The sequence below is a fragment of the Methylobacterium sp. 142-1Y genome (genome assembly GCF_057747795.1).
The window spans coordinates 2565172-2660000 of sequence record NZ_CM173224.1; the positions used below are offsets into that span (position 1 = coordinate 2565172).

Sequence of the window (94829 nt, forward strand, 5' to 3'; positions counted from 1 at the left end):
ACGGTGCGCAACCTGGCGCTCGCCTGGATCCTGACCCTGCCGGCGGCGATCACCCTGGCGGGTGGCTTGTATTGGGGACTGCGGCATGTGTTCTGACGCAGGACAAGCATTCCGGGACAGGTGACGGCATCGGCATTCCCACCCGCGACCTCATCCTGAGGTGTCAGTCGATCTTCGATCGACTGACACCTCAGGATGAGGCTGGGGAATGGGATTGTCCGTCGTGTCTATTTTACGTCGTGCAATATTTTTGCTGAAGCAAGCATTCAACCCGCAACCGCCGACTTCCGATAAATCTCGACCAGCGAGCGGCCCGCATGCTCGACATGGATCCGCAGCAGGTTCGCCGCCGCGACGATCTCCCCCGCCTCGCACAGGTCGAGGATCGTGGTGTGCTCCATGTCGGCGCGGGCGACGTCGCCGGTGACGGAGAGTTGCAGGCGGGTCGGGCGGTCGCAATCCTGGAGCAGGCCGGCGACGATCGAGAGCGAGCGCGGCCGGCCGGCATGGCGCAGGAGGCCGAGATGGAAGCGCCGGTTCAGCTCGCCCCAATGCGCGACCTCACCGGCCGCAAGCGCCGCGCTGTACTCGTCGCGCAAGGCGCGCAGCTCCAAAAAATCCTCCTGGGTCAGATGACGGGCCGAGAGGATCAGCAATTGCGGCTCCAGGGAGACGCGGAGCTGAAACACGTCCTCGATCTCCTCGACCGAGAGCCCCGAGACCACCGCGCCGCGATGCGGCACGATCTTGACGAGGCCGCCGGCTTCGAGTTGCAGCAGCGCCTCGCGGATCGGGATCCGGCTGATGCCGAACTCCTCCGCCAGGGCGTCCTGGCGCAGCTGGAAGCCCGGCGCCAGGGTGCCCGAGAGGATGCGCTGGCGCAGGGCCTCGGCCACCGCCGCCGAGACGGTGCGGTGCCGCAGGCCCTCGGGGGAGGACAGGCCGGTCGTCCGGCGCGCCGTCACGGCCATGCTCGCATCCTCGCTGGTTCAGTCGAACGTATATTGTATACGATTCGGGATTTTCAAGCCGGTCAGAAGGTCGGCGGCGTGCAGGCGCTCACCACCTCGCAGGGATTCGGGCCGATGCAGCGGAAGCGGTGCGGCCGGCGGCTGGAGAAGTAATAGGCATCGCCCGGCCCGAGCACCCGGCGCTCGTCGTCCACCGTCACCTCCAGCCGCCCCGAGAGCACGATGCCGCCCTCCTCGCCGTCATGGACCAGCGGCACGCGGCCGGTATCCGCGCCGGGCTCGTAGCGCTCCTTGAGAAGTTGCAGGGCGCGGCCGAACAGGGTGTCGCCGACCTGGCGGTAGGAGATCCGCCCCTTGCCGATCTCAACCAGCTCCTCGCTGGCATAGAACGCCTTCTCGGTCCGCTCCGGCGTCAGGGAGAAGAACTCGGCGAGCCCGATCGGCACCGCGTCGAGGATGCGCTTGAGGGCGCCGACCGACGGGTTGGTCTGGCCCGATTCGATCAGCGAGATCGTCGAGTTCACCACCCCGGCGCGCTTCGCCAGCGCCCGCTGCGACAGGCCGTGCAGGAGGCGCACATGGCGCAGGCGCGCGCCCACCTCGTCGTTGGTCACCCCGGCTCCCCTGTTGAGGCTGTTGCGGATCGGGCAACACCTTAACCACGCAGCATGGTCCGTCAAAGGGTTGCGCCGACCCAGAAAAGGACTTGTTGCCCGTGCCGGAACGGTCTTGTCTGGGGGCGAAACCGCCCCAGACGACCCCGCCGGAGCCCCCCGCCATGAACGCCCATCCGCCGCGCCTCAACCGCCCGAGCCTCGACGCCTACTGGATGCCGTTCACGGCCAACCGCCAGTTCAAGGCGGCGCCGCGCCTGCTCGTGGCGGCCGAGGGCATGCACTACACGGCGGATGACGGGCGCACCGTCCTCGACGGCACCGCCGGCCTGTGGTGCGTCAATGCCGGGCACGGCCGCCGGCGCATCGCCGAGGCCGTCGAGCGCCAGCTCTCGACCCTCGACTACGCGCCCTCGTTCCAGATGGGCCACCCGATCGCCTTCGAGTTCGCCGAGCGTCTCGCCGCCATCGCGCCGGCCGGCACGCTCGACCGGGTGTTCTTCACCGGCTCGGGCTCGGAATCGGTCGATACCGCGCTCAAGATCGCGCTCGCCTACCAGCGCGCCATCGGCCAGGGCACCCGGACGCGGGTGATCGGGCGCGAGCGCGGCTATCACGGCGTCGGCTTCGGCGGCATCTCGGTCGGGGGGCTCGTCAACAACCGCCGGATGTTCCCGCTCCTCCCGGGCGTCGACCACCTGCGCCACACCCACGACCTCGCCCGCAACGCCTTCGTGCAGGGCCAGCCCGAGCACGGCGCCGACCTCGCCGACGACCTCGAGCGGCTGGTGGCGCTGCACGGCGCCGAGACCATCGCCGCGGTGATCGTCGAGCCGGTGGCGGGCTCCACCGGCGTGCTGGTGCCGCCGAAGGGCTACCTGGAGCGCCTGCGCGAGATCGCGACGAAGCACGGCATCCTGCTGATCTTCGACGAGGTCATCACCGGATTCGGCCGCCTCGGCGCGCCCTTCGCCACCGATTATTTCGGGGTCACCCCGGACCTCGTCACCACCGCCAAGGGGCTGACCAACGGCACGATCCCGATGGGCGCGGTCTTCGCCACCCGGGCCGTCCACGACGCGCTGATGCACGGGCCGGAGGGCGCGATCGAGCTCTTCCACGGCTACACCTATTCGGGCCATCCGGTCGCCTGCGCGGCCGGCCTCGCCACCCTGGAGATCTACGAGGAGGAAGGCCTCCTCACCCGCACGAAGCAGGTCCAGGCGCAGTGGCACGCGGCCATGCACGCGCTTCGCGACTGCCCGAACGTGATCGACATCCGCACCATCGGCCTCATCGCCGGCATCGAGCTGAAGTCCCGGGACGGGGCGCCGGGGGCCCGGGCCTACGACGTCTTCACCGATTGCTTCGAGAAGGGCCTGCTCATTCGCGTCACCGGCGACATCATCGCCCTGTCGCCGCCGCTGATCGCGGAAGCCGAGCACATCGACACCATGGCGTCGATGCTGGGCGACGCGCTGCGGCGGGCGGTGTGAGCGGCGGCTTTCCGCCCTATCCGCAGGGCAGTTCGGGAAAGAAAATGGCGCGGGATTCCGCCTCTCCCCGCGGGCGGGGAGAGGGCTGTGTCTCCGTTCAGGAGACGCAGCAAGCGGAGGCGAAGCCGGAGCGAGGGTGAGGGGGTGTTTCCGGAGGAGCCAAATCCGGCGCCTCCCCCTCACCCTCGCGGCGAACCTGCGGTTCGCTGCTCCCTGAGCCCCTTCGGAGCTCAGGCCTCTCCCCGCCCGCGGGGAGAGGGGAAACCAGCGCCTCGCCTTTTATCGTTCATGGCGCGCTGGATGACTGTGCCACTGCGCTCTACCCCCTCACCCCTCCCGCCGCATGAAGTCGAAGTCGCAGCCTTCATCGGCCTGGGTGACGGTGTCGTGGAACAGGCGGGCATAGCCCCGCGCCGCCCAGTCGGGCCGCGTCGGCGCGTCGAGGGCGGCGGCCCGGGCCGCGAGTTCGGCCTCGTCCACCAGGAGGTCGATGCGCCGTCCCTCGACGTCGAGCCGGATGCGGTCGCCGGTGCGCACCAAGGCGAGGGGCCCGCCCACCGCCGATTCGGGCGTGACGTGCAGCACGATGGTGCCGAACGCCGTGCCGCTCATCCGGGCATCCGAGATCCGCACCATGTCCTTGACGCCGGCCCGCGCCAGCTTCTTCGGAATCGGCAGGTAGCCCGCCTCCGGCATGCCCGGCGCGCCCTTCGGCCCGGCATTGCGCAGGACCAGCACGTCGTCGGCCGACACGTCGAGATCGGGATCGTCGATCCGCGCCGCCATGTCGGGAATCGACTCGAACACCACGGCCCGCCCCTCGTGCTGGAGCAGGCGCGGCGTCGCCGCCGAATGCTTGATCAGCGCACCGCGCGGGGCGAGGTTGCCGGTGAGCACCGCCATCGCGCCGACCGGCTTGATCGGTGACGTGGGCGAGCGGATCACGGTCTGGCCCGGCACCTCCTCGGCCGCCGCCACCACGTCGCGCAAGGTGGCGCCGGTGATGGTCGGGGCGTCGAGGTCGATCAGGTCGCCGAGTTCGCGCAAGAGCTTCGGCACGCCGCCGGCATGGTGGAAATGCTCCATGTAATGGTCGCCGGACGGCTTGAGGTCGACCAGCACCGGCACCTCGCGGCCGATCGCGTCGAGGCTCGCGAGGTCGAGGTCGATGCCGGCGCGGTTCGCCATGGCGGTGAGGTGGATCACCCCGTTGGTCGAGCCGCCGATCGCCTGCATGACCACCTGCGCGTTGCGGATCGCGGCCCTGGTCATGATCTGGCTCGGGCGCGGGCCGCCGGTCTTCGCCATCGTGGCGGCGACGGCCCCACTCGCCTCGGCGAGGCGGATCCGCTCGGCGTGAGGGGCCGGAATCGTGCCTGACATCGGGAGCGCCAGCCCCATCGCCTCGATCATGCAGGCCATGGTCGAGGCGGTGCCCATCACCATGCAGGTGCCGACCGACGGCGCGAGGCGCCCGTTGACGATCTCGATCTCCGGCTCGTCGATCTCGCCGGCCCGGTGCGCGCCCCAGAGGCGGCGGCAATCGGTGCAGGCGCCCAGAACCTCGCCGCGGTGATGGCCGACCACCATCGGGCCGACCGGAATCACCACGGTCGGCAGGTCGACGGAGGCCGCCGCCATCACCTGCGCCGGCAGGGTCTTGTCGCAGCCGCCGATGACGATCACCGCATCCATCGGCTGGGCCCGGATCATCTCCTCGGTGTCCATCGCCATCAGGTTGCGCAGGTACATCGAGGTCGGGTGGGCGAAGCTCTCGTGGATCGAGATCGTCGGGAACACCATCGGCATCGCGCCGGCCAGCATCACCCCGCGCTTGGCCGCCTCAATCAGCTGCGCGGCGTTGCCGTGGCAGGGATTGTAGTCGGAGGCGGTGTTGGTGATGCCGACGATCGGCCGGTCGAGGGCGTCGTCGGAATAGCCCGCCGCCTTGATGAAGGCCTTGCGCAGGAACAGCGAGAAGCCCGCATCCCCGTAGCTGGTCAGTCCCTTGCGCAGCCCCTTGGCCATAGTGGTCGTCCTCCCGGTTTGGTCGTTGCGGTCGGTTCTACGGCCGGGGGGAGGCGTGTCAACGAAGCCTCCGCGACGGCAGGCGGCGGATCTTTCGAGAGGTGTCGATCCGGAATCGCGGCGCTCAACGCCCGCGCCGCGACCAGCTCTCCGCGTTCACGGCGCCCCGCGGCACCTCGCCGGCCAGGATGGCCCGGACCTGCGCCACCGTGTCGAAGGCCTGCGCCTCGATCGCCGGCGGCGTGAGCCCGCCGATATGCGGGGTGGCGACGACGTTCGGCAGCCGGGCGAGGTCGGGCGAGGGCATCTGGTCGGGCGCGCGCCCGACATCCATCGCCGCGCCGGCGATCCGGCCCTCGGTGAGCGCCGCGGCGAGCGCCGCCTCGTCGACGAGGTTGCCGCGGGACAGGTTGATGAACACCGCGTCGCGCCGCATCCGCCCGAGGGCGGCCGCGTCGATCAGGTTCTCGGTCTCCGCCGTGGCGACCGCCAGGCACACGACGAAATCCGCATCGGTCATCAGCGTCTCGAACCCGACCTGCCGGACCCGCGGATCGCCGACCGTGACGTGGGGATCGGCGACCAGCACCTCCAGGCCGAGCGGGACGGCCAGAGCCGCGAGGTTCCGGCCGATCGCCCCGTAGCCGACGATGCCCAGCCGGCTGCCCGCGAGCTGGCGCCCCATCCGCACCTCCGGCATCCGTCCGGCCCGGTAATCCAGCACCGCCCGCGAGATGCCGCGCGACAGGTCGACCATGAAGCCGAGCGCCAGTTCGGTGACCGCCGCGACGAAGCCCGGGGCGGCATGGGTCACCAGCACGCCGGCCCGGCTCGCCGCCGCCACGTCGATGGTGCGGATGTCGACCGCGCAGCGCAGGAACGCCCGGAGCTGCGGCAAGTCGGAAAAAATCCCGGCCGGGCCGGCGGTGGCCCGGTCGGCGATGACGAGATCAACGCCGTGCGCGGCCGCCACGAGGGCGGCGGCGTCGAGCGGGTCGTCGCCCTCGTGCAGGACGACCTCGGCGAGGCCGTCGAGGGCGGCGAGCGCCCGCGGGCCGTAATAGTGCTCGCGGCTGTGCGGCGTATGCGTCAGGAGCACTTTCATCGTCGGTCCCCTTCGTCCCAAGATCGTGGTGCCAAGATCGTGGTGCCAAGATCGTGGTGCCAAGATCGTGGTGCCAAGATCGCTCACCCGGGATCGCGGTTCCACGATCGCCGACGATCGCGGTATCGGCCCGAGCCACCCAGGAGTTCATCCGCATGACAACGCCGTTCGATCCGGCCGCTTCGGGCTGGGAGGTCGTCGCGATGTCCGAGTTCATCGACCTGATCGGCCCGGTCTGGCAGCGGGAGAGCGAGGCCGGTCCGCTCTACGGGCTGCTGATCGCGGAGAAGCACCGCAACCGCAACGGCGTGGTCCATGGCGGCGTGATGGCGACGCTCCTCGACATGGCGCTGGGCCGCGTCGCGGCCGACGCGCAGGGCGGGCGCCGACAGGCGACGATCAACCTCGACCTGCAATTCCTCGAACCCGTCCAGGTCGGCGAGTTCCTGGTCGCCGAGTGCCGGGTGGTGCGGGCCACCCGCTCGATCCTGTTCATGCAGGGGCACCTGCGGGTCGGGGACCGGGTCTGCGCCGCGGCGCAAGGGGTCTGGAAGATCCTCGGGGCGTGACGCCCCCCGCCAGAGCATTTTCCGACGAAGGGGATACCGGTTCGTCGCAGAAAATGCGGCACGATCAAAAACCAGAAGCACCATCCGATCGCAACGCGATCGGATGGTGCTCCTGGTGGGCCTTGCGCGCGTCTCGCGTCATCGGCTCCTTGACGAACCTCCTGCCCGTCGGAGCGGCCGCCACGATGTCTGAAGCGAGTCCTCGTCCCCTCTCCCTTGCCGATCGCCTGGAGGCCAACGCGATCCTCGACCGGCTGGTGGCCGAGGAACCGACCTTCCCGGACGAGGATGCGCGCCGCCTGATCGCCCTCGTTCCCGTGCGCAAAGCCCGCCGCCTCACCCTGAATCTCGGCCTGCAGCGTCCCGGCACGAAATCCCGCGGCCACGCCGCCGGGCATGGCGACGTGGAACTGGAGGAGCCCGGCGAGACCACGACCTGGTCGAGCGATTCCCGGCCCGTCCTCCGGATCGGCGGCTACGAGGTCACCCACGTCCCCGGCACGATCGAGATCGCCCTGCTATGGTCGGAGACCCGGCTCGACCGGTCCGGCCAATCCTGCACCCTGAGCTACGACATCGTCACGGGCACGCCCCGGGAGATGCGGATCGCCCGCCAGGCGACGATCGGGTTCTTCGGGCTCCACGTCGCGACCGTCCGATACGTGCCGTGGAAGACCCCGCGGGCGGGTGGCTGAGGGGCGAGCGCGCCGCGGGCAGGGAAGTCGAGTGCGAAAGCCGACACTCGTCCGCTGCCGTCTTTCGAGGCGGCTTGCGCTGTGCGGCACAGCAAAACCGACACGACGGTGCAAATCAGGAAAAAAACGTCGCTTTTTTGCAATTACAGCGTCCCATCCGAATCAAGATGCGAACGGTTCTCCAGGTGCGGAATTGAAAGATCAATCGATCCTTTTTTGATTGTCTCCGGCGGTTACTCACCCACCTTACTCATGCAGGGTCCGCCGATCCCTACCGGGAGGGGTCACCGTCCGGTTCGGCTTCCGGACCACGCACCGATGCGGGTAAGCACCGCCCGGAAGGCCGTTCGCCGGCAGGCCGGGCTTTTGCCCGTCACATTCCTCCCACCGGCCGGGCCGCCCGCATCCCGCGAGAAAGCATCCCATGGATCAGGCAAAGCCCACGGACATGACCAGGACCCGCGCGAGGATCGCCCGGTCGGGGGCGGGGCGGGCCGGTTTCGTCACGGTGCGGGGCGCGCGGGAGCACAACCTGCGCGACGTGGACGTGGAGATGCCCCGCGACGCCCTCGTGGTGTTCACCGGCGTCTCCGGCTCCGGCAAGTCGTCGCTCGCCTTCGGCACCCTCTACGCGGAGGCGCAGCGCCGCTACTTCGAATCGGTCGCGCCCTATGCCCGCCGGATGATCGACCAGGTCGGCGTGCCGGACGTCGATGCCATCGAGGGGCTGCCCCCGGCGGTCGCCCTCCAGCAGCAGCGCGGAAGCCCAAGCGCGCGCTCCTCGGTCGGCAGCGTCACCACCCTGTCGAGCCTGGTGCGGATGATGTATTCGCGCGCCGGCACCTACCCGCCGGGCCAGCCGATGCTGTTCGCGGAGGATTTTTCCCCCAACACGCCGCAGGGCGCCTGCCCGTCCTGCGGCGGCCTCGGCCGGGTCTATAGCGCCACCGAGGCCTCGATGGTGCCCGACCCGTCGCTGACGATCCGCGAGCGCGCCGTCGCGGCCTGGCCGCAGGCCTGGGGCGGGCAGAACCTGCGCGACATCCTGGTGAGCCGCGGCGTCGACGTCGATACGCCGTGGCGGGACCTGCCGCGGGCGCTCCGGGACTGGATCCTGTTCACCGACGAGCAGCCGCAGGAGCCGGTCTATGCCGGGCTGACGCCGGAGCAGACGCGCCTTGCCCGCAAGCGCGGCCTGGAGCCGAGCTACACGGGTACCTTCACCAGCGCCCGCCGCCACGTGATGCACGCCTTCACCAATTCACAGAGCGCGCTGATGCGCCGGCGTGCCGCGAGCTACCTCGTGAGCGAGGATTGCCCGGCCTGCCACGGCAAGCGGCTCAAACCCGAAGCGCTCTCCGTCACCTTCGCCGGGCTCGATATCGGCGACCTCTCGCGGATGCCGCTCTGCGACCTCGCCGAGGCTCTTCGGCCGGCCGCCGAGGACAGTCTTCCCGAGGACGGCACGGATTCGGACGTTCTCGACCGCGAGGCGGGCCGGCGGGACCGGGCCGCGCGCGTCGCCGCCGGCGGATCGGCCCATGCGGCCGCGCCCGATACGCGGGCGACGCCGAATCTCTCGATCGAGAAGCGCCTCGCCGCCCAGCGCCTGGCCGCCGACCTCGTCGACCGGATCGGGACGCTCAGGAATCTCGGCCTCGGCTATCTCTCCCTCGACCGCGTCACCACGACCCTGTCCTCGGGCGAGCTGCAGCGCCTGCGGCTGGCCACCCAGCTGCGCTCGCAGCTCTTCGGCGTGGTCTACGTGCTCGACGAGCCGACCGCGGGCCTCCATCCCGCCGACGGCGACGCCATGCACGAGGCCCTGGCCGGGCTTCTCGAATCGGGCAACTCGCTCTTCGTCGTCGAGCACGACATCGGCACGATGCGCCGGGCCGACTGGCTCGTCGATGTTGGTCCTGCCGCTGGCGAGCATGGCGGCACGATTCTCTACAGCGGGCCGCCCGAGGGTCTGCGGGAGGTCGAGGACTCGCGCACGCGCCTGCACCTGTTCGGCCTCGCCGAACCGCCCGCCCGGCCCCGGCGGGAACCGACGGGGTGGCTGCGCCTGGAGGGCGTCACGCGCAACACCCTGCGCGGGGTCTCCGCCGCCTTCCCGCTCGGCTGCCTTACCGCCGTGACCGGCATCTCGGGCTCCGGCAAGTCGAGCCTCGTCAGCCAGGCGCTGCTCGATCTCGTCGGCGACCATCTCGGCCGCCCGGTCGAATCCGACGTCGAGCCCGAGGACCCGCTCGACGATGCCCCGGCGCCGACGCAAGGGCGCATCGCCGCCGGGATGGAGGCGATCCGGCGCCTGGTGAAGGTCGACCAGAAGCCGATCGGGCGCACGCCGCGCTCGAACCTCGCGACCTATACCGGCCTGTTCGACGCCGTCCGCAAGCTGTTCGCCGCCACCCCGGAGGCGCGGCGGCGCCGCTACGATGCCGGCCGCTTCTCCTTCAACGTCGCCAAGGGCCGCTGCCCGGTCTGCGAGGGCGAGGGCTTCGTCAGCGTCGAATTGCTGTTCATGCCGAGCGTCTACGCCCCCTGCCCGACCTGCCACGGCGCCCGCTACGCGCCGGAGACGCTGGAGGTGACCTGGAACGGCATGAGCATCGCCGACGTGCTCGGGCTCACGGTCGAGCGCGCCTGCGCGGCCTTCGCCGAGGAGCCCACGGTCCTGCGGCCGCTTGTGCTCCTGCGCGACCTCGGCCTCGGCTACCTGCGCCTGGGCCAGCCCGCCACCGAACTCTCCGGCGGCGAGGCCCAGCGGATCAAGCTCGCCACGGAATTGCAGCGCGGCCAGCGCGGCGGCACGCTCTACGTCCTCGACGAGCCGACGACGGGCCTGCACCCGACCGACGTGGACCGCCTGCTCGTCCAGCTCGCCGGCCTGGTCGATGCGGGCAACACCGTCGTCATGGTCGAGCACGACATGCGGGTGGTGGCCGCCGCGGACCACGTCATCGACATGGGCCCCGGCGCCGGCACGCTGGGCGGCCTGGTCGTGGCCGCCGGCCGACCGGAGGCGGTCGCCGCGACGCCGGAGAGCCGCACCGCGCCTTACTTGCGCGAGGAACTGGCGCTCGATGGCGGCCAGCAACGGAGCCCGGGTTGATATCAAAGGTCCAAGATGCTGATGCATCGTTTCGATCCCAGGCACGTCCGAGATCGACGGTGCCATCGATCCAAATCCTCAATCCCACCCACGACCTCATCCTAAGGTATTAGTCGATCGTAAATCGATCGACCTCGAAGGAGGGTTCCAGAAGTCTCTGCGCTCGCTGGAACCCTCCTTTGAGGCTCGCTTCGCTCACACCTCAGGATGAGGTCGCGAATGGGATGGAGACATTCGCTGACGATGCTGTCCTCACAGATCGAATGGGTTCTGCCTGTCCGGCACAGGTTTTCCCATCCCGGACCCCGAACGATGATGGATTCGGCATGACTGCCGCTCATCCGCACGAGGGTGTCGGGCACGGCACCGATCGTCACGTCATCCGCCGCCGGCGCATGGCGAGAAGCTCGGTCCCGAGCTGGTAGCGCCCCTCCCCGGCCAGACGCACGAGGCGCCGGAAATAGCCGCCCGGATTGCGAATCCGGTTCCGGCCCGACCCGACATCGTCGTCGTGCAGCTGTGCCACGACCAGCACCAGGATCGCCGCCTCGTACGGGCCCACGGCAGCGCAGGCCTCGGCCCAGGCGCTCGCATGCGCCCCGATCGTCGCCCTCAGCACCCGGCCGGCATCGAGGATCTCGTGTTCCTCGCGGAGATCGTCGCCCACCAGGTCGCGGACCACCGGGCAGGCCTCGACCACCAGCGCCGGCGACAGACCCGCCACCGGCCGCTCGACCGGGCGAGGCGCATCCGCCTTCCCCGACGAGTCCTTGCTCCAAGCCTCGGTAGGAGATCCTTTCTCTGTTTCTACGTGAGGGCACGTGTTGCCGTCACAGCCGGCTGCGTAGAAGCGATCCTCGACCATCCGGCGCAGTTCTCCCCAGGCCTCCAGAACCAGTTCCGGATCGCCCGCGCCGCGCCGGTCGGGCGTGGTCGCGTCGAGGCTCCCTTGCGCCTCGGCGAGGTCGGCGATCGTGGCGTCGGGATAGCGGGTCGCGAAGGCCTGCAGGGCTTCCGCCACGGCGCGCCGGTGCATCGTCACGAGATCGAAGGCCCGGCGGCGGCGCTCCCGCGCCTCGGCCCGCGCCTGGATCGCCAGCGCCCAGTCGCCCCGGCGCGCATGGAGCGGCGTCAGGTCGAAGCCGAAGGCGTCGAGGATCGTCCCGTCGCGGGACCGGATCGCGTAGCGCTTGCCGTTGGCGGAATCCTTCGGCGCGATGATCTCCAGGCCGACGAGGTCGCGGAGCGCATAGCGCACCGCACGCTCCGACAGCCCGGTGCGCGACACCAGGTACTCGTTCGACGGCCATACGATCAGGCGCGACCATTCCTGCTCGCCCCAGGTGGCGACGAGCTCGGACAGGACCAGCCGCAGCGACGGACGAAGGCCGAGCGCCTTCGCCGCCTCGCGGGCGGACGCCGACAGTTCCTTGCGCGTGACCGTACGCCCGTCCTCGAGGGCGCGTCTCTTCCCTGCGAGGGCGGCGCGCGTCAGCGGCCGGCCCCCGGTCTGAACCATCTCCACTCCACACCTCCTTGGACGGAGGCAAAGCGGGACCGTTCGCCCGAGAGGGCGTCATTGACGAGAAGGTCGGGAACCGCTAGAAGGAGGATGCCAATCCGGTCTTCAAGCGGCGGCTTCCCCAGCCCCCGTTATGAGATCCCAAAAAGCGCCGAGGTCCCCACCTCGGCGCTTTTTTGCTTTGCTGCGTCTACATCTGTTGTCCCACGAAAACCTGCTCGAGCGCGTGGATGATCGCGAGGCGCCGGTTCGGGAACTTGCCCTCACGCACCGCCGCGTCGATCGCCTGCTGCACCTGCGCCGGCACCCAGACGTTCGTCTCCGTCTCCCCGGAGGCCTTGCGGGCTTCGCGGAGCTTCTTGACGCGCTGAGACGGGGTATCGGCCATCGCTCTCGACTCCACGACTCGTAACGTTACGAGTCGTGTCACGAGTCGGGCCTGCGCCGCAACGCGGAGTCGAGATTCGGCGGTGGATGTTAAATTCGATTCACAGACGAATCGGGCGTGGGGCCGCTGCGAGTCCCCTGGCATGGTGATCTGGCATCCCGACGCGGCTCCACCGGTCGATTCGTGAAGAGTTCCATGCGGGATTCGGGAGAATCGTCGGCAATAGCTTCGAATCGGTGGGTTGGTCTTGGGAGCGGCGGGGTTCACCGGGGTCAATCGGGGGTGGGGCGCCTCTTCTTCCCTCTCGCGGCGGAACTGTTCGGGAAAACGAAGAGGCGCGGGTTTCCGCCTCTCCCCGCGGGCGGGGAGAGGAGGGTTCCCGCGCCGCCTCGGTCAAAGCTTATCCCCAGACCGCGCCTCATCGGCCGATCGGCCTAACCCCCGGCACGTTGTGAGAGCTAGGCCCCTCCGGATATCGTCGCGACGGCCGGGGGTACACCGGCGACGGGGTGAGACGGGATGCCGACGCGCAGGACGATCGTGCAGGGTCTGGGAGCGGGCCTGGTCCTGAGCCCCCTCCCCTTCCGCCGGGCCCGGGCCGACGCGCTGCGGCTGAGCATGGGCTCGCCGATGCCGCAGGCGCATCCGGCCACTACCTGCCTCGTCGAGGCGCTCGACGCGATCCGGGCCGAGAGCCAGGGCCGGATCGACATCACGCTCTATCCCGACAGCCAGCTCGGCAGCGAACTCAGCATGCAGTCGCAGCTACGCTCGGGCGCCATCGCCTTCACCCTCACCTCGGCGAGTTCGCTCCAGACCCTGGTGCCCCTCGCCGGCATTCCGGGCCTGGCTTACGCCTTCTCGGGCTACGTGCCGCTCTGGACCGCCCTCGACGGCGGGCCGCTGAGCGAGCGCATCCGGGACGCCCTGGCGAAGTTCGGCCTCAAGGCCTTCCGCGTCGTCGACAACGGGTTTCGCGACGTCATCACCGGCGCACGGCCGGTCGAGGCGGTGGCCGATCTCCAGGGCCTCAAGATCCGGGTGCCGCCGAGCCCGCTCCTGACCTCCCTGTTCCGGGCGCTCGGCGCCGCGCCGACCACCATCAACCTCGCCGAGACCTATGCCGCCCTGCAGACCCGGGTGGCCGACGGGATGGAGAACTCGCTGCCGCAGATCGAGGCGACGCGGGTCTACGAGGTCCAGAAGTACCTCTCGCGCACCGGCCATTCCTGGGACGGGCTGTGGATCCTCGCCCATGGCCGGACCTGGGATGCCCTGCCGAACGAGGCCCGCGCCCTGATCGGCCGCCACTTCGACACGGCGGTCGAGCGCCAGCGGCAGGCCTTCGTCCAGATGAACACGCAAGCCGAGGCGCGGCTGCGCGCCAGGGGCCTCGTCGTCACCAGGCCGGATCATGCGCCCTTCCGGGCCGCCCTGGAGCGGGCGGGCTACTATGCCGAGTGGAAGGGCCGGTTCGGCGCGGAGGCGTGGGGCGCGCTCGAGCGCTATACCGGCCCGCTCGGGGTGTGACTCGGGAGGGGCCTTCCTGGCGAGCCCCTGCCCTGCGGGCGGATGCCTTGCCCCGCTTCCCCCGTTTCGGGCAGCCTCCGGTCGAACGAAGCGAGCGGGGCAGGGCGTGACGATGAGCGAGCGGGCGGATTTCCTGGTGATCGGCCTCGGGGCCATGGGCAGCGCGGCGCTCTACCAGCTCGCCAGGCGCGGCGCCTCGGTGATCGGCCTCGACCGGTTCGCGCCCCCGCACACCATGGGTTCGAGCCACGGCGAGACGCGCATCACCCGGCAGGCGATCGGCGAGGGGCGCGATTACGTGCCCTTCGTCCTCGACGCGCACCGGATCTGGCGCGAACTGGAGGCCGAGACCGGCGAGAGCCTGCTTCACGCCTGCGGCGCCCTGGTGATGGCGCCCGGCAGCGGCACCAACTCGCATCACGGCAAGCCGGATTTCGTGCGCAACTCCATCGCGGCCGCCCGCGACTTCGGCATCCCGCACGAGGTGCTGGACGGGCGCGAGGTGGCCCGCCGCTTCCCGCAATTCCTCGGCCTCGACGGCGGCGAGATCGCCTATTACGAGCCCGGCGGCGGCTACGTCCGGCCCGAGGCCTGCATCGCCGCGCAGCTCAAGCGGGCCGCCGACCTCGGCGCCACGATCCGCACCGGAATCGAAGTGCTGTCGATCGCTCGAGACGGCGACGGCGTGCGGGTCGAGACCTCGGCCGGCACCTTCCTCGCCGGTGAGGTGGTGGTGTCGGCGGGCGCCTGGACCGCCCCGCTCCTCGGGGCGCCGTTCGACCGCCTGCTCGACGTGAAACGCCAGACCCTGCACTGGTATGCCCTCGACGAGACCAAGGCCTATGGTCCCGACGCGCCGGTCTATATCTGGATGCACGGTACGACGGACACCGATTACTTCTACGGCTTCCCGCCGCAAGCCGGCGAGACCAGCGTCAAGGTCGCGACCGAGCAATATGCGGACGGCACGACCGCCGACGCCGCCGACCGGACCGTCCATCCGGAGGAATCGGCCGGGATGTACCGGCACCACATTGCCGGGCGCCTCGCGGGGGCGACGCCGCAGGTCGTCCGGGCCGCCGCCTGCCTCTACACCGTCACCCCCGACCGGGGCTTCATCATCGACCGGCATCCGGGCAACGCCCGAATCCTGGTGGTGTCGGCGTGCTCCGGCCACGGCTTCAAGCACTCGGCCGGCATCGGCGCCGCCGCGGCCGAGGTGATGACCGAGGGGCGCAGCCGGGTCGACCTCCGGCCCTTCTCCCTCGACCGCTTCGCGCGGAGTTGACGCCCGCACCACCCTGGACGCTCGGCACAGACCTGACGGCTATACGTTTCAACAAAGCTACAATGCGATATCAGGTCGGGCCGCAAGGCTGGACCGACCCTTCACGCCTGCCGTTTCGATGATTCCGACCGCGCAACCGGGTGGCGACCTCGCGATGCAAGTGTTCGATCTCGCGCCCACCTCGCTGTGGCTGCAGGATCTCGGCGCACCGACATTGGGAGTCTGTTTGATGGCCTCAGGCGCCCGCTCCCACACACGACCTCATCCTGAGGTATCATACGCTTTCCGATTGATCGCTTCGCGATGCGGAAAGCGGCTTCGCTCAGGCGCCGCGCGGGCTGATGATCCGGAATCCGGACGTGATCGTCCGGATTCCGTATAGTCGATTGAAAATCGACTGACCTCGAAGGAGGGTTCCAGGGATCGTGAAGATGTCTGGAGCCATCCTTCGAGGCTCCTTTCAGTCTGCGATCTCCGATCTCCAGTATCTCAGGATGAGGTCGAAGATGGGAAAAGCTCACAAAGCCGAGCGAACAGGCTTCGACGTGCCGCTCATCCCATGACCCCCGTCGCCGTCGTCTCGTAGCCCGCCAGCTCCTCGCGCACGACCGCGAGGAAGCCGTCGATGAGCGGGTTGTTGAGGTGGCGGCTCGGGAACAGGGCGTGGCCGTGGAACGGGATCTCGGGCCGGAACGGCCGGAAGGCGATGCCGCTGCGGCGGTAATCGTCGGCCGCGATCGGGTTCACGATGCCGACGCCGAGCCCCTGCTCGACCAGGGCGCAGATGGTCGCCCCGAACGGCGTCTCCAGCATCAGCTGGCGGCGGATGCCGGCGGCCTCGAAGGCACGGTCGACCCGGGTCCGCGCCCCGTCCTCCAGGGACAGGGAGACGAAGGATTCCCCCTCCAGGTCCTCCGGCACGATGACGGCCCGTTCCGCCAGCCGGTGGCCGGGCGGCAGGGCGCACAGGCCCGGAATCGCGTAGAGCGGGCGAGACTCGATGAACGGCGTCTCGACGACGTTCGCCATGAAGCCGATGTCGCAATAGGAGGCCGACATCCAGCGCATCACCGTGCCGTCGCTGCCCATCTGGAGCGAGATCGCGACAGTCGGGAAGTGCTCGCGATAGCGCCGGATGCAGCGCGGGATGAAGCCGAGCGCCATCACGGGCATCGCGGCGACCCGCAGGCGCCCGCTGCCGAACACCCGGATGTCGCGCGCGACCTGGGCCAGGTTCTCCAGCCCCAGGAAGCTGCGCTCGACCTCGCGGTAGAACGACAATCCCTCGTCGGTCGGGCGCAGGCGCCCGGCCAGACGCTCGAACAGGGTGAGGCCGGTCGCCGATTCGAGCTCCGCGATCAGCCGGCTGACGCTCGGCTGCGAGGTGCGTAGGGCCTGTGCCGCCGCCGTCATCGATCCGCGCAGCATCACGACGCGGAAAGCCTCGACCTGCCTCAGATTCATGCATCACCCCATATCAGCCGTGAATAGCATGCGCAAAAACCAGCATTTGACCAGATAGGGGAAGCCCCACACACTGCTCGCCATGTCCGAGCAGATCGCCGTACAGATCCAGTCCCCGAGCGGGCTCTCCTGCCTGCGCTGCGACTTCGCGCTCCCCCTCGGAGACCACGACGCGGGGTGCCCGCGTTGCGCGGCCGAGGAGCACGCGTCGAACCTGCGCCTCGTCTTTCGCGGTGCAGCACAGGGCCGGATCGTGTTGCCCCCGACCGGCGGCATCTCGCTCGGCGAGGGTGGAACACCGCAGGTCGAGGCGCCGGACCTTGCCGCCGAGGCGGGGCTAGGCCGGCTGTCCCTGAAGCTCGAATGGTGCAACCCGACCGGCTCGCACAAGGACCGGATGAGCGCCCCGCTGCTCGCCCGGGCGCGCGAGCGCGGCGCCACGCTGGTGGCGGCGGCCTCGAGCGGCAATGCCGGCGTGTCGCTGGCGGCCTATGCGGCGCGGGCGGGACTGGCGGCCGAGATCGCCACGACCCCCTCCATGCCCGACGGCGCCCGCCGGGCGATCCGTGCCACCGGCGCCCGGCTGGTCGAGGTCGCCGACACTGCGGCGCGCTGGGAGCATGTCGGGCGGCTCGCCGCCGAGGGGGCCTTCGCCGCCACCAACTACCGGCGGCCGGCTTTGGGCACCAACCCGTTCGGGATCGCCGGCTACAAGGCGCTCGCGGCCGAGATCGCCGCCGACGGTTTGCCCGACCTCGTCGTGGTGCCGTGCGCCCGGGGCGACCTCTTGTCGGGGCTGCTGCTCGGATTCCAGGAACTCGGGCGCGGGATGCCGCGGCTCGTCGCCGTCGAGCCGTTCCCGCGCCTCGCCCGCGTCCTCGCCGGGGCCGATTATCGCGAGTCGTTTCCGGGCCGGACGGCGCAGCTGTCGATCGGCGGCGACACCGTGACCTTCCAGGCGCTCCACGCCCTGCGGGAGAGCCGCGGCACGGCGGTCGTCGTCGACGACGCGGCCGCGCGGGCCGCGCAAATGCGCCTTGGCCGGGCCGGTCTCCACGCCGAGCTCTCCGCCGCCGCCGGCGTCGCGGCCCTGTCCGTGCTTGGCGCCGAGGGCGCGCTCGCCGGCCGTCACGCCGTCGCGGTCCTGACCGGCTCCGGCGCGGGCGCCATGGACGCACCGACCGACACGAATCCATTCGACCAGAGAGGACCCCGATGACCCTGCTCCGGCACCTCGCCCGCACCGCCCTTGCGGCCGTCACTCTCGCCGCCGGCCTGTCCGCGGCGGCCGCCCAGGCGCTGCCGCCGCTGCCGAAGGCGATCCAGGCCGCGGGCGTGCTGCGGGCCGGGGTGCGCTGCGATCAGCCGCCCTACGGCTACAAGGACGAATCGGGCAACTTCGCCGGCATCGAGACCGACATGGCGATCCAGATCGCCGCCTGGGCCTTCGGCTCCCCGGACAAGATCGAGCTGACCTGCGTCACCGCCGAGAACCGCATCCCGCAGCTGATGGGCAAGAAGGTCGACATCCTCATCGCCACCCTCGGGGTCACGGCGGAGCGGGCCCGGGTGATCGAGTTCTCGAAGCCCTACCGCTGGGGCGGCTCGGACATGCTGGTCGCGAAGGACAGCCCGATCAGGAAGCTCGACGACGTCGCCGGCAAGACCGTGATCATGCTCAAGGGCTCGACCCAGGCGAAGTGGTTCGAGGACAACATGCCCAAGGTCGAGACCTTGAGGCTCAACACCGCCTCGGACGCCCTCCAGTCACTCAAGCAGGGCCGCGGCGACGCCTATACGCACGATGCCGCGACCCTGGTGGTTGTCGCCGCCAAGGACCCGTCCTTGCGCCTCGTCGGAGAATCCTTCGCGGTGACGGATGCCGCCGCGGGCCTGCGCAAGAACGATCCCGAATGGCTCGCCTATGTCGATGCGGCGCTCGCCCGGATGAAGGCGGACGGTCTCTACGCGAAGTGGGTCGACAAATGGGTGCCGGCCGACCTGCGCCCGTTCTACGCCGAGGCCTTCACGAAGCCGAAGCCGACGGCGCGCTGAGGGCCTGAGCCTCCTCTGCGCAGAGGCTGTCCGGGGATAGGCAAAGGCGCAGGTTTTCCCCTCCCCCCTCTGCGGGGGAGGGTGCCCGGCGGAGCCGGGTGGGAGAGGGGCAGCGCGACGATGCTCCAGGTGGCGTCCGTCATCACGGTCGCGACCTCTCCGGAACCGGCGTCCCCTCTCCCGCCCCACTCCGTGGGGCACCCTCCCCCGCAGAGGGGGGAGGGGGAAACCCGCGCCACACCCTTCCCGGGCTGCCCTGGCACGAGGGAAGAAGAGAAAGCTACAGCGTCTACAGCGGGTTGGCTCTCGTAGACGACCGACCGATCCGCCACCCCCCGACCACGAAGAGAGGCCGGCATGGAGTTCGATCTCGCCTACCTGATGGCGCAGGGGCCGGCGCTCATGCGCGGCCTGTGGCTCACGGTGCAGGTCAGCCTGATCGCGATCGTGCTCTCCGTCATCGTCGGCCTCCTCGGCGCGGCGGTGCGGGTGCTCGAGGTGCCGGTCCTCGGCCGGGTCGTGGCGGGCTATGTCGAGTTCATCCGCAACACGCCGATGCTGGCGCAGCTGTTCTTCATCTTCTACGGCCTGCCCGGCATCGGCGTGAAGCTGTCGCTGTTCTGGTCGGGCGTGCTGTGCCTGACGCTCTGGGCGGGCGCCTACCAGATCGAGAACCTGCGCGGCGGGCTTGCCACCGTGGGCAAGGGCCTGCGCGAGGCGTCGTACGCGCTCGGGCTCACGCCCTGGCGCTTCTTCCACCTCGTCGCCGCGCCACTGGCGATCCGGGTGGCGCTGCCGGCGATGCTCAACACCGCGATCTCGCTCCTGAAGAACTCGTCCTACCTCCAGGCGATCGGGCTCGCCGAACTCACTTTTGTCGCGATCGACCGGATCTCGATGGATTTCCGCACCCTCGAGATGTTCGCGGCGATCTGCGTGATCTACCTCGCGCTGGTCCTCGCCCTGTCGTTCCTCGCGAGCCGGCTCGAATGGCGGCTCAACGCGCCGTTCCGGCACTGAAGGGGCGCAATCGATGGATCTCCTCGTCCGGAACCTGCCCTTCATCCTCCAGGGCCTCGGGCTGACCCTGGCGCTCTCGCTCACTACGCTCCTCTTCGTGACGCTCCTGTCCGGGCTCCTCGGCATCCTGGCGACTTTGCGGTTCCGGGCCTTGCGCATCCTGGTGCGGATCTGGGTCGAGCTGTTTCGCGACATCCCGCTGATCGTGAACATCTTCCTGGTGTTCTTCGTCGCGCCCCTCGCCGGCCTCGACCTGACGCCGTTCTGGGCGGTGACGGTCGGCCTGTCGCTCTGGGGCAGCGCCAACGGCGCCGAGATCGTGCGCGGCGGCCTCAACGCCGTGCCGCGCCACCAATGGCAGAGCGCGGCGGCGCTCGGGCTCAAGACCTGGGAGGTCTACGGCTTCATCACCGGCCCGCAGGCGTTGCGGGCCATCCTGCCGCCCTTCGTCGGGCTGCTCACGCTCCTGATCCAGGCGACCTCGCTCGGCGCCCTCGTCGGCGTCGGCGAGTTCTTCAAGGTCGGCCAGATCATCGTCGAGCGCACCACGATGATGGAGGGCTGGAACCCGGCCTTCCTCGTCTACGGCGCCGTGCTCGTCACCTATTTCGTGATCTGCTCCGGGCTGTCCTGGTTCGGCCGCTGGCTCGAACGGCGCCTCGGCCGGATGCAAGCCCGTCCCGTCCCCGCAGCCTCCGCCGCGACGGCACCCGCCCCGCAGCTTCCCTGAACCCCGGCGCGACCGGCCGCGGCCGGCCCGGCCCTAAGATCTAACAAAAAGGTCTCAGCCATGGAATCGAAGGTCAGCCGCCGGCTCACCGAGCCGGTCGCCAAGGAAGTGTGCGAGCACATCTACGCGCCGCGCCTGGCACGCGACTTCCACGCCGTGTTCGCGGCGATGACCGACCTCAACCAGGCCCACGTGCTGATGCTGGCGGGGTGCGGGTTGATCGCCCCGGCCTCGGCCCGGGCGCTGGCGGCGGGCCTGCTGCGGATGGAGGAGGAGGGCCCCGGCGCCGTGCCCCTCGATCCCGAGCGCGAGGATTCGTACTTCAACTACGAGGCGCAGCTGATCCGGCTGATCGGCCAGGATGCCGGCGGGCGGATGCACATCGCCCGCAGCCGCAACGACCTGACCTCCGCCCTCGACCGGATGCGGGCCCGCGACCTCCTGCTCGATGCCGGCCAGGCGCTGCTCTCGGTCGAGGAACATGCCCTCGACGGCGCCTACCGGTTCCGCGACGTGGTGATGCCCGGCTACACCCATCTCCAGCCGGCCCAGCCCGTCACCTACGGCTTCTACCTCGCGGGAATCGCCCAGGCGCTGGCGCGGGATTTCGGCCGCCTGTCGGATGCCTGGGCCCGCACCAATCTCAGCCCGCTCGGGGCGGGCGCGCTCGCCGGCACCGCCTTCGCGATCGACCGGGATCGCCTTGCCGCGAGCCTCGGCTTCGACGGGCTCGTCGAGAACACCCTCGATGCCGTCGCGACCCGCGATTTCGGCCTCGAGATCCTGGCCGGCCTGTCGCAGGTCGCGATCGGCTGGAGCCGGGTGGCGCAGGATTACCACGTGCTGGTCTCGCACGAGTTCCAGACCATCGAGTTTCCCGACCGGGTCACCGGCACCTCCAGCATCATGCCGCAGAAGAAGAACCCGGTGGTGCTGGAGCACCTGAAGGGCAAGGCCGGCCAGATGCTCGGCCTCTACGTGGCGGCGGCGAGCGCCGTGAAGGGCACGCACTTCACCAACACCATCGACGGCAACCGCGAGACGATGCGCGGGGTGTGGGAGGCCGGCGAGGAAACCCTGCGCTGCCTGTCCCTGTTCGACCTCGTCATCGCCACCGCCCGGCCCAACGCCGCCCTGATGCGCCGGCGCGTCACCGAGGATTTCGCCTCCGCCACCGACCTCGCCGATCTGATGGTGCGCGAGGCCGGCCTGTCCTTCCGCGAGGCGCACCACGTCGTCGGCGCGGTGGTGCGGGCGGCGATGGATGCGGGCCTCTCCGCCGACGGCATCACGCCCGCCATGGTCGACGAGGCGGCCCAGGCCCAGATCGGCCGGCCCCTCGGGCTCTCCGGCGAGGCGGTGCGGGGGAGCCTCGATCCGGCGGCGAGCGTCGCCGCCCGCACCCTCCCGGGCGGTCCGGCACCGGAGGCGGTCGCCCGCGCGGTCGAGGCGGCGCAACGACGGCTGGAGACGCGCCGCGCCGCCCTCGTCGCCCGGCGCACGCAGCTCCAGGCGGCGCGCGACGCGCTCAAGCGGGCGGTGCGGGAGCTGGCCGCATGACCCCCGAACCGCTGATCTCCCTGCATGGGCTGACGAAGCAGTTCGGGGCGTTCCGGGCCCTGCGCGGCATCGACCTCGACGTCGAGGCGGGCAGCGTCGTGGTGCTGATCGGCCCGAGCGGATCGGGCAAGAGCACGCTCATCCGCTGCATCAACGGGCTGGTGCGGCCCGATGGCGGCAGCCTCCGCGTCGCCGGCCGGCCGGTCGCTCTCGGCGACGAGGGCGCCTGGCAGCGCCTGCGCACCGAGATCGGCATGGTCTTCCAGGACTACGCCCTGTTCCCGCACCTCACGGTGCTCCGCAACATGACGCTCGCGCCGATGCGCCGGCTCAAGCTGTCGCGGGCGGAGGCCGAGGCGCAGGCGCGGGCCCTGCTCGCCCGGGTCGGCCTCGCCCACAAGGCGGAGGATTATCCGGGCGCGCTCTCGGGCGGCCAGCAGCAGCGGGTCGCGATCGTGCGGGCGCTCGCCATGCGGCCGAAGGCGATCCTGTTCGACGAGCCGACCTCCGCCCTCGACCCCGAGACGATCGTCGACGTGCTCGACGTGATGCGCGGGCTCGCCCGCGACGGCACCACCATGGTGGTGGTGACCCACGAGATGGGATTCGCCCGCGAGGTCGCCGACCGCGTCGTCTTCATGGCCGAGGGCGCCATCGTCGAGGAGGGCTCCCCGGATGCCCTCTTCGGCGCGCCCCGTCACGCCCGCACGCAAAGTTTCCTCTCCTCCCTCCGCTCCGAGGCCCTCCATGCCTGATCCGGCCGCCCTCCTCGCCGAGGGCTTCACCACCGATCCGTACTGGTGGGACGCCGCTCCGCCTGAGACCGTCCGCGACCCGCTGCCGGAGGAGACCGACGTGCTGGTCGTCGGTTCGGGCTATTGCGGCCTCTCGGCGGCGGCGGAACTCGCCCGCAGCGGCGTCGCCGTCACGGTGGTCGATGCGGAGGAGCTGGGGGCCGGGGCCTCGACCCGCTCCGGCGGCATGGTGTCGAGCGGGCAGAAGCTGGTGATCGGCGGCGCGATCAAGGGCGTCGATGCCGCCCGCATGGCGCGGCTCCTGGAAGACTCTCTCTCCTCCTACGAGCACCTGAAGACGCTGATCCGCGAGGAGGCGCTCGACGCCGATCTCGGCGTCGTCGGCCGCTACTTCGCCGCCTACGTGCCGCGCCACTACGACCGGCTCCGCCGCAACGGCGAGTTGCTGGCGCGCCATACCGGCGTCACCGTCCACGAGATTCCGCGGAGCCGCCAGCACGAGGTGACCCGGACCGATTTCTACCACGGCGGCATCGTCATCGACGATTACGGCGGCCTGCATCCGGGCAAGTATCACCGGGCCCTGCGCGCCCTCGCCCGGCGCCACGGCGCCACCTTGCGCTCGCACGCCCCCGTGCTGGCGGTCGAGCCTCTCGAGGGCGGGCGTTTCGCCGTCGAGACCGGGCGCGGCCGGATCCGGGCCCGGCACGTCCTCTACGGCACCAACGGCTACAGCGACCGGGCGAGCCCGTACCTGCGCAAGCGCGTGGTGCCGGTGCGCAGCTACCAGATCGCCACCGAGCCGCTGCCGCGGGCGCTGATGGACGCGATCAACCCGGGCCGGCGGATGATCACCGATTCGCGCCGCGAGCTGATCTATGCCCGGCCCTCGCCGGACGGCACCCGCCTCTTGTTCGGCAGCCGGCCGGGGATGTTCACGGTCCCGGAACGCGAGGCGGCGCCGAAGCTCCACGCCCTGATGCGGGCGGTGTGGCCGCAACTCGCCGAGACCCGGGTGACGCATTGCTGGAGCGGCAAGGTCGGCATGACCGCCGACAAGCTCGCCCATCTCGGCCGCCAGGACGGCATCGACTTCGCGGTCGGCTGCAACGGCAACGGCGTGGCGCTGATGACCTATCTCGGCCATCAGGCGGCGCTGAAGCTCTTGGGCCGCCAGAACCGCCCGAGCGCCTTCGATTCCCCGAGCTTCGCCCCCGTGCCGGTGCCGTTCTACGACGGCCGGCCGTGGTTCCTGCCGGTGGTGAGCGGGTGGTACCATCTTCGGGATGCGGTGGAGCATCGGCTGGCGCGGTCGTGACGGCGGGCCGCACATCTGGAGGTCTGTCCGAGGAAAGGATGGCGCGGGTTTCCCCCTCTCCCCGCGGGCGGGGAGAGGGCCGCTGACCCCTCGTCGGGTCAGCGGCAAGCCCGAAGGGCGAGGGTGAGGGGGTGTCTCCGGAGGAGTCTCACGCGTCGAGACCCCCTCACCCTCGCTCCGGCTACGCCTGCGCTTGCTGCGTCCCCTGGACGGTGACGCAGCCCTCTCCCCGCCCGCGGGGAGAGGAGATGTCCCGCGCCTTCCTGTGCGCCGGACAGCCCCCCTCACCCCGCATACGGCGGCGCCGTCATCGACTGCCGCACCGCCTCGACGAGGTCGAGGGCGACCGGGGACGGGCTGCGCTGGGGCGGAAACACCGCCGCGAACTCGAACTCGATGCGCGGCACGAAGGGCCGCACCACCACCCCGCGGCCCTCGAATTCCCGGGCGGTGAACGGATCGGAGATCGACACCCCGATCCCCGACGAGACCAGCCCGCACAGGATCTCCGACAGGGCGGTCTCGATGCGTAAGCTTCGACGCACGCCGTCGCGGTGGAAGGCCTGGTCGACGAGGTGGCGCCCGGTCGAGCCGGCGGTGAGCGACACGAAGGTCTCGCCCTCGAAGTCCCGCGGCCCGAGCTCGGCCTTCTCCGCCAGCCGATGGCCCTCCGGCAGCACCGCGACCCGGGCCACCGCCGGCAGGCGCCGGCTCGGCACGCCGTCATGGGCGATCGGCACCTCGGCAAAGCCGACATCGCACTGGTTGTTGGTCACCCAGTCGACTACGATCGGAGAGATCACCCCGAACAGCGACAGGTTCAGGTTCGGCCGGTCCTTGAGGAAGTGCCCGGCGAGCCGCGGCAGGTAGCCGTTGGCGAGCGCCGGCAGGGCCGCGACCCGCAGGAACCCGGTGCGCCGGGAGCGGATTTCTTCCGCCGCCGCGCCGATCCGCTCCAGCCCGACGAAGGAGCGCTCGACCTCCGTATAGAGCGCGGTCGCGGCTGCCGTCGGGACCAGGCCGGTGCCGCGCTTCTCGAACAGGGGCATGTTGAGCAGCGCCTGGAGGTCGCGCAGCAGCCGGCTCACCGCCGGCTGCGTCACCCCCATCAGGGCGGCGGCCTCGGTGACGCTGCCGGTCAGCATCGTGGCGCGGAAGGCCTCGACCTGCCGCAGGTTGATCCGTGCCAAACGCGCCCTCCCCCGTCCCGATGCGAACCATAACATTTCGACATGAAGAGGGCGCCATTTCGCATTGGACGATTCCCGACGGGCCCGGCACCTTTTTGCCCATCGGCGCGCCATGGCACATTCTTGTGCAGCGCCGTATCGCGACCGCGAGAGGAGACAGGTCCTTGGTGAAGCAGCTCGGCCTCCTGACCGCCCTCGGCCTCACGGCCCTGGCCACCTCCCTCGCGCCCGCCCTGGCGCAGCAGCCGACGCTCTACGTCGCCGGCTATGGCGGCTCGTTCGAGAAGACGATCCGCACCGAGGTGATCCCGGCCTTCGAGAAGGCCAACAACGTCAAGGTCGAGTACGTCGCCGGCAATTCCACCGACACGCTCGCCAAGCTCCAGGCGCAGAAGGGCAACCAGCAGATCGATGTCGCCATCGTCGATGACGGCCCGATGTACCAGGCGATCCAGCTCGGATTCTGCGATAAGGTCGGCGACCTGCCGGCCGACCTCTACGACCTCGCCCGCTTCAAGGACGACCGGGCGGTGGCGACCGGCCTCGTCGCCACGGGCCTGATGTACAACACCAAGGTCTTTTCGGAGCGGGGCTGGGCGCCGCCGACCTCCTGGAACGACCTCAAGGACCCCAAGTACCGCCAGACCCTCGTCATCCCGCCGATCAACAACACCTACGGGCTCAACGTCCTGGTGATGCTGGCGAAGATGAACGGCGGCAGCGAGAAGAACGTCGATTCTGCGTTCAAGATCTTCAAGTCCGAGATCAACCCGAACGTGCTCGCCTACGAGCCGTCGCCCGGCAAGATGACCGAGCTGTTCCAGTCCGGCCAGGCGGTGATCGCGGTCTGGGGCACCGGCCGGGTGCAGGGGCTCGCCAATACCGGCTTCCCGGTCGATTTCGTCTACCCGAAGGAGGGCGCGGTCGCGCTCCTCACCGCCGCCTGCCCGGTGGCGAAGCCGAAGGTGTCGCCGCTGGCCAACGCCTTCATCAAGGCGCTGCTCGATCCCAAGGTGCAGCTGACGATGCTGAAGGAATACGGCTACGGCCCGGTCCTGAAATCGGTCGAGGTGCCGCCGGAGATGATCAAGATGGCCCCCGTCGGCGCGCGGGCCGCCGCTCTCTACACCCCGGACTGGAGCGTGGTGAACGAGAAGCGCGAGGAGTGGACCAAGCGGTGGAACCGGGAGGTGGAGCGGTGAGAAAACCGCGTCCTTCGGCAGTTTTCAGAGACTCGCGCATGTCCGCATAGGACGCGGGTTTCCCCCTCTCCCCGCGGGCGGGGAGAGGCTTGAGCACCCCTTGTCGGGTGCTCAAGGAGCCCGCAGGGCGAGGGTGAGGGGGTGTTTCCGGTAAGAGCCTCACTCGTCGAGACCCCCTCACCCTCGCTCCGGCTTCGCCTCCGCTAGCCGCGTTCCCTGAACGGGAACACGGCCCTCTCCCCGCCCGCGGGGAGAGGAGTAGGCCCGCGCCATTCCTTCTCCCGGACAGCCCCGGATCCTCCCCATGACCCCCCTCCCCCGCTCCGCCCCGCTGCTCGAACTCGAGCACGTCGCCAAGGCCTTCGGCCCCCATGTCGCGGTCGAGGATTTTTCCCTCGCGGTCGCGCCCGGCGAGTTCGTGTCGTTCCTGGGCCCCTCGGGCTGCGGCAAGACCACGACGCTCCAGATGATCGCCGGCTTCCTCCAGCCCTCCCGCGGCACGATCCGGCTCGAGGGCCGCGACCTGACGAGCGTCCACCCGTCGAAGCGCGGCCTCGGCATAGTCTTCCAGAGCTACGCGCTCTTCCCGCACATGAACGCCGCCGAGAACGTCGCCTTCGGCCTCGAGATGCAGCGGGTCTCGAAGGCCGAGCGCACCGAGCGGGTCCGCGCCGCCCTCGCGATGGTGGGGCTCGCCGGCTACGAGGACCGCCATCCGCGCCGGATGTCCGGCGGCCAGCAGCAGCGGGTGGCGCTCGCCCGCGCCCTGGTCATCCGCCCGAGCGTTCTGCTCCTCGACGAGCCGCTGTCGAATCTCGATGCCAAGCTGCGCGAGGAGATGCAGATCGAGCTGCGCCAGATCCAGCGCAACCTCGGCACCACCACCATCCTCGTCACCCACGACCAGGGCGAGGCCCTGTCGCTCTCCGACCGGATCGTGGTGATGAGCAAGGGCCGCATCGAGCAGATCGGCACGCCGCAGGACACCTACGAGCGCCCGGCCTCCGCCTTCGTCGCGCAGTTCCTCGGCAAGACCAACGACTTTGCCGCCCGCGTCGAGGGCGCAGCCCCCGCCCGGATCGTCGCCGGCGGCTGGAGCGCCCAGGCCCCCGCGGGTCTGCGCGGCCCGGTGACGGTCAGCGTCCGCCCCGAGCGGATCGGATTTGCGGAGCAAGGCCTGCCGGCCCGGATCGCCGCCCGCATCTTCCAGGGCAATCACTGGCTGTTCCAGTGCGAGACCGAATGCGGCCCGGCGATCGTGGTGCGCCCCAACGATGGTCTCCCCCAGCCCGGCGAGGGCGAGGCGGTGCGCCTCGCCTGGCGTCCGGAAGACATGAGCATCCGGGACATGAGCCTCGGCGCCGGAGCCGCCGCGTGAGCGCCGCCGCGACCACCTCGCTGCCGGCCGCCGCCCCGGCGACGGCGCCTGAGCCCCGGGCCAGCCGCGCGCCGTTCTGGCTGATCCTGCCGGCCCTGATGCTGTTTACCGGCGTCGTCCTGGTGCCGCTGGCGATGACGGTGCTGCTCTCGTTCCATGATTGGGGCCAGTACAAGGGCATCGAGCCGGTTCTGGTGCTGAAGAACTGGCAGGAGATCGCGACCGATCCGTACTATGCCGAGATGTTCGGGCGCACGCTCCGCATCGCGCTCGTCACCACATGCGTCACCGCGCTCTTGGGCGCGCCGGAGGCCTACATCCTCAACCGGATGAGCGGGCGCTGGCGCGGGATCTTTCTGCTCCTGATCCTCGGGCCGCTCCTCATCTCGGTGGTGGCGCGCACGCTCGGCTGGGCGCTCCTGTTCGGCGGCTCCAACGGGCTCGCCAACAAGCTCCTGATGTCGCTCGGCGTGATCCGCTCTCCCCTCCCCTTCCTGTTCACCGAGACCGGGGTGGTGATCGCCCTCGTCCACGTGATGATGCCGTTCATGGTGCTGTCGGTCTGGGCGGCGCTCCAGCGCCTCGATCCTCAGGTCGAGCACGCGGCGATGTCGCTCGGCGCGGGCCCCGTCACGATCCTGCGCCGCATCGTCCTGCCGCAGGTCATGCCGGGCGTGCTGTCGGGCGCCATCATCGTGTTCTCGCTCTCGGCCAGCGCCTTCGCCACGCCGGCGATCATCGGCGGGCGCCGGCTCAAGGTCGCGGCGACGCTGGCCTATGACGAGTTCCTCAACACGCTGAACTGGCCGCTCGGCGCCGCGGTGGCGGTGCTGCTGCTGCTCGGCCTCGTCCTGATCGTCGTCGGCGCCAATGCGCTGGTCGAGCGGCGCTATGCGGAGGTGTTTCGATGAGCCGCAACGGCCCCCTGGCGCTCGCCTTCCACGGCCTGTTCGTCACCTTCATGCTGGCGCCGATCGTCGTCGTCTGCCTCGTCGCCTTCACGCCGGAGGGCTTCCTCTCGCTGCCGACGAACGGCTTTTCCTTGCGCTGGTTCAGGGCGATCGCCGATTACCCCGAATTCGTCCACGCCTTCTGGGTCAGCCTCGGGCTCGGCGCGCTGTCGTCGCTCGTGGCCGTCCTCGTCGCGGTGCCGGCGGCGCTCGCACTCACCCGCTACCCGGTGCCGGGACGGGGCGCGCTCCAGGCCCTGTTCCTGTCGCCCCTGATGATCCCGCACGTGGTGCTCGGCGTCGCCTTCCTGCGCTTCTTCACGGCGCTCGGTCTCGGCGGCACCTTCCTGGCGCTGCTCGCCGCCCACATCGTCGTGGTGTTTCCCTTCGCCTTCCGGCTGACCTTGGCGGCGGCGGCCGGGCTCGATCCGGCGCTGGAGCGGGCGGCGGTCTCGCTCGGGGCCGGTGGATTCACGCTGTTTCGCCGGGTCACCCTGCCGCTGATCCTGCCGGGCGTCGTGAGCGGCTGGGCGCTCGCCTTCATCCAGTCCTTCGACGACCTGACCATGACGGTCTTTCTCGCCGCGCCCGGCACCGAGACGCTGCCGGTGCGCATGTTCCTCTACATCCAGGACAACATCGACCCGCTGGTCACCTCGGTCTCGGCTTGCGTCATCGCCGTGACCATGGCGTTCCTCGTCGTCCTCGATCGCCTCTACGGCCTCGACCGCGTGCTCGCGGGCAAGGGAAGCCACTGAGCCAGCCGCGTACAGGAGTTCACCATGTCCAGGGATTACGACGTCGCCGTGATCGGCGGCGGCCTGCTCGGCTCGGCCATCGCCTGGGGCCTCGGCCGGCTCGGGCAGAGGGTGGCCGTCCTCGACGAGGGCGACGTCGCCAAGCGCGCCTCGCGGGCGAACTTCGCCCTCGTCTGGGTTCAGAGCAAGGGGCTCGGCATGCCGGCCTATACCGACTGGACCGTGCGCGGGGCCCAGAGCTGGGCCAACCTCGCCGCGGCGCTCCGCGAGCAGACCGGGCTCGACGTGTGCCTGCAGCAGAATGGCGGCTTCCACCTGACCCTCGGCGAGGCCGAGTATGGCCGCCGCTCCGACCTCGTCGCCCGGATGCACAACCAGCTCGGCGCCGACGGCTACCGGATGGAGATGGTCTCGGCGGTGGAAGCCGGGCGGGCCCTGCCGGGCCTCGGGCCGGAGGTGTCCGGCGGCAGCTTCTGCCCCCTCGACGGCCACGTGAATTCGCTGCGCACCTACCGGGCGCTGCATGCCGGCATGAAGGCCTTCGGCGTCGATTACCTGCCCGAGCGGCCGGTCTCACGCATCGACCGCGAGGGCGGGGAGTTCCGGCTGACGACGCCGGCCGGCGAGGTGCGCGCCGCCAAGGTCGTGCTCGCCGCCGGCAACGCCAACCAGGACCTCGCCCCGATGGTCGGCCTCTCGGCGCCGATGGGCCCGACCCGGGGCCAGATCCTCGTCACCGAGCGCACCGCGCCGTTCCTGCCCCACACCCTGGCGACCCTGCGCCAGACCGACGAGGGCACGGTGATGATCGGCGACAGCAAGGAGGACATCCTCGACGACCGCTCGATGCGCCAGGGCATCAATGCGGTGATGGCCGACCGGGCGCAGCGCACCTTCCCGCATCTCGCCCGGCTCAACGTGGTGCGGACCTGGTCCGGCATCCGGGTGATGCCGCGGGACGGCTTTCCGATCTACGACCAGTCCGAGACCCATCCGGGCGCCTTCGTGACCTGCTGCCATTCCGGCGTGACGCTGGCTGCCAACCACGCCTTCGAGATCGCCCGCATGGTGGCGGAGGGGGGCCTGGAGCCGGACCTGGTCGGCGCCTTCACGGCGAAGCGCTTCGCGGCGCAGGAGAGCCGGACGGGGAGCGGGTATTATTGAGGACCCCGCCTTCGACGATCCCTCCCACCCTAAACCTCATCCTGAGGTGCTGCGTAGCAGCCTCGAAGGAGGGCTCCAGGGAGCGCGAGACAGCTGGAGCCCTCCTTCGAGGCTCCCTCCGGTCGCACCTCAGGATGAGGTCGCTGGTGGGACGGGCTGAAGCCTCCTCGAACAGGATCTAACACTGAAACAAGGGCCCCCAGGCCCGGAGACGCCCATGTTCAAGCGATCCGACCACGACACCAGACCCATCGTCCGCATCCTCGTCGAGGGCACCCCCGTCGAGGCGCGGGCGGGCGACACCGTCTCGGCGGCGCTCCTCGCCTCCGGCCGCGACGTGCGCCGGCTCACCGCGGTCAGCGGGGCGCCGCGGCTGCCCTACTGCATGATGGGCGTGTGCTTCGATTGCCTCGTCACCATCGACGGTGTCGGCAACCGCCAGGGCTGTCTCGTGCCGGTGGCGGACGGGATGGAAATCGAGATCCAGAAGGGCAAGCGGGAGATCGGCCGGTGAGCAACGCACCCCTGAAGGACGCCTACGACGTCGTGGTGATCGGCGCCGGCCCGGCGGGCCTCGCCGCGGCCGCCACCGCCGCCGGGGCCGGCCTGTCGGTCCTGCTCCTCGACGAGAATGCCGGGCCCGGCGGCCAGGTCTGGCGCGCCATCACCTCGACCCCGCTCGCCGACCGCGGCCAGCTCGGACCCGATTTCTGGAGCGGCGAGGCGCTGGTCCGGTCCTTGCGCGAGAGCCAGGCCGAGGTGATCCACCGCGCCACGGTGTGGAGCCTCGACACGGCGCTGGAGATCGGCGTCTCGGTCGGCGGCGGCTCGGCCTTCGTGACGGCGCGCCGCGTAATCCTGGCGACCGGGGCGTTGGAGCGCCCGTTCCCGATTCCCGGCTGGACCCTGCCGGGCGTGATGACCGCCGGCGCCGCCCAGACGCTGCTCAAATCCTCCGGCCTGGTGCCGGACGAGCCGACGGTGATCGCCGGCCAGGGCCCGCTGCTCTGGCTGCTCTCGGCGCAGATCCTGCGCCTCGGCGGCCGGATCGACCGCATCCTCGACACCACCGACCGGAAGAACATCGTCGGCGCCCTGCCCCACGCGCTCGCCTTCGCGACCTCGCCGTATTTCCGCAAGGGCCTGGCGCTGATGCGCCAGGTGCGGGCGAAGGTGGGTGTCGTCTCCGGCGTCACCGATCTCGCGGCCCACGGCGAGGGAAAGCTGTCGCGCGTCACCTATAGGGTGGGCGCGCGGGAGGAGACCCTGCCGGCCTCGCTGCTGCTGCTGCACCAGGGCGTGGTGCCGAACGTCAACCTGGCGATGGCGGCAGGCGTCGAGCATGCCTGGGACGACGTCCAGCTCGCCTGGCTGCCGGTGCTGGGGCGCGACGGCGCGACCTCGGTCGCGGGCATCGCGGTGGCGGGCGACGGGGCCGGGATCGGCGGGGCCGAGGCCGCGGCCCTGCGCGGCCGCCTCGCCGCGCTCGCGGCCGTCGAGGCCCTGGCGCCCGCATCCCGGGCCAAGCTCGCCTCGCGGGAGAGCGTGCTGGCCGACCTGGCGCGGGCCGAGCGCGGCCGGCCGTTCCTCGACCTGCTGTTCCGGCCCGGGAAGCAGTTCCGCATCCCGACGGACGACACGGTCGTCTGCCGCTGCGAGGAGATAACCGCCCGCGACATCCGCGAGGCGGTCGCCATCGGGGCGACGGGGCCGAACCAGCTCAAGGCCTATCGCCGCACCGGCATGGGCCCGTGCCAGGGCCGGCTCTGCGGCCTCACCGTCACCGAGCTGATGGCCGAGGCGCGGGGGAAGACGCCGCAGGAGATCGGCTATTACCGCCTGCGCGCTCCCGTGAAGCCGATCGCGCTGTCCGAGCTCGCCGCACTGCCGAAATCGAAGGCCGAGACCGAGGCGGTGGTGCGCGGATGACGGTGCTCACGGATGCCATCGTGGTCGGGGGCGGGATCCACGGCTGCTCGACCGCCTTGCATCTCTGCCGGGCCGGGCTGAAGCCCGTGCTGATCGAGAAGGATTATGCCGGCCGCCACGCCTCGGGCGTCAATGCCGGCGGGGTGCGCCAGCTCGCCCGCCACGTCGCCGAGATTCCGCTCTCGATCCGCGCGATGGACCTGTGGGAGCGGATCGGCGACCTCGTCGACGACGATTGCGGCTTCGAGAGCCACGGCCAGGTGCTGGTCGCCGAGGACGATGCGGAACTCGCGGCCTGTACCGAGCGGGTCGCGGAGCTGCACGGGCACGGCTTCACCCACGAGGAATTGATCGACGGGGCGGAACTGCGCCGCCTCGTGCCGGCGGTGGCCGAGACCTGCCCGGGCGGAATCGTCTCGCGCCGCGACGGCGCGGCGCAACCCGCCCGCACGGTGGCGGCGTTCCGGCGCAAGGCGGAACGGCTCGGCGCCATCGTGCGCGAGGGCGAGCCGGCGAAAAACGTGCGCCGTGAGGACGGGCTGTGGCGGGTCGATGTCGGGGCCGACACCTACGCGGCGCCTGTCCTCGTCAACGCCGCCGGGGCCTGGGCCGGGCGCATCGCGGAATCCTTGGGCGAGCCGGTCCCGGTCGAGACCGTGGCGCCGATGCTGATGATCACCTCGCGCGTGCCGCACTTCATCGATCCGGTGGTGATCCTGCGCGGCCGCAAGCTGTCGTTCAAGCAATTTGCCAACGGCACGGTGCTGATCGGCGGCGGCCACCTCGCGGTGCCGGACCAGGACAGGGGTACGACGGTGCTGAACTGGCGCCGCCTCGCCGAGAGCGCCCGCACGGTGTTCGAGCTGTTTCCGGTGATGCGCGAGGCCCAGATCCTGCGCGCCTGGGCGGGCATCGAGGCCAAGACCAAGGACGACCTGCCGGTCCTCGGGCCGAGCGCCCGGCATCCAGGCCTGTTTCACCAGTTCGGCTTCTCGCTGCACGGCTTCCAGCTCGGGCCGGGCGCGGGCGCCGTCATGGCCGAGCTCATCGTCGAGGGCGGCACCCAGACCCGGATCGGCGCGCTCGGCATCGAGCGTTTCCGGTCCTGACCTTCCAGGAGAATTCCATGACCATCACCCGTTCGATCCGCACCCCGATCATGCACCGCGCCGTCGAGGTGAACGGCCTCGTCTTCATCGGCGGCACCATCGCGGATGACACCTCGGTCTCGATGGGCGCCCAGACCGAGAACATCTTAGGCAAGATCGCCGGCTACCTGAAGGAGGCCGGAACCGATGCCTCGCGCATCGTCGCCGCCACGATCTTCGTGACCGACCTGTCGCACAAGAAGGAGATGGATGCCGCCTGGACCCGCTTCTTCGGCGACGACCTGCCGGCCCGGGCGACGGTGGGGGTCGCGGATCTCGGCGGTGGTGCGATGATCGAGGTGGTGGTGACGGCGGCCAAGGGGTGATCTGACTCCGGCGTGATCTGATTCGATACCGGTAAAGCGCGGGAAATCCCCTCTCCCCGCGGGCGGGGAGAGGCCTGAGCCCCCTTGTCGGGGCGAAGGGAGCCCGCAGGGCGAGGGTGAGGGGGAGGTACCGGAGGAGTCTCATCCGGAGAGACCCCCTCACCCTCGCTCCGGCTGCGCCTCCGCTTGCCGTGTCCCCTGAACGGTGACACGGCCCTCTCCCCGCCCGCGGGGAGAGGAGAAGCCCGCGCCCTTCCGGTCTCCCGACAGCCCTGCCAATCGGGAGAAGAGCGGATACGCTGACCCGTCACGTGAATGGATCGCACGTCGTCGCTGTCACGCCTCATCCTCGACGATGACGTACGGCCTCCCAGTCCCGAACTCCTCGACCCGAACCCGCACCCCATACACCTCGGCGATCAACCCGGGCGTGACGACCTCCCGCGGCGGCCCGAAGGCCGCAAGGCCCCCCGCCGCCAGCACCAGCACCCGGTCGGCGATCCGCAGGGCCTGGTTGAGATCGTGGATCGTCACCAGGGTGACGATGCCGCGCTCCGCCGTGATCCGGCGGGTGATCGCGGCGACCTGCTGCTGATGGCGCAGGTCGAGGGCGCTCGTCGGCTCGTCGAGGAGCATCACGTCGGGCTCCCGGCCGAGGGTCTGGGCGATCGAGACCAGCTGGCGCTGGCCGCCCGACAATTCCCCGAGATTGCGAAACGCCAGCGCCTCGATGTCGAGGAGGTGCAGCAGCGCCTCGACCTTCGCCAGGGCCTCGTCCTCGACCCGCCAGGATGCATCGCGCTTCACCGCGAGCAGGATCGATTCGAACACCGTCAGAACCGCAGTGGCGGTCGTGTCCTGCGGCAGGTAGCAGGCGCGGGCCGGCCGCGGCGTCCCGGTCTCCATGTGCACTTGGCCGGGGCCGCCGACGAGGCCGGCGATGCGCCGCAACAGGGTCGACTTGCCGGCCCCGTTGGGGCCGATCACCGCCACCACCTCCCCGCCCCGCATCGCCGGGACGGTGACATGGTCCAGGACCGTCCGCGCGCCGTAGCGCACGCCGACGGCATCGAGCGCGAGGGTGATCACCAGGCCCGCCTCCGGCTCGACAGGATCAGGCTGAAGAAGAACGGCACGCCGACCAGCGCGGTGACGATGCCGATCGGCACCAGCGCGCCTGGGATGATCGACTTGCTGGCGACCGAGGCGGCGGAGAGAATCGCCGCCCCGGCGAGCGCCGAGGCCGGCAGGAAGAAGCGCTGGTCCTCGCCGATGACCATGCGGGCGATGTGCGGGCCGACCAGCCCGACGAAGCCGATCGTGCCCACGAAGGCGACCGGCACCGCCGCGAGGAGCGAGACCAGCAGCATCGTCTCGAGCCGCAGGCGCCGCACGTCGATGCCGTAGCTCGCCGCCTTGTCGTCGCCGAGCCGCAGCACCGTGAGCGACCAGGCCCGGCGCAGGAAGAACGGCAGCGTCACGGCGAGCGCCGCGCTCGTGAGCGCGAGCTTGTGCCAGGTGGTGCGGGCGAGACTCCCCATCGTCCAGAACACCACCGCGCTCAGCGCCTGGTCGGAGGCGAAGAACTGGAGCAGGGCGGTGAGCGCGTTGAAGGTGAACACCAGCGCGATGCCGAGCAGGATCACCGTCTCGGTCGTGGCGCCCCGCATCCGGCTGAGCGCGTGGATCAGCAGGGCGGCCCCCATCGCGACCACGAAGGCGTTGAGCGGCACGCCGTAATCGGGCGCGAACGGAACGAGGGAGACACCGGTCACCAGGGCGAGCGCGGCGCCGAAGCCTGCCGCGGCCGAGATCCCGAGGGTGAAGGGGCTGGCGAGGGGGTTGGCGAGGATCGTCTGCATCTGCGCCCCGGCGATCGCCAGCGCCGCCCCCGTCACCACCGCCATCAGGGCGACCGGCATGCGCAGCTCCCAGACCACGACGCGTAGCGCCGGCGTCACGTGGGCGGGCCTCGCCACCGCCTCGATCACCTGGGCGATCCCGTAGCGCGTCGGCCCGATCGTCAGGTCGGCGAGGAAGCAGGCGAGGACGAGGGCGGTGAGGCCCGCCAGCACGACGAGGCGGCGCCGGACGAGGGCCCGGTAGGATGCGGCGGAATCGGCACCTCTCACGGCGCGCGCTCCAGGCTGACCCAGTAGCCGGGCTCGTAGGGCACCGGCAGGAAGCGCTCGTGCAGGGTGCGGAAGGTCGCCTCCGGGTCGAGATCGGCGAACAGCTCGGGATGGAGCCACTTCGCGATCCGCTGGATCGCCACGAACTGGTAGGGATTGTTGTAGAATTGGTGCCAGATCGCGTGGACTTGCCCGGTGCGCACCGCCTTCGTGCCCTTGAAGGCGGGACGGGTCATCAGGGCCGCGAGCTTGCGGCGGGCCTCCGCCAGGTCGGCACCGGGGCCGAGCCCAACCCAGGCCCCGCCCGGCTGGAACGCCTCGAAGTTGCCGCCGGTGGCGATCACCACGTCCGGATCGGCGGCCAGCACCGCTTCCGGGTTGAGGATGCCGAAGGTGCCCGGTATCACGCCGCTGCCGAGGTTGCGGCCGCCCGCCATCTCGACCATGCGGCCGAAATTCTCCGCCCCGAAGGACAGGCAGCATTCGTCGGAATAGCCCGGGATGCGGTCGAGCATCACCAGGGGGCGCTTCACGTCCCCGGCCCGGGCCAGCCGGTCGGTGACCCGGGCGATCTCGGCGTCCCGGAACGCGATCAGCGCCTCGGCCACTTCCTCCCGGCCCATCAGCCGTCCGAGCAGGCGGATCGAGGGCGTCGTGTTGACGAAGGGCTTCTCGCGGAAATCGACGTAGGCGACCGGGATGCCGAGGCCGGACAGCCGCTCCACCAGCCGGCCCTCCTCGCTCGCGATCCTGGCCTCGAGGTTGAGCAGGATCACGTCGGGCTGGAGCGCGATGGCGCGCTCCACGTCGAAGGTGCCGTCGCGCATGCCGTTGAAGAGCGGGATGTCGGCGGCTGCCGGGTAGAGGCGCCGGTACAGCCGCCAGGTGTCGGGATCGGAGGTGATGAGGTCGTTGCGCCAGCCGACGACCCGGCCGAAGGGGTTCTTTCGGTCGAGGGCGCCGACCACGAAGATCTGCCGGCCCTCGCCGAGGATCATGCGGCGCACCGGGCGCGCGACGGCGATTCGACGGCCGAGCACGTCGGTCAGGGTCTCGGACGGGGCTTGCGCCCGCGCGGCGGAGGGCAGCGCGAGGCAGGCGGCGGCTCCCTGGAGGAGGCGGCGCCGGGTGATCGTCGCGCTCATCCGTGCTGACGACCGAGCGCTGGAGGACGACCGAGCGCTGGAGCTTGCCAATTCACACAACGCCTTCAAACTCCAACCCTTTAGTGGATATGGCGCTTTCCCCTCCCCCTTGTGGGGAGGGGTTAGGGGTGGGGGTGGTGCCGGATAAAGCGCTGCGGTGCCTCCTGCACCACCCCCACCTCCAGCTCCTCCCCACAACTTGCAGCGATTCCGGGCAAGCCCGGGATCGCCGGGGGGAGGAGAGGCGCGCTGCCTTCGAACGGGGACATCACTCGGACCGCGATGTGTGACGGCGATAGGGCACCAGGGCGGGGCCGGCGTTGGACGCCCGGGTGAGGGCGCGCATCGTCAGGCCGGCGCGGGAGGCGCGCTCGCGCGATCCGATCCTGTCGGTGAGGGACGCGAGGGGAACCGGCCGGGCCGGGCGCGGCGGGAAGACGTGGCGGGTCGTCTTGTGCGGGTAGAGCCTGCCGCTCATCGCGCGGGCCAGGACCTCGGCCCGGGTCGGCGCGACTTCCGGCCGCCAGGAGAGTAGCTCGACCTCGTCATAGTCGAAGACCTGGACCGGGACCCGGGCGAGGCCGAGTTCCCGCGCGGCGGCGAGCCGGTGATGGCCGTCGAGGAGCGCGTGCACGCTCTCCTCGATGCAGATCGGTTGCGTCCAGGCCTGCTCGGCCAGGATCATCGCGACGACCTCGCGCACCCGCGCGGGAATCGTCTCCTCCGTCGGGCGCAGCAGCCGCACGGGCAGGAGGAGGCAATCGGGACCGGTCATGAGGAGGGATTCCTTCATGGTGATGGGCTCAGGGTCGCTGGGGACCGGCTGTCTTGCGTCTGGCGCACCCGGAGCAGGAGCCCGCAGGAGACCAGGTACAGGGCCGCGACGGCGGGGAAGATCGCAGCCGACCCCGCCGCCTGGCTGACGAGGCCGCCCAACGCCACGCCCGCCATCGAGGAGGCCTGGGTCGTGCTCTGCACCACGCCGAGGATGTGGCCCTGCCGGTGCGCCGCCGCCTCGCGCGAGATGAGGCCGGTCAGGACCGGGGTCGTGGCGCCGAGAAGCGCGCCCCAGGCGCCATAGCTCGCCGCGAAGACCACGATGCTGGGGGTGGTGCCCGCGACGAGCGCGACGCCCGCGCAGGCGATGGCCACGAGGGCGATGCCGCCGAGTGTCGCCTGCCGCGTCCGGCCCTCGAATAGCCGCGCCCAGAGGGCGGCGGAGGCGACGAAGCCCGTCGCCATCAGCCCGTAGCAGAGGCCGATCACCCAGTTCTCGACCCCGAAGGTGCCCCGCACGTAGAGCGAGAACGGCATCTGCGGCAGGAGCCGGCTCGCCAGCAGGCCGCCATGGGCCAGCAGGAGGCCGAGGATCACCGGGTTGCGCCAGACGGAGGCTGCCGGCGCCGCCGCCCCGGCCGGGTGTTTCGGGGTTGGGCGCGTCGCCGGCAGGAGCGCCGCCACGCAGAGGCCGCAGGCCACGCAGAGCGCCGACGCGGCGGCGTTGATCCAGAAGAAGCTCGCATGGTCGAGGATGACGCCGCCGAGGACGGCGCCGCCGAGCGACCCGACATTGGTCGAGACCTGCAGGAAGGCGAACAGCCGGCCGCGACGCTCCGCCGTGACGAGGCCGACCCCGTAGGCCTGGGCCGGGGCCGAGAACCCGGCGCAGGCGCCCTGCATGAAGCGTAAGCCGACGATCGTCCATGGATCGCCCGCGAGAGCGAGGCCGAGCTGGGTCAGGGCGAGGCCGGCGAGCGCGCGCAGCATCATCGGCTTGTGGCCGTAGCGGTCCCCGACCCGGCCCCAGAGGCTGCCGGTGAGCGCGATGCCGAGCATCGGGGCGATGTAGGTGCCGGTGGCCGCCACGCTGAAGACGAGGTCCGAGGTGCTGATCGCCTTCAGGCGCAGCGGCCAGAACGGCCCGCTCATCTCCATCGCCGTCATCGTGACGAGCTGGATGGCGAAGAGCAGGCGGAGGGTGCCGGGGGTGCCTGCCATGTCGGAGCCTGGTCGACCAATCAATGTCATTCGTCCCATCCACGACCTCATCCTGAGGTGTTGGTCGATCGAAGATCGACTGACCTCGAAGGAGGGCTCCAGACATCACCGAGACGTCTGGAGGCCTCCTTCGAGGCTCCTTTCAGTCGCACCTCAGGATGAGGTCGCGGGTGGGACAGAAAAATTCCATGCGATGCCGTGATCGCCGGTTGAACAGAATCTCACAGGCCGCGCGTCGCCGGGTCGAGCGGGTTGGGCAGCCCGTGCTGGAGCCGGTAATCGGTGTAGCGCGACAGGTGCATGCGCAGGAGCGAGCGGGCGGTCCACGGCGCGCGCAGGAAGGCCTCCCGTTCCGCGGCCCAGAATCCCGGCTCGACCCGCTCGGCTATCGCCTCGAAGGCGCCGTCCGTCTCCTCGGCGAGGATGCCCCAGAGCCGGTCGTCCGGGATGTCGTAGGCGGCGGTGAGCGCCAGCGCCAGCTCGTGCAGGTGGCAGACGAAGCAGGCGTTGAGCACCAGCGCGCGGACCGGCGCGATGTCGTCGGTAAAGACCGTCGGCAGGATGCCCGGATAGGTGTAGGGCCGGAGCGTCAGCCCCCGCGCTTCGAGCAGCGGCGCGAAGCTGCGCCCGTCGCCGAAATCGCGCACCAGGATGCGCAGCGCCCGTCCCTCGGCGTCGAACACCACGCTGGTGTTCTGCTGGTGCGCCTCCAGGCCGATCCCGTAGAGGAGGTAGATCGCCACCACTGGGGATACGACCGCGCGGGCATAATCCCGGAAGAAGTCTTCGGGGTCGCCCGCCCCGACGAGCGCGGTCACGAAGGGCCGGCCGCTCTCCGGGAGCGCCGTGAACAGGGCCGCGACCGGCACGTGCAATTGGCCCTCGCAGGCCGCGAAGGCCGGGGTGACGGCCCGGAACACCACCGAGAGGTTCTTGCCGGGCGCATCGTCGCGGCGCAAAGCGTGGCGGTAATGATAGGCGACCTCCTCCGGGTAGATCGCCAGCCGCCCGTGAAAGCCCTGCTCGCGCTCCAGGATCGCGGCGATGACCGCCGAGTTGCGCGGCCCCATATGGATCGACTTCGCCTGGAGGCTGCGCTGCTCGCTCGTCATCCACAGCGCGATCGGCAGCTTGATGAAGGGGGCGTCCGGCGGTCCCTCGGGCATCATCGTGCGGAACGACATGCTCGGCGCCGTCTCGATCTCCGGCCCGTCGAGGACCAGGGCGCCCTCCGCGACTTCACCGGCGAAGTGCTCGCGCACGAAGGCCTCGAGGTGCCAGGCATGGATCGGCAGCGGCAGCCAGTCCAGGGGGTCGAGCCCGCGCGCCGCGAGGCCCGCGCGCCACGACTGCCAGATCCACGGAAACGCCTCGGCGAACCAGCCGTGGACGTCCTCCACGTGCGGCATCGTCTCGACATGGGCCATGTCGGCCCGGAGCGCCGCGACCCGGACCGGCACGCGGGCGGCGAATTCCGGCGACAGGGCGGCGACCTCGGCCTCGGTGAGCCCCGGCCGCGTCTTCCAGGTGGGATAGAACGGGTGGCCCTCGAGCGAACCCCACTGGTCGAGGAGGATCGCGGTCTCCCGCACGCCGGCATGGCGGCGCAGGTAGCCCGGCAGGTCGGTCTCGCCGGCAGCACGGATGCGCCGCGCGAGGTCGCGGTTCCAGGCCTCCCGGCGGCGGCGGGCGGCGGCATCGTTGCGGATGCTGTCGGCGATGTCGGCCTTCAGCCCGGCCAGCCCTTCCGGGCTCGGCGCGGTGTCGAACAGCCCGACGACGAGGTCGAGCAGCGTGTCCGGCTCCTCGACGGGCGTCGTGCGCCCGTCCGCATCGACCCCGGTGATCGGCCCGCGGACCACGATCGTGCGGGCCGGCGCGATGGCGATCCGGGCGAAATGCAGGTGGCTGCCGGGTTGCGCCAGCGGCAGCCGGGCCTCTTGGCCGGAGACGACGAGGCGGTCCGCATCGAGGAGGCCTTCCGCGAACAGGCAGCGCACGAGGCGGCGGATGGCGTTGCGGCGCGAGGCTGCCAGCAGGGCGGCATCACCGTCGAAACCGGCATCCTGATAGGTAGGGGCGGGCGAGGCGGTCATCATACGGCTCCCGGCCAGTCCTGGGGCAGATGGGACAGGGAACTGTGGGACGGCGCGTCGTCGGCGCGGCCCATATGGGCGAGCGCCCAACGGTGGATCTCGTCGAGGGTCGGCGTCGGCACGTCGAGGCGCCGGCCCATCCAGACCAGGAGGCCGAGCCCGTGGACCACGTCCTCGGTGAAGGCCCGGCTCGCCCGGTCGATGGTGGGACCGCCGAGCCGGGCGTCGTGGACGAGGGGCGCCTCGATGCCCGCATAGGCGCGGTTGGTGCGAAGCACCGTGAGCATCGTGTGCGCGTCGGCGATCTGGTCGCCATAGGCCTCGACGATCTCGGTCTTGAGCGGCTTGACCGAGGACAGGTCGATGCCGAGCCGCGCCTCGGCGCCGCGCCGCAGGCGCTGGTTCTCCTCGTCGCTGCGTTCGAGGAAATAGGCCCCGAGCTCGGGGCAATCGCTCCACCAGCAGAAGCCCTCGGGCAGCGGCCGGTCGCGCCACTGGCCGTAAGGGCCGACGAGGCCGTAGATCACCGCGCTGTGCATGATCGGGTTGCCCGGCGTCAGGGTGATCTCGAGGTAGTCGCGCAGCATCGTGACCGGTGCGGCGAACATCCGGGCGAGGTGGCCGGCAAGCGCGTCGCGGGATTCCGGGCTCTCGCGGCGGTGGAGCGCGACGTGCAGGCGCTCCTTGGCGCCGGCCATCCGGATGCTGCGGCCGGGCACGAGATCGCAGGCGATGTGGGGCACGTCCTTCATGCCCCAGATCACCGCGTTCGGCCGGCCCGCGAGCGCCGCCTCGGCGAGCCAGTCGAAGCCGCAGAAGCCGGGAATCGCCCCGACGAAGACCGGCTTGTCGCGGGGCAGGTGCGGGGCGATCGTCCGCAAGGTGGCCGCCCGGGCATGGGCCGGGACGGTGATCACCACCACGTCGGCGTGGCGCAAGGCCTCGGCCGGATCGGTGCCCACCCGCGCCGGCTCGCCCCGCAGGGTCGATCCGTCGGGCATCCGCGCGACGATGCCGCCCGCCGCACCCCCGACCACCTCGGGGTTGCCCGTGAGCCAGGACACCCGCACCCCCGGCTGCCGGCTCAGCAGCACGGCGTGGAGATGCCCGGTCCGTCCGCCGCCGCAGACCGTGACGTCGAGGATCCGCATCAGGCCACCGCGAGGCGGGGCAGCGCGGCCCGGGGGCTCTCGGCGGCGCGGCGGCCGAGCCAGTCGTCGAGCCGTTCCGCGATTGCCGGATCCCGCAGGCCCTTCGCCTCCATCCAGGCATCGTTGAAGATGGTCTGGAGGTACTTTTCGCCGCCATCGGCGACGGAGATCAGGACGTTGCCGGAGATGCGCCCCTCGGCGACGAGTTCGAGCGCCTTGTACAGGGTGCCGCCGGTGGAGCCGCCGACGAGAAGACCGGTGCGGCGGGCGAAATGGCGCGCGGTCTCGAAGGCTTCGGAATCGGTGACCCGCAGGCCGAGGTCGATGCAGCCGTAATCGAGCACGAGGCCGACGGTGTCGCCCTCCGGCGTGCCGGTTCCCGACTGGTAATAGGGATGGCCTGGGCCGCCGAACACGATCGAGCCGTCCGGCTCGACCGCGACGATGACCGTGTCGGCATGATGCGCCTTGAGGCCGTGCCCGATCCCCGTCATCGAGCCGCCGGTGCCGACGCAGCCGACATAGGCGTCGATCCGGCCTTCCGCCTGCTCGATCGCCTCGCGCACGAAGGCGCTGTAGCCGCCGGCATTCGCGGTGTTGTCCGACTGGTTCATGAAGACCGCGCCGGGGATCTCGGCGGCGATCCGCGCCGCCATCCGCTGGCGCTCGACGACCGCGACCTCGTCCTCGCGATAATTGCCCTCGACGAAGCGGATCTCGGCGCCGAGCGCCCGCATCACCGCGATCTTGTCCGGGGCGGCGTGGTGATCGACCACCGCGATGAAGCGCAGGCCGAATTCGACCGCGGCGATGGCCAGCCCGATGCCGGTATTGCCGGAGGAGGATTCCACCACGACCCCGCCGGGCGCCAGCCGCCCGGCCTTGATGGCGGCGAGCACCATGCTGTGCGCCATCCGGTCCTTGGTGCTCCCGCCCGGATTCATCTTCTCCATCTTGAGGAGGAGCCGGGTCTCGCGATGGGGCACCGGGACCCGCAGCATCGGGGTATTGCCGATCAGATCGGTAACCTTGTCGACGATCATGGGGGCGACCTCACTCAGCAGATTTTGCAAAAATGTTTGCCGGTTTTGCGAAATGATCTGTGACGTGAATAGATTAAGCAGATTGCGTGTTAGACTGTCAATACAGTTATATATAGATGATATATATTCTAAATAACGACGCGGCCGTCAGGGATAATTTGTAAAAAATCTAAGATATGAAATGGAAGTCGATGGCGGTGCTACGATGCACGAAGTTGCGCGGTGTAGGGGTGAGGGCCGCCACGCAAGACCCCTCCCCCCTCTGCGAGGGAGGGTGGCCTGCGGAGCGGGCCGGGAGAGGGGACGCCGCTTCCGGAGAGGTCGCGACCATGGGAACACGCGCCACCTGGATCAGCGTCGCGCTGCCCCTCTCGGCGGGACTTAGTCCCGCTGCGCTCACTTCGTTCGCCACCCTCCCCCGCAGAGGCTATTGGATTCACACTTCTCCTCCCAGAGCTAACCCATTGTAAACGTGTGCGCTTTCCCCTCCCCCTTGTGGGGAGGGGCTAGGGGTGGGGGTGGTGCCGCGTAGAGCTGTGCGGTGCCTTCTGCGCCACCCCCACCTCCAACTCCTCCCCACAAAGGGGAGGAGAGGCGCGCTACTTTCCATGGGGAGAACGATCGGACCGAGATGTGTGAATGCGATAGCCCGCAGAGGGGGGAGGGTTCATGCGCGCGACCGTCGATCCTGCACTGACGCAGCCTCCCGTGTCGTAACATGATCGGGCATTGCTCTAGTCCCGAGCGAAGGCGAACTCGGCATCGGAACAGGGCGTGGCGACCAGCCGCGCGGGCATCGGGTGCCGGTGGAACTCGTTCTCCAGAAGGTCCATCTGGTAGCCGGCCGTGTTGGCGTAGAGCAGCAGGTCGCCCGGCCGGGGCATGGTGCCGAACTCGAGCAGGCGATGGGTGATCACGTCGCCGTCGAGGCAGCTATGCCCGGCGATGAAGGCGCGCATCCCGGGCCCCGTCTCCTGTCGTCCCTCGGCGGGCAGCAGGATCGGATCGACCAGGAACTCGGAGGCGAACCAGGTCTCGCAGGCGCTGAAGCTGCTGCCCTCGACGAAGACCACCCCCCTCCCCTCCCCGAGTGGTTTCGTCCGGGTGACGCGAAACAGGCTGATCGCCGCCTGGTCGACGAGGCTGCGGCCTGGCTCGATCGCAAGCCGCACACCCACCGACCGGAGATAGCCGGCGACCGTCCCGCCGCGGCAGGGCGCCCGCAGGAAGCCGGCGATCCACTCGGGCGCGGTGAGCGGGCTGCCATAGGGGTAGAACTCCGCCGGAACCCGGCCGGTCTGGTAATGCTCGGGCCCCTGGCGGGCCAGCGCCTGCGCGTAGGTGTCGGGATCGACGTAGCGGACCGGCAGGCCGCCGCCGATGTCGATCAGCCGGACCGGAAGCCGCAAGGCCACGGCCTCGTCGACGAGGTCGGCGACCTCGGCCATCGCGGCGACGCGGCTCGGGATGTCGTAGCCGGAGAGGTGCAGGTGGAACCCCTCGAAGGCGAAGGGAGCGCCCTCCCGGGCAAGCCGGCGCATCGCCTCGCGCATCGCCGCGCGGCCCATGCCGAACCGCGAGTTCGCCGCCGAATCGGGCCGGTAGCGCAGGAGCACCCGCGCCCGCCCGCCCTCCGGCGTGCAACCCCCGAGGTCGTCGAGTTCTTCGAGAGAATCCACCGCGACGAGGGCGCCCGTCGCGACGAGCCGACGCAGGAAGGGGATCGTCTTCGCCGGGCCGGTCGCGCAAAGGCGCGCCGGGTCGGCGCCTTCCCGCAGCGCATCCTCGCATTCGGCGAGGCTCGAGACATCGATGCCGGTCCCCGCCGCCACGGCGGCGCGCACCAGCGCCCGCGACTTGTTCACCTTGGCGCCGTAGAAGATCTCGGACGCGACGCCCTCGTCGGCAAGAACCTCCCGCATCCGCGCGACGTTGTCGGCAACGGCATGCGGCCAGACGATGTTGAGCGGCGAGCCGTACCGGGCGACCAGGGCGTGCAGCCGGTCCGGCATCGTCCGGATCACCCGGGCGATCCGCGGATCGAGAAGCGGCGGCAAGGCCGGTGCGCGGGCTTCCGTCATGAGTGTCCCCATCGGCCCGCTCACAGGTCGACCGACATCGACAGGAGGTAAGTGCGCGGGGCGCCCTGGAAGAACGTGCCGAACGAGGCCACGCCGGCCCAGTAATTGGTCCCGGTGACGTTGAGCACGTTGGCCCGGAAGGTCGTCTTGCGGCCCTCGATCACCGTCGCGTAGCGCAGGCCGAGATCGAGGCGCGCCCAGTCCGGCAGCGCCTGGGTGTTCCCGGTATCGACGAACTGGCGACCGGTATAGATGACGGCGCCGGTCAGGGTGAGGCCCGGCACGCCCGGCAGATCCCACTCGGCGCCGAGGTTGAGCTGCACCCGCGGCACCCCGATCGGTACGTTGCCGACATTGGCCGCGAGCGCGGTCCTGGTGAGCACCCCGTCGAGCAGCGTCAGGCCGCCGAGGAGCCGGGCCTGCGGGGTGATCTCGCCGTAGACGCTGAATTCCAGCCCGCTGACCCGCTGCTCGCCGGTCTGCGCGAAGACGCGCTGGGGGCTGAGCTCGCCGATCGGCCGGGTGATCTGGAAGGCGCTGAACGATCCCCCGATCGTGCCCGCATCCACCTTGACGCCGGCCTCGACCTGATGCGCCACGTAGGGCGCCAGGATCTCGCCGGAATTGGTCGCCGTGGTCGGCGCCACGTCGCCGCGGCTCAGGCCCTCGATGTAGTTGCCGAAGAACGAGACGTTGTCCCAGGGCCGCACGACGATACCGACCAGCGGGCTCGTCGCGCTCTTGTCGTAGGACGAGGCGAGCGTGCCGACATTCGACACGTAGTTGTGCGCCTCGATCCCCTGCCGGCGCACGCCGAGCGTCAGGAGGATGCGCTCGTCGAAGACCGAGAGCGTGTCGGCCACCGACACGCCCGTCAGAGTGCTGTCGGACAGGCGCGGCCGCGAATCGATCACCGTCGGGGCGATGGTCCGGGCGAGGATCGGATCGTAGATGTTCGACAGGTAGGTGCCGTTGCCGGGGGGCAGCCGGCGGGCGGTGTCCTCGGCGTAGCGGGAGGCCTGCACCACGAAGGCGTGGCGCACGAAGCCGGTGTCGAACCTGGCCCGCAGGCCCCCGTCGACGGTGAGGCGGTTGACCCCGAGATCGTAGAATTGCGGGGTGGTGGTGGTGTCGCCGCGCAGGTTGGTGATGGTCGGGGCCGAGGCGAAGTAGCGCTCGACCTCGGTCTGCGCGCCGCCGACATCGCCGAACAGGGTGATCTGGTCGGTCAGGTCGTATTCCGTCCGCAGGAGGCCGCCGCGGTCGTCGATGTTCGAGTATTCCCAGGGCTGGGTCAGGTTCAGGCGGCCGTTCGGCGCCTTCGGCACCGGGACACCCGCCCGGAGCAGGAACGGGCGCAACGGCGCGTCGAAGCGGTCGGTCTGGGCCAGCAGGTAGAGCCAGGCCCGGAACCGGTCGCCCTGGTAGTCGAGGGCGAGCGCCCCGACCCCGGTGGTCTCGCTCTGGCGGTCGAACGGCGTGTCGCCGCCCCGCAGGCTGCCGACGACGCGCGCGCCCCATTCCCGGTTCTGGCCGTAGCGCCGGGCGACGTCGAACTGGCCGCCGCCGCGGGCGACCGAGCCGTAATCCAGGGTGAAGCGGGTCAGGTCCTCGCCGGCGCGCTTGGGCACGATGTTGATGACGCCGCCGACGCCGCCATTGGGGGCGACGCCGGAGATCGCCGCCGAGGGGCCCTTCAGCACCTCGATGCGCTCGGCATAATCGGTGAAGACCCGGAAACTCGGGGCGACGCCGTAGATCCCGTCGAAGGCGAACTCGCCGCTGGTGCCCTCGTTGGCGGGGAATCCGCGGATATAGAACGAGTCGAACGGGGCGCCCGTCGTCTGGGTGGCGCGCACCGAGGGGTCGAGGGCCAGCGCCTCGGACGCGGTCGTGGCCTGCCGGTCGCGGATGAATTTCTCGGTGTAGCTGGTGACGCTGAAGGGCGACTTCTTCGTCTCGGTGTTGCCGAGGATGCCGAGCCGTCCGCCTTGCGCCACCTGGCCGCCGGCATAGGCCGGGACGATGCCGCGCGGCGTCGCCGTTCCGGCGACTGTGGTTCCTGCGACCGTGATCTCCTCGAGCGGGATGTCGCCCCCGCGAGCGGCCTCCTCCGCGCGGGCGCCGCCGGGATCCACGAGCCACAGGCCGGCGACCATGATCGCCGCACAAGAACCGCGCATATGTCCAACCTGCATCTGGCGCATGATGCTGTGCTCGGGTCCGGAATGATGAGGCCCTAGATTGTTATCGATCCAATCTGAGTGCCTGACGTTGAGTGGGCTCAGATTTCATGACGTTCGCCCGATTGCAACAGCAAATTCCATGACGTCATCGGAAATGATTTAGATCTATTACAAGTCGACGCACTGATGTTGTGCGAGCAAGTCGATCGCGGCCGATCGAACGGCGCGGGAGGTTCATGGCGAGGACGGATACAGCTCCCCTCCCCTGCCCGAGTGCGACTTCGCCCGGAGCGTCCTTCTTCTAGCCATCGGGGCCGATTGCCCTGCTTTACCGCACCGTGCTCCTCGCCGCCGCATGCAGGGGCGTCCGGGACGAGACGGGCACGGGACGTCTCCTCTCCCCGGACGATCGCCGCACGGCGCGTCCGCAGGGCTCGCAAGCTTGTGCGAGGCTTGCGCGCCGTGCGTGCCGCCATCCCGATGCGATCCTCTTTCGTCGCTTGCGGTGTTATGGTCGATTTCGTCCTTTCACCGTGAGCGAGTCAGGGTCGATGAACCAGCACGTCCCGCCGAGCGGGCCCGGGGAGATTAGTCCCAACCAGATCGCGGGCCACGACGCCCGGATCCTGGGCGCCAAGCTGCGCGAGATCGCCTCCGTGGTGTTCTCGCCCTCGGAGGCCAAGACCCTGCGCCGCTTCACATCCGGCGAGGTCGCCCGCATCCTCGGCGTGACCGACAGCCGGATCCGGCAGCTCTCCCCCGACATCCTGGCCTCCCCGCCCGAGGTCGCGCCGGGCGGCCGCCGCCTCTACACCCTGGCGGATATCCACGCCCTGCGCGCCCATCTCGACGAGATCGACCGGGTCGGTCGCCGCTACCGGCCGCACCGGGATCCGGCCAAGGGCGAGCACCTTCAGGTCATCGCCTGCGTCAACTTCAAGGGCGGCTCGGGCAAGACCACGACCTCGGCCCATCTCGCCCAGTCCCTGGTGCTGCGCGGCTACCGGGTGCTCGCCATCGATCTCGATCCGCAGGCCAGCCTGTCGACGCTGCTCGGCGTCCGGCCCGAGAACGAGCGCGAGCCCTACCCCACCATCTACGACGCGATCCGCTACGGCGAGCAGCGGCGCCCGCTCGCCGAGGTGATCCGCCACACCTACTTCACCGGCCTCGACCTGGTGGCGGCCGACCTGGAGCTCGAGGTCTTCGAGTTCGAGGCGCCGATGCAGTCGGCGCGGCGGAAAGCCAACGATCCCGAGCCGCCGTTCTTCGCCCGGATGGGGCTGGCCCTGAACGAGGTGGCGGACGATTACGACGTCGTGGTGATCGATTGCCCGCCGCGGCTCGGCTACCTCACCATCGCGGCTTTGTGCGCGGCGACCGCGCTCCTCATCACCATCCATCCGCAGATGCTCGACGTGTCGAGCATGCGCCAGTTCCTCACCATGATGGACGAGATCATGGAGCCGGTGCGCGAGCAGGGCGCGGTCCCGACCCATGACTGGTTCCGCTACCTCGTCACCCGCTTCGAGCCGCAGGACACGCCGCAGACCGAGGTGGTGGCGATGCTGCGCGGCCTGTTCGGCGAGCGCGTCCTGACCAAGGCGATGCTGCAATCGGCCGCCGTCTCGAATTCCGGCCTGCGCGGACAGACCGTCTACGAGACGCCGTTGCGCCGCGACGAGGTCACGGGATCGACCTATCGCCGGGCGCTCGACGCGCTCGATGCCGTCAACGGCGAGATCGAAGGGCTGATCGCCCGCGCCTGGGGGCGGGCATGAGTCGGGGCCGGGCATGAGTGGGAGCCGCGCATGAACCAGAAGAAGCGTCTCAGCGCCATCATGGGCACGCCGGTCCAGGCGGATGCCCAGCCACAGCCCTCGCCTGGAATTCCAACGGCTTACACCCCTGTAGCAGGTGCTACGCCACCCCCGCCCACCCCGGAGAAGCGCCCGACCCCGGCACGCTCGATGGCGGCGATGTGGGCGGCGTCCCGGCCCGGCCCGGCGGAAACTGAGGGCGCGGTGATCGAGCTCGACCCCGCCCTCTGCCTGCCCTCGGCCATCGCCGACCGGGTGCCCGATGCGACGGATGCCGCCTTCGACGCCTTCGTCGCACAGATCCGCGAGGAGGGCCAGCATACGCCGATCCTGGTCCGGCGCCATCCCCGGAAGGACGGCCATTACGAGATCGCCTATGGGCGGCGCCGGACGCGGGCGGCGAAGGCGCTGGCCAAGCCGGTGCGCGCCGTCCTGCGCGATCTCAGCGATGCCGAGCTGGTGGTCGCGCAGGGGTCCGAGAACCTCGCCCGCGAGGATCTGAGCTACATCGAGCGGGCGCATTTCGCCCGCAACATGGAGCAGGCGGGGATCGCCCGCGAGGTGATCCTGAAGGCCATGGGCGCGCATCGGCCGGATCTGGCGAACTATCTGGCGGTCGCCGAGGCGATCCCCGCACCCGTGCTCGCCGCCATCGGCCCGGCACCGAAGATCGGCCGCCCGCGCTGGCTCACTCTCGCCGACCGGATCAAGGCGGCGCCGCCGGAGCGGATCGAGGCCGCGCTCGCCTCGTCCGACCTCGCGGGCAAGACCTCGGACGAGCGCTTCGCCGTGATCCTCTCCGCGCTCGCCGCGCCGGCGCCCCGCAAGGCCAAGCCCCGGGCCGAGACCGTGAAGGACGCCAAGGGCGTGAAGTTCGCCCGGATCGAGCGCAGCTCCGACGGCATGCGGGTGACGCTGGAGGAGAAGGCGGAGCCGGGCTTCGCCGACTACCTCGCCGAGCGGTTGCCGGAATTGCTGGCGACCTATCGGCAGGGGCGGGGGTGAGGGGTCCGGACTGGACCAGGGCGGGGCCGGCACAGCGGAGCTGCCATGCTTTTCGCTCTAAAGCTTGGCAGCATAAGATGGGACCGTTCCCGTACCCCGCCCGCTTCTCCCACCCGACACCTCATCCTGAGGTGTCAGTCGATCGAAGATCGACTGACCTCGAAGGAGGGCTCCAGGTAGACCTGAGATATCTGGAGCCCTCCTTCGAGGCTCCCTGACGGTCGCACCTCAGGATGAGGTCGTGGTTGGGATATCTTGCGTCGTTTCAGCGTCCGACTAACGATCGGGAAGCGCTCGCGACTGGCCCTGTCGAGGCCGATTCCGTGGCGATGATGGGGGACTCGTTCGATAGTCCCGGCCTCGACGCCCTCGCGAGAGGGGAGGGCACCCCTTGCGCAGACGATCACCCGCCCAGTCGGTCCCACGACCATCCCATCGCCACCAACGATCTGTAATACTATAACATGAAGCATCGATGTGACAGTCCGTGACCAACGACTGTCACCACCGGTGCCGCACCCCGGATCGACTGCCGTCTCGGACTAAAGTTTGTTGTGCCGCACCGTTGCGGCCTTCATCAAATCGCAGCACAGAGCGGGCCATCCAGCGGGCGGCCCGAGCCGCAGCCCTTGCGGGGCGCCGCGCTCTCACACGACATCGATCCGATCGGAGACACCATGAAGACGCGCGCCGCCGTTGCCTGGGAAGCCAAGAAGCCCCTCACCATCGAGACCATCGACCTCGAAGGCCCCAAGCCCGGCGAGGTCCTGGTCGAGGTGATGGCCACCGGTATCTGCCACACCGACGCCTACACCCTGTCGGGCCTCGATTCCGAGGGCAAGTTCCCGGCGATCCTCGGCCACGAGGGCGCCGGCATCGTGCGCGAGGTCGGGGCCGGCGTGACGACCCTGAAGGTCGGCGACCACGTCATCCCGCTCTACACGCCGGAATGCCGCAACTGTAAGTCCTGCCTGTCGCAGCGCACCAACCTCTGCACGGCGATCCGCTCGACCCAAGGCCAGGGCGTGATGCCGGACGGCACCAGCCGGTTCCGCTGCGACTCCACCGGCGGCAGCCCGGGCGCCAACACCGTGTATCACTACATGGGCTGCTCGACCTTCTCGAACTTCACCGTGCTGCCGGAGATCGCGCTCGCCAAGGTGCGCGAGGACGCCCCCTTCGACAAGATCTGCTACATCGGCTGCGGCGTCACCACCGGCCTCGGCGCGGTGATCTACACCGCCAAGGTGTGGCCGGGCGCCAACGTGGTGGTGTTCGGCCTCGGTGGCATCGGCCTCAACGTGATCCAGGGCGCCCGCATGGTCGGCGCCGACAAGATCATCGGCGTCGACATCAACCCCGACAAGCGGGCGATGGCCGAGAAGTTCGGCATGACCCACTTCATCAACCCGAACGAGGTCGGCACCGACAAGGTCGTGCAGGCGATCCTCGACGTGACGGGCGGCGGCGCCGACTTCTCGTTCGACTGCACCGGCAACGTCAACGTGATGCGCCAGGCGCTCGAGTGCTGCCACCGCGGCTGGGGCGAATCGATCGTCATCGGCGTGGCCGAGGCCGGCCGCGAGATCTCGACCCGCCCGTTCCAGCTCGTCACCGGCCGCGTCTGGAAGGGCTCGGCCTTCGGCGGCGCCCGCGGCCGCACCGACGTGCCGAAGATCGTCGACTGGTACATGGAGGGCAAGATCAACATCGACGACCTGATCACCCACACCATGCCGCTGGAGGACATCAACCACGGCTTCGACCTGATGCACGAGGGCAAGTCGATCCGCTCGGTCGTGGTGTTCTAAAGGACTGGTTGAACCCGGCGGTGCGCGACGCGTACCGCCGGGGACGGATACGAAACCCAGGGATCACGGCGACATGGACACCATCTCGAAGGCCCGCTCGCATGGCGGCATCCAGGGCGTCTACCGGCACGAGGCCGAGACGACGCGCTGCCCGATGACCTTCGCGGTCTACCTGCCGCCGCAGGCGGAAACCGGGAAGGTGCCGGTGCTGTGGTACCTGTCGGGCCTGACCTGCACCCATGCCAACGTGATGGACAAGGGCGAGTACCGCCGCGCCGCCGCCAAGCACGGCATCGCGATCGTCGCCCCCGATACCAGCCCGCGCGGACCCGATGTGCCGGACGAGCCCGACAACTGGCAGTTCGGCTGCGGTGCCGGCTTCTACGTCGACGCCACCCAGGCGCCGTACGACCGCAACTATCGCATGTGGTCCTACGTCACCGAGGAGCTGCCGGCCCTCGTCGCCCGCGAATTCCCCGTGGACATGGAACGCCAAGGCATCTTCGGGCATTCGATGGGCGGCCACGGTGCGCTCACCATCGCGCTCAACCATCCGGAGCGCTTCCGCTCGTGCAGCGCCTTCGCGCCGATCGTCCAGCCCTCGACCGCCGGCTGGTCGAAGCCGGCGCTGACCAAGTATCTCGGCGCGGACGAGGCCGCGTGGCGCCGCCACGACGCCACCGCTCTGATCGAGGACGGCCGCCGATTCCCGGAATTCCTGGTCGACCAGGGCACCGCCGATTCCTTCCTCGACGAGGGCCTGCGTCCCTGGCTGCTGGAGGAGGCGTGCAAGAAGGCCGGGATCGGGCTGACCCTCAACATGCGCGAGGGCTACGACCACTCCTACTTCTTCATCTCGACCTTCATGGACGACCACATCGCCTGGGCGGCCGAGCGGCTGCGCTGACCCTCAGGCCGGGGCGCGCCCGAGCGCCCCGGTGATGAAGCGGCCGGCCTCGGAGAGGCGACCGGGATCGATCCCGGTCGCGAGGCCGAGCCGGTCGCATTCCGCCACCACCGCCTCGGTGGCGACGTTGCCGGGGGCGCCCTTCGCGTAGGGGCAGCCGCCGAGGCCCGCCACGGCGGCATCGATCACCGACACGCCGAGTTCGAGGCAGGCGCGGAGATTGGCGAGCGCCAGCCCTCGCGTGTCGTGGAGATGCAGCGCGATGCGCTCGCGCGGGATCGTCTCCGCCACCGCCGCGACGCAGGCCCGGGCCGTCTCCGGTGTCCCGGCCCCGATCGTGTCGCCCAGCGAGACCTCGTAGCAGCCCATCTCGACGAGGCGACGGGCCACATCCGCCACGGCCTGCGGCGTCACCACACCCTCGTAGGGACAGCCGAGCACGCAGGAGACGTAGCCCCGCAGCGGAATCCCGGCGGCGCGGGCGGCCTGCGCCACCGGCCGGAAGCGCTCCAGGCTCTCGGCGATCGAGCAATTGATGTTGGCCCGCGAAAACGCCTCGGAGGCGGAGGCGAACACCGCGACCTCGCCGGCGCCCGCTTCCCGTGCCGCCTCGAACCCCTTGAGATTCGGCACCAGCACGGCGTAGCGCCCGGCAGGATTCGGCGGCAGCCTGGCCAGGATCGCGGCGGTGTCGGCCATCTGCGGCACCCATCGGGCCGAGACGAAGCTGCCGACCTCGATATGGGCCAGGCCGGCGGCGAGCAGCCGCTCGATCAGCTCCACCTTGACGGCAGTCGGTACGGTGACGGGCTCGTTCTGGAGCCCGTCGCGGGGACCGACCTCGACGATCCGCACCCGGGAGGGGAGGGGGCTCACGGCGCCTTCACCAGCGGGCACCGCCCATCCGCCAGGGGCCGGAACGCCTCGGCGGCGGGGATGGTCTGGACGAGCTTGTAATAATCGAACGGCCCCTTCGATTCGGCCGGGCTCTTGACCTGGAACAGGTACATCGGGTGGACGTGCCGTCCGTCCTCGCGCACCGTGCCTTCGCCGAAGAGCGGATCGTTCGTCGGCCCTGCCGTCATCCGGGCGACGACGGTCCGCCCGTCGGTGCTGCCGGCGAGCGTCGCGGCGCGCAGGTAGGCCAGCGCCCCGGCATAGACGCCGGCCTGGTTGGCGGTGGGGCGCCGGCCCTTCATCTGGGCGGCGAAGCGGTCGGCAAAGGCGCGGGTGCCGTCATTGGTGTCCCAGTAGAAGCCTTCCGTCAGGTAGAGCCCCTGCGCGTCCTTGAGGCCGATCGCGTGGACATCGGAGAGCTGCATCAGCAGGGCCGCCAGGTCCTGGCCGCCGCCGGTGATGCCGAACTCGGCCGCCTGCTTGACCGAGTTGACCGTGTCGCCGACCGCGTTGGCGAGCGCGATCACCTGGGCGCGGCTGGCTTGCGCCTGAAGCAGGAACGACGAGAAGTCGGCGGCTGCCGTCGGGTGGCGCACGGTGCCCACCACCTGGCCGCCCTCCTGCTTCACCACGCGCGCCGCGTCGGACTCGAGCGCGTGGCCGAAGGCGTAATCGGCGGTGAGGAAGAACCACTTCGTCTTGCCGGCACGCACCAGGGCCAGCGCGGTGCCGTGGGCCAGCGCCCAGGTGTCGTAGGTCCAGTGCACGGTGTTGGCCGAGCATTTCGGGCCGGTCAGGTCCGAGGTGCCGGGGCCCGACGCGATGAAGGCGGCCTTCGAATCGCGCACCACCTCCTGCACGGCGAGCGCCACCGAGGAGAACGGCACGTCGAGGATGGCGTCGACCTGCCCCTCGGCGATCCAGCGCCGGGCGGTGGCCGAGCCGATATCCGGCTTGTTCTGGTGGTCGGACTGGATCACCTCGACGGTGATCCCCGGCTGCTCCTTGCGAAAATCCTCGACCGCGAGGCGGGCCGCGACCACCGAGCCCTCGCCGGTGGAATCGGCGGCGAATCCGCTGAGATCGGTGAGCACCCCGAGCTTCAGGCGCGTCACCTCGGCATGGGCGGTGCCGGCGGCGAGGATGAAGGCGCCGCCGGCGAGCAGGCGGGTGGCGAGGCGGGTGAATGTCGGCATGGTTGTCCTCCCGGGAGAGTATTGATTGGCCGTTGGTTCGGCCATCGTTCGGTTGATTTAAAAATATTTTTGAACGGATTCACCCATATACGACCTCATCCTGAGGTGCGAACGGAGTGAGCCTCGAAGGAGGGCTCCAGGAATCTCTGTGTTATCTGGAGCCCTCCTTCGAGGTCGGTCGATCTTCGATCGACTGATACCTCAGGATGAGGTTATGGATGGGATGATCTCGTGAGAGACAGCCCGGTGGTTCCTTACCCCCGCCGCATCTCCCCCAGAACCTCCTGCGCCACGTCGAGCCGCACCAGGCGCCGCTCGACCAGCACGCGGGCCACCGCCTCGATCTCCTCGCCGAGCGCCCCGGCCATCATGGCGATGTTCTGGGCATGGAGCGCCATGTGGCCCTTCTGGATGCCGGTGGTGGCGAGCGCCTTGAGGGCGGAGAAGTTCTGGGCGAGCCCCACCGCCGCGATGATCCGGGCCAGCCGCTCCGCCGTCGTCGCCCCGAGAATTTTCAAACAGGCCTGCGCGGTCGGATGGAGCTTGGTCGCGCCGCCGACGAGGCCGACCGCCAGCGGCAGCTCGATCGAGGCGCTGAGGTCGCCGGACGCCGTGACCTCGTAGCGGGTGAGGCTGGTGTAGCGGCCCGAGCGCGCGGCGTAGGCATGGGCGCCTGCCTCGATCGCCCGCGTGTCGTTACCGGTGGCGAGCACCACGGCGTCGATGCCGTTCATGATCCCCTTGTTGTGGGTCGCGGCGCGGTAGGGATCGGCCTCGGCGAGGTGGTAGGCGCTGACGATCCCGTCCCGCACCTCCGGCCCGCCGATGGCGTCGGTGCGCCAGACCGCATGCGCCCGGGCGAGGCGCCGGTCGGCGAGGTTCGAGAGGATGCGCAAGTAGACCCGGCCGCCGCTCCAGCCGGCGATGTGGGGGGCCACCGCCTCCGCCATGGTGTTGACGGCGTTCGCCCCCATGGCGTCGCGGGTATCGACGATGAGATGCGTCACCACCATCGGGCCGCCCAGGCTGTCGAGCACCCGCACCTCGACATCGCGAAGACCCCCGCCGAGGCGCACCAGCACCGGGTCGCAGGCATCGCACAAGGCCCGCAACGCGTCGCGCTGCTCCAGGATGCGCAGGCGCGCCGCGTGGGGATCGCTCACCCCGACGACCTGCACCTGGGCGATCATCAGGTTGCCGGAGACCGAGGTGGTGAAGCCGTCCTGGTAGACCTGGCGGGCCGCGTTGCAGACCGCGGCCACCACCGAGGATTCCTCGGTCGCCATCGGGATCAGCACGTCCTCGCCGTCGATCCGCATGTTGGTGGCGATGCCGAGCGGGATAGTCATCGTGCCGACCACGTTCTCGATCAGCCGGTCGGCGAGGTCGGGGCTGAGGTTGCCGAACTCGGCGAGGTGCGCGACCTCGCCCGGGGAGAGGTCGGCGAAGGCGGCGACGAGGTCGAGGCGCTCGTGCGGACTCTTCTTGTGGAAGCCGGCGATGCGCGAGGTGCGGTTCGCCCGGGAAGTATCTTGCATGGTGCCTGCTGCCGCGTCGGTCGGGCTCGCGCGCGCCGGACGAGGGCGGCCGCATCCGCGGGCACCGTGGCGTTCCTCCCTCGTCCGGGCGTGTAAGACCCTGTTCGTTGTCGGCACCGTACCCGTCCGTGCCCCACCCACAAGGAACGCTTTGCGCCTTTCCGGGAGGGACCGTACCCTTCGCGGCATGGATACAGTCGGGACTCCCGAACCACGGACCCGGGTCGAGCAGGTGGTCGCCGGACTGAGCGAACGGATCGATCGCGGGCTCCTGCGCACCGGCGAACGCCTGCCGTCGATCCGGGCGGCGGCGGCCGGCTTCGCGGTGTCGAAGAACACCGTGGTCGAGGCCTATGAGCGCCTCGTCGCCTCGGGCCGGGTCGAGAGCCGGCCGGGCTCGGGTTTCTACGTGTCGAGCCGAAGGCCGGCCCCCGCCACCCCGCCGGGGCCCGTCCCGGTCGCGGCGGTCGACAGCGTCTGGCTGCTGCGCGAGCAGCTGGACCGGCATTACGACGTGCGCGTCGGCGACGGCCGGCCGCCGCCGGCCTGGATGGAGAGTTCGGAAATCGGCCGGCACCTGCGCCCGTCCCTGGGCGCGGCGAGCGAGAGCTACGGCAGCCCGGACGGTTACCTGCCCCTGCGCCGCAGCCTCGCGCTGCGCCTCGCCGAGCGGTCGATCCAGGTTGGGCCAGGGGGCGTGCTCCTCACCGCCGGAGCCAACCACGCCCTCGACCTGATCATCCGCCAGTTCGTGGCGCCGGGAGAGCCGGTGCTGGTCGACAGCCCGGGCTACTACCCGCTCTTCGGCAAGCTGCGCCTCGCCAAGGCGCGCATCCTCGGGGTGCGGCGCAATCCGGACGGGCCGGACGTCGCCCATCTCGACGCCCTGGCCCGCGCGAGCGGCGCGCGGCTGTTCTTTACCCAGTCGCTCGCCCACAACCCGACCGGCTGCTCGCTCACCCTGCCGGTCGCCCACCGGCTGCTCCAGCGCGCCGCTGCCCACGATCTGCGCATCGTCGAGAGCGACCCCTTCGCCGACGTGCTGCCGGCGGCGCAGGCCCGGCTCGCCGCCCTCGACCAGCTGGAGCGCGTGATCTATGTCGGCACCTTCGCCAAGACCCTCTCGGCCAGCCTGCGCTGCGGCTACATTGCTGCGCGGCCCGATATCGTCGAGGCCCTGCGCGATCTCAAGATGGTGACGAGCGTCAACAGCTCGGGCTTCGTCGAGCGGATCATCCACGACCTGATCGAGAGCGGGCGCTACCGCCGCCACCTGCGCCGCCTCGGCGGGCGGATCGAGGCGGCGTCCTTGCAGGGGAGGGCGGTCCTGCAGGGCTTGAGGCTTCCGGTCTTCGGCGAGCCGCGGGGCGGGTATTATCTCTGGTGCGGGCTGCCGCAGACGACCGACCTCGACGCCCTGTCGCGCCAGGCCGCCGCGCGCAGCATCCTGATCGCGCCCGGCGGGATCTTCTGTCCCGAGGGACCGGCCGGCCCGCCGATGATGCGGGTCAACGTCGCTTACTTGAGCGATCCGCGCTTCGCGCGGTTCATGCGGGAGGAGGCCGCGTCGCGATCCTGAGACGCCTCCCGCCGAGGGCGCGGAGGGGCGTTCTTACCCAGAGACGGCCAGGGCGAGGTCGGTTTGGGAGAAATCTCGTCCCTTGAACAGGATCGGCAGGCGGCTCCGGTGCGCGCAGGCATAGGAGAGGCAATCGGCGAAGTTCAGCCGAGCCGGATGACCCTGCCCCTTGCCGTAGACCGCGAAGGCTTCCACGGCCCGGCGTGCGACCTCGTCGTCGACCGGTACGATCGCTATCCGGGCGGCCCGAATGAACCCGTCGTACAGATCCTGGGCATCGAGGATGCTCAACCCGAGGATGCGGGCGAGGTTGATCGTGGCCTCGAGCCGGACATGCGCACCGGTCTCCCGTCGCTCGGCCCCGTCGATGAGGTCCAGGAAGACAGCCGCCTCCGCTTCGCCTGCGAGGATCGCGACAACGGCCGAGGTCTCGATGAACATCAGCGCTCCCAGAGCTGGTCGCGCTCATCGTCGGTGAGGGCCGGCAGCCTGGGGCGATCCGCCTTGGCGAGGGCCCGCGCGCGGAGCGCCGCGACCCGCTCGCGCAGCGGGATTTCCTCCTCGGCGCGGCGGATCTCGTTGTGCAGAGCGAGCTTGATCGCCGCAGTGAGGGTCGGGGCCCCGCGCGTTCTCATCACGGCCTCTGCGAGGGCCCGGATCTCGCGATCACGGATGCTGAGCATGGCGCCTCCTGTCGGTACCGATGTCTATACACCGCACTCGGCAGCGTCCATACACCGGGCGGTGCCGGTCGAGGCTTCACGGCAGGACCGCCAGGTAATGCGCCAGCGCCTTGATGTCGGCATCCGACAGGGAGCCCGCCACCTCGGTCATCGCCGCCCCGCCCGAGCTCGGGCGGGTATTGGCCCGGTAATCGCCGAGCGCCTTGGCGAGATAGCCTTCCGGCAGGCGGGCGATGCGGGGCGCGGCCTGGATGCCGAGATAGGCGTCGCCGTGGCAGGCGGCGCAGCGGTGCTGGAGGGACGCCGCCGCGCCGGCCTTGGTGAGGTCGGGTTGCGTGTCCGCGGGCGGCTTGGTGTCCGGGAAGGGGAGGGAGGCGAAGTACTTGCCGAGCGCCCGGATGTCGTTGTCCGACAGCCCCTCCGCCACGCCCTGCATGATCTCGTTCTTGCGCCGGCCGGCGCGGAAGAACACCAGCTGCAACTGGATGTAGTTGCTGGAATGCCCGGCGATCGGCGGCGCGCCCTCGGCCAGGGTCTCGCCGTGGCAGGCGAGGCAGGCCTGCGCCACCTCGGGCGCCTCGGCGGCCTGAACCGCGGCCGAGGCGATCAGGCCCAGAGCGGCGAGCGCGGCGCGGGCCGGCCCGGAGAACCTCCGGGCCGGCGGGCAGGCGCGGGGTTTCGCGCGGCTCACTTGGTGTAGGCGATGCGATAGATCGCACCGGCCCAGTCGTCGGCGACCAGCAGCGACCCGTCCGGCGCCACCAGGATGTCGGCCGGCCGGCCGGTATAGTCGCGGTCGCCCTTGAGCCAGCCCGAGGCGAAGGTCTCCATCTTGGCGTTCTTGCCGTCCGGATCGACCACCACCCGCTCGATGCGGCCGCCCTGGTACTTGTGGCGGTTCCAGGAGCCGTGCTCGGCGATGAAGATGTTGTTCTTGTACTCGGCCGGGAAGGACGAGCCGGTATAGAACTTCATGCCGAGCGGCGCGACGTGAGCCCCGAGCTTGGCCACCGGCGGGGTGAACTCGGCGCAGGTGCGGCCCTGGGCGAATTTCGGATCCGGCATGTCGCCCTGGTGGCAATACGGATAGCCGAAATGCTCGACGACCTTCGAGATCATGTTGAGCTTGTCGCTCGGGATGTCGTCGCTCATCCAGTCGCGGGCATTCTCGGTGAACCAGTAGCGGCCGGTGCGCGGGTCGATGTCGCCGCCGACGCTGTTGCGCACGCCGAGCGCCACGATCTCCGCAGCCCCGGTCTTCAGGTCGACGCGGCGCACCTGCGACACGCTGCTCGGCGGGTTGCCGATGTTGAAGGGCGGGCCGAACGGCACGTAGACCCAGCCATCCTTGTCGAAGGTCAGGTATTTCCAGCCATGCGCCACGTAGGACGGCATGTCGTCGTAGACGACGACCGGCTCCGGCGGCTTGTCGAGATTGGCCTCGATGTTATCGTAGCGATAGATCTTGTCGATCGCAACGACGTAGAGCGCGCCATCGCGAAACGCGAGGCCGGTGGGCATGTTGAGGCCCTTGAGGATCGTCTTGACGACCTTCTTGCCGCCCTGGTCGACGATGGCATAGACGTTGGTCGCGCCGAACGAGCCGACGAACAAGGTACCCTTGTCACTGAGCGCCATCTGCCGCGCCTCGGGCACGCCGCTGGCATAGACGCTGATCGTGAAGCCCGCCGGCAGCTTCACCGCCTTCAGGTTCTCCGCCAGTTCCTCGTCCGAGGCCGGCAGCGCCGGGTTGGCGGGCGGCGCCAGGCCCTTCTGCGCCGAGGTCTCGTCGCCGAGGAACCAGTCCGGCGGCGGGTTCTTCCAGAACGCCTTGCCGCTCGAATCGTATTGCTTGAGGGCCTGCGCCTGGGCCGCCCCGCCGGTCAGGCCCATCGCCACGAGGGCCGCCGCCAAGACCTTGCGACGCATCAAGGCCGCACGGCGCGTTCCGGTCATCCCGCGCACTCGCATGTCCGCCTCCTCCCGTTGTGTTTTTCCGTCGCCCTTGTGGGCGTTCGTCGCGAGGCGCACCCTGCGGTGTCCTCGCTTCGCCCACTGTCGAGTTGGACACGGCCTGTCGTCAAGGGGAGGGGACGGAGCTGACGAGGCCGCGCGCGGTCTCGTGACCGGCGATGCGTCTCAGCGCGGCGCCTGCGCCAGGAGCTTGCCGAAATCCGCGTCGAGCGACGTGAGGGCGCGGTCGATCCGCCCGCGCTCGGCCGTGACCCACGCCGCTTCCTCGGCCACCGTGCGGTCGGCGGCATCGAGCATCCGGGTCATCTCGGCCGGTTGCGGCCCGCCGCTCGTCGCGCGGTCGCGCACGATCGCCACGGGGTCGAGGGTCTGGCGGAACTCCGCCTCGCTCATCGGCAGGGGCGCGGCGGGCTGATTCATCTCCCGCAAGGTGCGCTCGTAGAGCGCCTGCGCCTCGGCATAGGGGAAATCGCTCGGATGGGCGTCGTGGGCGCGGGCATAGTCGACGATCTCCGACGCGAAATGGTGCCCGACGCGGAAGGGCAGGCCGTAGCGGCGCATCAGCACGTCCGCCAGTTCCTGCGAGGCGGTCCAGTCGCTGTTGAGCTCCTCGAGCGCCCGCTCGGGGCTGATGACGAGGGCGTTCAGCGCGCGGTCCCAGAGGTCGAGCATCCGGGTCGCGCCCGCGAGCACCGCGGCGTTGTCGCGGACGGATTTGGCGTCGCTCATCCCCGGCGGGATGTTGTGGGCCTGGATCGCCCGCCCGATCCCGAGCGACACGACGCGTGAAGCCTCGGCGCGGGTGTCGTTGAGGAGGCCCGGATTGCGCTTCTGGGGCATCGCCGAGGAGACGTAGGTATTGCCGTCGCCCTCGCGCAGCAGGATCCAGGGACGCGCCTGCGCGTACTGGGTCATCACGTCCTCGACGAAGGCGCCGCAATGGAGCGCGATCGCGGTCGCCACCGCGCCCACCTCCACGGGGATCTCGGTCGCCGAGATCTGGGCTGCGTCGTAGGCGTTGTCGACCAGCGCCGGGAAGCCGAGATAGGCCGCCATCCGGGCGCGGTCGAGCGGCCAGCTCGTCCCGTTCAGCACCGTGGTGCCCATCGGCGAGCGGTCGAGCCGCGTGAAGGCCTGCCGCAGCCGCTCGGCGTCGCGGGCGAGCCCGGCGACGTGGCCGAGGAGATAGTGGCCGTAGCTGTTGGCCTGGGCGGCAACGCCGTTGGTGTAGTTCGGCACCACCGTGTCCCGGTGGGTGCGCGCCAGCCGCACCATCGTGGCGGTGGTCCGGCGCAGGGCGTCGGCCAGCCGCAGCATCTCGTCGCGGATGATCGCCGCCCGCACGGTCGAGAGCATGTCCTGGCTCGACCGGCCGGCATGGAGCAGGGTCGCCTCGACGCCCGCCGCCTCGATCAGCAGCGGTTCGAAGGTGATGACGAGCGTCGGACGCTTGGCGCCGGGCTGGTCGCCGGCCTTCAGCACGGCGTCGAGGCCCTTGGCGATCCGCGGCGCGAGGCCGGCGTCGAGCAGGTGCTGCTCGGTGTTGATGACGGCGCTCGCCTTGTTGATCTCGCCGAGCCAGTAGAACTCGTCGCGGCGGGGCGTCGGCTCGGCCGGTGCGGCGGTGGCGCCGGCGATCATCGCGCCGGCGAGCAGGGCTTGTCTGAGCATCGTCCACCCTCCGGCGGATCGGTTCTGCCCGCCTGTGGGCCGGGATAGCCGGCGGGGCGGGGTGGGCTCAAGCGCGGGGGGCGCGGGGCAGGGTCTCGACGAAGCTCAAGCCCACCGCGTCATTCCGGGCTCCGCTGTCGCGGCCACGGAATGACGAGGAGGATGTGAAGACTGTCGATGAGGTCGAACGGACGTTCAGCGCAGAAAGCTCGACATCGCCGACAGCCCATTGATCACCCGCACCGCCTCCGCGACACTACCGGCCTCGAAGCTCACGGCGCTGCCGTCGCGGCGTTGGAGTCCCGGCCATTGGCCGAACAGATCGGCCAGTGCCGGGGTCTGGGCCCGCACCGTCACCGCGAGCGGGCCGGGGATTCGGAACGGCGGCGGCAGGGGGCGGCCCAAGGCCATCGTCACACCGGCCCGGATCGCCGCACAGGACGCCTCCGGCGACAGGCTGATGCCGCTGTGGCAGCCGGTCGCCCGCTTGGTCTCGACGAAGACGGTCTGGGGAAACAGCGCCCGGTTCTCGGCGATGAACACGTCGTCGCCGCTCGCCATCGCGACCGGCACGCCGAACTCGCCGGCGAGCGCCCCGTAGATCCCGGCCTCACCCAGTTCCTGTCCGTCGAGGGCGATCGCCGCGAAGGCGAAGCCGTTGATGGTGTGGGCGAGGATGCCCCGGCCGTGGGCGCGGGAATGGTAGCCGATCAGGCCGACCGCATCGATCCCGAGATCCACTCCCGCCATCATGCCCAGCGGGCGCGGCTTGCCCTGGATCGCTCGCGCGCGGGGATCGAGGAGGTCCGCCGGCATGTTGCGGAAATCGCCGTGCGAATCGTTGACGAAGACCTCCTCGGCTCCGGCCGCGAAGGCACCGGCGATGGCCGCGTTCGCCTCCTGCACCATCCAGAGGCGGGCCTGCTCGTAACCGGGGGCGCCCCTGCGGGTCTGGTCCGGATGGACGATTCCGGCCACACCCTCGATGTCGGTCGAGATCAGGACCTTCATGGCGCTTCCTGAGAGGGGAGGGCGGCGGGGTCGGACAGCAATTCGGGCAGCACCTCGGTCAGGGCCGGGCGGGTCTGGCCGTTGCGGCCGGTCACCGTCTCGGCGCGCCACAGGGCGTTGACGATCGCCTGCTCGATCCCGTCGGCGACCGCCTCGAAGAGCGGGTCGAGATGGGCATCGTGCAGCATCGCCACCGCCGGCATCGGGGTGCCGGGATCCTGCGGCAGCGTATAGGCGGTCGAGAAGGCGAGCGCGATGTCGCCGCTGCCGTGGCCGAAGACCGAGCCGGTGCGGGCAAGGCCCGCGCCCGCCCGGAGCGCCAGGCGCCGGAGCTGGCGCGCGTCGAGGGGCGCGTCGGTGGCGATCGTCAGGATGATCGAGCCCTTCTCCGGCTTGGCGACCGTCCCGGGATCCTCCAGCCGCTCCGCGAGGACCGGCCCGACTGCCCGGCCACCGATCCGCAGCTGCGCGGGCCGGCCGAAATTCGCCAGCACCAGCGTGCCGACCGTCACGGCCCGCCTGCCCGCCTCGACCTGCCGCGAGGCGGTGCCGATGCCGCCCTTCACCCCGAAGCACGACATGCCGCGTCCGGCACCGACCGCGCCCTCGGCCACCGTCACGTCGGCGGAATCGTGCGCCTGGCGGTAATGCGCCTCGCCCACGACCATCCGGGCCATGTCGTTGAGGGTGCCGTCGTTGCACTCGAAGACGAGCGGGTTCACGGTCGGCAATTCGCGGCCGATGCCGGGATTGACCGCGAGCGCCGCCCGGATCTGGGCGGCCGCCACCGCCGGCACCCCGAAGGTGTTGGTGAGCGCGATCGGCGTCTCGATCAGCCCGAGTTCTTCCAGTTGCATCAGGCCGATCGACTTGCCGAAGCCGTTCAGCACCGCCGCCGCCGCCGGGACCCGGTCGTGGTAGAGGTCGCCGGCATGCGGGCGGATGACCGTCACGCCGGTCTGGATCGCACCCTCGGCGAGCGTGCAATGGCCGACGGTGACGCCGGCAACGTCGGTGATCGCGTCGCGCGGGCCGCTCGGCAGGGCGCCGATGCGCGGGGGAGTGTCGGTCATGCGCGGTCGAGCTTGGGGTCGAGGGCGTCGCGCAACCCGTCGCCGAGGAGGTTGAAGGCGAGCACGGTGAGGAAGATCGCCAGGCTCGGGAAGATCGCGACGTGGGGCGAGGAGACCATGTCGGCGCGGGCATCGTTCAGCATCGCGCCCCATTCCGGCGTCGGCGGCTGCGCCCCCATCCCGAGGAAGGACAGGCTCGCCGCGGTGATGATCGAGGTGCCGAGCCGCATCGTGAAGTAGACGACGATCGACGAGACCGTGCCGGGCAGGATGTGGCGCAGGAGGATCGTGCGGTCCGAGGCGCCGATGCTGCGGGCGGCCTCGATATAGGTCGCGCGCTTCAACACCAGGGTGTTGCCGCGAACGAGCCGCGCGAAGGCCGGCACGCTGAAGACCGAGACCGCCACCACGACGTTGACGAGGCTGCTGCCGAGGATCGCGACGACGCCGAGCGCGAGCAGGATGCCCGGGAAGGCGAACAGCACGTCGGACAGGCGCATCACGAGGCGGTCCCACCAGCCCTCGTAATAGCCGGCGAGCAGCCCCAGCACCGTGCCGATGAGCCCGCCGATCGCCACCGACAGGAATCCGGTGGCGAGCGAGATCCGCCCGCCGAGCAGGATGCGGCTCAGGATGTCGCGCCCGAGGGGATCGACCCCGAGCCAGTGTGCGAAGGACGGCCCCTCGTTGATCCGGTCGTAGTCGAAGAAGTTTTCCGCGTCGTAGGGGGCGATCCACGGCGCCAGGATCGCCACGACGACGAGCAGGACCACGAAGGCCAGGGCCACGACGGCGACGGGCTGGCGGCGGAACTTGCGCCAGAACTCGGACCAGGGGGTGCGCACGCCGGTGGGCACGGCGGCGACGGCCTTCGTGGCGGTGAGTGCGGTATCGGTCACGGCCGGCTCACTTGTAGCGGATGGTCGGGTTGATCAGCCCGTAGAGCAGGTCGACGACGAGGTTGATCAGGATGAATTCGAGCGAGAACATCAGCACCAGGGCCTGGATCACCGGATAGTCGCGCTGGTTGACCGAATCGACGAGGAGGCGGCCGACGCCCGGCCAGTTGAACACCGCCTCGACGACGATCGAGCCGCCGAGCAGGAAGCCGAATTGCAGGCCCATCATGGTGACGACGGGGATCAAGGCGTTGCGCAGGCAGTGCTTGGCGATGACGACCCGCTCCTTGAGGCCCTTGGCGCGGGCGGTGCGGACGAAGTCTTCGCCCAAGACCTCGACGAAGGAGGCGCGGGTGAAGCGCGCCATCACGGCGGCCACCGCCGCCCCGAGGGTGAGCGAGGGCAGGATGTAATGCTGCCACGAGCCGGCGCCGACGGTCGGCAGCCAGCCGAGGCCGACGGAGAAGATCTGCATCAACAGCATCCCCAGCGCGAAGGCCGGGAACGAGATGCCGGAGACGGCGAGCGTCATCCCGAGCCGGTCCGGCCATTCGTTGCGGTAGACCGCCGAGACGATGCCGATGACGAGCCCGAAGGCGACCGCCCAGGCCATGCTGGTCAACGTGAGCAGCAGGGTCGGCATGAAGCGCTCGCCGATCTCGGTCGCAACCGGCCGCCGCGTGCGGATCGAGGTGCCGAAATCGCCGTGCGCCATGTTCAGGAAGTAGCGGCCGAACTGCACCGGCAGCGGGCGGTCGAGGCCGAGTTCGGCGCGTACCAGTTCCACGGTCTGCTGGTCGGCATCCTGGCCGGCGGCGAGCCGCGCCGGATCGCCCGGCAGCATGTGGACGAACAGGAAGACCAGCACCGCGACGATCGCGAGCGTCGGCAGGAGGCCGAGGAGCCGTTTGAGGAAGAAGGTCAGCATGGCGCCGGGGATGGGAAGGGAAGGGGAGGGCGCCGCGCGGCGGCGCCCCGAATGGCCTTACGGCGCGATCGCGGCCTCGCGGCTGTCGATGTTGCCGTCCGGCATCACGTACACGCCGGACAGGCGGGCGGAGGTGGCGTACACGTTCTGCTCGATGACGAGGGGCGCCCAGGGCGCATCCTTGTAGATCAGTTCCTGCGCCTTGGCGTAGAGATCGGCCTTCTCGCTATCGCTCGTCGTGACGAGCGCCTTGGCGATCAGGGCATCGACCTCGGGGTTGCTGTAATAGGCGGTGTTGTTGAGCTTCGGCGGCCAGGCTTCCGTCGAGAAGAGCGGGCGCAGGGCCCAGTCGGCCTCGCCGGTCGAGGACGACCAGCCGGCATAGTACATCCGCACGCGGGCGGTCTTCGGATCGGGGGCGGTCTGCACCCACTCGACGCGCTGGCCGGGCTCGAGCGCCTGGGTCTGCACCTTGATGCCGACCTGGGCGAGCTGCTGCTGGACGAACTGGATCGCCTTCTGCGCCGTGCTGGTGGTGTAGGCGCTCCACAGGGTGGTCTCGAAGCCGTTGGCGTAGCCGGCCTCCTTCAGGAGCTGGCGCGCCTTGGCCGGGTCGTAGGGCCAGGCGCTCATCGGGTGGGCATAGAGCACGCCGGCCGGCACGATCCCCTTGGCGGGCGTCGCGTAGCCGTTGAAGGCCACCTTGGCCAGCGCCTCCTTGTTGATCGCATAGTTGATCGCCTGGCGCACGCGCAGGTCGTCGAACGGCTTTTGCAGCATGTTCATGCTGACATAGCGCTCGATGATCGAATCCTGCGCGATGACCTTCAGCTTCTTGTTCTCAGACAGCGTCTTGGCCTGCTCATAGGGGAGCGGGGAGACGAAATCGGCCTCGCCGGTCTGGAGCATCGCCGCGCGGGTGCCGTTCTCCGGCACCGGCTTCCAGGTGATGCTGTCGACCTTCGGCAGGCCGGCCTGCCAGTAACCGGCGAACTTGGCGCCCTTGACCGAATCGGTCTGCTTCCACTCGACGAAGGTGAACGGGCCGGTGCCGACGGGATGGAAGGCGATGTCCTTGCCCCATTTCTGGAGCGCGGCCGGCGAGATCATCGCCGCGGAGGCATGCGCCAGCGAGTTGATGAAGGGGCCGAAGGGCTCCTTGAGGGTGATGCGGACGCTATAGGGCGAGACCACCTCGATGGTCTTGACCCGGTTGAACTGGTTGAAGCGGGCCAGGCGATTCTCGGGGTTCAGCACCCGCTCGAGGTTCGCCTTCACGGCATTGGCGTCGAACGCCGTACCATCGTGGAATTTCACGCCCTCGCGCAGCTTGAACGTGTAGACGAGGCCGTCGGGCGTGACCTCGTAGCTCTCGGCCAGGACGTTCCTGACCTTCAGGTCCTTGTCGAACTCGAACAGGCCTTCGTAGAACGACTTGGTGACCGCAGTCGTGAGCGTGGTGTTGGTGTTGTAGGGGTCGAGCGTCTCGGGCTGCACGCCGATGACGAGGACCGGGTCGCCGGCGGCCAAGGCCGGGGCGATGAGGCCGCAGAGCAGGCCGGTGGCGAGGAGAGCGTGGCGGAGCATGGGGGTGTCTCGGGTCATTGGTGGCGTCTTCCTTGAGGTCTCGGATGTTGTTTGATGCGACTGGAAAATTCCGTCCCAGCCGCGACCTCATCCTGAGGTGCGACTGAAAGGAGCCTCGAAGGAGGGCTCCAGAGATCACTGAGAATTCTGGATCCCTCCTTCGAGGTCAGTCGATCTTCGATCGACTAACACCTCAGGATGAGGTTGCGGATGGGATGGAATCTGTCGCTCACCTCGCGCGGTCTCACGCCGCGAGGCCGCCGACCGTATGGCGGGCGGTCCAGTGGCCCGGACCGACCTCGACCAGCGGCGCCACCTCCGGCTCGTCGCCGAGCGCCCGGACCGGGCTCGGGATCTCGCCGGTGAGGAGGCCGCGGGCCTTGGCGTGGCGCCGCGCCGGATCGGCGACCGGCACCGCGGCCATGAGCTTCTTCGTGTAGGGATGCTGCGGGTTCTCGAAGATCGCCCGGCGCGGCCCGATCTCGACGATCTGGCCGAGGAACATCACGGCGACCCGGTGGCTCACCCGCTCCACCACCGCCATGTCGTGCGAGATGAACAGGTAGGACAGGCCGAGCTCGCGCTGCAAGTCGAGCATCAGGTTGACGATCTGGGCCTGGATCGAGACGTCGAGGGCCGAGACCGCCTCGTCGGCGACGATCACCTTCGGGTTGAGCGCCAGCGCCCGCGCGATGGCGATGCGCTGGCGCTGGCCGCCGGAGAATTCATGCGGGTAGCGCGCGCCTTGCGCCGGGGTCAGGCCGACCCGCTCCAGCAGCCAGGCCACCCGCGCCTCGGCCTCGCGCCGGGGCGTGCCGTGCACGAGCAGCGGCTCCATGATCGAGAAGCCGACGGTGAGCCGCGGATCGAGGGAGGCGTAGGGGTCCTGGAAGATGAACTGGATGTTCTTTCGCAGGGCCTGGAGCTTGTTGGGGGCGAGGTCGCGGATGTTCTCGCCCGAGAACTCGATCAGCCCGCTCTGGCTCTCGACGAGGCGCAGCAGCGAGCGGCCGGTCGTCGACTTGCCGCAGCCGGATTCGCCGACGAGGGCCAGGGTCTCGCCGGCCTGGAGATCGAAGCTGATCCGCTCGACCGCGTGGACGCGCCGGCGCACCCGGTTGAGGAGGCCGCCGCGGATGTCGAACCGGGTGACGAGGTCGCGCACCCGCAGGATCGGCGGGCCGGGCCGGCGGGTATCCTGCGGCGCCTCGGCGGCGGGCGCGGGCTCGGGCGCCTCGGGCCGCAGCAGGTCGAACTTGCGCGGCAGGTCGCTGCCCGCCATGGCGCCGAGCCGCGGCACGGCGGCGAGCAGCGCCTTGGTGTAGGCGTGGCGCGGCTCGGCGAAGACGGCGGGGGCCTGGCCCTCCTCGACCTTGTCGCCGCGGAACATCACCAGCACGCGGTCGGCGATCTCGGCCACCACGCCCATGTCGTGGGTGATGAAGACGACGCCCATCTTCATCTCGTCCTGGAGGCTGCGGATCAGCTCGAGGATCTGGGCCTGGATGGTGACGTCGAGCGCCGTCGTCGGCTCGTCGGCGATCAGGAGCTGCGGCCGGCACGCGAGCGCCATCGCGATCATCACCCGCTGGCGCATGCCGCCGGAGAGCTGGTGGGGAAACCGCGTCAGGACGTTGCGGGCCTCCGGGATGCGCACGAGGTCGAGCATCCGCAGGGCCTCGGCCCGGGCCGCGGCATGGCCCTTGCCCTGGTGCACCCGGATCGATTCCGCGATCTGCTCGCCGGCGGTGAAGACCGGGTTGAGCGAGGTCATCGGCTCCTGGAAGATCATCGCGATCTCGGCGCCCCGCATCTCCCGCATCTCGGCGTTCGAGGCGGTGGCGAGGTCGAGGATCGCGCCGGAGCGGCGCCGGAACAGCATCCGCCCGGTGGCGATCGTGCCGCCGCCATGCTCGACGAGGCGCATCAGCGCCAGCGAGGTGACGGACTTGCCCGAGCCCGATTCACCGACGATCGCCAGGGTCTCCCCGGCCTCGACGTGGAACGACAGGTCGCGCACCGCCTCGACGGTGCGCTCGGAGGTGGCGAAGCGCACGGTCAGGTCCGAGACCGACAGGATGCGCCGGTCGGGCAGGATCAGCGACGGGACGGGGGCAGGGGAGGGGGGCACGGTCGGCACTCAGAAGATGGCGGTCGTGGGCATGTCGCCGGCCCGGACGAGGCCGCGATACATCCCCGCGGTGTTGAACGGCATGGCGACCCGGCCCCGCGCATCGACCGCGATGAGGCCGCCCTGGCCGCCGAGCGGCGTCAGCCCGTCGCGGACCGTCGCTTGCGCCGCGGCGTCGAGATCGAGCCCGCCATAGGCCATGCGGGCGCAGACGTCGTAGGCCGCCGCCGCCCGGATGAAGACCTCGCCGGTCCCGGTGCAGGACACCGCCGCGCTGCGGTCGTCCGCATAGGTGCCGGCGCCGATCAGCGGCGAATCGCCGATGCGGCCCGGCCGCTTGTTGGTCATGCCGCCGGTCGAGGTGAGTGCCGCGAGGTGGCCGTGACGGTCGAGCGCCACGGCGCCGACGGTGCCGAATTTCCGGCGTTCGTCGAGGGGCGCCTGTTCGTCGTGGTCGAGGCTGACCCGCCCGCCGGCCTGCGCGGCCTCGAGCTGCCGGCGGCGCGCCTCGGTGGAGAAGAAAGTCGGCTCGACCATCTCGAGGCCGTGGGCGCGGCAGAATTCCTCGGCACCTGCGCCGGCGAGCAGCACGTGGGTGGCGTCCTCCATCACGGCCCGCGCCGCCCGGCCCGGCCGGCGCACCCGCGCGAGGCCCGCGACTGCACCTGCGCGCAAGGTGGCGCCGTCCATGATCGCGGCGTCGAGCTCGTGGGTGCCGGCGCTGGTGAAGACCGCACCATGCCCGGCATTGAACAGCGGGCATTCCTCCAGGAGGTCGACCGCGATGGCGACCGCATCGAGCGCGCTGCCGCCCTCGCGCAGGCAGCGTTCGCCGGCGGCCAGGATCTCGGTGAGCGCCGCGTGATAGGGCGCTTCATAGGGCGCTTCGCCGTCGCTGCCGGCTTCCGGCCGCGCGATCGTGCCGGCGCCGCCATGGATGACGAGGACGGGGCGGGGATCGGTCATGGCTCGGGATCCGGGTCGGGGGAGGGGACGGCGCTGCCGCGGATCGGCCAGGCGGCATAATCGCCGTCGAGCCAGGGCAGGACCGATTCCGTGAGCCGGGTCGCCGCGGCGACGAGGCTGCCCGAGGCATGCGCCACGGCGCTCGACAGGGCCTCGACCAGGGCGGCGAGGCTGGCGTCCGAGGCGGCGAAGTAGCGGCTGTCGGTCCGCACGCACAGCGTGATCGTGGCCTGGGCGGCGATCGGCGAGTGCGGCCCGTCGGTCAGCGCCAGCACGGTCGCGCCACTCTCCCGGCCTTGCGTCGCCAGCCGCACCGTGTCGGTGAAGTAGCGCGGCGTGGCGAGCACGATCACGAGGTCGTCCGCGGTCAGCCGCCGCATGGCCCGCGCCGCGAAGGCCGGGCCCTCGACCGTGGCGAGCAGGTGGACGTCCTGGCGGGTGAGGTCGAGGTTGCGGGCGAGCAGGCCCGCCGGCCAGGACGAGCTGCCGAAGCCGACGATGTAGACCCGCCGCGCCGCCTGGATCGCCGCCACCGCCCGCGCGCAGGCCCCGGCATCGAGGCTCGATCGCGTCGCCTCCAGGTTGCGCCCGATCGCCGCGAAGGTCGCGTCGAAGACGCTGGCCGGGTCGGCCGGCTGCTCCAGGTCGCCGCGCAGCTTCTCCACCGGCGCCAGCGCGCCCTCGAAGCCCAGCACCAGGGCGGCGCGGAACTGGGCATAGCCCTCGTAGCCGAGCGCCCGGGCGAAGCGGTTGGCGGTGGCGATCGACACCCCGACCAGCTCCGCCAGCTCGGCGACCGGCAGGGTCGCGGCCTTCAGCGGATGATCGAGCACGTAGCGCGCCACCTCACGATGCGACTGGCTCAAGGCCGGGAAGCTGCGGGCGATCCGCTGGGCGACGGAGGCGCCGTCGGGCGGGCCGCTCACGGCTGACCGTACCCGCCGAGGTGATCGAAAAATCTCATGAAGGTGATAGTGGCGAGATTTTTATGCCGAATGCAAGCCTCTCGGTGCCGGGATAGCGGGCAAGCCCTGCCCGATGCTCAGGCATGCGGACGGCGGTGCTGCCTGCTCCCTGGGAGGCTGTGTGGGAGGAAGAAGGGACACAGGTTTTCCCCTCCCCCCTCTGCGGGGGAGGGTGGCCTGCGGAGCAGGCCGGGAGAGGGGCAGCGCGACGCTGATCCAGGTAGCGCCCTCCAGAACGGTTCCGCCTCATTCGGAAGAGTGGTTCCCCTCTCCCGCCCCACTCCGTGGGGCACCCTCCCCCGCAGAGGGGGGAGGGGGAAACCTGCGCCATTCCTGTCCCCGAACAGTCCTGGATCATCCGAGACAGGCAGCCGACGATCGACAACGCTGATCTGCGCCCCGAACCGCTTGCCAACGCCGCCGCCGGGACCCATCCAGGGCTGGTGTCACAGCTTGCCCCGCCCCCTCCCGCCCCCGACATGACCAAGCCCGCCCGCGAAGGCCTGCCGCCGGCGCAACGCCGGCAGGCGATGGCGGCGGTGCTCGCCGGCGTGGCTCTCGCCACGCTCGACACCGCCATCGCCAACACCGCGCTCCCGACCATCGCGGCCGATCTCGGCGTCGATCCGGCGGATTCGGTCTGGATCGTGAACGCCTACCAGCTCGCCGTGGTGGCGACGCTGCTGCCGATCGCGGCTTTGGGCGAGATCGTCGGGCAGAGGCGGGTCTATCTCGCGGGGCTCGCGCTGTTCACCCTGGCTTCGCTCGTCTGTGCGCTGGCCTGGTCGCTGCCGGCGCTCGTCGCCGCCCGCGTGCTCCAGGGCGTCGGGGCGAGCGCCCTGATGGCGGTCAACGTCGCGCTGATCCGCTTCATCTACCCGACGCACGAGCTCGGGCGGGGCCTCGGCCTCAACGCCTTCGTGGTCGGCGTCGGCTTCGCCCTCGGGCCGACGATGGCCTCGCTGATCCTGGTGGCGGCGCCCTGGCCGTGGCTCTTCGCCGTCAACCTGCCGATCGGCCTCGCGGCCCTGGCGCTCGCCCGCCGCGCCCTTCCGGAGACAGCCCAAGCCGGCCACGCCTTCGACCGGATCGGCGCGCTCCTCAACGCCGCCACCTTCGCGCTGTTCGTCCTCGGCCTCGGCGAGGCGGCCCATGCCGGGCCGCTCTGGCGGGTGCTGGCGGAGTTCGGCGGCGCGCTCGCCTGCGGCACCCTGCTGCTGCGCCGCCAGGCCGACCACCCGGCCCCGATGCTCGCCGTCGACCTGTTCCGGCGCCCGCTCTTCACGCTCTCGGCGGCGACCTCGGTCTGCTCCTTTGCCGCGCAAGGCCTCGCCTTCGTGTCGCTGCCGTTCCTGTTCCAGCACGATCTCGGGCGCTCGCAGGTCGAGACCGGCTTCCTGATGACGCCCTGGCCGCTGGTCGTCGCCGTGATGGCGCCGATCGCCGGACGCCTCTCGGACCGCTACCCGCCGGGCCTGCTCGGCGGCATCGGGCTGGCGATCCTGGCGCTCGGCATGGCCTCGCTGGCGGCGCTTCCGGCCGAGCCGAGCGTCCTGAGCCTCACCTGGCGGATGGCGTTGTGCGGGGCGGGCTTCGGCTTCTTCCAGGCGCCGAACCTGCGCGCCATCATGACGAGCGCGCCGCAGGCCCGGGCCGGCGGCGCGAGCGGCATCGTGGCGACCTCGCGGCTCCTCGGCCAGACCACCGGGGCGGCCCTGGTGGCAGCCTGCTTCGCGATCGCGGCGGCGCACGGCCCGGCCCTGGCGCTCGGGCTCGGTGCCGCCTTCGCGGGCGTCGCCAGCGTGGTGAGCCTGTCGCGGCTGGCCGTCCGGCCGGGGCGGGAGGCGGCGTGACCGCACTCAACGACACTCAAGGAGGAAACCCCATGATCCACGTCCTCGCCATCATCCGGACCAAGCCCGGCCAGCGCGACACGGTGCTCGAAGCCTTCCGGGCCAACGTGCCCGCCGTCCATGCCGAGGAGGGCTGCATCGAGTACGGCGCGGCGATCGACACCGACGGCGTCGGTCCGTTCCAGACGCCGTTCGGGCCGGACACCTTCGTGGTGATCGAGAAATGGGCCAGCCTCGACGCCCTGATGGCGCACGCGGCCGCGCCCCACATGGCCGCTTATGGGGCGAAGACCAAGGACCACATCGTCTCCCGGGCGATCCACGTCCTGTCGCCGACCTGAGAGCTTGTTTGAGTTTATCGTCAGTCAAAGCCCTGGGACAAGGCGGCGCATCCTATTCCCTCACCTCATCCTGAGGTGCGAGCGGCAGCGAGCCTCGAAGGAGGGCTCCAGAGGTCTCGGTGATCTCTGGAGGCCTCCTTCGAGGTCAGTCGCTCTGCGATCGCGTGCGATCTGCGATCGCCAACACCTCAGGATGAGGTGCGAGGGTGGGACGTTCCTTCGTTTGCAAGGATCAAATCGGGAAGACGCGCTCAGAACGGCTCTGGGCCGTCCGCGGGACCGTCACCCCGAGGGCGCTCGCACCTTGACGCCGAGCATCGCCTCGAAGGGCAGCACCATCGCGCCCTTGTCGCGGGCGCCGTGGCCGGCGAGCAGCGCCATCTGGTAGGTTGCGGTCGCCGCTGCCGTCACCGGGAGCGGAAAGCCGCGCCCGACCGAGACCTCGGCGGCGCTGACGAGGTCCTTGTACGCCTTGGCGAGCGGATAGCCCTCGTCGAACTCGCCCTTGAGGATCCGCGGCACGAAGTATTGCGAGGCGTAGCTGCGGCTCGTGCCGGTCGTCACCACGCCGGCCAATTGCTGCGGGTCGAGGCCCATCGCCACCGCCATCGGCAGCACCTCGGCAAGCGCCGCGATGTTGATGTCGTAGATCACGTTGTTGATCGTCTTGGTGAGCTGGCCGCTGCCGAGTGGACCCATATGCAGCACCTGGGTGCCGATGCGCTCGAGCAGCGGCTTCATCGCCGCGAAGGTCTCAGGGCTACCGCCGCACATCACCGTGAGCGTCGCGGCCTCGGCCCCGGCCGGCGCGCCGGAGACCGGCGCGTCGAGGAACGGGAAGCCTCGCGATTCCAGCGCCCGGCCGATCGCCACCGCCTGCCCATGCGCGATGGTGCTGAGATCGACTACGATCGCTCCCGGCGCGAGGCGGCTGACGAGACCGTCCGGGCCGAACAGCACGCCCTCGACCACGTCGCCGTCGGGCAGGCACAGGATCAGCACCTCGGCGCCCGCGACCGCGTCCCGGTCGGTCGTGACGGTGATGCCCGGCTCCGACAGGCCGGCGATCCGGGCCGGATCGGCATCGACCGCGAGAAACGTCTCGGTGCCGTCCCCCTTGCGGGCGAGGTTGCGGGCGATCGGCCAGCCCATCCGGCCGAGGCCCATCACGGCGATGCGGCGGCTCACCGAACCACTCCCTTGTCGTCGGCGGAGTCGATCCCGATCGCCTCGAGGAACCGCGACACCATGTTGTAGGCGCCGATCGTGGCGGTGAGCTCGACGATCGCCCGCGGGTCGAAATGGTCGCGCAGCGCCGAGAAGACCGCCGGATCGACATGGATGGTGCGGGTCATCGCGTCGCAATAGGCCAGGACCGTGCGCTCGCGCTCGCCGAACACGGCGGTGGGTTCCCAATCGGGCAGGGCGTCGAGCTGGGCTTGAGTCACGCCTTCGCGGAGCGCGATCGGCACGTGCTGCTCGGCCTCGTAGCGGGCCCCGTTCAGATGCGCGACCTGCACGATTACCAGTTCGCGGATGTCGCCGGGCAACTCGCAGCGCTGGCGGATCGCGGTCAGGAAGGCGAGCCAGCCCTCGGCGACCGGTGGGCTGTGCAGCAGCATCGCGTAGAGATGCAGGATCTCGCCCCGCTCGGCGACGATCCGATCGGCGAGGGGGGCCGTCTCGGGCCGGGTGGTGTCGGCGTAGGGGATGCGGGCCATCGCGGGGGGGGGCTCCAGTGATGCGTCGTCGCATCCGGTACCAGACGGCGCGCTCCCCCGCGACCTCGCTTCAGGCGCTCCGGCTCAGGGGCTGCGCCGCGTGGAATCGCTGGATCTCCAGGTGGATGCGGTCGAGAGGCACCACCTTGGCCGCAGCCCCCCGCTCGATCGCCTCCTTGGGCATCCCGAACACGACGCAGCTCTCCTCGTCCTGGGCGATCGTCTGGGCACCGGCGCGGCGCATCTCCAGGAGGCCGTTCGCCCCGTCGTCGCCCATGCCGGTCATCAGGATGCCCAGCGCGTTGGCGCCGGCGGCCTGCGCCGCGGACCGGAACATCACGTCGACGGAGGGGCGGTGGCGCGAGACGAGGGGACCGTCCTTGACCGCGACCGAGTAGGTCGCGCCGGTCCGCTGGATCAGCAGGTGCCGCCCGCCCGGCGCGATCAGGGCGCGGCCCGGCAGCACCGCATCCCCGGTCTCCGCCTCCTTGACGGCGATGGCGCAGAGCCCGTCGAGCCGGCGGGCGAAGGCGGCTGTGAAGTGCTCGGGCATGTGCTGCACGATCACGATGCCGGGCGACAAGGCCGGCAGCAATTCCAGCACGTCGCGCAGGGCCTCGGTGCCGCCGGTCGAGGCGCCGATGCAGACGATCGGCTCGGTGCCCGTCACCCGGCGGGTCGGGACCGGCGGCGGCAGGATCGCGTCCGCCGACAGCTTGGCCTCGACGGTCCGGCGGGCGTCGCGCCGCGGGCGCAGGCGCGAGCGGGCGGCGGCCCGCACGGCGTCGCAGACCCGCACGGAGGATTCGACCAGGAACTGGCGCGTATCGACCCGGGGCTTGGGCAGCACGTCGACGGCGCCCGCCTCCAGCACCTCGAACAGCATCCGCGAGCCGGCTTCCGTCAGCGTCGAGCAGACGATCACCGGGATCGGCCGCTGCGCCATGATCTTGCGCAGGAAGGTGAGGCCGTCCATGCGCGGCATCTCGAGGTCGAGGATGATGACGTCGGGCACCTCCTCCTGGATGCGGCGTGCCGCCACGAACGGATCGGCGGCGGTGCCCACCACCGCGATGTCGGAGGCCGTGGCGAGGATCTGGCAGAGCGTCTGCCGGACGGAGGCCGAATCGTCGACGACGAGGACGCGGATCGGGGCGGTCGCGGGCATGGGCGTTCCCTCAGCGGCGGAAGACCGTGGACGTCACCTGGGTCAGGCCCGGGACGCCGGCGACGGACATGGATTCGGAATGGCCGACGACCAGGTAGCCGCCCGGGCGAAGGTGGCCGGAAAGCCGTTCGAGCACCGCCCGCTGCGTCGGACGGTCGAAGTAGATCAGCACGTTGCGGCAGAAGACGACGTCGACGTCGCGGTCTACGCAATAGCGCTCGTCCATCAGGTTGAGGCGGCGGAAGCGCACCCGGCGGCGTAATTCGGGCACGATCCGGCCGATCTGGCGGGCCGGGTCGCGGGCCGCCATGACGTAGCGGCGCCGGAAGGCGGGCGGCACGGCGGCGAGCATCTCCTCGGAATAGATTCCGTCGGCGGCCGAGCGCAGGACCTCCGTCGAGATGTCGGTGCCGAGGATTGCGTAGTCGAAGCGGTTGCCCGCCGCGATCATCTCCTGGAGGACCATCGCGAGCGTGTAGGCCTCGGCCCCCGTGGAGGCGGCCGAGCTCCAGATCTTCAGGAGCGGCCGGTCGCCGCGATGGGCCGGCAGCGCGCAGAGCCGCGGCACCAGCGTGTCGCGCAAGGTGTCGAAATGCGCCGGCTCGCGGAAGAAGTCGGTCTTGTTGGTGGTCACGCAGTCGACGAGGTGCACGAACTCGTCGGCGAGCCGCCCCTCGTCGAAGAGGTGGCGGGCATAGGCGTCGAGGCTGTCGAGCTGGAGCGCCCGCACGCGCTTGCGCAGGCGCCCCTCGACCATCGTGCGCTTCGAGGACGGCAGCTGGATGCCGACGCGTGCCTCGATGACCTCGGCGATCGACCGGAAATGCCGCTCGCTCAGCTGCTGCGACGTGAGAGGGAGAGACGCGGGCTGGAAGGACATGCGGGCGCCGGTCCTCAGGCCGCCAGGGCCCGGCCGGCGAGGGCCGGCTCGTCGCCCGCCATCAGCCGGGCGAGGTCGAACACGACCACGAAGGCGTCGCCGCGCCGGCCGATGCCGGCGATGTAGCTCGAGCGCCAGCGCCCGCCGACCTCGGGGGCGGCCTCCATCTCGGCGCGGTCGAGCTCCGCCACCTCGAAGACCCGGTCGGCGACGAAGCCGACCCGCAGGATCCGGTCCTCCATCGGCACGTTGAGCAGGATGATCCGGGTCGCGGGCGTCGGCGCCTCCGGCGGCAGGCCGAGCTTGGTGCGCAGGTCGACCACCGGATAGCTCTGGCCGCGCACGTCGATCATTCCGACGAGGAAGGCCGGCGCCTGCGGCAGGGACGCGGGCACGCGGTAATCCAGGATCTCCTGGACGTTCTCGATGTCGATCCCGAAGGTCTCACGCCCGAGACCGAGGGTCAGATACTGCCACACACTCGACATCCTGGCACTCCGGCTTGCCTGCATCCCGCCCCGGGGGCGTGATCTGAACCGCGAAAAACGTCCGACGGGTGATCGATGGGCGCCCGGCGGTGCCGGGGCTCTCGGTTGCACCTCACGAAGCTCCCGACGGCCGTGCCTCAGGCCCCCGTGACGGGGGAGGGCGGACGTTCGGGAGCTTGGTGAGAGGCACGGGACTTACGATCGCGGGAGCCTCGTGGGCGGGGCTTGCCGGCGCCCCGCCCGCAAGCCCCCGTCCCGGTCAGGGGAGACGGGTGAAGTCGGCGTCGTGCTCGTCGCCCTCACTCATGTCGAAGGCAAAGCCGCCCCCGCCCATGGCCTTCCGGGCCGGGCGGGCGGGCGCACCCGGCTTGGACGGAGCCTTGGCGGGCATCTTCCCCGACATCTTGGCCGGCGCCTTCGGCGATCGCACGACGGCCGAGGGGGCCGCCATCCGGTGTGCCGCGGCCCGCAACTGCGACACCGCCCCGTCGACCGGCCGCCCATGGACCGCCGGGGCCGCGTCCTCGCCGATCCGGAAATAGGCGATCGTCTCCTGCAGCGTCTCGGCCTGCGCCGCCAGCTCCTCGGAGGTCGCCGAGACCTGCTCGGAGGCGGACGCGTTCTGCTGCGTCACCTTGTCGAGCTGCTGGATCGCCTGGTTGATCTGGCCCGACCCGACATCCTGCTCGCGGCAGGCCGCCGAAATCTCCTCCACCAACGCCGCCGTCTTCTTGATGTCCGGAACCAGCCGCCCCAGCATGTCGCCGGCCTGTTGCGCCGCCTTGACCGTGTCGATCGACAGCGTGCCGATCTCGGCCGCCGCCGCCTGGCTGCGCTCGGCGAGCTTCCGCACCTCGCTCGCCACCACGGCAAAGCCCCGTCCGTGCTCGCCGGCTCTCGCCGCCTCGACGGCGGCGTTCAGCGCCAGCAGGTCGGTCTGGCGGGCGATTTCCTGCACGATGGTGATCTTCTGGGCGATGGTCTGCATCGCCTCGACGGCGCGACCCACCGCGACGCCGCTGGCCTCGGCATCGCGCGCCGACTGGCGGGCGATGGCCTCGGTCTGGCCGGCATTCTCGGCGTTCTGCTTCACGTTGGCGGCCATCTCCTCCATCGAGGCGGAGGCCTCTTCGGTGGAGGCGGCCTGCTCGGTCGAGCCCTGGGAGAGCTGCTCGGCCGAGGCCGACAGTTCCTGGCTGCCGGCGGCGACCCGGCTCGCGGCATCCGCGACGCTGACGGCGAAGGCCGTCAGGCTGTCGACCAGCGTGTTGACCGCGTCCTTCATGCGCTGGTGATCGCCTTCGCAGGCGATGTCGACGCGCTGTGTCAGGTCGCCCGCGCTGACGAGGCTCAGCACGCGGTTGCCCTCCATGATCGGCAGGATGATCGCATCGAGCATCCCGTTGATGCCGAGCACGACCTTGGCGAAATCCCCGACATGCCGGGTGGCGTTGCCGCGTTCGCCGAGCCTTCCGGCGGTGGATGCGGCGGTCAGGTTCTGGATCTCGGCGATGATCGAGCGGAGATTGGTCCTGAGCGCCTCGATCGTATCGTTGATGAAGGCCTTCTTGCCGGGGAATTGTTCGAGGGGAGCGTCGAAGTCGCCTTCGCCGAATGCCTTGACGCAGGCCATCGCCTTCTTCTTCACGGCGATGTGGCCGGCCACCATCTCGTTGATGCCCTGGGCCATCACGGCGAAGTCGCCGCTGAACCGATCGGCCGACACGAACACGTCGATGTCGCCCTTGTCGTGCTCGGCCGACATGCGGTTCATTTCCGCGATCAGCCGCTTGAGGTTGCCCCGCAGCGTCTCGATCGTGTCGTTGATGAAGGCCTTCTTGCCGGGGAATTGGTCGAGAGGGGCGTCGAAGTCGCCTTCGCCCAGCGCCCTGACGCAGGCCATGGCCTTCTTCTTCACGGCAATGTGGCCGGCCACCATCCCGTTGATCTTCTGCGCCATCACGGCGACGTCACCGTTGAACCGGTCGACCGGCAGGGTGACGTCGATGTCGCCCGTCTCGTGCTCCGACGACATGCGGCCGATGCTCTCGCCGAGCGAGATCGCCGGACGCGTCGCGTTTTCGAGCAGCCGGTTGACGGCGGCCAGGACGTCCCTGGCACGTCCGGTCGCCACGTCCGGATTGGCCCGGGCAGACAGGTTGCCGTCTGCGATCGCCTGACTCAGCCGATTGATTTCCTCCACGGCGACCCGCGTTCTCGAGGATTTCTTGATTCCCACGAAGAGAGACATGGCACTCTTTCACAGAATGGGTTCAGATTGGCGAGAGAGCTTCGGAAGCCGGCGAGCCGATGGCAACTCGCCGGCCGATGATCGTTACCGTTAGGCGCGCTTGAAGTCCTGGTCGCGAATGTCCTCGGCCCCGGTCATGTCGAAGGCGAAGCCGTTCGCGCCGGCCGTGGGCCGGGCCGCCGGGCGAGATGCGGGCCCGCGCTTGGCCGCCATACGGGGCGACTTGACCACCGCCGAGGGGGCCGCCATCCGCGCCGCGGTGGCCCGCAACTGCGACACCGCCCCGTCGACCGGCCGCGCATGGGCCGCCGGGGCCGCGTCCTCGCCGATCCGGAAATAGGCGATCGTGGCCTGCAAGGTCTCGGCCTGCGCCGCCAGCTCCTCGGAGGTCGCCGAGACCTGCTCGGAGGCGGACGCGTTCTGCTGCGTCACCTTGTCGAGCTGCTGGATCGCCTGGTTGATCTGGCCCGACCCGACATCCTGCTCCCGGCAGGCCGCCGAGATCTCCTCGACCAACGCCGCCGTCTTCTTGATGTCCGGCACCAGCCGCCCCAGCATGTCGCCGGCCTGTTGCGCCGCCTTGACCGTGTCGATCGACAGCGTGCCGATCTCGGCCGCCGCCGCCTGGCTGCGCTCGGCGAGCTTCCGCACCTCGCTCGCCACCACGGCAAAGCCGCGCCCGTGCTCGCCGGCTCTCGCCGCCTCGACGGCGGCGTTCAGCGCCAGCAGGTCGGTCTGGCGGGCGATTTCCTGCACGATGGTGATCTTCTGGGCGATGGTCTGCATCGCCTCGACGGCGCGACCCACCGCGACGCCGCTGGCCTCGGCATCGCGCGCCGACTGGCGGGCGATGGCCTCGGTCTGGCCGGCATTCTCGGCGTTCTGCTTCACGTTGGCGGCCATCTCCTCCATCGAGGCGGAGGCTTCCTCGGTGGAGGCGGCCTGCTCGGTCGAGCCCTGGGAGAGCTGCTCGGCCGAGGCCGACAGCTCCTGCGAGCCCGCCGAGACGTTGCTCGCCGCCGACACCACCTGTCCGACGACCTCGCGCAGCTTCAGGTTCATCGCCTGGATCGCCCGCAGCAGGTCCGTCACCTCGTCGCGTCCGGTCGGGACCACGTCCTTGGTCAGGTCGCCGGCCGCGACGTTCTGGGCGGCGGAGACCGCCTTGGACAGGCCGCGGGAGATCGAGAGCGCCAGCCACAACGCCATGGCGAGGCCGAGGAGCACTGCGCCGATCACGACACCGACCAGGATCGTGCGGGTCGTCTCGTAGGCCGATTGCGTATCGCGCACGAAGCCGTTGGCCACGCTCTCCTCGTAGCCGCGCAGCTTGCCCACCTCTTCGAGGACCGCCCGGCGGGCATCCGTGAACGGACCGACGTAGAAGCGCAGGGCCTTGGCGTCGGTATTGCCGAGCCCGAAGGCGAAGACCTTCTCGGCCGAGGGTTCCCAGGCCTTCACGGCGGCGGAGAGGGCGCCGACGGCCTCGGCGTAGCCCGCAGTCCGTCCGGCCTCGCCGAGCGTGGCGAGGTCGCGCCACAGGGCCTTCTGGGTGTCGCCGAACTCTCCGGCGATCTTGGCGAGCAGGGCGTCGTCGGTGATCACGATCTCGCGGTAGATCTCGCCGCGCAGGCGGAACATCTTGGCTTCGACGGCGCCGATCAGGGTGCGGTCCTCGGCCGAGAGGTCGGGCCGCGCCTTGATGTCGTCGAGGCGCCCCATCACCGCGGTATACGCCGCGAGCTGCTCGCCGGTCGCGATGGTGTTGGCGGTGTTGTTGCCGTTCTGGACCGCGAATTCCATGCCCTTGGTCACGGCGTCGGTCAGCTTGGCCCAGTTATCGCGCAAGGGCTGGACCCGGGCGCGCTCCTCCACCGGCACGAGGTCGGTGTAGTCCCTCAGAATGCCCTGGAGCTTGGCGTCGTTCGCCTTGAAATCGGCGAACAGCTTCTCGCGGGCGGGGGTCGTCGGCTCGAGCATCGAGCGGGCGAACATGCGGGCGGCATCGAAGGACATCGCCTCGATGCGCAGCACCCGCTGGACCTGGGAGAACGGCCGGGCCGCGAAGGCCTGCATCCGGTCGTTGGACTGGCTCAGGCTCGATACCGCCAGGGTGCCGGCGCCCCCGAGGAGGAGGAGGATCGCCCCGAAGGCGATCCCGAGCTTCGCTTTGATCGTGAACCGCATCGGTGTGCGCTCTTTTCGCGAGTCTATCGGAGTTGAGGAAATCCACGCGAGCGTCGATCTCGCGCGGGATCGGGGATGTCCGCGTCAGGCGACGCGGGTGAAGTCGGCGTCGCGCTCGTCGCCCTCGCCCAGGTTGCCTTGGCTCATGTCGAAGGCGAAGCCGCCCCCGCCGGCCGTGGGCCGGGCCGCCGGGCGAGCTGCGGGCCCGCGCTTGGCCGCCATACGGGGCGACTTGACCGCCGCCGAGGAGGCCGCCATCCGCGCCGCGGTGGCCCGCAACTGCGACACCGCCCCGTCGACCGGCCGCGCATGGGCCGCCGGGGCCGCATCCTCGCCGATCCGGAAATAGGCGATCGTGGCCTGCAAGGTCTCGGCCTGCGCCGCCAGCTCCTCGGAGGTCGCCGAGACCTGCTCGGAGGCGGATGCGTTCTGCTGCGTCACCTTGTCGAGCTGCTGGATCGCCTGGTTGATCTGGCCCGACCCGACATCCTGCTCCCGGCACGCCGCCGAGATTTCCTCGACCAAAGCCGCCGTCTTCTTGATGTCCGGAACCAGCCGGCCCAGCATGTCGCCGGCCGCTTGCGCCGCCTTGACCGTGTCGATCGACAGCGTGCCGATCTCGGCCGCCGCCGCCTGGCTACGCTCGGCGAGCTTCCGCACCTCGCTCGCCACCACGGCAAAGCCGCGCCCGTGCTCGCCGGCCCGCGCCGCCTCGACGGCGGCGTTCAGCGCCAGCAGGTCGGTCTGGCGGGCGATTTCCTGCACGATGGTGATCTTCTGGGCGATGGTCTGCATCGCCTCGACGGCGCGACCCACCGCGACGCCGCTGGCCTCGGCATCACGCGCCGACTGGCGGGCGATGGCCTCGGTCTGGCCGGCATTCTCGGCGTTCTGCTTCACGTTGGCGGCCATCTCCTCCATCGAGGCGGAGGCTTCCTCGGTGGAGGCGGCCTGCTCGGTCGAGCCCTGGGAGAGCTGCTCGGCCGAGGCCGACAGTTCCTGGCTCCCCGCCGAGACGTTGCTCGCCGCCGCGGAGGCGTCCGCCACGACGGCGCGCAGGCGCGCCAGCATGGTCTGGAGGGCGAGACCCATCCGGTCCTTGTCGGACAGGGGCTTTGCCTCGACGGTCAGGTCGCCGCCGGCGATCGCGTCGGCGAGGCCGGCGGTCGCGTTCAGGTTGGCGGTCATGCGGTTCATGGCAATGACCAGGTCGCCGATCTCGTCGCGGGAGGTCACCGTGACCGTCTGGCTGAGATCGCCCATCGATACCGCGTCGGCGAGCGACACCGCGCGGCTCAGGCCACGGGAAATCGTGACGGCGAGCCAGGTCGCGATGGCGAGGCCGAGGAGCAGCGCACCCGCCAGCACGGCGAGCAGCATCGTCTGGCCCTCGCTCGATTCCGCCTTGGCCCGCGCCACCGCATCGGTCATGCGCTTGCCCTGGAATTCGACCAGGGCGTCGAAGGCGCGGATCGCGGTCGTGCTCGACACGGCGTACTCGCCTGAGGCGAGGTCCGCGGCCCGGACGCTCGCCCCGGTCTCGACGGTCGCGAGCGCCTTCTGGAACGAGGCGGTCCAGGCGTTGTACTTCTGCCGGATCGCCTCGACGGGCAAGCCACGCGCGGCACCCACGCGCAGCAGGTCGTCCATGGCGCGCGAGACCTCGTCGCGCACCTGCTTGGTGGCGGTCACGCGCTGCTCCAACGCCTCGAGGCTCGTGGCGCCGGTCGCCGACTGCATCTGGCCCCAGGCCCGCTCCATGCGGATCTGGAAGGCCGCCGCGGCGCGCACGAGTTCGTCGCCGCCCGCCTCGCCCGACCGGCCGTTGACGAACGCGTCCAGTTCGGCGCGCAAGGCGGCCGTGGCGGGACGCCCGGTCGTGTTGATCTCCGACCATGTCCGGGCATTCGAGTTGAGCCGGGTGAGCTCCACCACCTTGGTGCCCAGCGCCCGCTGCTTGTCGTACTTGTCGGACAGGTCCTCGAAGAGCCGCTTGCCCTCCTCGGAGTTGATGTAGGTCTTCGCCTTCGCCAGGGCGGCGAGGGCATCGGCCCGGTTGTCCGCCGCGCGCTTGCTGAAATCGGCCATCTGGGCGTCGTCCGCACTAATGACGGCCGCGCGCGTGTTCGAGATCCCGCGGATGGCGTTGGCCTTCGCGTCGAGCACGTGCGTCTGGACTTCGGAGCGGCTGACGACGAACTTCATCGCATCGTCGGCCGCCGTCAGCTTCTGGTACCCGACCCCGCCGGCGACGCCGGCCAGGACCAGGACCACGGCGAAGCCGCCGGCGAGTTTCGCCTTGATCGTGAAACGCATGAAATGACTCCGGACTAACTCTGACTTAGTTCAGGATGCGCTCGACGTCGGGCAGGATGACGAAATCGCTCCCGCACTTGACGATCGACTTGATGTATTCCGGCCGCCACGAGGTGCCGACCTTCGGGATCGGTTGCGCGGTGCCGGTCTCGACCTCGGTCACCTCGAAGACCTTGTCGGCGACGAGGGCCAGGATGACGGGATCACCCGCGATCTCGACCTCGATCACCACGAAGCGGGTATCCGCCGTCGCCGCTTCCGGCTTCATGCCGAAGCGCTCGCGGATGTCGGCGAGCGGCACGACGTTGCCGCGCACGTTCACGACCCGGTCGAGATGCGAGCGCGCCCCGGCCACCCGGGTCGTCGGGATCGGGTCGATGATCTCCCGCACCATGCCGGCATCGAGCGCGAAGGTCTCGGAGCCGATGCGCACCTTCACCACCTGCAAGTTGGCCGCCTGCAAATTCACCGCCTGCAAGCCGGCCGTCGGCCGGATTTCGTCCATTGTGCCGGTCATCACGCTACGTCCTGGTATTCGCGCGGCATCTCCGCGTGCCCGCCCGACACGAGCCGCGCGACGTCGATGATGAGGGCGGCGGTGCCGTCGCCGAGGATCGTGGCGCCCGAGAAGGTCGCCACGTCGGCGTGGAGCTTCGAGAGCGACTTGATCACCGTCTGGTGGTTGCCGATGATCTGGTCGACGAGCAGCCCGACCCGGGTCTCGCCGACCGAGACGATGATCACCTTCTGGTACGGGTCGGGCTCGCCCTCAGCCCCGAACATCGACCGCAGCCGCAGGAACGGCACCAGCGTGCCGCGGATGTCGAGGAAGTCGCGGCCCCGGCTCGCCCGGTCGCCCATCGGCAGCTCGACGCATTCCTCGACCGCGGCGAGCGGCACGACGTAGCGGCCCTCGCCGACCCGGATCAGCAGGCCCTCGATGATCGCGAGGGTCAGCGGCAGCCGCAAGGAGACCGTGGTGCCGGCGCCCGGCTCGGTCGTGATGTCGATCGTGCCGCGCAACGACTCGATGGTCTTCTTGACCACGTCCATGCCGACGCCGCGGCCCGACAGGGCCGAGATCGTGGCGGCGGTCGAGAAGCCGGGGGCGAACAGGAACTGGTAGACCTGCTGGTCGCTCAACGCCACGCCGGGGGCGACGAGCCCCTTCTCCTCGGCCTTGGCGCGGATGCGGGCGGCGTCGAGCCCGGCGCCGTCGTCGCGCACGCTGATCCGCACCTGGGCCCCGGCATGCTCGGCCGACAGGGTGATGCGGCCGGTGGCGCCCTTGGGGCTGCCTGCGCGCCGGGCCGGGTCCTCGATGCCGTGGTCGATGGCGTTGCGGATCAGGTGGACCAGCGGATCGGCCAGGCGCTCGATCACCGTCTTGTCGAGCTCGGTGTCCTCGCCCTCGGTGACGAAGTCGACCGGCTTGCCGAGATCCCGCGACAGGTCGTGGACGAGGCGCCGGAAGCGGCCGAACAACGCCCCGATCGGCACCATGCGGATGCTCATCGTGGTGTCGCGCAGGCGCGCCGAGAGGCGCTCGATCTCCTCGGCGACGGTCTTGATCCCGGAATCGGCGTGCAGGCCGGCAAGCTGGCTCAGCCGCGCCTGGGCGATGACGAGCTCGCCGACCCGGTCCATCAGCTCGTCGAGGCGGCCCGCCTCGACCCGCACCGTGCTGGTGGCGCGCTCTTCGCGCGCCCGCGCGCCGGCTCGCGGCTCGGGAGCCGGCGGGGGAGGGGAGGCGGGCCGCCCGGCCGGGAGTGCCGCCGGGATCGTGGGGGGCGTCGGCATCGGATCCGCCGCGACGGGGTCCGCAGGGATCGGTGCCGGCACCTCGGCCTCTCCGCCGAGCGGCGTCACCGTGAGGGTCATCTCGTCCTGGACGAACAGAAAGACGTCCTCGATCGCCTCGCGGGTCACGCCGGCCGGCAGCGTGACCTCCCAGCCGATCGACAGCGCTTCCGGATCGAGCGCGGCGAGGTCCGGCACGGTGTCGAGCCGCGGCACGATCGCGGAGGCGCCGAGGTCGCGCAGGTCGTCGAGGAGGGCGAGCGGGTTGGTGCCGTTGCGCAGGACGTCCGGCGCGAAGGCGATCGCGACGCGCCAGCCGGCCCCGTCGGCGACCGGCGCAGCCTCGGGGAGAGGAGCCGGCGCGGCCTCGGTCCGGCCGGTCGCGCGCCCGACGAGTCCGCCGAGCTCGTCGAGGATGGCCTGGCCGAAGACCGGCTCGGCCCCCTCGGGGTCCTCGATCAGGAGGCGGATATAGTCCTTGGCCGACAGGGCGACGTTCACGAGATCGACGCTCGCCGGTACGCGGCCCTGGCGCACGAGGTCGAACGCGGTCTCGAAATCGTGGGTGAACGCCGCCACACGCTCGAAGCCGAACATCGCCCCCGAGCCCTTGATGGTGTGGAGCGCGCGGAACGCCGTGTCGATCAGCGTCCTGTCCTGCGGCTTCTCGCCGAGATCGAGCAAGGTCGTCTCGAGGCAGGCCAGAAGCTCGTCGGCCTCCATGCGGAACACGTCGACCGGGTTGAGGGTAGTCATGTCTGCATCGACCCTTGGATCGCGCGGTAATCGCGAAGACGAATGCGCCACGCCGCCTCGCCCGGCCCGTCGATCACGCTCCGTTCGACGGCCGCGATGGTTGCGGGCGACGGGGTTCGCGACATCGGAGCTGAATCCTGGGAAATGCGGCCTTTCGCAGTAACCAAGAGTTGCCCAGTGGAGGCTAATTTTCAGTTAGCAATGACGAAATTGCTTCTACGTCACGGAAGCGGGTTCCCGCGAATGGAATAAATCGAATGAATCTTGGTAAATGAAAAAAGACCGCAGTGCGGTCTCGAAGGTATCGGGGCCTGCCGCGATGGGGACGGCACCGGCGTGATGGACCGATGACGGCGCAAGCGACGCCCCGTCATCCGACAAGCGGCAGAGCGTCGGTCAGAACAGGTCGATGCCGTCGAATTCGTCCACGGCCGTCGCCCCGGCCGAGGGCGCTGCGGCCTCGACAACCGGTGCGTGACCCGTTTCCCGACCCGTCTCCTGGTCCAGGATCTGGCGCCGCAGGCGGTCCCGGACCTGGCCGAGGGTGCAGGAGGCGATCATTGCCTCGGCCCAGGCCTGATCGGGCGCGACGCCTGAGGGGTCGATTCCTTGCGCCGCCGTCGCCTCGGCCATGCGGCCGAGTTCGAGGGCAAGCCCTTGGAGCACCGTCTGGCTGTTCTGGAGGCGCTGCTTCGTCAGGTCCTGGAACTGCAACGCCACGATGGCGCCCGACACGTCGGTGGTGATGGACTGCGTCGTCTCGGCGGTCTGCTGCAGGATGCCGGCGAAGCGCGAGTTCTGGGCGACGAGGGTCTGCATCACGGTGTGGACCCGCGCCTCGGCGCTGCGGCTCTCGTCCGAGACGTCGACCGTCGCGATGTCCTGCAACAGGCCGTGGCTGTCGCGTAAACCCGTGGCGATGGAGCCGATCTGGTCCTTGATCGTGCCCGAGAGCGTATTGATCGATTGCGCCAGCAGGCGGACCTCGTCGGCCACCACCGCGAAGGCGCGGCCGGCCTCGCCCGCCCGCGCCGCCTCGATCTTGGCGTTGAGGGCGAGGAGGTTGGTCTGGCGGTTGATCGCCTCGATCCGCGCGACGCTGCCCTCGACCGCGTCGATCTCGGAGAGCACCGTGTCGAGGGCACGGGCCGTCGCGCCGCCCTGGCGGGAGAGCCCGCCCACCTTGTCCATCAGCGCGGCAAGGGTCTCCCCGAGCCCGGAGGCGACGTCCGCGAGGAGGACCGAGTGCCCGTCGATCTCGACCGACTGGATCGAGGCCCCGAGTCCCTGCACGATCTCGGCCTGCTCGCGGGTCGACGCCGCGATGTTCTCGAAGCGGCGGGTCAGGCCCTGGACGCTCTCCTCCACGTGCGTGGAGGAGCGGTCGAGCTCGCCGACCAGCGCTTCCAGCGCCCGCCGCTGCAGGGTGGTGAGGCCGAGCCAGGATTGCAGCAGGTCGATGGCGGCGGACGTGTCGGGAGAGGCAGAGGTCTCGGGATCAGACGATGCGGCCGGTTCGGCGCGTGGGGCGGCCGCCGCGGCCGGGACGAGGGCCGACGCGGCGTTGCGGGGCCGCAGCCACCGTGAACGGGAGCGCTCCCACGTCACCTGTGCCACCTCGGAAATCATCGTCCTGGCTCCATGGGACCGGGCATGGGCTCCGCGCTCGCGACGTCGAGCCTCGGGTCGTCGCGACGGTACGGGCGCCATGATTGCGGAAGCGTTAGCGTTGTAGCTTGGACCGGACGAATCGATTCAAGAAAGTTTTACGCGGAGCCCGCTTAATCTTGCGGCGAGGCGCGGCTCGGACGCCTCCTCGGGACAACGGCGCCGTCATGTCAGACACCGTGTGCATCAGAATGTCGGGCGATTGCACCTTGAGGGCAATTCGCTCCCTTCACGGCGAGATCGCCGCTGCCCTCGCATCGACCAATGATCTGGTCCTCGATTGCGCCGATATCGAGCGGGCCGATATCGCCTTCGTGCAGCTCGTCGTCTCGGCGGCCGGCACCGCGGAGCGGCAAGCCAAGCGCCTCACCCTCGTCGACATGCCCGACATCGTACAGGGCGCCTTCGGGCGGGCCGGCCTGGCCACGCAGCCCCCCTTCGCCCGCGCCGCCTGAGCGACGTCGCATCGCCGATCTTCCCCGACACCCTTTTCGGAGTTCCTTCCCCATGGCCAACGTTCTCGCCGTCGACGATTCCGCCAGCATCCGGCAGATGATCAAGGTGGTCCTCGGACCGGCCGGGCACACCGTCATCGAGGCCGGGGACGGCGCCGAGGGCATCGCCAAGGCCAAGTCCAACGCGCTCAACCTCGTCATCACCGACCTCAACATGCCGGTGATGAACGGCCTGGACATGATCAAGAACCTCCGGACGATGCCTGCCCTGACCGGTGTGCCGATCCTGTTCCTGAGCACGGAATCGGATGACGGCATCAAGCAGCAGGCCAAAGCCGCCGGCGCGACGGGCTGGATCACCAAGCCGTTCAAGCCCGAGCAGCTGCTCGCCGTGGTGTCCAAGCTGACCCGCGCCTGAACCCACCCGCGGCTCTGCCGGATCGCCGGGAGAGGAGCTCAGGTCCCACCCTTGCTCGCCGCGACAAGCGTGGGCCGCAGCGTTGCCCGTGCCGCCTTCGTCACGGCGACCGCCGCCGAGCGGATTCCCATACGACCTGGAGCGGCTCACGATGGTTCCGGGACGCGATTGACAGGCGAGCCGGCTACCCTTAGACAGCCGCTCACCGACGGGGCGCCGACGAACTGGCCGCCGCGAAGGACTTCCCCAGAGACGGTGAAGCAAGGGCCAGGGAAACCCGGCTCGGCTTTCTGTTCTCCGGGGTACGAGGTCTGGCTCCCGGCCCGACCCGCTCTTTGACAAGTTCATACGAGAAAGAGAAGCGTGGACGGCGTCGTCCCTGCGGGTCGGTTCCTTCGGAACCGGTCGTGAGTAGGATGATGCTGGTCTGACGTTTCGGTGCTCACACGATTGGTGGAAACGCCGGTCGGTCGTGAGCCTCCGTTTATGTTGTGATCAGCTATGATCAGCTCTTCAACTTGAGAGTTTGATCCTGGCTCAGAGCGAACGCTGGCGGCAGGCTTAACACATGCAAGTCGAGCGGGCCCTTCGGGGTCAGCGGCAGACGGGTGAGTAACGCGTGGGAACGTGCCCTTCGGTTCGGAATAACTCAGGGAAACTTGAGCTAATACCGGATACGCCCTTATGGGGAAAGGTTTACTGCCGAAGGATCGGCCCGCGTCTGATTAGCTAGTTGGTGAGGTTACGGCTCACCAAGGCGACGATCAGTAGCTGGTCTGAGAGGATGATCAGCCACACTGGGACTGAGACACGGCCCAGACTCCTACGGGAGGCAGCAGTGGGGAATATTGGACAATGGGGGCAACCCTGATCCAGCCATGCCGCGTGAGTGATGACGGCCTTAGGGTTGTAAAGCTCTTTTCTCCGGGACGATAATGACGGTACCGGAGGAATAAGCCCCGGCTAACTTCGTGCCAGCAGCCGCGGTAATACGAAGGGGGCTAGCGTTGCTCGGAATCACTGGGCGTAAAGGGCGCGTAGGCGGCTGATTTAGTCGAGGGTGAAAGCCCGTGGCTCAACCACGGAATGGCCTTCGATACTGGTTGGCTTGAGACCGGAAGAGGACAGCGGAACTGCGAGTGTAGAGGTGAAATTCGTAGATATTCGCAAGAACACCAGTGGCGAAGGCGGCTGTCTGGTCCGGTTCTGACGCTGAGGCGCGAAAGCGTGGGGAGCAAACAGGATTAGATACCCTGGTAGTCCACGCTGTAAACGATGAATGCTAGCCGTTGGTCTGCATGCAGGTCAGTGGCGCCGCTAACGCATTAAGCATTCCGCCTGGGGAGTACGGTCGCAAGATTAAAACTCAAAGGAATTGACGGGGGCCCGCACAAGCGGTGGAGCATGTGGTTTAATTCGACGCAACGCGCAGAACCTTACCATCCCTTGACATGGCATGTTAGGCGGAGAGATCCGTTGTCCTCTTCGGAGGCGTGCACACAGGTGCTGCATGGCTGTCGTCAGCTCGTGTCGTGAGATGTTGGGTTAAGTCCCGCAACGAGCGCAACCCACGTCCCTAGTTGCCATCATTGAGTTGGGCACTCTGGGGAGACTGCCGGTGATAAGCCGCGAGGAAGGTGTGGATGACGTCAAGTCCTCATGGCCCTTACGGGATGGGCTACACACGTGCTACAATGGCGGTGACAATGGGCAGCGAAGGGGCGACCTGGAGCGAATCCCCAAAAGCCGTCTCAGTTCGGATTGCACTCTGCAACTCGGGTGCATGAAGGCGGAATCGCTAGTAATCGTGGATCAGCACGCCACGGTGAATACGTTCCCGGGCCTTGTACACACCGCCCGTCACACCATGGGAGTTGGTCTTACCCGACGGCGCTGCGCCAACCGCAAGGGGGCAGGCGACCACGGTAGGGTCAGCGACTGGGGTGAAGTCGTAACAAGGTAGCCGTAGGGGAACCTGCGGCTGGATCACCTCCTTTCTAAGGATGCTGTCTGATGTGAGTTCGCTCACTCTCACGGCGTCGTTGGATCAAGGGTCCAGTCAGGACCCAATTGGCGGGACGCGCCGTCTTCGTTTCTCTTTCTCATCATCCGGACACGCTGGGCGGTACGCCAAGCGACGGGCCTGTAGCTCAGGTGGTTAGAGCGCACCCCTGATAAGGGTGAGGTCGGACGTTCGAGTCGTCCCAGGCCCACCAGGATCAGGTGACGATGCCCTGCCAGTGAGCGGCGTCCCACGGGGCTGTAGCTCAGTTGGGAGAGCGCGTGCTTTGCAAGCATGAGGTCGTCGGTTCGATCCCGTCCAGCTCCACCACCCTCCCCTGCCAATCGGCAGTGAGGTCGAGGGTCGTCCGGATCAAAGAGCTTCGCAACCATCGACGCAATCGCGGGTGGCTGCGGATATCTGACATCGTGAAGAGGGAATGTGCCCGGGCCGTTGCGAAAGCGGCCGGCTCGGGTGCGTTCGGCAAGCATAAGGCAGTCGCTGCGAAAGCGGTGGCTGCCGGTCTTTATCGTGACCGTGGATGGCGGTGACGACAGCTACGGCTGTCGGTCACCACCGGACACCGATCATGAGAGCGATCAAGTGCCTTAAGAGCATCTGGTGGATGCCTTGGCGCTGAGAGGCGATGAAGGACGTGGTACGCTGCGATAAGCCTTGGGGAGCTGCGAACGAGCTTTGATCCGAGGATCTCCGAATGGGGAAACCCACCTTCAGCCACCGTATCGTGGAAGCAGGGCGACCTGCTCTCACGCTACGATGGTTTGCGAAGGTATCAAATCCTGAATTCATAGGGGTTTGAAGCGAACCCGGGGAACTGAAACATCTCAGTACCCGGAGGAAAGGACATCAACGAGACTCCGTCAGTAGTGGCGAGCGAACGCGGACCAGGCCAGCGCCTGGCATGACGCTTACCGGAACGGCCTGGAATGGCCGGCAGGATGGGTGACAGCCCCGTACGGGACAAGCCAATGCCAGGACACGAGTAAGGCGGGACACGTGAAATCCTGTCTGAAGATGGGGGGACCACCCTCCAAGCCTAAGTACTCCTCAGCGACCGATAGCGAACCAGTACCGTGAGGGAAAGGTGAAAAGCACCCCGACGAGGGGAGTGAAACAGTTCCTGAAACCGGATGCTTACAAACAGTGGGAGCCCAAGATTCGTTCTGGGTGACTGCGTACCTTTTGTATAATGGGTCAGCGACTTAGAGTTACGAGCGAGCTTAAGCCGGTAGGCGAAGGCGCAGCGAAAGCGAGTCTGAACAGGGCGTTCAGTTCGTGGCTCTAGACCCGAAACCAGGTGATCTAGCCATGCGCAGGATGAAGGTGCGGTAACACGCACTGGAGGTCCGAACCAGTGCCCGTTGAAAAGGTCTTGGATGACGTGTGGTTAGGGGTGAAAGGCCAATCAAACCTGGACATAGCTGGTTCTCCGCGAAAGCTATTTAGGTAGCGCCTCGAATGAATACCGTGCGGGGTAGAGCACTGGATGGGCTAGGGCCGCCCACAGCGGTACCGCACTCAACCAAACTCCGAATACGCACGAGTACTGTTCGGGAGACACACGGCGGGTGCTAACGTCCGTCGTGAAGAGGGCAACAACCCTGACCGACAGCTAAGGCCCCCAATTCGTGGCTAAGTGGGAAAGGATGTGGGACTCCCAAAACAACCAGGAGGTTGGCTTAGAAGCAGCCATCCTTTAAAGAAAGCGTAACAGCTCACTGGTCTAGCCAAGGGGTCCTGCGCCGAAAATGTAACGGGGC

Annotated in this window: 77 protein-coding genes, 2 tRNA genes and 2 rRNA genes (2 of these 81 only partly in view); 36 read left to right on the forward strand and 45 right to left on the reverse strand. The window is 69.8% G+C overall.

Annotated elements, in window-relative coordinates; all coding sequences use genetic code 11:
• Nucleotides 1-96 carry the 3' end of an inorganic phosphate transporter gene (locus AC3AOF_RS11660; protein ID WP_488348606.1) on the forward strand. It extends 1551 nt beyond the left edge of the window, so 96 of the gene's 1647 nt are visible here — the last part of the coding sequence; its start codon lies beyond the left edge, outside the window; it ends in the stop codon at nucleotides 94-96.
• Between the two features lie 170 nt (nucleotides 97-266).
• Here the strand turns inward: AC3AOF_RS11660 and AC3AOF_RS11665 are convergent, their stop codons facing one another.
• Together AC3AOF_RS11665 and AC3AOF_RS11670 are read right to left on the reverse strand one after the other, a co-directional pair.
• Nucleotides 267-971: a GntR family transcriptional regulator gene (locus tag AC3AOF_RS11665; protein ID WP_488348607.1), complete on the reverse strand. Its 705-nt coding sequence runs from the start codon at nucleotides 969-971 to the stop codon at nucleotides 267-269.
• 62 nt (nucleotides 972-1033) lie between these two features.
• Entirely contained in the window at nucleotides 1034-1585 is a 552-nt protein-coding gene (locus tag AC3AOF_RS11670; RefSeq protein WP_236990552.1) for a cupin domain-containing protein, read from the reverse strand.
• Between the two features lie 164 nt (nucleotides 1586-1749).
• Between AC3AOF_RS11670 and aptA the strand changes: the two genes are divergently transcribed.
• Nucleotides 1750-3081, forward strand: a complete 1332-nt coding sequence (aptA, locus tag AC3AOF_RS11675; RefSeq protein WP_488348608.1) for an omega-aminotransferase AptA — start codon at nucleotides 1750-1752, stop codon at nucleotides 3079-3081.
• 327 nt (nucleotides 3082-3408) lie between these two features.
• Here aptA and AC3AOF_RS11680 read toward each other — a convergent pair whose 3' ends face one another.
• Together AC3AOF_RS11680 and AC3AOF_RS11685 are read right to left on the reverse strand one after the other, a co-directional pair.
• Nucleotides 3409-5109, reverse strand: a complete 1701-nt coding sequence (locus tag AC3AOF_RS11680; protein ID WP_488348609.1) for an IlvD/Edd family dehydratase — start codon at nucleotides 5107-5109, stop codon at nucleotides 3409-3411.
• Nucleotides 5110-5233: 124 nt separating this feature from the next.
• On the reverse strand, nucleotides 5234-6214 hold the full coding sequence (locus AC3AOF_RS11685) for an NAD(P)-dependent oxidoreductase (RefSeq protein WP_488348610.1): 981 nt from the start codon (nucleotides 6212-6214) through the stop codon (nucleotides 5234-5236).
• 155 nt (nucleotides 6215-6369) lie between these two features.
• On the opposite strand from AC3AOF_RS11685, the gene AC3AOF_RS11690 reads away from it, so the two are divergent.
• The 3 genes from AC3AOF_RS11690 to AC3AOF_RS11700 all read left to right on the forward strand — a co-directional run bounded on the left by AC3AOF_RS11690 (nucleotide 6370) and on the right by AC3AOF_RS11700 (nucleotide 10596).
• Nucleotides 6370-6783, forward strand: coding sequence for a PaaI family thioesterase (locus AC3AOF_RS11690; protein ID WP_236990558.1), 414 nt, complete (start codon nucleotides 6370-6372; stop codon nucleotides 6781-6783).
• A 185-nt stretch (nucleotides 6784-6968) separates the two neighbouring features.
• Nucleotides 6969-7478, forward strand: coding sequence for a hypothetical protein (locus AC3AOF_RS11695; protein WP_236990559.1), 510 nt, complete (start codon nucleotides 6969-6971; stop codon nucleotides 7476-7478).
• A gap of 424 nt (nucleotides 7479-7902) precedes the next feature.
• The gene (locus tag AC3AOF_RS11700; RefSeq protein WP_488348611.1) at nucleotides 7903-10596 is read left to right on the forward strand and encodes an excinuclease ABC subunit UvrA; all 2694 of its coding nucleotides are present in this window, start codon (nucleotides 7903-7905) and stop codon (nucleotides 10594-10596) included.
• A 373-nt stretch (nucleotides 10597-10969) separates the two neighbouring features.
• Here AC3AOF_RS11700 and repC read toward each other — a convergent pair whose 3' ends face one another.
• Together repC and AC3AOF_RS11710 are read right to left on the reverse strand one after the other, a co-directional pair.
• Entirely contained in the window at nucleotides 10970-12115 is a 1146-nt protein-coding gene (gene repC, locus AC3AOF_RS11705; RefSeq protein ID WP_336886966.1) for a plasmid replication protein RepC, read from the reverse strand.
• A gap of 193 nt (nucleotides 12116-12308) precedes the next feature.
• A complete protein-coding gene (locus AC3AOF_RS11710; protein WP_236990562.1) occupies nucleotides 12309-12506 on the reverse strand; it encodes a hypothetical protein in 198 nt (65 codons plus the stop codon).
• Between the two features lie 519 nt (nucleotides 12507-13025).
• Between AC3AOF_RS11710 and AC3AOF_RS11715 the strand changes: the two genes are divergently transcribed.
• Together AC3AOF_RS11715 and solA are read left to right on the forward strand one after the other, a co-directional pair.
• Entirely contained in the window at nucleotides 13026-14036 is a 1011-nt protein-coding gene (locus AC3AOF_RS11715) for a TRAP transporter substrate-binding protein (RefSeq protein WP_488348612.1), read from the forward strand.
• Between the two features lie 112 nt (nucleotides 14037-14148).
• Entirely contained in the window at nucleotides 14149-15324 is a 1176-nt protein-coding gene (solA, locus tag AC3AOF_RS11720; RefSeq protein WP_236992817.1) for an N-methyl-L-tryptophan oxidase, read from the forward strand.
• Nucleotides 15325-15876: 552 nt separating this feature from the next.
• On the opposite strand, the gene AC3AOF_RS11725 is transcribed toward solA, so the two are convergent.
• Entirely contained in the window at nucleotides 15877-16788 is a 912-nt protein-coding gene (locus tag AC3AOF_RS11725) for a LysR substrate-binding domain-containing protein (RefSeq protein WP_488348613.1), read from the reverse strand.
• 82 nt (nucleotides 16789-16870) lie between these two features.
• On the opposite strand from AC3AOF_RS11725, the gene AC3AOF_RS11730 reads away from it, so the two are divergent.
• The 7 genes from AC3AOF_RS11730 to AC3AOF_RS11760 all read left to right on the forward strand — a co-directional run bounded on the left by AC3AOF_RS11730 (nucleotide 16871) and on the right by AC3AOF_RS11760 (nucleotide 24226).
• Nucleotides 16871-18007 (forward strand): PLP-dependent lyase/thiolase, encoded by a 1137-nt coding sequence (locus tag AC3AOF_RS11730; protein ID WP_488348614.1) that lies wholly within the window; start codon nucleotides 16871-16873, stop codon nucleotides 18005-18007.
• Nucleotides 18004-18843 carry a transporter substrate-binding domain-containing protein gene (locus AC3AOF_RS11735; RefSeq protein ID WP_488348615.1) on the forward strand — a complete coding sequence of 280 codons (840 nt, stop codon included), beginning with the start codon at nucleotides 18004-18006 and terminating at the stop codon, nucleotides 18841-18843. The genes AC3AOF_RS11730 and AC3AOF_RS11735 overlap by 4 nt, the downstream gene beginning before the upstream one ends.
• A 357-nt stretch (nucleotides 18844-19200) precedes the next feature.
• A complete protein-coding gene (locus AC3AOF_RS11740) occupies nucleotides 19201-19863 on the forward strand; it encodes an amino acid ABC transporter permease (RefSeq protein ID WP_488348616.1) in 663 nt (220 codons plus the stop codon).
• Between the two features lie 13 nt (nucleotides 19864-19876).
• The gene (locus AC3AOF_RS11745) at nucleotides 19877-20593 is read left to right on the forward strand and encodes an amino acid ABC transporter permease (RefSeq protein WP_488348617.1); all 717 of its coding nucleotides are present in this window, start codon (nucleotides 19877-19879) and stop codon (nucleotides 20591-20593) included.
• Between the two features lie 60 nt (nucleotides 20594-20653).
• A complete protein-coding gene (argH, locus tag AC3AOF_RS11750) occupies nucleotides 20654-22153 on the forward strand; it encodes an argininosuccinate lyase (protein WP_488348618.1) in 1500 nt (499 codons plus the stop codon).
• The gene (locus AC3AOF_RS11755) at nucleotides 22150-22908 is read left to right on the forward strand and encodes an amino acid ABC transporter ATP-binding protein (RefSeq protein ID WP_488348619.1); all 759 of its coding nucleotides are present in this window, start codon (nucleotides 22150-22152) and stop codon (nucleotides 22906-22908) included. The genes argH and AC3AOF_RS11755 overlap by 4 nt, the downstream gene beginning before the upstream one ends.
• Nucleotides 22901-24226, forward strand: coding sequence for an NAD(P)/FAD-dependent oxidoreductase (locus tag AC3AOF_RS11760; protein ID WP_488348620.1), 1326 nt, complete (start codon nucleotides 22901-22903; stop codon nucleotides 24224-24226). Before AC3AOF_RS11755 ends, AC3AOF_RS11760 begins: the two co-directional genes overlap by 8 nt.
• A gap of 284 nt (nucleotides 24227-24510) precedes the next feature.
• On the opposite strand, the gene AC3AOF_RS11765 is transcribed toward AC3AOF_RS11760, so the two are convergent.
• Nucleotides 24511-25416: a LysR substrate-binding domain-containing protein gene (locus AC3AOF_RS11765; protein WP_488348621.1), complete on the reverse strand. Its 906-nt coding sequence runs from the start codon at nucleotides 25414-25416 to the stop codon at nucleotides 24511-24513.
• 167 nt (nucleotides 25417-25583) lie between these two features.
• Here AC3AOF_RS11765 and AC3AOF_RS11770 point away from each other — a divergent pair, with 167 nt between their 5' ends.
• The 9 genes from AC3AOF_RS11770 to AC3AOF_RS11810 all read left to right on the forward strand — a co-directional run bounded on the left by AC3AOF_RS11770 (nucleotide 25584) and on the right by AC3AOF_RS11810 (nucleotide 34271).
• A complete protein-coding gene (locus AC3AOF_RS11770; RefSeq protein WP_488348622.1) occupies nucleotides 25584-26618 on the forward strand; it encodes an ABC transporter substrate-binding protein in 1035 nt (344 codons plus the stop codon).
• A 304-nt stretch (nucleotides 26619-26922) separates the two neighbouring features.
• Nucleotides 26923-27996: an ABC transporter ATP-binding protein gene (locus AC3AOF_RS11775; RefSeq protein ID WP_488348623.1), complete on the forward strand. Its 1074-nt coding sequence runs from the start codon at nucleotides 26923-26925 to the stop codon at nucleotides 27994-27996.
• Nucleotides 27997-28016: 20 nt separating this feature from the next.
• The gene (locus AC3AOF_RS11780) at nucleotides 28017-28907 is read left to right on the forward strand and encodes an ABC transporter permease (RefSeq protein WP_488348981.1); all 891 of its coding nucleotides are present in this window, start codon (nucleotides 28017-28019) and stop codon (nucleotides 28905-28907) included.
• Entirely contained in the window at nucleotides 28904-29704 is an 801-nt protein-coding gene (locus AC3AOF_RS11785; protein ID WP_488348624.1) for an ABC transporter permease, read from the forward strand. The genes AC3AOF_RS11780 and AC3AOF_RS11785 overlap by 4 nt, the downstream gene beginning before the upstream one ends.
• A 24-nt stretch (nucleotides 29705-29728) precedes the next feature.
• Nucleotides 29729-30868: an NAD(P)/FAD-dependent oxidoreductase gene (locus AC3AOF_RS11790; RefSeq protein ID WP_488348625.1), complete on the forward strand. Its 1140-nt coding sequence runs from the start codon at nucleotides 29729-29731 to the stop codon at nucleotides 30866-30868.
• Between the two features lie 217 nt (nucleotides 30869-31085).
• Complete coding sequence (locus AC3AOF_RS11795; RefSeq protein WP_236990575.1) at nucleotides 31086-31382, forward strand: (2Fe-2S)-binding protein; 297 nt, start codon at nucleotides 31086-31088, stop codon at nucleotides 31380-31382.
• Nucleotides 31379-32797, forward strand: a complete 1419-nt coding sequence (locus tag AC3AOF_RS11800; RefSeq protein ID WP_488348626.1) for an FAD/NAD(P)-dependent oxidoreductase — start codon at nucleotides 31379-31381, stop codon at nucleotides 32795-32797. Before AC3AOF_RS11795 ends, AC3AOF_RS11800 begins: the two co-directional genes overlap by 4 nt.
• Nucleotides 32794-33906 (forward strand): NAD(P)/FAD-dependent oxidoreductase, encoded by a 1113-nt coding sequence (locus tag AC3AOF_RS11805; RefSeq protein WP_488348627.1) that lies wholly within the window; start codon nucleotides 32794-32796, stop codon nucleotides 33904-33906. Before AC3AOF_RS11800 ends, AC3AOF_RS11805 begins: the two co-directional genes overlap by 4 nt.
• Before the next feature lie 17 nt (nucleotides 33907-33923).
• The gene (locus AC3AOF_RS11810) at nucleotides 33924-34271 is read left to right on the forward strand and encodes a RidA family protein (RefSeq protein WP_236990577.1); all 348 of its coding nucleotides are present in this window, start codon (nucleotides 33924-33926) and stop codon (nucleotides 34269-34271) included.
• 336 nt (nucleotides 34272-34607) lie between these two features.
• Here AC3AOF_RS11810 and AC3AOF_RS11815 read toward each other — a convergent pair whose 3' ends face one another.
• The 10 genes from AC3AOF_RS11815 to AC3AOF_RS11860 form a co-directional block, all read right to left on the reverse strand.
• Nucleotides 34608-35360 carry an ABC transporter ATP-binding protein gene (locus AC3AOF_RS11815; RefSeq protein ID WP_488348628.1) on the reverse strand — a complete coding sequence of 251 codons (753 nt, stop codon included), beginning with the start codon at nucleotides 35358-35360 and terminating at the stop codon, nucleotides 34608-34610.
• Nucleotides 35357-36403, reverse strand: coding sequence for a FecCD family ABC transporter permease (locus AC3AOF_RS11820; protein WP_488348629.1), 1047 nt, complete (start codon nucleotides 36401-36403; stop codon nucleotides 35357-35359). Before AC3AOF_RS11820 ends, AC3AOF_RS11815 begins: the two co-directional genes overlap by 4 nt.
• Nucleotides 36400-37548, reverse strand: coding sequence for an ABC transporter substrate-binding protein (locus AC3AOF_RS11825; protein ID WP_488348630.1), 1149 nt, complete (start codon nucleotides 37546-37548; stop codon nucleotides 36400-36402). Before AC3AOF_RS11825 ends, AC3AOF_RS11820 begins: the two co-directional genes overlap by 4 nt.
• Nucleotides 37549-37816: 268 nt before the next feature.
• Complete coding sequence (locus AC3AOF_RS11830) at nucleotides 37817-38323, reverse strand: ParB N-terminal domain-containing protein (RefSeq protein WP_488348631.1); 507 nt, start codon at nucleotides 38321-38323, stop codon at nucleotides 37817-37819.
• 14 nt (nucleotides 38324-38337) lie between these two features.
• Complete coding sequence (locus tag AC3AOF_RS11835) at nucleotides 38338-39546, reverse strand: MFS transporter (protein WP_488348632.1); 1209 nt, start codon at nucleotides 39544-39546, stop codon at nucleotides 38338-38340.
• A gap of 221 nt (nucleotides 39547-39767) precedes the next feature.
• Nucleotides 39768-41642 carry an IucA/IucC family protein gene (locus AC3AOF_RS11840; RefSeq protein ID WP_488348633.1) on the reverse strand — a complete coding sequence of 625 codons (1875 nt, stop codon included), beginning with the start codon at nucleotides 41640-41642 and terminating at the stop codon, nucleotides 39768-39770.
• Nucleotides 41642-42793 (reverse strand): NAD/NADP octopine/nopaline dehydrogenase family protein, encoded by a 1152-nt coding sequence (locus AC3AOF_RS11845; protein WP_488348634.1) that lies wholly within the window; start codon nucleotides 42791-42793, stop codon nucleotides 41642-41644. The genes AC3AOF_RS11840 and AC3AOF_RS11845 overlap by 1 nt, the downstream gene beginning before the upstream one ends.
• Nucleotides 42793-43836 (reverse strand): PLP-dependent cysteine synthase family protein, encoded by a 1044-nt coding sequence (locus AC3AOF_RS11850; protein ID WP_488348635.1) that lies wholly within the window; start codon nucleotides 43834-43836, stop codon nucleotides 42793-42795. Before AC3AOF_RS11850 ends, AC3AOF_RS11845 begins: the two co-directional genes overlap by 1 nt.
• Before the next feature lie 734 nt (nucleotides 43837-44570).
• Nucleotides 44571-45917, reverse strand: a complete 1347-nt coding sequence (locus AC3AOF_RS11855) for a type III PLP-dependent enzyme domain-containing protein (protein ID WP_488348636.1) — start codon at nucleotides 45915-45917, stop codon at nucleotides 44571-44573.
• Nucleotides 45918-45937: 20 nt separating this feature from the next.
• On the reverse strand, nucleotides 45938-48124 hold the full coding sequence (locus AC3AOF_RS11860) for a TonB-dependent receptor (protein WP_488348637.1): 2187 nt from the start codon (nucleotides 48122-48124) through the stop codon (nucleotides 45938-45940).
• A gap of 530 nt (nucleotides 48125-48654) precedes the next feature.
• Here AC3AOF_RS11860 and repA point away from each other — a divergent pair.
• From repA to fghA, 4 genes are all read left to right on the forward strand, one after another.
• A complete protein-coding gene (repA, locus tag AC3AOF_RS11865; protein ID WP_488348638.1) occupies nucleotides 48655-49884 on the forward strand; it encodes a plasmid partitioning protein RepA in 1230 nt (409 codons plus the stop codon).
• A gap of 30 nt (nucleotides 49885-49914) precedes the next feature.
• A complete protein-coding gene (gene repB / locus AC3AOF_RS11870) occupies nucleotides 49915-50928 on the forward strand; it encodes a plasmid partitioning protein RepB (protein ID WP_488348639.1) in 1014 nt (337 codons plus the stop codon).
• Nucleotides 50929-51605: 677 nt separating this feature from the next.
• Complete coding sequence (locus AC3AOF_RS11875; RefSeq protein WP_236990590.1) at nucleotides 51606-52739, forward strand: S-(hydroxymethyl)glutathione dehydrogenase/class III alcohol dehydrogenase; 1134 nt, start codon at nucleotides 51606-51608, stop codon at nucleotides 52737-52739.
• 73 nt (nucleotides 52740-52812) lie between these two features.
• Nucleotides 52813-53646, forward strand: a complete 834-nt coding sequence (gene fghA / locus AC3AOF_RS11880; protein WP_488348640.1) for an S-formylglutathione hydrolase — start codon at nucleotides 52813-52815, stop codon at nucleotides 53644-53646.
• 3 nt (nucleotides 53647-53649) lie between these two features.
• Here the strand turns inward: fghA and AC3AOF_RS11885 are convergent, their stop codons facing one another.
• The 3 genes from AC3AOF_RS11885 to AC3AOF_RS11895 form a co-directional block, all read right to left on the reverse strand.
• A complete protein-coding gene (locus tag AC3AOF_RS11885) occupies nucleotides 53650-54522 on the reverse strand; it encodes a hydroxymethylglutaryl-CoA lyase (protein ID WP_236990592.1) in 873 nt (290 codons plus the stop codon).
• Nucleotides 54519-55739 carry an ABC transporter substrate-binding protein gene (locus tag AC3AOF_RS11890; RefSeq protein ID WP_488348641.1) on the reverse strand — a complete coding sequence of 407 codons (1221 nt, stop codon included), beginning with the start codon at nucleotides 55737-55739 and terminating at the stop codon, nucleotides 54519-54521. The genes AC3AOF_RS11885 and AC3AOF_RS11890 overlap by 4 nt, the downstream gene beginning before the upstream one ends.
• A gap of 254 nt (nucleotides 55740-55993) precedes the next feature.
• A complete protein-coding gene (locus AC3AOF_RS11895; protein ID WP_236990594.1) occupies nucleotides 55994-57277 on the reverse strand; it encodes a hydroxymethylglutaryl-CoA reductase, degradative in 1284 nt (427 codons plus the stop codon).
• A gap of 187 nt (nucleotides 57278-57464) precedes the next feature.
• Between AC3AOF_RS11895 and AC3AOF_RS11900 the strand changes: the two genes are divergently transcribed.
• Entirely contained in the window at nucleotides 57465-58856 is a 1392-nt protein-coding gene (locus AC3AOF_RS11900; protein ID WP_236990595.1) for an aminotransferase-like domain-containing protein, read from the forward strand.
• Between the two features lie 33 nt (nucleotides 58857-58889).
• Here the strand turns inward: AC3AOF_RS11900 and AC3AOF_RS11905 are convergent, their stop codons facing one another.
• The 13 genes from AC3AOF_RS11905 to AC3AOF_RS11965 all read right to left on the reverse strand — a co-directional run bounded on the left by AC3AOF_RS11905 (nucleotide 58890) and on the right by AC3AOF_RS11965 (nucleotide 72705).
• Nucleotides 58890-59297: a type II toxin-antitoxin system VapC family toxin gene (locus AC3AOF_RS11905; RefSeq protein WP_488348642.1), complete on the reverse strand. Its 408-nt coding sequence runs from the start codon at nucleotides 59295-59297 to the stop codon at nucleotides 58890-58892.
• Nucleotides 59297-59539, reverse strand: a complete 243-nt coding sequence (locus AC3AOF_RS11910; protein ID WP_139038415.1) for a type II toxin-antitoxin system VapB family antitoxin — start codon at nucleotides 59537-59539, stop codon at nucleotides 59297-59299. The genes AC3AOF_RS11905 and AC3AOF_RS11910 overlap by 1 nt, the downstream gene beginning before the upstream one ends.
• A 76-nt stretch (nucleotides 59540-59615) precedes the next feature.
• A complete protein-coding gene (locus tag AC3AOF_RS11915) occupies nucleotides 59616-60230 on the reverse strand; it encodes a c-type cytochrome (protein WP_488348643.1) in 615 nt (204 codons plus the stop codon).
• Entirely contained in the window at nucleotides 60227-61432 is a 1206-nt protein-coding gene (locus AC3AOF_RS11920) for a PQQ-dependent sugar dehydrogenase (RefSeq protein ID WP_236992822.1), read from the reverse strand. Before AC3AOF_RS11920 ends, AC3AOF_RS11915 begins: the two co-directional genes overlap by 4 nt.
• Nucleotides 61433-61678: 246 nt before the next feature.
• Nucleotides 61679-63184, reverse strand: a complete 1506-nt coding sequence (locus AC3AOF_RS11925; RefSeq protein ID WP_236990598.1) for an argininosuccinate lyase — start codon at nucleotides 63182-63184, stop codon at nucleotides 61679-61681.
• Nucleotides 63185-63379: 195 nt separating this feature from the next.
• The gene (locus AC3AOF_RS11930; protein ID WP_488348644.1) at nucleotides 63380-64195 is read right to left on the reverse strand and encodes a M55 family metallopeptidase; all 816 of its coding nucleotides are present in this window, start codon (nucleotides 64193-64195) and stop codon (nucleotides 63380-63382) included.
• Nucleotides 64192-65268 (reverse strand): DmpA family aminopeptidase, encoded by a 1077-nt coding sequence (locus AC3AOF_RS11935; protein ID WP_488348645.1) that lies wholly within the window; start codon nucleotides 65266-65268, stop codon nucleotides 64192-64194. Before AC3AOF_RS11935 ends, AC3AOF_RS11930 begins: the two co-directional genes overlap by 4 nt.
• Nucleotides 65265-66167 carry a glutathione ABC transporter permease GsiD gene (gene gsiD / locus AC3AOF_RS11940; RefSeq protein ID WP_488348646.1) on the reverse strand — a complete coding sequence of 301 codons (903 nt, stop codon included), beginning with the start codon at nucleotides 66165-66167 and terminating at the stop codon, nucleotides 65265-65267. Before gsiD ends, AC3AOF_RS11935 begins: the two co-directional genes overlap by 4 nt.
• A 7-nt stretch (nucleotides 66168-66174) precedes the next feature.
• Complete coding sequence (gene gsiC / locus AC3AOF_RS11945; protein ID WP_488348647.1) at nucleotides 66175-67095, reverse strand: glutathione ABC transporter permease GsiC; 921 nt, start codon at nucleotides 67093-67095, stop codon at nucleotides 66175-66177.
• 57 nt (nucleotides 67096-67152) lie between these two features.
• Nucleotides 67153-68682: a glutathione ABC transporter substrate-binding protein GsiB gene (gene gsiB, locus AC3AOF_RS11950; protein ID WP_488348648.1), complete on the reverse strand. Its 1530-nt coding sequence runs from the start codon at nucleotides 68680-68682 to the stop codon at nucleotides 67153-67155.
• Between the two features lie 244 nt (nucleotides 68683-68926).
• Complete coding sequence (locus AC3AOF_RS11955; protein ID WP_488348649.1) at nucleotides 68927-70813, reverse strand: dipeptide ABC transporter ATP-binding protein; 1887 nt, start codon at nucleotides 70811-70813, stop codon at nucleotides 68927-68929.
• 9 nt (nucleotides 70814-70822) lie between these two features.
• Nucleotides 70823-71779 carry an isoaspartyl peptidase/L-asparaginase family protein gene (locus AC3AOF_RS11960; RefSeq protein WP_488348650.1) on the reverse strand — a complete coding sequence of 319 codons (957 nt, stop codon included), beginning with the start codon at nucleotides 71777-71779 and terminating at the stop codon, nucleotides 70823-70825.
• Nucleotides 71776-72705, reverse strand: coding sequence for a MurR/RpiR family transcriptional regulator (locus tag AC3AOF_RS11965; protein WP_488348651.1), 930 nt, complete (start codon nucleotides 72703-72705; stop codon nucleotides 71776-71778). Before AC3AOF_RS11965 ends, AC3AOF_RS11960 begins: the two co-directional genes overlap by 4 nt.
• 518 nt (nucleotides 72706-73223) lie before the next feature.
• On the opposite strand from AC3AOF_RS11965, the gene AC3AOF_RS11970 reads away from it, so the two are divergent.
• Together AC3AOF_RS11970 and AC3AOF_RS11975 are read left to right on the forward strand one after the other, a co-directional pair.
• Entirely contained in the window at nucleotides 73224-74597 is a 1374-nt protein-coding gene (locus AC3AOF_RS11970; RefSeq protein WP_236992823.1) for an MFS transporter, read from the forward strand.
• 32 nt (nucleotides 74598-74629) lie between these two features.
• Nucleotides 74630-74938: a putative quinol monooxygenase gene (locus tag AC3AOF_RS11975; protein ID WP_236990607.1), complete on the forward strand. Its 309-nt coding sequence runs from the start codon at nucleotides 74630-74632 to the stop codon at nucleotides 74936-74938.
• A 282-nt stretch (nucleotides 74939-75220) separates the two neighbouring features.
• On the opposite strand, the gene AC3AOF_RS11980 is transcribed toward AC3AOF_RS11975, so the two are convergent.
• The 11 genes from AC3AOF_RS11980 to AC3AOF_RS12030 all read right to left on the reverse strand — a co-directional run bounded on the left by AC3AOF_RS11980 (nucleotide 75221) and on the right by AC3AOF_RS12030 (nucleotide 90122).
• Entirely contained in the window at nucleotides 75221-76126 is a 906-nt protein-coding gene (locus AC3AOF_RS11980; protein WP_488348652.1) for an NAD(P)-dependent oxidoreductase, read from the reverse strand.
• Entirely contained in the window at nucleotides 76123-76659 is a 537-nt protein-coding gene (locus tag AC3AOF_RS11985) for a carboxymuconolactone decarboxylase family protein (protein WP_488348653.1), read from the reverse strand. Before AC3AOF_RS11985 ends, AC3AOF_RS11980 begins: the two co-directional genes overlap by 4 nt.
• 70 nt (nucleotides 76660-76729) lie before the next feature.
• Nucleotides 76730-77827, reverse strand: a complete 1098-nt coding sequence (locus AC3AOF_RS11990) for a protein-glutamate methylesterase/protein-glutamine glutaminase (protein ID WP_236990610.1) — start codon at nucleotides 77825-77827, stop codon at nucleotides 76730-76732.
• Nucleotides 77828-77837: 10 nt separating this feature from the next.
• Nucleotides 77838-78707: a CheR family methyltransferase gene (locus AC3AOF_RS11995; RefSeq protein WP_236990611.1), complete on the reverse strand. Its 870-nt coding sequence runs from the start codon at nucleotides 78705-78707 to the stop codon at nucleotides 77838-77840.
• A gap of 14 nt (nucleotides 78708-78721) precedes the next feature.
• The gene (locus AC3AOF_RS12000) at nucleotides 78722-79195 is read right to left on the reverse strand and encodes a chemotaxis protein CheW (RefSeq protein WP_236990612.1); all 474 of its coding nucleotides are present in this window, start codon (nucleotides 79193-79195) and stop codon (nucleotides 78722-78724) included.
• A gap of 259 nt (nucleotides 79196-79454) precedes the next feature.
• On the reverse strand, nucleotides 79455-81398 hold the full coding sequence (locus AC3AOF_RS12005; protein WP_488348654.1) for a methyl-accepting chemotaxis protein: 1944 nt from the start codon (nucleotides 81396-81398) through the stop codon (nucleotides 79455-79457).
• Between the two features lie 138 nt (nucleotides 81399-81536).
• Nucleotides 81537-83633 (reverse strand): HAMP domain-containing methyl-accepting chemotaxis protein, encoded by a 2097-nt coding sequence (locus tag AC3AOF_RS12010; RefSeq protein ID WP_488348655.1) that lies wholly within the window; start codon nucleotides 83631-83633, stop codon nucleotides 81537-81539.
• Between the two features lie 84 nt (nucleotides 83634-83717).
• Nucleotides 83718-85949: a HAMP domain-containing methyl-accepting chemotaxis protein gene (locus AC3AOF_RS12015; RefSeq protein ID WP_236990616.1), complete on the reverse strand. Its 2232-nt coding sequence runs from the start codon at nucleotides 85947-85949 to the stop codon at nucleotides 83718-83720.
• 25 nt (nucleotides 85950-85974) lie between these two features.
• Entirely contained in the window at nucleotides 85975-86466 is a 492-nt protein-coding gene (locus AC3AOF_RS12020; RefSeq protein ID WP_442919290.1) for a chemotaxis protein CheW, read from the reverse strand.
• Nucleotides 86466-88505, reverse strand: coding sequence for a chemotaxis protein CheA (locus AC3AOF_RS12025; protein ID WP_236990617.1), 2040 nt, complete (start codon nucleotides 88503-88505; stop codon nucleotides 86466-86468). Before AC3AOF_RS12025 ends, AC3AOF_RS12020 begins: the two co-directional genes overlap by 1 nt.
• A 396-nt stretch (nucleotides 88506-88901) precedes the next feature.
• Nucleotides 88902-90122, reverse strand: a complete 1221-nt coding sequence (locus AC3AOF_RS12030; RefSeq protein WP_236990618.1) for a methyl-accepting chemotaxis protein — start codon at nucleotides 90120-90122, stop codon at nucleotides 88902-88904.
• Between the two features lie 218 nt (nucleotides 90123-90340).
• On the opposite strand from AC3AOF_RS12030, the gene AC3AOF_RS12035 reads away from it, so the two are divergent.
• The 6 genes from AC3AOF_RS12035 to AC3AOF_RS12060 all read left to right on the forward strand — a co-directional run.
• Nucleotides 90341-90628: an STAS domain-containing protein gene (locus AC3AOF_RS12035; protein ID WP_236990619.1), complete on the forward strand. Its 288-nt coding sequence runs from the start codon at nucleotides 90341-90343 to the stop codon at nucleotides 90626-90628.
• Between the two features lie 52 nt (nucleotides 90629-90680).
• Nucleotides 90681-91046, forward strand: coding sequence for a response regulator (locus tag AC3AOF_RS12040; protein ID WP_236990620.1), 366 nt, complete (start codon nucleotides 90681-90683; stop codon nucleotides 91044-91046).
• Nucleotides 91047-91560: 514 nt separating this feature from the next.
• Nucleotides 91561-93043, forward strand: a 16S ribosomal RNA gene (locus AC3AOF_RS12045).
• A gap of 142 nt (nucleotides 93044-93185) precedes the next feature.
• Nucleotides 93186-93262 (forward strand) — tRNA-Ile (locus AC3AOF_RS12050).
• 40 nt (nucleotides 93263-93302) lie between these two features.
• Nucleotides 93303-93378, forward strand: a tRNA-Ala gene (locus AC3AOF_RS12055).
• 267 nt (nucleotides 93379-93645) lie between these two features.
• A 23S ribosomal RNA gene (locus AC3AOF_RS12060) occupies nucleotides 93646-94829 on the forward strand; it runs 1617 nt beyond the window's last position.
• The 16S and 23S rRNA genes sit together here with 2 tRNA genes alongside, the layout of an rRNA operon.

What these genes read in the sequence shown, in the direction of transcription:
- AC3AOF_RS11930 (WP_488348644.1), bottom strand. Translation starts at nt 64,195, where the DNA reads ATGAAGGTCCTGATCTCGACCGACATCGAGGGTGTGGCCGGAATCGTC.
- AC3AOF_RS11875 (WP_236990590.1), top strand. Translation starts at nt 51,606, where the DNA reads ATGAAGACGCGCGCCGCCGTTGCCTGGGAAGCCAAGAAGCCCCTCACC.
- AC3AOF_RS11685 (WP_488348610.1), bottom strand. Translation starts at nt 6,214, where the DNA reads ATGAAAGTGCTCCTGACGCATACGCCGCACAGCCGCGAGCACTATTAC.
- AC3AOF_RS11695 (WP_236990559.1), top strand. Translation starts at nt 6,969, where the DNA reads ATGTCTGAAGCGAGTCCTCGTCCCCTCTCCCTTGCCGATCGCCTGGAG.
- AC3AOF_RS11725 (WP_488348613.1), bottom strand. Translation starts at nt 16,788, where the DNA reads ATGAATCTGAGGCAGGTCGAGGCTTTCCGCGTCGTGATGCTGCGCGGA.
- AC3AOF_RS11740 (WP_488348616.1), top strand. Translation starts at nt 19,201, where the DNA reads ATGGAGTTCGATCTCGCCTACCTGATGGCGCAGGGGCCGGCGCTCATG.
- AC3AOF_RS12035 (WP_236990619.1), top strand. Translation starts at nt 90,341, where the DNA reads ATGTCAGACACCGTGTGCATCAGAATGTCGGGCGATTGCACCTTGAGG.
- AC3AOF_RS11900 (WP_236990595.1), top strand. Translation starts at nt 57,465, where the DNA reads ATGGATACAGTCGGGACTCCCGAACCACGGACCCGGGTCGAGCAGGTG.
- AC3AOF_RS12025 (WP_236990617.1), bottom strand. Translation starts at nt 88,505, where the DNA reads ATGACTACCCTCAACCCGGTCGACGTGTTCCGCATGGAGGCCGACGAG.
- AC3AOF_RS11845 (WP_488348634.1), bottom strand. Translation starts at nt 42,793, where the DNA reads ATGCGGATCCTCGACGTCACGGTCTGCGGCGGCGGACGGACCGGGCAT.
- AC3AOF_RS11910 (WP_139038415.1), bottom strand. Translation starts at nt 59,539, where the DNA reads ATGCTCAGCATCCGTGATCGCGAGATCCGGGCCCTCGCAGAGGCCGTG.
- AC3AOF_RS11920 (WP_236992822.1), bottom strand. Translation starts at nt 61,432, where the DNA reads ATGGGCCTGACCGGCGGGGCGGCCCAGGCGCAGGCCCTCAAGCAATAC.
- AC3AOF_RS11680 (WP_488348609.1), bottom strand. Translation starts at nt 5,109, where the DNA reads ATGGCCAAGGGGCTGCGCAAGGGACTGACCAGCTACGGGGATGCGGGC.
- AC3AOF_RS11840 (WP_488348633.1), bottom strand. Translation starts at nt 41,642, where the DNA reads ATGACCGCCTCGCCCGCCCCTACCTATCAGGATGCCGGTTTCGACGGT.
- AC3AOF_RS11970 (WP_236992823.1), top strand. Translation starts at nt 73,224, where the DNA reads ATGACCAAGCCCGCCCGCGAAGGCCTGCCGCCGGCGCAACGCCGGCAG.
- AC3AOF_RS11890 (WP_488348641.1), bottom strand. Translation starts at nt 55,739, where the DNA reads ATGCCGACATTCACCCGCCTCGCCACCCGCCTGCTCGCCGGCGGCGCC.
- gsiC (WP_488348647.1), bottom strand. Translation starts at nt 67,095, where the DNA reads ATGCTGACCTTCTTCCTCAAACGGCTCCTCGGCCTCCTGCCGACGCTC.
- AC3AOF_RS11735 (WP_488348615.1), top strand. Translation starts at nt 18,004, where the DNA reads ATGACCCTGCTCCGGCACCTCGCCCGCACCGCCCTTGCGGCCGTCACT.
- AC3AOF_RS11860 (WP_488348637.1), bottom strand. Translation starts at nt 48,124, where the DNA reads ATGCGCCAGATGCAGGTTGGACATATGCGCGGTTCTTGTGCGGCGATC.
- repA (WP_488348638.1), top strand. Translation starts at nt 48,655, where the DNA reads ATGAACCAGCACGTCCCGCCGAGCGGGCCCGGGGAGATTAGTCCCAAC.
- AC3AOF_RS12010 (WP_488348655.1), bottom strand. Translation starts at nt 83,633, where the DNA reads ATGCGGTTCACGATCAAAGCGAAGCTCGGGATCGCCTTCGGGGCGATC.
- AC3AOF_RS11790 (WP_488348625.1), top strand. Translation starts at nt 29,729, where the DNA reads ATGTCCAGGGATTACGACGTCGCCGTGATCGGCGGCGGCCTGCTCGGC.
- AC3AOF_RS11895 (WP_236990594.1), bottom strand. Translation starts at nt 57,277, where the DNA reads ATGCAAGATACTTCCCGGGCGAACCGCACCTCGCGCATCGCCGGCTTC.
- AC3AOF_RS12020 (WP_442919290.1), bottom strand. Translation starts at nt 86,466, where the DNA reads ATGACCGGCACAATGGACGAAATCCGGCCGACGGCCGGCTTGCAGGCG.
- gsiB (WP_488348648.1), bottom strand. Translation starts at nt 68,682, where the DNA reads ATGCTCCGCCACGCTCTCCTCGCCACCGGCCTGCTCTGCGGCCTCATC.
- AC3AOF_RS11785 (WP_488348624.1), top strand. Translation starts at nt 28,904, where the DNA reads ATGAGCCGCAACGGCCCCCTGGCGCTCGCCTTCCACGGCCTGTTCGTC.
- fghA (WP_488348640.1), top strand. Translation starts at nt 52,813, where the DNA reads ATGGACACCATCTCGAAGGCCCGCTCGCATGGCGGCATCCAGGGCGTC.
- AC3AOF_RS11700 (WP_488348611.1), top strand. Translation starts at nt 7,903, where the DNA reads ATGGATCAGGCAAAGCCCACGGACATGACCAGGACCCGCGCGAGGATC.
- aptA (WP_488348608.1), top strand. Translation starts at nt 1,750, where the DNA reads ATGAACGCCCATCCGCCGCGCCTCAACCGCCCGAGCCTCGACGCCTAC.
- AC3AOF_RS11825 (WP_488348630.1), bottom strand. Translation starts at nt 37,548, where the DNA reads ATGAGCGCGACGATCACCCGGCGCCGCCTCCTCCAGGGAGCCGCCGCC.
- AC3AOF_RS11975 (WP_236990607.1), top strand. Translation starts at nt 74,630, where the DNA reads ATGATCCACGTCCTCGCCATCATCCGGACCAAGCCCGGCCAGCGCGAC.
- AC3AOF_RS11925 (WP_236990598.1), bottom strand. Translation starts at nt 63,184, where the DNA reads ATGCTCAGACAAGCCCTGCTCGCCGGCGCGATGATCGCCGGCGCCACC.
- argH (WP_488348618.1), top strand. Translation starts at nt 20,654, where the DNA reads ATGGAATCGAAGGTCAGCCGCCGGCTCACCGAGCCGGTCGCCAAGGAA.
- AC3AOF_RS12040 (WP_236990620.1), top strand. Translation starts at nt 90,681, where the DNA reads ATGGCCAACGTTCTCGCCGTCGACGATTCCGCCAGCATCCGGCAGATG.
- AC3AOF_RS11935 (WP_488348645.1), bottom strand. Translation starts at nt 65,268, where the DNA reads ATGACCGACACTCCCCCGCGCATCGGCGCCCTGCCGAGCGGCCCGCGC.
- AC3AOF_RS12000 (WP_236990612.1), bottom strand. Translation starts at nt 79,195, where the DNA reads ATGTCGAGTGTGTGGCAGTATCTGACCCTCGGTCTCGGGCGTGAGACC.
- AC3AOF_RS11985 (WP_488348653.1), bottom strand. Translation starts at nt 76,659, where the DNA reads ATGGCCCGCATCCCCTACGCCGACACCACCCGGCCCGAGACGGCCCCC.
- AC3AOF_RS11665 (WP_488348607.1), bottom strand. Translation starts at nt 971, where the DNA reads ATGGCCGTGACGGCGCGCCGGACGACCGGCCTGTCCTCCCCCGAGGGC.
- AC3AOF_RS11855 (WP_488348636.1), bottom strand. Translation starts at nt 45,917, where the DNA reads ATGACGGAAGCCCGCGCACCGGCCTTGCCGCCGCTTCTCGATCCGCGG.
- AC3AOF_RS12015 (WP_236990616.1), bottom strand. Translation starts at nt 85,949, where the DNA reads ATGCGTTTCACGATCAAGGCGAAACTCGCCGGCGGCTTCGCCGTGGTC.
- AC3AOF_RS11730 (WP_488348614.1), top strand. Translation starts at nt 16,871, where the DNA reads ATGTCCGAGCAGATCGCCGTACAGATCCAGTCCCCGAGCGGGCTCTCC.
- AC3AOF_RS11960 (WP_488348650.1), bottom strand. Translation starts at nt 71,779, where the DNA reads ATGACCGATCCCCGCCCCGTCCTCGTCATCCATGGCGGCGCCGGCACG.
- AC3AOF_RS11995 (WP_236990611.1), bottom strand. Translation starts at nt 78,707, where the DNA reads ATGTCCTTCCAGCCCGCGTCTCTCCCTCTCACGTCGCAGCAGCTGAGC.
- AC3AOF_RS11810 (WP_236990577.1), top strand. Translation starts at nt 33,924, where the DNA reads ATGACCATCACCCGTTCGATCCGCACCCCGATCATGCACCGCGCCGTC.
- AC3AOF_RS11755 (WP_488348619.1), top strand. Translation starts at nt 22,150, where the DNA reads ATGACCCCCGAACCGCTGATCTCCCTGCATGGGCTGACGAAGCAGTTC.
- AC3AOF_RS11850 (WP_488348635.1), bottom strand. Translation starts at nt 43,836, where the DNA reads ATGATCGTCGACAAGGTTACCGATCTGATCGGCAATACCCCGATGCTG.
- AC3AOF_RS11830 (WP_488348631.1), bottom strand. Translation starts at nt 38,323, where the DNA reads ATGACCGGTCCCGATTGCCTCCTCCTGCCCGTGCGGCTGCTGCGCCCG.
- AC3AOF_RS11760 (WP_488348620.1), top strand. Translation starts at nt 22,901, where the DNA reads ATGCCTGATCCGGCCGCCCTCCTCGCCGAGGGCTTCACCACCGATCCG.
- AC3AOF_RS11905 (WP_488348642.1), bottom strand. Translation starts at nt 59,297, where the DNA reads ATGTTCATCGAGACCTCGGCCGTTGTCGCGATCCTCGCAGGCGAAGCG.
- AC3AOF_RS11690 (WP_236990558.1), top strand. Translation starts at nt 6,370, where the DNA reads ATGACAACGCCGTTCGATCCGGCCGCTTCGGGCTGGGAGGTCGTCGCG.
- repC (WP_336886966.1), bottom strand. Translation starts at nt 12,115, where the DNA reads ATGGTTCAGACCGGGGGCCGGCCGCTGACGCGCGCCGCCCTCGCAGGG.
- AC3AOF_RS11835 (WP_488348632.1), bottom strand. Translation starts at nt 39,546, where the DNA reads ATGGCAGGCACCCCCGGCACCCTCCGCCTGCTCTTCGCCATCCAGCTC.
- AC3AOF_RS11715 (WP_488348612.1), top strand. Translation starts at nt 13,026, where the DNA reads ATGCCGACGCGCAGGACGATCGTGCAGGGTCTGGGAGCGGGCCTGGTC.
- AC3AOF_RS11795 (WP_236990575.1), top strand. Translation starts at nt 31,086, where the DNA reads ATGTTCAAGCGATCCGACCACGACACCAGACCCATCGTCCGCATCCTC.
- AC3AOF_RS11745 (WP_488348617.1), top strand. Translation starts at nt 19,877, where the DNA reads ATGGATCTCCTCGTCCGGAACCTGCCCTTCATCCTCCAGGGCCTCGGG.
- AC3AOF_RS11775 (WP_488348623.1), top strand. Translation starts at nt 26,923, where the DNA reads ATGACCCCCCTCCCCCGCTCCGCCCCGCTGCTCGAACTCGAGCACGTC.
- AC3AOF_RS11805 (WP_488348627.1), top strand. Translation starts at nt 32,794, where the DNA reads ATGACGGTGCTCACGGATGCCATCGTGGTCGGGGGCGGGATCCACGGC.
- repB (WP_488348639.1), top strand. Translation starts at nt 49,915, where the DNA reads ATGAACCAGAAGAAGCGTCTCAGCGCCATCATGGGCACGCCGGTCCAG.
- AC3AOF_RS11710 (WP_236990562.1), bottom strand. Translation starts at nt 12,506, where the DNA reads ATGGCCGATACCCCGTCTCAGCGCGTCAAGAAGCTCCGCGAAGCCCGC.
- AC3AOF_RS11990 (WP_236990610.1), bottom strand. Translation starts at nt 77,827, where the DNA reads ATGCCCGCGACCGCCCCGATCCGCGTCCTCGTCGTCGACGATTCGGCC.
- solA (WP_236992817.1), top strand. Translation starts at nt 14,149, where the DNA reads ATGAGCGAGCGGGCGGATTTCCTGGTGATCGGCCTCGGGGCCATGGGC.